We start from the raw sequence: 115,343 nt of genomic DNA, 5'->3' as shown, positions 1-115,343 counted from the left end.
CTATTGAAGTAGCTGCTACGAAATTGCAAAATGCTGCTGGTAACTTCTACATTAACGACAAACCAACCGGAGCAGTTGTTGGAATGCAGCCATTTGGCGGTGCAAGAGCTTCTGGAACTAACGATAAAGCAGGTTCTGCATTGAACTTATTACGTTGGGCTTCTCCAAGAACAATTAAAGAAACTTTTGTAACTCCGGAAGATTACAGATATCCTTTCTTAGGTTAATCTCATTTTAGAGTTTAAATTATAAAAAAACCGGAAATTTCAATTGAGATTTCCGGTTTTGTTTTTTATGATTTATGGATTAATAAAAAAGTTTTCTTTTTAAACAGAATTACTCTTCTTCCTATTTTAAATTGTTTTAAAAAAAATAATTCATAAAAGTATTCTATTCATATTAAGCACTTTAAAACCAGACAGACTATCAGATTCAAAAAAAGATTTACGAAACATAATTTTCTTAAAAATTAATTGAATTTAAATTTAAAAAAATAAGTATTTGGTATTTAAAACCTGCAAATAATTATATTGTAATATTTTTCCTATTATATTAATTTTCAATACAATGCGTTTCAAAAAAAGCTTATTTTGATACTTTTAAAACTTCTACCTCCACAAAAAGAAAAAGCATCCCTCTAAATTTGTCTCATAAAAAATCAAAAAAACAAACAAATATTTAGAGTTATGAGAAATTTAAATAACGTTCCGAAAATAATTTCAGAATCAAAAAGTATTGGTCACGCTATTAATTTTAAATGGACAAAAAAGAAAATTGATCATCTTTTAGATCCTTTAGAAGGGAATGATGAATTAGAAAAAATTTTAATTCAAATTAATCATAAGGCTTCAATTGGATTATCGGCTGCACTTTTAGAATGGGTATATTGGAGATTTACAGGTTACACTCAAACCATTAACGATACTCAAAAACGCATCGAAGCGCTTTGGTGCTCTGTAAACAATCGCGAACAGACTAATCCATTACTATTCGATACAAATCTTGACATATCGGCCTCCGGTTCAGTAAATGGTGCATTATGGATTGCACTAATGAATGTAAGAATGATTGATGTATTATATAGAAAAGGTTCTTACTTTTTACAACACGAACTTGTTGGGTTAGTATTATTAGCACGTCACATAACTCCAAAAAAGAAAAATTTTGACGAATGGTTCAATCAAATTATAACAGAACTGGTGCGTTTATATCCATGCCCTTATAAAAATGAAGATTTAGACGAGATGGCTGAAGCGGTTTATGATTCATCAACCGAACCTGTGATCTGCCGTGAGTTTTTCTTTGATTCAGAATTCAAATATAGTCTTGAAGCATCTGAAAATGCAATTCATAATTTCATAGATAATTTAGACCTAAAATCAAATCCTTTCTTAGATTTTTCCAGGAAGGCCTCTTAAACTTTAATAGCTTTTTTTCAAAAAATAACCCGGTCAGGTTAAACTCTGCCGGGTTATTTGATTTAAGGTTTAAACTTTAAAGGAAGATGAACCACTTTTTTAGTTTCAAAAAATTCATCGTCAAATATTGTGGTTAAATCATATAATGTTGCATTTGGAAAATCCTTTAATTCATCGGCTAAATCACCGCCTTTTAAATAAAGAATTCCATTTTTTAAAGTGTGCTTATGCTGTTTTTTAATTTTATCATGAATCCACGAAACAAAATCTGGCATGTTGGTTACGGCACGACTTACGATAAAATCAAAATCACCTTTAACCAATTCGGCACGTTTTTGTTCTGCTTTTACGTTCTTTAATTCTAATGCATCTACAACACCCTGCACTACTTTTATTTTTTTTGCAATAACATCAATTAAATAAAAACGGGTTTCAGGAAAAAGGATCGCTAACGGAATGCCGGGAAAACCGCCTCCCGTTCCAACATCCAGAACAGTTGCTCCGGGCTCAAATTTCATGATTTTAGCAATCCCTAAAGAATGTAAAATGTGTTTTGTATATAATGAATCAATGTCTTTACGTGAAATTACATTGATTTTTTCATTCCAATCGTGGTATAAAAAGTCTAATTTTTGAAATTGTTCGATTTGAAGATCGGTCAAATTGGGAAAATATTTCAATATCTCATCCATTGCAGTAAATTTTTAACAAAAGTACTACTTTACGATTGAAATATTTAACTCAATTTTGCAAATTGAGAATTTATAATAATTACCTTTGAAAACTATTTAAAACAATTATGAATAACACTGCTCCAACTTTTGCAAGGCAAGACAATCTGAAGTTTTTCAGAACACTTAACTCTCGGGTTAACAATTATTTCAAGGAGAACAACATCCAGAAAACTGGAAACTGGAAGCTGCACTTAAAAGCTGTTATTCTATTTGCTGTTTTTCTAACTCCTTATTTTTTAATTCTTACTCTTAACATGCCTTTTTGGTTAATGTTATTACTATCAATTGTGATGGGAGTGGGAATGGCCGGCGTTGGTATGAATGTGATGCATGACGGAAATCATGGTTCTTATTCAAATAAAAGCTGGATCAATAAATTCATGGGCGGAACAATTTATGTTTTGGCCGGAAATGTTTACAACTGGCAGGTACAGCACAATGTACTTCATCATACTTATACTAATATTCCCGGACATGACGAGGATTTAGATGCAGGAAGAATTATTCGGTTTACAGAACATGCAGAATGGCATCGTTTTCACCGCTTTCAACATTATTACTCTGTTTTCTTATACGGATTATTAACTTTCAATTGGGCATTAACTACTGATTTTAAGCAAATGCGTAATTATCTTAAAAGAAAACTTTCTTATGGTGAGCCAAAAAGTTCTAAAATTTTATGGACAACCCTTATTATCACTAAAATGATTTATGTGTCAATTTGGATTGTTTTACCAATTGTAATTGGAATTTCCTGGTGGAAAGTTCTTCTGGGCTTTTTCTTAATGCATTACACAGCAGGTTTAATCTTAAGCATTGTATTTCAGCTGGCGCATGTTGTAGATCATACGACTAATCCTTCTCCAAACGAATTAGGAGAAATGGAAAATACCTGGGCTATTCACCAATTGTATACTACAACCAATTTTGCTCCTAAAAATGCAATCGTAAACTGGTATACAGGCGGATTAAACCATCAAATTGAACATCATATTTTTCCAAATATCAGTCACATTCATTACGGTAAAATTGCAAAAATCGTGAAGGAAACTGCAAAAGAATGCAACTTACCATATTATGAATACAAAACAATGCGAAGTGCTATTATTGCCCACTTCAAGCATTTACGCGAATTGGGAATAAAACCTGAATTATCTGTTTAAACTAAAAAAATCTATTAATAATAACCTTCCTTAATTAAAAGCTGCGATTAAGGACATTCAAAATTTTTATAATGAACCATATTCTTTCAGACAGAATCAACAACCTTGCGACTTCACAAACATTAGCAATGGCCGCTTTGGCAAGAGAATTAAAAGCTCAAGGAAAAGACATTATCAGTTTAAGTTTAGGTGAACCCGATTTCAATACACCTGACTTTATTAAAGAAGCTGCAAAAAAAGCTATTGACGATAATTACAGTACTTATTCTCCTGTTGATGGATACCAAGACTTAAAAGAAGCTATCTGCAGAAAATTTAAAAGAGACAATAATTTAGAGTACAAACCATCTCAAATTGTAGTTTCTACAGGAGCAAAACAATCTTTATACAACATTGCACAGGTAATGTTAAATGATGGTGACGAAGTTATTTTACCAGCACCATACTGGGTTTCTTATTTTGAAATCGTAAAACTTTCTGGCGGAGTTCCGGTTGAAGTTCCAACTTCTGTAGAAACAGATTTTAAAATTACACCAGAACAATTAGAAGCTGCAATCACACCAAAAACAAAAATGATGTGGTTTTCTTCTCCTTGTAATCCTTCAGGATCTGTTTACAGCAGAGAAGAATTAACAGCGCTTGCAAAAGTTTTAGAAAAACACCCAAATATTTACGTAGTTGCAGATGAAATTTATGAGCACATCAATTTCTCAGGAACTTTCTGCAGTATCGGTTCAATTCCGGGAATGTTAGAAAAAACAATCACAGTAAATGGAGTTGCAAAAGCTTTTGCAATGACTGGATACAGAATTGGATATATCGGAGCTCCAGAATTTATCGCAAAAGCGTGTACAAAAATTCAGGGACAAGTAACTTCCGGAGCAAACTCTGTGGCACAAAGAGCTACAATTACAGCTGTAGATGCTGACCCAAGTGTATTAAACGAAATGGTTCAGGCTTTCCATGGTCGTAGAGATTTAGTTGTTGGACTATTAAAAGAAATCCCGGGAGTAAAAATCAACGTTCCGGAAGGTGCATTTTATGTATTCCCAGACGTTTCTTCTTTCTTCGGAAAAACATTAAAAGGAACTGAAATTAAAGATGCAAACGACGTTTCGATGTACCTTTTGGCCGAAGCAAATGTTGCAACAGTAACAGGAGATGCTTTCGGAAATCCAAATTGTATTCGTTTCTCTTACGCAACAAGCAACGATATTTTAAAAGAAGCATTACGCAGAATCAAAGAAGCTTTGACTGTATAATTAGCTAATATAATATGAAGTAAAAAGGGTGTTTTAAAAACACCCTTTTTTATTTAGTCAATTAAAAGAGCTGCAATACCTTTTGTAATTGAAGTTGGAGAATTACATTCGCAATTACTCAAGCCAATCACATAAACCTGTTCTGCTGGTTCATAAACTCCCATAGATTTAAAACCGAAAATACTTCCGCCATGTTCGTGGATTGTTTTGTTTTTTACCTTTTCCAAATGCCAGCCATATCCATAATCTATATTTGTTCCGTTATTTAATTGATAATTTGTAAAAGCTTTTTCAGTATAAGCCGGACTTAATAATACATTCGTATTTATTGCATTTTGCCATTTCAGCAAATCATCTACAGTAGACATTATCGCCCCTGAAGCATACGGAATAGAAAAACTAATATAATTTGTATTTACATATCCATTCTTGTCACGATAGCCTGAAACCCTGTTTTTAATAATTTTATCATGACTTGCATAATAACTATTTTCCATTCCGGTTTTCTTAAAAATATTTTGGGTTATGAATTCCTCATAAGTTTGTCCTGACACTATTTCAATAATATATCCCAAAAGCACATAGCCGGAATTGCAATATTTATACTGTTCGCCGGGTTTAAAATCAATAGGCTCATTCTTAAAAAAATCTACTAATTCTTTAGGCGACAAATCCCGTCTTGCAATATCTTTAATTGATTTCATACTCGTAAAATCTTTAATTCCTGAAGTATGCGTCAGCAAATGATGCAGTTTAACCACATTTCCATTAATTGGATAATCCGGAATAAACTTCGTAATTTCATCATCAAGTTTAAGTTTCCCCTTTTCAGCAAGCATTAAAATAGAAACAGCCGTAAATTGTTTGGTCATCGAACCAATTTCAAAAACAAATTCAGGTTTCATTCTAATATTCATTTCTAAATCAGCCATTCCAAAAGCTTTTCTATACACCACTTTTCCTTTCTTAACCGCCAGAAAAACAGCTCTCGGATTTTCAGGTTTAAACTTTGAGGTAATTAAACTCTATTTTAGTTTCTAAATTCTGAGCCGACAAGCCCGAACAAGCCATTATAAATAGAATAATAAACGATGTTAAGATTTTTTTCATTTTGCGATGATTTAATTTGATTGACAAAAGTTTTGACGACATCTACCAACTAAAGGTTACAAAATGTAAGTTTTTAAATTATATGGGCGTGTCCTACGGCCGGGCTATCCACTCTATCTTTTGTGGTGAACCCCACCACAAAAGGATGCCGCTCCTATCCCTCACGCAAACCGTAAAATAAGAAAATTCATTTTTCAAATAAAAAACATGCTGAATCTGCAATATAAATAAACGAGCACTTTCAAAATTCCCATTCCACAATATTATAAACGTCAGATATAATCCTGTAAAACATAACACTTTAGAAATCGCCAACTTTGTAATGTATTAATTTAAAAACTATTAGTCATGATACATACAGATGAAACCACAAAAGAAGCAGTTAAAACCTTAGAAGGATTAATTTCAATTCTAGAAGACGGAAAACTAGGATATACAAATGCAGCGGAGCATGTAGAAAACCCAGCAATGAAAACTGACTTTCTTGAATATGCGCGTGAAAGAGCCTTATTTATTGTAGAAATACAAGACGAAATCAATAAACTTGGAAAATCAACAGATACTTCCGGCGGCGGGCCACTTGGAGCTTTACACCGTACTTGGATTGATATTAAATCATCTTTCACAGGCGGAGATACAGAAGCAATCATTAATGCCTGCGTTACTGGTGAAGAAGCTGCAATTGAAAAATATAAAAAAGCACTCGAAGAAAACCATCTCGAATACAGTCAGACTTCAATTGTTTCGAAACAATTAAACAGTATTCAAAATACTTTATCACAAATTAAAATGAGAGCAAACTAATCGATTGGTTCATGCTTTTTTTTAAAACTGCTTGGTCTTCGGATTGAGCGGTTTTTTTTTATCATCAATATTCATGAGCAGATTAAAATCAGTCTCTACAATTTATTTCGAACCTTTGGCTCTTTTTGGGTTATACTTCCTAAGGAACTATTCATTTACAACAAGGTCCCGATTGCTATCAGGATTAATACGTTGAAAAGAATGCAAAATTAAATCATTCCATATTAAGTTAACAATTTCAAAAAAATCCCTTCATCATTAGCAAACTCAAATAATTTATAAGACCTTTGCACACTTTTTTTCGGGAATACCACAAAAGTCTAAAGTTTTAGAAATGAAGAAGAAAATCGAAATATTAGCTCCTGCTAAAGATTTAATTGGAGGAATTGCTGCCATAAATAGTGGTGCAGATGCTGTATATATTGGTGCGCCGCAATTCGGAGCACGTTCTAATGCCAACAACTCTATTGAAGATGTTGCTGAACTAGTAAAATATGCGCATTTATTTAACGCACAGGTTTTTGTGGTTATGAATACCATTTTGTACGACAACGAATTAGAAACTTGTCGTGCAATGATCTGGGAATTGTACGAAATTGGTGTTGACGCCCTGATTATTCAGGACATGGCAATTATGGAAATGGAGCTTCCTCCTATCGTACTTCACGCCAGCACACAAGCCAATAACCGTGATGCCGATAAAATTAAATTCCTTAAAGATGCCGGAATCAAACGTGTGGTTTTAGCGCGTGAATTAAACCTGCATCAAATTAAAACGATTTACGACGAAGCGGATGTTGAGTTAGAATTTTTCGTAACCGGTGCATTATGTGTATCCTTCAGCGGAAACTGTTATATGAGTGTGGCAAACGGAGAACGCAGCGCCAATCGTGGTTCTTGCGCACAAAACTGCCGTTTACCTTATAACTTAATCGACGGAAACGGAGAAACATTAATTAAAAACAGCCACTTACTTTCTATAAAAGATTTAGATATTTCGGAGCAAATTCCAAATCTTATCGAAGCCGGAATCGTTTCTTTTAAAATTGAAGGCCGTTTAAAAGATGTGGTTTATGTTAAAAATAATGTTTCATATTTACGCCAGAAACTTGACAGCTTTTTAGAAGGCGCAGGAAGCGATAAATACACAAAAGCTTCTTCTGGAAAATGTACTTACACTTTTGATTCTTCTTTAAATAGAACCTTCAATCGTGGTTATACGGATTATTTCGTAAACGAAAGACACAGCTCTATTGGTTCTTGGGAAAGTCCAAAATCAAAAGGTCAATATATTGGTAAATTAATCAGAACTATTGGAAACGCTTACGAAATCGAAAACGGTGAGTTACTAAACAACGGTGACGGACTTTGTTTCATCAACGAAAATAATGAAGCTGACGGAATTTACGTAAACAAAGCCGAAAACGGTAAAATTTACCCGAACGTTTTAAAAGAAGTAAAAGACGGAACTTTTATCTACAGAAATAACGACGCTGCTTTCATCAAAATTGTGGAGAGAGAAGATAGTGCTGTTCGTAAATTAAGCACCACTTTATTACTTACTGAAACTGAAACTGGTTTCGAATTAATCGCAACCGATGAAGACGGAAATGTAAGCATTGTAAATTTAGAGCACGCAAAAGAACAGACAAAAACTGGCGAATCCATAGAAGAAAACATCAAAACGCAATTGGCAAAAACAGGTTTCACACCTTACACTGCTGATGAAATCAATATTATGTTTTCTCAAAACTGGTTCCTTCCTATTTCAAAAATCAACGAAATGCGAAGAACGGTTTACGATCAATTGACTGAAATTCGTTTGGCAAATTACAAACGCGAGGAACATCAATTGGTAAAAACATCACATCCGTATCCTGAAACCAAATTAGATTTCATGTACAATGTTTCGAACAAAACGGCTCGTAAATTCTACGAACGTCACGGTGTAACCGAAATCGAAAAAGCATTCGAATTACAATGGGATCCAGGAAAATCTCGTGTAATGACAACCAAATATTGCATCAAATACGAATTAAAAAAATGTCCAATACACCAAAAAGATATAGTAGGTGTCAAGGTAAAAGAACCATTAGTACTAAAACAGGGAGAACTTGAATATAAACTAAAATTCAACTGCAAACCCTGCGAAATGGAAATTTGGGAAAAAGATGCCGAATTTGAAATTGAAGAAGATCATTTTCATTAAGAACAAAAAAGCGATACTCATAAAGTATCGCTTTTTATTTTCTTATTTCTTTTTAGTCGTTTTTGATTCTGCCTTTGGCGGCGTAATCTTCATTTTTGAAACTTTTAATTCTTTTTTGGACTCTGCTTTTGGTTCCGCTTTTTTCTGTCGTTTCGCATTATATAAATTCACAACCTTTTCAATGTCATCATATTTATATTCCTTGTCTTCAATTTTTTTAGCAATTTCCGGACTGTCACTAAAATAATAAACACCAAAGTGCTTAAAAAAAGCATTATATCCAGCAGAAAGAGCATTTGAACTTACAGAAACTAATATAGGATAATCTTCATTACTTCTTTTTAAATAATGATTAACTTGTTTGCTAACCACTTGCATTTTGGCTTCTTTTATCTTTTCGTTTGTCTCTTCATCTTTAACCTTAACATTTTTTATTCCGTATTCCAAACCACCTAAATACAAAGAAGCTTTTCCGTTCATCGTTTTACACAGCCAGCCTTCCTTCTTCACCTTAAATTCTGTACCTTTCTTTTTGTATTCTTTTGTTTTCGTCCATAAAAAAGTATAAGATAATTTTTTATCAGCATCAAAAATCTGAATTGAATCTATCTCGCTTGCTGCATATTTTTCATTATTTTCGCCTACTTTAATTTTTACCTTTTTATCTTCAAAATCAGGAAAATGAACTATACCGCTAACAGTTTGTTTGTCTTTTTTAAAAATTACAGCATCTGCTTTTTGCTGTCCTAATCCAAACCTATATATTACGATTTGAGAACTAACTGCTGATGTAATGAACAAAGCGCTCATCATTAAAAGAAATTTTATTTTCATTATTTGGGGTTTTATTTATAAGCTGGCAAATATATAAATATAGAATGGGTTTGAAGTAAGTTTCAAATCAGCCAGCGTTGAAGTTATCTTATAATTATTAACAAAAAATTCCGTCATAAAATATTTTTGACGCGTTCCTCACGCAAACCGTAGAATGAGAAAATTCGTTTTAAAAATAAAATAGTTTTTTTTAGATTGCCTCCAGCTATAGCTGGAGGTTAAAATAACAATTCTATATTGGCTTTAGCCAAATTAAGCATTTGGCTAAAGCCCTAACTTAATCCATTTCACTGATTCCAGCGAAAGCTGGAGGCAATTCAAAATTAAAAATCTCCTGAATCTCCAAAATCAGCGTTAGAATAAATCTCATTTTATTTATCTTTACTCTTTAAATTAATTTAAATGGAATCGAACAAAAACATTCAAAAATATGCCATCATTGCTGGAGTTTTTGTATGCGCTTTTTTTCCTTTGTTAATTTTTTCTGAAAGCTATTTCATTTTCCAATGTATACAAATATGCAGTTTCGGCATTTTTTGGAATCCAATTTTCTGGGGTATTTTATTTCCATTATTTATAGTTTTTCTATTTTGGAATACCGCAAAAAAAATAAGTCCATCACTAAATCAAATACATTTTTTCAAAGCTTGTTCCCAATTTTCTTTTGGAGTAAGTTCAAAAATTATAATAGCTCTTTTTATAATATATCTTATTGGAATATTCGTAAACGGAATTTCATCAGTAATTAACACACAAATTCCTTATCAAGTTTTGTTTTCAATACTAATGATCTTATTTCTCTCATTCGTATTAATAATTCTAACTTTTATCAGCAGTTTAATTATTGTAAAAGCGAGCCAAAACAACCAAACTTTAAATTAAAAAAAATGAAAATACTACTCCTAGGTTCAGGCGAATTAGGCAAAGAATTTGTCATTGCCGCACAACGAATCGGACAAACCATAATTGCAGTTGACAGTTACGAAAATGCACCAGCCATGCAGGTTGCTCATGGTTTTGAAGTTATCAATATGCTTGATGGCGAAGCTCTTGACCGAATCGTAGCCAAACACCAACCCGATTTTATAGTTCCTGAAATAGAAGCCATTCGAACCGAACGCTTTTACGATTACGAAAAACAAGGCATCACTGTTGTTCCTTCAGCGAAAGCGGCAAACTTTACTATGAACCGTAAAGCTATTCGTGATTTGGCTTCAAAAGAATTAGGCTTAAAAACAGCCAAATACCAATACGCAACATCAGCAGAAGAACTACAAAAAGCCGTTCAGGAAGTTGGAATTCCCTGCGTAGTAAAACCATTAATGTCTTCGTCAGGAAAAGGGCAATCAACAATCAAAACTGAAAGCGATATTGAGAAAGCATGGCAATACGCCGTAGCGGGTTCTCGCGGTGATGTCATTGAAGTAATTGTGGAAGCTTTTGTAGATTTTCATTCAGAAATTACGCTTTTAACGATTACTCAAAATAATAACCCAACATTGTTTTGTGCTCCAATTGGCCACAGACAAGAACGCGGTGATTATCAGGAAAGCTGGCAGCCGGCACAAGTTTCTGAAGCCGATTTATACGAAGCGCAGGATATGGCCGAAAAAATTACCGAAGCGCTTGGCGGTGCCGGGCTTTTTGGTGTTGAATTTTTCTTAACTAAAGAAGGCGTTTATTTCTCTGAACTTTCTCCGCGTCCGCATGATACCGGAATGGTAACTTTGGCAGGAACTCAGAATTTTAATGAATTCGAATTGCATTTAAGAGCGATTTTAAGTCTTCCTATTTTCGAAATTACTTTAGAAAAAGCTGGAGCGAGTGCCGTAATTTTAGCATCCGAAGATTCTACAAACCCAACTTTTACCGGAATTGAAAAAGTAGCCGCTTTAGCAAAAACTGATTTTAGGATTTTTGGCAAACCCACTTCAAGACCCTATCGCCGAATGGGAGTTATTTTAAGCCACGATTCATTAGCCACTCCAATTGAAAAAGTAACCGAACGCGCCAAAGAAACGGCGAAATTAATAACTGTAAATTCTTAACTATGAAAAATATTTTATTAGCGATATTCCTTTTTATTGGAATCGCAGTTCAGGCTCAAAGCAAAAAGAAATTTGATAAACCCACAATCGTAGAAGCTTCATGCGGAGAATGCCAATTCGGAATGAAAGGTAAAAGCTGTGATTTAGCCGTTCGCATTGATGGGAAAAGCTATTTTGTTGACGGAACAACTATCCACGATCATGGAGATGCACATTCAGAAAAAGGTTTTTGCAATGCAATCAGCAAAGCTTTAGTTACGGGAGAAATTAAAGGAGATAGATTTAAAGCAACTTCATTTACCTTAATCGACGATAAAAAATAATGGCATTAATTCTTGAAAACATTGCAAAACACGTTTCGCTGACACCAGAGGAACAGGCACTTTTTTTATCTAAACTGGAAACAAACACTTATAAAGCCAAAACGCTTTTATTAAACGCCGGCGAAGTCTGCAAGCATTCGTATTTTGTAAATTCAGGTATCCTAAGAAGTTTCAATATCAATGATAATATTGTAGAACATGTATTATCATTTGCCTGCGAAGGCTGGTGGATGAGCGACATGTACAGCTTTTTTTCTCAAAAACCAGGACAGCTTTTTATTGAAGTTTTAGAAGAGGCTGAAGTTGTTTCGTTATCCAAAGAAAATCAGGAACAATTGTATCTTGAAATTCCGAAACTGGAACGCTTTTTTAGAATTTTAATTGAAAATTCTTTAGTTGCTAATCAACAAAGATTAATGGACAATTTAAGTTTACCCGCCGAAGAACGTTTTGAAAAATTCACTAAAAAATACGGAACATTAGTTCATAAAGTTCCTCAAAAACAAATCGCTTCTTTCATTGGCGTAACACCCGAATTTTTTAGCAAAATGAAAGCTCGACTTTTGAAGAAATAAGTTTTTTTGCCACAGATTAAAAGGATTAAAGTGATTTTTTTTAGCCACGAATTACACAAATTTCCACGAATTAATTGATTTAAAAATTAAAATAAAATTCGTGGAAATTTGTGTAATTCGTGGCAACATTTTTTTAATCCTTTTAATCTGTGAAATCTGTGGCAAAAACAAAAAAGCCAGTTCAATGAACTGGCCTTTCTTTTGAATTAAAATTGCTCAACCTCAGTAGAATGTTTCATTGCTGTTATTGAAGACCTTCCTATCATAACCGTATTTTGAACGGCATCAAAATAAGAAGTACCAACAAAAGCCTGATGTTTTACCGCTCTGAATCCGTTTTTCTGCAAAGCGAATTCACGTTCCTGCAATTCAGAGTAACCCGCCATTCCGCGTTCTTTATACGCTTTAGACAATTCAAACATGCTTGTATTCAAAGCATGGAATCCGGCCAAAGTAATGAATTGGAATTTATAGCCCATTGCCGCTAAATCTTCTCTAAACGTTTCCATTTCGGCAACGGTTAATTTCGCCGCCCAATTGAAAGACGGAGAACAATTGTATGCCAGCATTTTATCCGGGAATTCTTTTTTCATAGCTGTTGCAAACTTTCTCGCAAATTCTAAATCCGGATTACTGGTTTCCATCCAAATTAAATCAGCGTAAGGCGCGTAGCTTAAGCCTCTAGCAATTCCCTGTTCGATTCCGTTATTTACATAGAAAAAGCCTTCGGCAGTTTTTTCACCAGTTAAGAATTTCCTGTCTCTTGGATCTGCGTCACTCGTTAATAAATTAGCAGCTTCAGCATCTGTTCTGGCAACGATTAAAGTTGAAACGCCCATAACATCCGCAGCCAAACGCGCCGCAATTAATTTATTGATCGCTTCCTGAGTAGGAACCAAAACCTTTCCGCCCAAGTGTCCGCATTTTTTAGCAGAACTCAGCTGATCTTCAAAATGAACTCCGGAAGCTCCTGCTTCAATCATCGATTTCATTAATTCGAAAGCATTTAAGTTGCCGCCAAAACCTGCTTCCGCATCAGCTACAATCGGAACCAAATAATCTTTTCTATCTTCAATTTTATTTACAGTTTGAATCTGATCAGCACGCAATAAAGCATTATTGATCTTTTTTACCACCATCGGAACGCTGTTTACCGGATAAAGTGATTGGTCAGGATACATTTCTCCCGCCAGATTTGCATCAGCAGCAACCTGCCATCCGCTTAAATAAATCGCTTCCAAACCTGCATCAACTTCCTGAATCGCCTGATTTCCAGTTAACGCGCCCAAACCAGCTACATAATCCTGACTTTTTAACTTTTTCCATAATTTCTCTGCACCCATTTTCGCAATAGAATGCTCAATTTTATACGATCCCTGAAGCGTCACAACTTCACTCGCAGTGTAAGGACGTTCAACACCTTTCCATCTTGGGTTCGTGATCCAATCGTTAATCAATTCCTGAATTCTGTCTTCTGTTGTTTTCATAAGTATAGTTTAAGTGGTTAGTAAGTAATAGGTGTTTTTAATTTCCTGCAAGGTCTTTTTTTGACCTTGTAGGTATTTGTAATTACGATCACGATACCTACAAGGTTTTGAAAACCTTGCAGGGATTCTAATCAATTCTTTTACAAATATTTGTAACACGGAATAGTCAAAAAGTCAACGAAATCAGTATTTACTACTAATCTTTCCAGTACTTTTTCAGCCAATGGAAATTGTTGTTTTTCGTGATTTTCTTCTCCCAGTTCTTCTTTTATTTTTCTGAATTCGTCTAAAGCCAATTCATGATAATACGCCAAATCTAATTTTCGCCCATTATCCAAAAGCACTTTATTCTGAAGCCATTGCCACAATTGCGATCTCGAAATTTCGGCTGTTGCAGCGTCTTCCATTAAATTATGCAATGCGGCTGCGCCTTGTCCGTTTAACCATGAAGCCAGGTACAAAACCCCAACATTGATATTTTTTCGAACACCATTTTCAGTAATGATTCCAATTGGTGGTTCAATTAAATCAGCTTCTGTAATTTTTCGATGTTCTCTTTTAATATGAATTTGATTTGGAGTCGGCATTCCTTTATCAAAAATTTCTTTTGCCAGCGAAACCAAATCCGGATGTGCTACCCAGGTTCCGTCGTGTCCGTTTTTAACTTCACGTTCTTTGTCGGTTTTTACTTTTGCGAAAGCGACAGCATTGGCTTCTTCATTATTTCGAATCGGAATCTGCGCTGCCATTCCCCCAATCGCATGAATTCCACGTTTATGACATCTTTGAATTACCAAATTTGAATAAGCATTCATAAAAGGCGAAGTCATAGTTACCTGATCACGATCCGGAACAATGAATTTTGGATTTTTTCTAAACTTTTTGATATAAGAGAAAATATAATCCCAGCGTCCGCAGTTCAAACCAACGATATGCTCTTTTAATTCGTAAATGATTTCATCTAATTGAAAACTTGCCGTTATGGTTTCAATTAAAACCGTCACTTTTATCGTTCCTCTTTTTAGTTTCAAATAATCCTCGGTAAAATCAATTACATTATTCCACCAACGTGCTTCCAGATAATGTTCTAATTTCGGAATGTAGAAATACGGTCCAGAATTGTTTTCTAAAAGTCGTTTATGATTATGAAAAACATACAAACCAAAATCTACCAAAGAACCCGAAACTTCATTTCCCTCGATTAAAACATGTTTTTCCGGCAAATGCAAACCTCTCGGACGAACAATTAATGCTGCGATTTTTTCATTTAAATGATACGATTTTTGCTTTACCAAATCAGTATGTGTAATTGTTTTATTAACCGCGTCGATTAAATTCAGCTGGCCTTCCATTAGATTTTGCCAGGTTGGCGAAGTGCTGTCTTCAAAATCGGCCATAAAAGTTTTGGCTCCTGAGTTCAATGCATTGATAATCATTTTACGATCAACTGGTCCGGTAATTTCCACTCTACGATCTAGTAAATCTTTCGGAATTTCTCCCGCTTTCCAATTGCCCTCTCTTACACTTTTGGTTTCTGGAATAAAAACCGGCATAATTCCCTGATCAAAAGTGACTTGTTTTTGCTCGCGCTGTAAAAGCAATAGTTTTCGCTGTGATTCGAATTTTCTATGCAATTCGGTTATAAAAACAATCGCTTCTTCTGTCCAGATCTTTGGATAACGAAGCTTCTTTTCGGCTAAAAATTCCATCGCCGTTTCGGTAATTTCTAATTGGTTTTTCATAGCTGTGGTTTTTAATTTGATTAGCAGCAATTGAATCGTTTACCTGTTTTTCAAAAACAATAAAACATAACAAACTGATAATTAATATTTTCTACACCACAATATTAGAAAAAAGTTTTTTACAAAACAAGCGAACGTTCGCTAAAAATGAAAAATAATTTTTTGGCGATTATTTTTAGAATAACTATATTTGGTTCATGGATATTGAAAAAGACTATATAAAGCTGATCTTCGGACTAAAATTGAAGCAAGTCAGAACGCAGAAAAATCTGTCACTTTTTGGCTTGGCTAAATTGACAAATCTTTCAAAATCGTATTTAAACGAGATTGAGAAGGGAAAAAAATATCCAAAAACAGATAAAATTTTGCTTCTCTGCGAACATCTGGACGTCACTTACGATCAAATGGTATCTTTAAAACTCGATAATAATCTCGCTCCGATTGGCGAAATCTTAAAATCAGGTATTTTAAAAGAGATTCCGTTGGAGCTTTTCGGAATTCAGGAAGCTGATTTAATTGATATTATCGCCAATGCTCCTGCAAAAGTCAATGCCTTTATTAGTACGATTATCGAAATTGCACAACATTATAATTTAAGCCGTGAAAGTTTCTTTTTGGCCGCTTTACGTTCGTATCAGGAAGCGCACAGTAATTATTTTGAAGATTTAGAAGAAAAAGTAATTGCATTTTCGAAGTCGTTTCAAATTAATCTTTATTCTAAAATAAGTATTGAAGAATTGGAAGCAATTTTAAAAGAAGAATTCGAATACAACATCAAAGAAATTGCTTTTACAGATCAGGAAGCTTTGGGCGATTTACGTTCAATTTATGTTCCTAAAAGCAAAACTTTATTACTTTCTACAGAACTCGATGCTCCGCAGAAAGCTTTTATTCTTGCCAAAGAAATCGCTTATAATTATTTAAAAATCTCAGATCGTTTATTGACTTTCAGCTGGATTAAGTTTGAAAATTTCGATCAGGTTCTGCATAACTTTTATGCTTCTTATTTTGCCGGTGCTTTATTGTTACCGAGAAAATTAGTGGTTGATAAAATCAATTCTTTTTTGGAAAATGAAAATCCAAAACCGGAAGAATTTGTTCAATTAATAGAAAGTTTTGAAGTTTCGCCAGAATCTTTTTATCAGCGATTAACTAATTTATTACCGAAAGATTTTCAGCTTAAAAATTTATTCTTTTTAAGATTATCACACCGAATTAATTCTGATGTCTACCAAATCAATAAAGAATTACATATTACACATCAGCAGGAACCGCATGCTAACGAAACCAACGAACATTATTGCAGAAGATGGGTTTCGGTTAAAACTATAGACGAAGCTATCAAACAAAATAAATCTCATTTTTTTGACGCGCAAATATCAAGCTACGCCAATAGCGGAAACGAATATTTGGTTTTTTCATCGGCAACAAAAGATCCTTTTGCAGAAAATTATATCAGAAGCATATCTGTCGGCATTTTAATTAATCCGACAATGAAAAAGAAATTTAAATTCATTGATGGAAAACCTTTAGTAAAACGAATTGTTGGTGTTACCTGTGAAACTTGTGCTGTTCAGGATTGCCTTGAAAGAGCTGCGCCGCCGATTGCTTTGGAAAGAAAAAAACGCCATGAGAATACGGATGTAGTTGTACAGCAGTTTATTAATCAATACAGTTAGAAACATTATGAAATATCTTGCCTTAATAATAATACTATTTTCCATTAACTTAAGCCAAAAAACAGATAAGCTTAATGGCCGTTACAATTATTTAATTGAAGAAGACAATTCTTATATTCAAAAAGATAAAATTACTTTTAACGATAGTGTTTTCAAATTTGATAACAAGTATTTACCAAAAGGGAAAATTTCTTATGGAAATGTAATATTATTGGATAATTTCATTAATACTGATTTGATTATCAGCATTTCAAAAGACCAAATTACAAAAGACACTATTCTATTTAATATGCATGATAAGCAAAGTTCTTCTGCAAATTATCTTGACGAGGTGGTAGGAAAAGGGAAATTAATTAGAATTAAATAATTCAGCGCAATCTTGTCATCCTGAGGAACGAAGGATCACACTCGGAATTCGACAAAGATTGGCGATTATGCAGACGGAATTTCTTGTGTGATCCTTCGTTCCTCAGGATGACAAACTGAAACCTTTATACTTCTGTTATTTTACATCTAAATAACTTTTGAAACAAAAACTTCTAGTTTAGCCCCGATAGAAGTGGAAATCCTTTTGTATCTCGTTTCTTTAACGAGACACAAAAGATTACTTCGTCAGTTCGCTATCGCTCGTGTGAAACGAATAGCGGGACGTCAGGTCTTTTGAAAACTAAAATTTCTGCTCCAGAAAAACCTTTGCACCTAAAACCTTAGTACCTTAGAACCTCAAAAACTCAGCTCCTTAAAGAACTTAATCTAGGTTAAGTGCCTTTCCTTGACCTTGACTGTATCTTTGTACTATCAAAATCAATAAAAGACAAAATCATGGAAAATATAGTATTACACAAAGCAGAAACAAGAGGAAATGCAAATCACGGATGGCTTAATGCTTATCACAGTTTTAGTTTTGCAAGCTGGTACAATCCGGACAGAATTCAGTTTGGAGCACTTCGTGTTTTGAACGATGACACAATTGCCGGCGGAATGGGATTTGGAACGCATCCTCACGATAATATGGAAATCATTACGATTCCGTTGGAAGGTGATTTAGCTCACAAAGACAGCATGGGGAATACTGAAATCATCAAAAATGGCGATATTCAGGTTATGAGTGCCGGAACCGGAGTGCAGCATAGTGAGTTTAACCCAAATGCCGATCAGCAGACTAAATTGTTGCAAATCTGGTTGTTTCCAAATAAAAGAAACGTTGCACCGCGTTACCAGCAAATTACTTTAGATGTTGCTGACAGACACAATAAATTGTCTCAGATTTTATCTCCAAATACAGATGATGAAGGAGTTTGGATTCATCAAGACGCTTGGTTCAACATGGGGAATTTTGATGCCGGGATTTCTACGGAATATAAAATTAAAAAAGAAGGAAACGGAGTTTATGCTTTCGTTTTAAAAGGAAATGTTACCATCAACGGTCAGGAATTAAATTCTCGTGATGCGGTTGGAATTTCAGGAACTGATACTTTAAATATTAAAGCAAATACAGATGCTGAATTTTTATTAATGGACATTCCGATGAACTATTAATTCGACAGCAATTTTTCAAACAACAAAAACAAAACAAACAGGAAATCAAAAAGTTATTTTATTTCTTAATCTAGGTTAAGTGCCAAATGAAGACTACCGAAGTAACTTTGTCCTATCAAAATGAAATTAATTATTTAAAAAATAAAAATTATGGCAACTACAAAATGGTCAATTGACCCAACACATTCAGAAATTGGTTTTAAAGTTAAACACATGATGTTTACAAATGTTTCAGGTAAATTTGGAACTTACGATGCAACAATTACTACAGAAGGAGACAACTTTGAAAATGCAACTATTGAATTTTCTGCTGATATTGCTTCAGTTGATACTGCAAATGCAGACAGAGACGGACATTTAAGAAGCGGAGATTTCTTTGATGCTGAGAATCATCCAAAATTGACTTTCAAAGCTACTTCATTCAAAAAAGTTAATGAAGGAAGCTATGAAATTACTGGAGATTTAAACATTAAAGGTGTTTCTAAAAGCGTAACTTTTCCTGTAGAATACAGCGGAATCTTAACTGATCCTTGGGGAAATACAAAAGTAGGTTTAAGCATAGAAGGAAAAATTAATCGTAAAGATTGGGGATTAAACTGGAACTCAGCTCTTGAAACTGGAGGCGTTTTAGTTGGAGAAGAAGTAAAATTAAACATTGAATTACAATTTGTAAAACAAGCTTAATACTTTATAATAGGTTTTAATTTGGTTGGTTAAGAAGCCTGCACCTTTTATCGGGAGTGCAGGCTTTTTTTTGTTTGCCACTAATTACACGAATTTCCACTAATTTTTTTCTTTCAAAACTGAAAATGTTTTTTTTTATCTGCCACAGATTAAAAGGATTTTCACGGATTATTTATTCTTAACAATGCAGAAAAAAATCTTTTTAATCTTTTTAATCCTTTTAATCTGTGGCAAAAAAAAAAAAAAACAATTCGTGAAAATTCGTGTAATTGGTGGCAAACTTAAAACTTATCGCACTGTATTTCGAAATTCTGTTGGCGACATTCCTGTTTGTTTTTTAAAGAATCGGGAAAAATAGGAGTAATCTTCGTAGCCTACTTTAAATGCTACTTCATTTACCGCTAATTGTTTATCGATCAACATTCGTTTTATTTCAAGGATTACGCGATCTGTTATAACTTCTGTTGCGGTTTTTTGGAGGATTTCGTTGCAGATTCTGTTTAAGTGTTTTAATGTAATATTTAATTTTTCTGCGTAGAAAGACGGCAGTTTTTCGGTTCTGAAATATTCCTCCAAAAGCGATTCAAACTTGTTGATTTTAATATTGTACGAATGCGTTTGATGGGAATACGTTTCACTGTATTTTCGGGCAATTTCTATATGAATTGAATCTAACAGATTCAGCATTTTATCGAGCTGATATCTATTACTTTCGTTGTTTTCCTGAATCAGCAAATTAAAATAAGGCTGGATTTTAGGAATTTCTTTTTCCTCAAAAACCATTTCAGGCCGGTTATGAATGGAATGATAAAAATTATAATCGTTGATATTTTTTTGTCCGAAATACAAATTGTACAATTCCTGCGAAAAGATAATTACAAAACCTTCAATATCTTCAGACAAACTCCAATGATGCATTTGTCCGGGTTGCAGCACAAACAAGCTTCCTCTTTTTATTTCAAATTGATCAAAATCGACTTCGTGCTGTCCGGAACCTTTTGTAAAAAATACCATTAAATAGGAATCATGCCGGTGCGGTTCTTCGACAAAACTGTGGCTTTTTAGATGCTCTTTAAATGTATTCGCGTAAAAATCACGATGAATATCATTGCAGCTAAAATTCTGAACACTGTAAATTGGGTATTTCTTCATAACAAATGTCTTTATTGTGCTATAATAAGCGAAGATATAAAAAAGACTTTTATCCTGCTCTGAATTACCTTTGTATAAATAAAAAACAACAATATCATGTCAAATGCATTAACTCATATTTTAAGCAACGAATGTCCGATTTGTCATAAAGGAAAAGTATTTACAGATAAAAATATTTTTTTAACTTTCGGTCTTCCAAAAATGAATGAATACTGCAGTCATTGTAATTATAAATTTCAAAAAGAGCCTGGTTATTTCTTTGGTGCTATGTATGTAAACTACGGATTAACAGTCGCTCAGGGAATTGCAACGTATTGTATTGCTCAGTTTTTCTTTGAGACGAATTTCGATTTAAGAATTATTCCAATCATCGCAGTTGTGATTACTTTACTCACTTCTTTCAATCTTCGATTTTCAAGATTAGCATGGATTTATATGTTTAAGGATTATACGAGCTAAAAAAATAGTACTTTTGCCTTCCAATTGAAACTAATTTTCAATTTTAAAAAAAAAGTAAAAATTAAATTAGACAAATGAAAGCATACGTATTTCCGGGTCAGGGCGCACAGTTTACAGGAATGGGCAAAGACTTATATGAAAACTCGGCTTTAGCCCAAGAATTATTCGAAAAAGCTAACGAAATTTTAGGTTTTAGAATTACTGATATTATGTTTGAAGGTACTGCCGAAGAACTAAAAGAAACTAAAGTTACACAGCCAGCCGTATTTTTACACTCTGTTATTTTAGCAAAAACTTTAGGCGATGATTTTAAACCAGAAATGGTTGCAGGACATTCTTTAGGAGAATTTTCAGCTTTGGTTGCCAATGGAGCTTTATCTTTTGAAGATGGTTTGAAATTAGTTTCTCAGCGTGCTTTAGCAATGCAAAAAGCCTGTGAAATTACCCCATCTACAATGGCAGCAGTTTTAGGCTTAGCTGATAATATTGTTGAAGAAGTTTGTGCTTCTATTGACGGAATTGTAGTTGCTGCAAACTATAACTGCCCTGGACAATTAGTAATTTCCGGAGAAACTTCAGCAGTTGAAAAAGCTTGTGAAGCAATGAAAGCTGCAGGAGCAAAACGTGCGTTAATTTTACCTGTTGGTGGCGCATTTCACTCGCCAATGATGGAACCGGCAAGAGAAGAATTAGCCGCTGCAATTGAAGCAACTACTTTTTCTACTCCAATCTGCCCAGTGTATCAAAACGTAACTGCAAATGCAGTTTCTGATGCAAACGAAATTAAAAAGAATTTAATCATTCAGTTGACTGCTCCTGTAAAATGGACGCAATCTGTACAGCAGATGATCGCCGACGGTGCTACTTTATTCACCGAAGTTGGCCCAGGAAAAGTATTAGCTGGTTTGATTAATAAAATTGATAAAGAAGCGGTTACTGCGAATGCTTAATTTTTAAGTAATCAGTATTCAGTTTTTTAGTGATCAGTATTAATTGTATAAATAAAAAAAATCCTCATGAACGAAATGTTTATGAGGATTTTGTTTTTATAGCTCTTTTGCTTCTTCTGCATAATTATTTGTAATTCCAGTTATTACATAATTCTGATCTCTTTTCTCAAAGAAAATATACCAAGTTGTTCTTGCATTTGATTTATAAAAAATATAATTCGAACCTAAACATTGAAGTGATTTTGGGGTTTTCTTGTGAAGAGATCTTTTAATTATTTCCGGAACGGCATCATAAATATTGTCAACATATTCTTCTGCAGATTCTATAAAACCAAAATATTGTTTTTTGTATAAAATTACAACCAAATCATCAAGGTAACTAATTACTAATGGCGTAAAAATAACTTCTATTTTCCCCACCATTCTCTAATTCTCCTTTTCGATTCTGCTTTCGCCTCTTCTAAAGTCATTCCTTTTTCAAACTCAGCGTCAAAATCAAAAGTTTCGGGATCTATTCCTTTGAATTTAGGCTTTTGAATTTCATATTCTATTCTTGGTTCTTCTACCTTATCATTTTTTTTATTTTCCTTTTCTGAGCTCATAATTCCTACATTTTAATCTTATAAATTTACAAAATAAATTTACCTAAAATAAAAAATCTCAAACAATCTAAATGATCATTTGAGATTTTTTTATATAGTTACTAGCAACTGATTACTAAAAACTGACCACTGAATACTAAAATTAAGAACGAACCTTTTGTTCCCATTTCCAAGCACTTTCCATTGCTTCGTCTAAACTTAATTCTGCTTTCCAGCCTAAAACATTATTTGCTTTATCTGTGTTTGCATAAGCTTCTGTAACATCACCTTCACGTCTTGGCATAATTTTGAACGGTAATTTTTTATCACTTACTTTTTCAAAACTATGAATTACTTCTAACACAGAACTTCCTGTACCAGTACCTAAATTAAAAGTTTCTACTTTTTCTAAATTCTTTTTGTTCAATAAACGCTGTAATGCAATTACGTGCGCTTTTGCCAAATCGACAACGTGAATATAATCACGAACTGCGGTTCCGTCTGGTGTTGGATAATCATTTCCAAAAACCGATAATTCCTGACGTAATCCTACTCCAGTCTGCGTAATAAAAGGTACTAAATTTTGCGGAACTCCCAAAGGCAATTCTCCAATTTCAGCCGACGAATGTGCTCCAACCGGATTAAAATAACGCAATAAAATAGCACTTATATTAGTTACTTTAGCTGTATCTGTAATGATTTCTTCTCCAATTTGTTTTGTGTTTCCGTAAGGAGACATTGCAATTTGAACTGGAGCATTTTCTGTAATTGGCATTTTTTCGGCTTGACCGTAAACGGTACATGACGAGCTAAAAATAAAACTTGCCTCAGGTTTTTGCTGCAATTCCTGTAAAAGATAAACTAAACTGCTAATGTTATTTTCATAATACAACAAAGGCTGTTCAACACTTTCACCAACTGCTTTTGAAGCTGCAAAATGAATTACTCCAGTAACATCATTATGTTTTTTAAAGAAATCCTGAACGGCACTTTTTTCTCTTAAATCAATTTTTTCGAATAAAGGCGTTTTTCCTGTAATTGCAGTAATTCCTTTTAAAACATCTTCTGAAGAATTTGAAAGATTATCAATTATCACAACTTCAAAGCCTTCATTTTGCAATTCGACTACCGTGTGAGAACCTATAAATCCTAATCCTCCTGTTACTAATACTTTCATTTACTTGGTTTTTTGTGGTTATTTTGGCTGTTAATTATTTATTTAAAAACTCTAAAACTGAATCTGTAATAAATTTGATCTGTTCGTCATCAAGTTCAGTATGCATTGGTAAAGCAATCACTTCTTGCACTAATTGATTTGTAACCGGAAATTGCTCTTCTTTATAACGAGGATCTAAATATGCTTTTTGAGAATGCAATGGAATTGGATAATAAATAGCGCATGGAATTCCTTTATCTAATAAATACTGCATTAAAGCATTTCTATCAGCATCTAAAATTCTTAAAACATATTGATGAAAAACGTGATCATTTTCATTTGCATCAAATTCTGGTGTAATAATGTGTTTATTTCCAGCAAAAGCGGCATTGTATTTTGAAGCCGCTAAACGACGTGCTGTATTGTATTCATCTAACAAAGGTAGTTTTGCATTTAAAACTCCGGCCTGAATACTATCTAAACGTGAATTTACACCTACAACATCATGATGGTAACGCTCGTACATCCCGTGATTTACGATTCCGCGGATGATGTGCGCTAATTTATCATCATTTGTAAAAATAGCCCCGCCGTCTCCATAGCATCCTAAATTTTTAGAAGGAAAAAATGAAGTTGCCGCAACGTGTCCAATAACACCAACTTTGCTTTTAGTTCCAGATTTTGAAATATAATCAGCACCAATTGCCTGCGCATTATCTTCGATTACATATAAATTATGTTCTGCTGCAATTTCCATAATCGCATCCATATTAGCAGCGCGTCCAAATAAATGTACTGGAACAATTGCTTTAGTTTTTGGAGTAATGGCTTTTTTAACGGCATCAATATCGATGTTCATATTATGCAAATCAACATCAACCAAAACCGGCGTTAATTGTAATAAAGCAATCACTTCAACGGTTGCTGCAAAAGTAAAATCAGCAGTAATAACTTCATCACCTGGTTTTAAATCCAGAGCCATCATTGCAATTTGCAAAGCATCTGTTCCATTTGCACATGGAATTACGTGTTTTGCTCCTAAATAGTCTTCAAGATTTTTTTGAAATTGATGAACCAAAGGTCCGTTTATATAAGTGTTTGTGTCTAAAACTTCCTGAATTGAAGCGTCAACAGTACTTTTTATTTTTTCGTATTGACTTTTTAAGTCAACCATTTGTATTTTTTTCATTTTCGAATAATGTTTAAAATTAAAGACTCTATTTTAGACAGAAATCTCTAAAAGGAGGAACAAAAATAGTTATTAATAGCTTCAAACCAATGAAAATAGTCGAAAGAAATGTAATTTAGCTGCAAAAATTATTACATGCTTTTTTTATACAATTCAGTCGTTTCTGCCGCAGGATTTTTCCTTAAAATCATAGCATTATTTAGTCCGAAAATTAAGCTTTTTGTTGAAGGCCGAAAAAATATATTTTCTATTTTAGAAGAAAAAATAAAGTCGGAAGATAAAACCATCTGGTTTCATTCCGCTTCACTTGGCGAATACGAACAAGGGCTTCCGGTTATCGAAAAAATAAAAGAAAAATATCCGGCGCATAAAATCATTGTAACCTTTTTTTCACCATCTGGATACGAAGTGCGTAAAAATAACACAGTTGCGGATGTTACTATTTACCTGCCTCTGGACACAAAAAACAATGCCAAAAGATTTTTAAAACTAGTTCATCCTGAATTTGCATTTTTTATTAAATATGAATTTTGGTTAAACTATTTAAAGGAATTAGAAAAAAGTAAAACACCGACTTATTTGATTTCAGGAATTTTTAGAGACAATCAGATGTTTTTTAAATGGTATGGCGGTTTTTACAGAAAAGCACTAAATGCATTCACTTACTTTTTTGTCCAGAATGAAAGTTCAAAACAAAAAATTGAAGCAATTGGATTCAATAATGTAATTGTTTCCGGTGATACTCGTTTTGATCGCGTAAATGCTATTTTAGAAAGAGACAATACTTTAGATTATATTGACCGTTTTAAAAACAATCAGAAAACTATCGTTATCGGAAGTTCATGGCCTAAAGATGAAGCTTTAATTGCTGAATATATTAATCAGGCGCCAGAAAATATAAAATTCATCATTGCACCTCATAATATTAAGCCAGATCAAATTTCAACTCTCAAATCGCAAATTACAAAGTCTGCGCTTTTGTTTTCTGAGAAAGAAAATAAGGATTTAAGTCATTATAATGTGTTTATAATTGACACAATTGGAATTCTGACTAAAATCTACAGTTACGGAACAATTGCCTATGTTGGCGGCGGATTTGGAAATCCCGGAATCCACAATATTCTGGAACCAGCCACATTTGGAATTCCAATTGTAATTGGCCCTAATTATTCAAATTTTGCCGAAGCTGTTTCATTAGTCAGCTTAAAAGGCTGCACGCCAATACATAACATATCTGAATTAAAAGAAATTTTTGATAAGCTCCTGAACGATGAAAACTTTTTAAAAGAAAAAAGCGAAATCTCCCGATTATTTATTCAAGATAACAAAGGTGCAACAGAAACCATTATGAGAGTTGTTTCATGAAAACGCAATCGCTAAAATGACTTTTTCAGCACAATATTTTATCAAAACAGAACTAAGATGCCTTTTTTTGACCATTTACCATTATTTAATAATCCTTAAAATACAAAACAAACTGCAATCTACGCAGTCGAAACAGCCAATTTTACGATAGAATATTCAATAAAAAATTATTTACACGAAATATTAAACAATTTAAGATAATTTTATAAATTTGGCATATTGTTTGATAAATAAGATAAACGTGAGCAAGGAAAATATTTTAAAAAAAAAGTGAAAAAATATTTTACATATTAAAAAATTTATATCTTTGCCACGAATTAATAATTAACCTTTTATAATAAAGTAAGATGAAAAAAGTATTTTTAAGTTTAGCTGTTGTTGCTGTTTTAACTGTTGTATCTTGTAAAAAAGCTGACGCTGCAGCTACTGAAACTGTAGATTCTACTGCTGTTGCTGTTGATTCTGCTGCTACTGTAGTTGATTCTGCTGCTGCAACTGTTGATTCTGCTGCTGCTAAAGTTGATTCTGCTGCTGCAAAAGTAGAAGAAGCTGCTAAAGAAGTAAAAAAATAATTAGAACCTAAGTTCTAAAAATTTTAAAACCATCGAAATCGATGGTTTTTTTTTGACCAAATCTCAAGATCTTAGTCATTATTTACAGCAAAAAAAGCGTTCACTTTTGTGAACGCTTTTTTTTATCACCCTATCTCCTCCTCCTCTTCAACAAGAACCTCTTCATCTTCAAAAATAGACTCACTAGACGAAAAATCTAAAATCTCAGATTTAAAAGCATACGTAACGATTTCTTTTATCCCTTTCTGAAGAAGCAATTCCGTAGTATATTTTCTACTTGTTGCAAAATGAACACCATCCAGCATCAATTTAAAAAAATATTTCCCGCCAGAACCTTTAAACTTTAAAAATTTAGAAAGCTCAATTGTCTTTTTAAACCTCTCAATATCCTCCTCACACTCAAACCTTAATTCATAACTCAAACTTGTAAAAATCACCTTCCCTTTCCTCGAAGTAAATACGAATTTATATTCGTCGTTAAAACGCCTGCTAATTACAAAAGCACCCATATTTTGATTTTAGAATTTAGATTGTTGATTTTAGATCCTCAGAAACCTTAGAATTTCAGCACTTTAGTGCGTTTAAGAATTTGCATAATAAAAAAAGCCTCTTCAAAAGAAGAGGCTTTAGTACTCAGAGCGGGACTTGAACCCGCACGAACATTGCTGTTCACTGGATTTTAAGTCCAGCGTGTCTACCAATTTCACCATCCGAGCATTATATGGTTTTGAGCGAAAAACGGGGCTCGAACCCGCGACCTCGACCTTGGCAAGGTCGCGCTCTACCAACTGAGCTATTTTCGCATTTCAAATTCTTGTAAGAACTACAATACTTGACTTGTTCCGTATTGCGAGTGCAAATTTAGGACATTTATTCAATTACACAAGCGTTTTTTGAAAAAAAAATTCAGTTATTTTATAACATTCTGATAACCTAAACTTTAAAATTGATTTTTTTTTCAAAATTATTTCTTAACCAGCATTCGCTTTATCTCATTAAGCTTCATCAGCGCTTCGACCGGTGTGATTGCGTTTATATCAAGACTCAAGATCTCTTCTTTTATTTCTTCTAACAAAGGATCATCTAAATTAAAGAAACTCATCTGCATTTCATCATTAGCCGATTTTATGCCATTTAGAGCTTCACTTGAATGATTCTTCTCTAATTTCTTTAAAAGCTTCTGAGCTTTTGAAATCACAAGCTGCGGCATTCCGGCCATTTTTGCTACGTGAATTCCAAAACTGTGCGCACTGCCTCCTTTTACAAGCTTTCTAACAAAAAGAACTGTATCTTTTAACTCTTTTACAGCAACATTATAATTTTGAATTCTAGGAAGCAATTCTGTCATTTCATTCAATTCATGATAATGCGTTGCAAATAAGGTTTTAGCTTTTGAAGGATGTTCATGCAGGAATTCGGCAATAGCCCAGGCAATCGAAATTCCATCATATGTACTCGTTCCTCTTCCAATTTCATCTAAAAGAACCAAACTGCGATCTGAAATATTATTCAAAATCGAAGCCGTTTCATTCATCTCGACCATAAAAGTAGATTCTCCCATCGAAATATTATCCGAGGCTCCTACTCTTGTAAAAATCTTATCTACAATTCCCATTCTAACGCTATCTGCCGGAACAAAACTTCCCATTTGAGCAAGAAGCACAATTAAAGCCGTTTGTCTTAATATAGCAGATTTACCCGACATGTTAGGCCCGGTGATCATAATAATCTGCTGCGTTTCTCTATCTAAGAAAACATCATTTGCAATATAAGGAGTTCCAACCGGTAATTGCTTTTCGATTACAGGATGTCTTCCATTTTTAATATCCAATTCAAAAGTATCGTCGATTTCCGGACATACATATTGGTTTTCTACAGCCATTTGTGTAAACGAACACAAACAGTCTAATTGTGCTACCAAATAAGCATTCATTTGAACCGGCTTAATATAAGTTGCAATCCAATTTACCAATTGTTCAAAAAGCTCCGATTCAATTTTATGGATTTTTTCTTCAGCACCCAGAATCTTCGTTTCGTACTCTTTTAATTCTTCAGTAATATAACGTTCTGCATTTACCAAAGTCTGTTTACGAATCCATTCCTCCGGAACTTTATCTTTGTGTGTATTTCTAACTTCTATATAATATCCAAAGACATTATTGAATGATATTTTTAAAGAAGAGATTCCTGTTCGTTCCGATTCTCTTTTTTCAATCCCTTCTAAAAATTCTTTTCCAGATGTAGAAATTGCCCTTAATTCATCCAGCTCTTCATTAACCCCTATTGCAATTGCATTTCCTTTTGAAATTGCAACAGGTGCATCCTGATTTAAAGTTATTTTGATTTTCTCGCGCAGTAAATCGCATGAATGCAGACTGTCTCCAATAACTTTTACTGCTTCCTGAGGACTTTCAAGCGCTAATGTTTTAATTGGAATAATAGCGTCCAGGGATTCTTTTAAATAAATAACCTCACGAGGAGAAACTTTTCCAGCCGCAATTTTAGATATCAAACGTTCCAAATCTGAAATCTGCTTAATTTGATATTGAATATTATGGAGAATTTCAGTGTTTGATTTCAAATAGGAAACCACAGCATGACGCCCTTTAATTTTATTTTCATCTTTTAAAGGTAAAGCCAGCCAGCGCTTTAACAAACGCCCTCCCATTGGCGAAAGGGTTTTATCTATTACATCTAAAAGTGTTACCGCATTTGGATTATAACTATGGTACAATTCTAAGTTTCTAATCGTAAAGCGGTCCATCCAAACATAAGCATCTTCTGCTATTCGTTGAATTGCCGTAATATGCTGTACTCTATTATGCTGCGTTTCTGATAAATAATATAAAATAGCCCCAGCAGAAATAATTCCTTCTTTTAATTCTTCAACACCAAATCCTTTTAAAGAATTGGTTTGAAAATGTTTCGTAAGGGTTTCTAAAGCATAATCTTCTTTGTAAATCCAGTCTTCCAGATAAAAGCTGTGAAAATCTTCTCCAAAAGCATCTTTAAATTCGCTTTTGCAGTTTTTAGGAACCAAAACTTCACTTGGATTAAAATTCTGAAGCAGTTTATCAATGTATTCCGCATTTCCCTGCGCCGTTAAAAATTCTCCTGTTGAAACATCCAAAAAGGAAATTCCAATATTTTTATTAGCGAAACATACAGAGGCCAAAAAGTTGTTCGTTTTAGATTGTAAAACCTCATCGTTTAAGGAAACTCCAGGCGTTACAAGTTCAGTAACTCCTCTTTTTACAATTGTTTTAGTCATTTTTGGATCTTCCAGCTGATCACAGATCGCTACGCGGAGTCCGGCTTTAACCAATTTAGGCAGATACGTATTAATAGAATGATGTGGAAAACCGGCAAGAGCAGTTTCAGTTTCAGAACCTGCGCCTCTTTTGGTTAAAGTAATTCCAAGGATCTTAGAAGCTCTAATAGCATCTTCACCAAAGGTTTCATAGAAGTCTCCTACTCTGAAAAGCAAACATGCATCAGGATATTTTCTCTTGATTTCGTTGTACTGTTTCATCAAAGGCGTTTCTTTCGCCACTTTCTCTTTCGCTGCCAAATTGTAATGTTTTTAAATGAAAAAATAAGACAGCGAATTTATAATATTTTGACGGCATATCGAAGGACTACAAAAATTAAAATATTTTAAGATATTTTTAAGTTCACATTTAAGATTTTTACCTAGATTTGTTCATCATTAAAAAAGACCCTTAAAGATGAAAAAAATAATTTTATTTGCTATGTTAGCTGTAGCTGGTATTACGGCTTCTAACGCACAAACTACTAAAAAAGCAAGCACTAAAGCTGCTAAAGTTGCTAAAATCGATGGTGCTGGTATGGCTTTCGAAAATGAAACTATCGATTACGGAACAATTGCACACAATGCTGACGGAAAACGTGAATTTGTTTTTGTTAACAACGGAACAAAACCGTTAATCATTACTAACGCTCAAGGATCTTGCGGTTGTACAGTTCCAACATCACCAAAAGAACCAATTGCTCCAGGAGCTAAAGGTGTTATTGGTGTAAAATATGCTACTGACAGAGTTGGTGCTTTTACAAAAACTGTAACTATTACTTCTAATGCAGAAGGACAACCAACAAAAGTACTTACTATTAAAGGTACTGTTTTACCAGATCCAGTAAAAAGCTAATCTGAAAAACAATAAAATAATCGAAAAAGCTTCCTTATCTTTGGAAGCTTTTTTTATGACCTGAATTTACAACAATGAGAAAACTCGAAAATAGCGAACTAGAAAGAAAATCTATTGAAGATTTTAAAAAATCAGACAAAACTCCTTTAATACTAGTTTTGGACGATATTCGCAGTTTACATAATATTGGTTCTGTTTTTAGAACTTCGGATGCTTTTTTGGTTGAGAAGATAATCTTGTGCGGTATTACTGCCACACCGCCAAATAAAGAAATACATAAAACTGCACTGGGCGCTACCGAAACGGTTGCCTGGGAACATCATGAAAATGTATTGGAAGTTATCGAAAATTTAAAAAAAGAAAATGTGTTAACTCTAGCCATTGAACAGGTTGAAAGCGCCATTTTTCTTCAGGATTTTCAGGTTGAAAAAAATCAAAAATATGCTCTGGTTTTTGGAAATGAAGTTTACGGCGTATCACAGGAAGCCGTTGCCATTTGCGACGGTTGTATTGAGATTCCTCAATTAGGCACAAAACACTCTTTAAATATCGCAGTCAGCGCGGGAATCGTTGTTTGGGATTTATTCCAAAAAATTCATCGAAATTTATAATTCATTAAAAAAGCAGCATCTTTTTTAAACAAAATAACTGATTACCGGCATTTATTTTACCATTCTCTTAAGTATATTTACTAAAGAGAATTAAATTGCTTATGAAAAATAGAATTACTTTATTTTTATTTTTAATTGGTTTTTTCGGTTATGCTCAATATACATCAATTCCTGATCGAAACTTTGAACAAGCTTTGATTGATTTAGGAATTGACAGCGGTGTCATTGATGGCAAAGTTGCAACAGCGCAAATTAGAAATATAATACAACTGGAAATTCCATCCAGAGAAATTTCAGATTTAACCGGAATCGAAGGTTTTGCAAAATTGGAACATTTAAACATTGGAGCAATTAACGATGACCCGGTCAAAAGAAACAAAATCGCCACACTAAACCTTTCTAACAATTTATTCCTCAATACATTAAATTGCGGTTTTAATGACTTAGTGCACCTTGATCTTTCAAATAATATTTATTTAAAAATAGTACTTATCAACGATAATAAATTCAGCAGTATTGATATTTCTAAAAACACAGCTTTAACTATGTTTTATGCCAGAAATAACAAACTGAGAACTATAGATTTAAGCAAAAATATATCTTTAGAAAGTTTATTTATAGATAAAAATTCATTGTTAAACTTAGACGTTTCTAACAATCTACTGCTATCCCTTTTATACTGTGCTGAGAATGAATTAGTTCATTTGGATATTTCTAAAAATACTGTAATCACATCTTTAAATTGCAGCTCAAATAAACTTTCCTCTTTAGATACTTCTCAAAATGTTAATTTACTTCATTTAACGTGCGAAAACAATCAAATATCCAGTGTAGATTTTAGCAAAAATCTAAATTTAAGAACTTTGATTTGCGCCATGAATAAACTAACTAGTTTGAACACAAATAAAAACCTGTATTTAAACTTGTTAAATTGCAATTCTAATCAATTATCAAATATTGACGTTACCCAAAATCTCTTTTTACAAGATATAAACATCTCTAACAATCAATTATCAAATCTTGATGTTTCGAATAATTTAGATTTGGTGGTCATATATTGTAGTTTTAATAAGCTGTCTGATATTGATGTATCAAAAAACATCGCACTCACTCATCTCAACATTACCAACAATAAATTAAAAGATTTAGATGTTTCTAAAAATCCAGCTTTAGCAATATTTTATTGCAACAACAACGAATTAGTCAGTTTGAATTTAAAAAACGGAAAAAATACTAGTATATCACGATTAAATCTGAAATCAAATTCAAGGCTCAGCTGTATAGAAGTAGACAATAAATCCTATTCTGATACCAACTGGCCGTCTTATAAAGATGCTTCTGCTGTGTATTCTAATAAATGTGCCGCAAATACAGTACCGCCGGTACTAAATGCCAAAGGCGATCAACTATACTGTCCGCAAAGCAATATAAATATCGTAACCGATATAACGATTACGCATGATCCGGCTGAACTGGCAACACAAGCAGTTTATATTCAAATTTCATCTGGTTATTCCAGTGGTTTTGAAAAACTAGAACTTACAAACCCTGCTTTGCATCCAACGATTACATCAAGCTGGGACATTACTACAGCCAAACTAAAATTATCAAGTCCAACCGGAATTGATGTTTCCTATACTGATTTTGTTGCTGCAATTAAAGATGTTGTATTTTCTAATTCTTCGTCAACGGCCTCTGGAACACGAACTTTTTCAATAACAATTGGTCAGGCCAATTATCTTCCGTCTACACAGCATTTTTATTTGTTTGTGCCTAGTATTGGAATTAGCTGGGCAAGTGCAAAAGCATCGGCTGAAGGAAGTATATATTATGGCCTTAAAGGTTATTTAGCCACCATATTATCTTTAGATGAAGCTAAATTAATTGGAGAACAAGCATCAGGAACAGGATGGATTGGAGGAAGCGATGCAGAGACCGAAGGAGTCTGGAAATGGGTAACAGGACCAGAAACCGGAACCATTTTCTGGAACGGAACCACAAACGGATCGACTCCCAATTTTGCCTTTTGGAATTCAGGTGAACCTAACGAACTAGGCGATGAAGACTACGCACATATTACCCAGCCTGGTGTTGGAATAAGAGGCTCATGGAATGATTTATCAAATACCGGAGATTCTTCTGGAAATTATCAACCAAAGGGATATGTTGTTGAATATGGAGGAATGCCCGGCGAAGCACCTCTAGAAATTGCAACGAGTACCAAAATTACAATTGCTGTCGCATCGCCTGCCGTGAATCCAAGTCCGGTTTGCGATTCTGGAACTTTTACTTTTAAAGCAGCGCCTACAATTGGGGCAGTAATTCGCTGGTATGATGCCGCCGTTGGAGGGAATTTATTAGCAACCGGCAATACTTACACCACACCAACTATAAATACAACCACCACTTATTACGTTGATGCCGGATGCGAATCAAATAGAAAACCTGTTATTGCAACTGTAAACAGTACACCAGCAATGCCTGTTGCAGATCAAGCCGCTTATACACATTGCGGACCAGGATCTGTAACTATTAAAGCAAGCTCAAACATTGGAACTATAAACTGGTATACGACTGCAACAGGCGGAACAAGCGTATTTAACGGAAGTAGTTTTACAACTCCTAAAATCTTATCTAATACAACGTATTATGCCGAAGCTGACAATTTGGGCTGTATTAATTCAAACCGCATTCCTGTAAATATTGAAATTTATACTCCGCCAATTGTTACAGATGAAACTTTGCCTTTATGTCAATTCCAAACCATTACATTGGATGCCGGAATTACCGGAATGAGTTATCTGTGGTCAAACGGAGAAACAACACAGACTATAAATATTACGCAAGGAGGTACTTATACTGTTGATGTTACCAGTCCTTCACCTGAAAATTGTACAAGCCGAAAAACAATTACAGTTGAAGAACATCTAATTCCTGAAATTAGCCGAATTGCTGTTGATGGAACGAGAGTTGAAATTTATCTAAAAAAAGAACAGCCTTATTATGAATATTCTGTAGATGGTATCAATTTTCAGGACTCAAATGTTTTTTATGATGTTCCAGGCGGACTTCAAACAGCTTATGCAAGAGAGAAAAATGGCTGTGGCGGCGTTACACAAAATTTTGTAGTGCTTGTTTTTCCAGCTTTTTTTACTCCAAACAATGATTCTTATAATGATTTATGGGAAGTAACCGGAATGGAAAATTATCCTCAGGCAGAAGTAACTATATTTGATCGTTACGGAAAATTTATTGCAAAATTAGATTCTTCTAAAATGAACTGGGACGGAACTTTTGAAAGAACACCGCTTCCGTCTTCTGATTATTGGTACGTTTTAAAAATTGACAACACGATGCCCGTTTTTAAAGGACATTTTTCTTTAAAAAGATAAGTTTTGAATGAGAAGATTTGTCAATTAAAAACAAATACCTGAACAAATTATCCAATTGACTAATATCTTAACGGGCACATTAACTCAGCTTCTTCTGAATTTCATTTAAAACAAAAAGATAATCTTCTTGTTTTTTTACAAAATCGCGATCAGAAACATCGATAATTAAGACATTTAAATCTTTTTGAGATTTTATATATTCCAAATATCCGTTATTGATTTTATCCAGATATTCGCCTTCAATATTCTGTTCATAAGTTCTGCCTCGTTTTTTAATATTTTGAAGAAGTCGGCCAGTATTCTGATACAAATAAATATACAAATCGGGTTTTGGCATTTCTTTGTAGATAATATCAAATAAATTTCGGTACAAACGATATTCATCTTCCTGCAAAGTAATTTTTGCAAAAATCAGGGACTTAAAAATATGATAATCGGCTACAATAAAATCTTTAAACAAATCAAACTGCGCTAAATCATCTGATAATTGCTGATAACGATCCGCTAAAAAAGACATTTCGAGCGGAAATGCGTATCGATTCTGATCTTTGTAAAACTTAGGCAGAAACGGATTATCTGCAAAACGTTCCAAAACCGTTTTTGCATTAAAATCTTCAGCAATTCTATGAACCAAAGTAGTTTTTCCCGCACCAATATTCCCTTCAAAAGCAATATAATTGAACTTCTCCAGCGGAATTTCACTCAAAGGACATTTCAAATTCTGAACAACTGTACAAACACTGTCATCCGGCGAAATTGAAATTAATTCTGAAATCGTTTTTTGAAAAACCGGATGTTTCCAGTCCAGCTTTAAATCCTGCACTGGCAGTAAAACAAAATTTCGGTTCTGCATTAAAGGATGCGGAATATGAAGCTTTTCGGTTTCTACAATTTCGTCATCAAAAACAATTACATCAACATCAATAATTCTGGATTGATATCCTTCCTGATTCAGCCTGATTCTTCCTAACTGTTTTTCGACTTTTAAAACCTGATTCAATATTTTTTGTGCCGATGAATCTGTGTGTAAGAGTAAGGCACAATTGTAAAAAGCATCACTTTCAAAACCCCAGGCAGGCGTTTCATACAGCTTCGAAACTCTAATTACAGTTCCCACTTCCTGATGTATCAAACTAATACAACTTTCGATGTTTTCTAACCTGTTTCCCTGGTTGCTGCCTATAGATAAAACGACTTGATGCTGTGATTTCATAATTAATGCAAATTAACTAAAACTATTTTAGAATTAACCAATATATTTGTGAAACGGCACGTAGAACCAATTTAAATTTATGTGCAAAAAGTGTAACAATTAGTCCTTTTACGCTACTTATTAAAAAAATATATACTTATGAAGTTTTTAGGAAATGTACTTGCCACAGTTATTGGTATTTTTGTATTTATTATGATCTTCTTTTTTGGAGTAATCCTAATTGGAGCCATCTTTGGCGGAGACGATAAAGTCTCTGTTAAAAATGATTCAGTAATCGAATTAGACTTAAAACAAATTAATAATGATTACGCAGGAAAATATAAAGATCCGTGGGTAACCGTTTTTTCAGATAAAAAAGGAGTGGGTTTAACCGATGTGATTAATGCCATCGAAGCCGCAAAAACAGACGACAACATTAAAGGAATTTCAATCTTAAACGATCAGTCTTCTTTAGGACTTGCGCAATATAAAGATTTGAGAAATGCACTGGAAAGCTTCAAAAAATCAGGAAAATTTGTTTGGGCTTACGCCAATACGTATTCGCAGAAAGAATATTATTTAAACTCTGTTGCCAATACCATTTATTTAAATCCTTCTGGAGATTTAGATTTTAAAGGACTTTCGTCTGAAGTGATGTTCTTCAAAGATTTTCAGGAAAAATCAGGAATTCACATGGAAGTGATTCGTCACGGAAAATACAAAAGTGCCGTAGAACCCTTTTTAGAAAACAAAATGAGCGATGCTAACAGACAACAAGTCACTGCTCTTTTAAACTCTATTTGGTCTACAGTTTGCAGCGACATTTCAAAAAGCCGAAATATTCCGGTTGATAAATTAAACGAAATTGCAAACGGCTTGTTAGCAAGAACTCCTGACATGGCAAAAGCGCAGCATTTAGTTGACATTGTAGCTTATGAAGATGTATATCACAACGCCATCAAAAAAGCTTTGAAAGTGAAAGGCGATGATGATTATAACAAAATCTCAATTTTAGATTATACACAAAATAATATCACCACAGCATTAACGAATATTGCCGATGATAAAATTGCGATTATTTACGCTCAAGGCGATATTGCCAGCGGTGAAGGTGATGTAAACGTAATTGGAGAAGGTTCAATGCGCCGTTCGCTTCAGGAAGCAAGAAAAAATGAAGACGTAAAAGCTATCGTTTTAAGAATTGACAGCCCAGGCGGAAGCGCTTTGACTTCTGATTTAATCTGGAGAGAAATTGAAATTACCAAAAAAGTAAAACCAGTCGTAGTGTCAATGGGAAATTATGCGGCTTCCGGAGGTTATTATATTGCCTGTAACGCTAATACAATTTTCGCAGAAAGCAATACCATTACAGGCTCTATCGGGGTTTTTGGTGTACTGCCAAACTTTACGCCGCTGGCAAACAAATTAGGAATAAATACAGAACAGGTAAAAACACACGAAAACTCAGCCAATTACAGTCCGTTTGTTCCTGTAGACGAAAAGTTCAAAGCTTTTACACTTGAAGGTATTGAGCAGATTTATAAAACTTTTGTAACGCATGTTGCCGAAGGCCGAAAAATGACTTTTGCACAAGTAGATTCTATTGCACAAGGAAGAGTGTGGTCTGGATCTGAAGCCATAAAAATTGGATTAGTAGATAAAATTGGCGGCTTAAATGATGCTGTTGCCGAAGCGGCTAAAATTGCAAAAATCAAAGATTACAGCACACAAAATTATCCTGAGTACGAAAAAACATTCAGCGATTTAATGGCTAATCTGCCTTTCGCTCAATCTAAAGAAGCTTTCATTAAAGAAGAAATTGGCGAAGAAAACTATTTACTAATCGAACAGGTAAAAAGATTTCAAAAACAAAAGGGAGTTCAGGCAATGATGCCTTTTGGAATAAACATTAAATAATGCCGCTTAAAATGAAAAAGATATTTCTGTTTGCTGCTCTTCTGCTTTTGACTATTATAAATGCTCAAAACGCAAAACAAGATACTTTTAAAGAAACACCCGCAACTTTAAAAATCAATAATGATCAACTTTACGGTACACTTACCATCCCTGATGATGTAAAGAAATGCCCGGTTGCCTTAATAATTGCAGGTTCTGGCCCAACAGACAGAAACGGAAATAATCCGATGATGAAAAACAATTCCTTGAAAATGCTGGCAGAAGAATTAGCAAAAAACGGAATTGCCTCTTTACGATTTGATAAACGCGGTATTGGTGAAAGTAAAAAATCGGCTATTACTGAGTCGAGTTTGGTTTTCGAAAATTATACTGAAGATGTAAAAAGCTGGATTAATTTCTTGAAATTAGACAAACGCTTTACGCAATTAACGGTTATTGGTCATAGTGAAGGTTCATTAATTGGAATGATTGCGGGAGCAAAAGCCAATAAATTTATTTCGATTGCCGGAGCCGGAGAATCTGCCGATAAACTTTTAAAATCACAAATCTCTTCTAAATCAAATAAACAAATTGAAGAGATGACGTTCCCTATTATTGACAGTTTAAAAAGCGGTAATAAAGTTAAGAAAGTCGATCCGCTTTTAAATTCTCTTTTCAGGGCAAGCATTCAGCCGTATTTGATTTCGTGGTTTAAATATGATCCAGAGATTGAAATCAAGAAACTGACTGTTCCTATTTTAGTCATTCAGGGAAATAATGATTTACAGGTTTCGGTTAAAGATGCAGAAAACTTATCGAAGGCCAATAAAAATGCTGAATTAGTTATCATTGATAAAATGAACCATATTTTTAAAATTATTGATGGCGATAAACAAGCAAATATGGAAAGTTATAATAATGAAAGCCTTCCCATTTCTGAAACATTGATAAATAAGATTGTTTCATTTATAAAGAAATAATTACAACAATAAATACTTTAAATCCGTTTGAAATGTATCAAACGGATTTTTTATTTTAATCAGCTTATTTTTCTTACATTATTAAGAAAAATTTATCTCTGTAGTTCAATAAAAAAACTATTTTTGCAAGAGTCAATTTTTCAAAATTAAACCTCAAATCTATAAATATGTTAAAGAAAATTTTAAAAGTAACCGCCATTGTCCTTGTGGTTTTCGTGGCCGCATTATTTGCCATTCCGTATTTCTTTAAAGATCAAATTAAGGCTAAAATTGCCGATGCCATCAATGAGAGCGTTGATGCTAAAGTAAGCTTTGCCGATGCTGATTTAAGTTTGTTTAAAAACTTCCCGAATGCAGCAGTTGGAATCGAGAAATTGGTCATTATCAACAAAGCACCTTTTGAAGGGGATACTTTGGTTTCATTAGGAGAATTGAATCTTAAAATGAGCATTAAAGAGCTTTTTAAAGGAAAAGATGAACCTTTAAACATTCAGGGAATTACTTCTGAAAATGGTTTAATTAACATTATCTTCAATAAAGACGGTGTTGGAAATTTTGATATTGCTTTAAAAGACAAAAAACAAGAGGATAAAAAGGACGATAAAAACAGTCCGCTTTCTTTGAAGATTCAAAACTACAAAATCGAGAACTTCACTTTTAGATATATTGATCAGGGTTCAAAAATTAAAATGGTTATTGACAGTTTAAATCATGAAGGAACTGGAGATTTTACCAATTCAAAACTGGATTTAAATACAAAAACTACGGCTAACGTATCTTTAGATATGGATAAAGTCAATTATATGAAAAATATAAAACTGACTTTAGACGCGATTTTAGGAATTGATTTAGACCAAAGCAAATATACTTTTAAGGAAAACAAAGCTTTGATTAACCAATTACCATTAGAATTTGACGGATTTATTCAAATGGTTAAAGAAGGTCAGGTTTATGACTTGAAATTTAAAACGCCTACTTCATCGTTTACCAACTTCTTAGGATTAATTCCTTCTGCTTACGCTTCAAGTCTTGATGGTGTAAAAACAACCGGAGAATTTACTGTTGTTGGTTTTGCAAAAGGAAAATTAACAGATACAACTGTCCCTGCATTCAACATTGCAATTGCATCAAACAATGCTTCATTTCAATATCCAAACCTGCCAAAATCAGTTCAGAATATTGTAATTGATACTAAAATCATCAACGAAACCGGAATTTTAAACGATACTTATGTAAATTTAGATAAGCTGTCTTTTAAAATCGATCAGGATGTTTTCAGCGCTAAAGCAAATGTGAGAAACATTACAGTAAATCCACTTGTAGATGCTGCTTTAAAAGGAACAATCAACTTAGCTAATCTTTCCAAAGCGTATCCAATTAAAATGGATAAACCTTTGGCAGGTATTTTAAAAGCTGATGTTACAACTAATTTTGATATGGCTTCTGTAGAAAAAAGCCAGTATCAAAACATTAAAAATGCCGGAACTATGAGTTTATCAGGATTTAAATATACTGATGAAAACAATAAATCCATGAACATAAGCACGGCTTTGGTTGAGTTTAACCCAAGTACAATTAACCTGAAACAATTTAATGCTACAACCGGAAAAAGTGATATTGCTATAAACGGAGTTTTAGAAAATTTCTATGGTTTTATGTTTAAAAAACAAGAACTAAAAGGAAACTTCAACATGAGTTCTAACCAACTGGCAGTTGATGATTTTATGACTTCTGGAGAACCTGCTAAAGCAGAACAAAAAACGCCGGCAAAACCAGCTGAAGCTATGAAAATCCCAGCATTTTTAAACTGTACTTTAAATGCAAAAGCGACAACGGTTTTATATGATAACTTAAAACTAAAAGATGTTTCCGGGAAATTGATCATTAAAGATGAAAAAGCATTACTGGAAAACTTTAAAACGTCAATTTTTGGAGGAACAATTGGTTTGACCGGAGCTGTTTCGACTAAAACTAAAGTCCCTACATTTGATGTGAATTTAGGCTTTAACCAGGTTGATATTGCGCAGACTTTTACGCAATTAGAAATGATGAAAAAAATTGCTCCGATTGCCGGAATCATTAATGGTAAATTAAATTCGACTATTAAATTAAACGGGAATTTAGACGAGAAAGAGTTAACCCCTGATTTAAAATCAATTTCCGGAGATTTATTAGGCCAATTACTTTCTACAACGGTAAATCCTAAAAATTCGACTGTATTAAATTCTTTAACTTCAAATATTAAATTTCTGGATTTAAACAAATTGAATTTAAATGATTTAAAAATGGCTTTGACTTTTGATGACGGAAAAGTAAATGTAAAACCTTTCGATATTAAATATCAGGATATCAAAGTAACGGTTGGAGGAACTCACGGTTTTGACCAAACAATGAACTACAATTTAAAACTTGATGTTCCTGCTAAATATTTAGGAACTGAAGCCAATGCTCTTATTGCAAAAATGTCTCCTGCCGATGCTGCTAAATTGGAAAACATTCCAATTAACGCAATCATTGGAGGTAACTTTTCAAATCCAAAAGTTAGTACGGATATGAAAAGCGCAGTAACGAGTTTAGCTTCGCAAGTGGCCAATCAGCAAAAAGAAAAACTGACTCAAAAAGGAGCAGCAGCTTTAACTGATTTGATAAACAAAAACACAAAAGCGAAAGATACAACGCAGGCTGCAAAAACTGAAAAGGAACAAAAAACTCAGGAAGCTACGAAAAAAGCAAGCGACTTAATTAACGGACTTTTCAAGAAGAAAAATTAATACAAAAAAAAGAGGCCAATCGTAATGATTGGCCTTTTTTTATACTGCTTTAGGGTATGCTTTTAATTTTCCGTTTTCTAAAATTGAATTTATAATTTTGAAATATTCGGGCTGTAAACATTTTTTTGTATCTATTGCCACACTTCCGCTGTCGTAAGGCTCGTATTTTTTTAATTCTGAAACAGAGAATAAACCAACCGTTGGTATCTGAACAGCACTTGCTAAATGCATAATCCCGCTGTCGGCCCCAATAAACAAATCTACATTTGCCAAAACTGATCCCATTTCGCGAATATCCTTACTGTAATAAGTTGGTGCCTGAAATCCAATTTGTGAAACATTTTCAATTGGTAATATCTCAATAATATTGTAATTTTTATATTCAATTTTAAGTTTAGAATAAAAGCTTTCCCACCATTCTTCTGAAAAACATTTCGTTCCGGTAGCATAAGTAAACAAACAAATTGTACGTTTAGATGGATCGATTATCAGGTCTAGAATTTTCTTTCCGTTATCAAGTTCATCAGCGTTAAGTTTAAGGTCTAAAGAAGCTACAATTTTATTGCTTTTAGGCAATCCTAGTTTAGTTAGATACGTTCGGAAATTGTAAACAGGATATTTCGCAATGTGGTCATAATCATTTTTGGGTTCTGCTAATTCGCCGTCAAGATCTCCGTAGAATTTATATTTTGCTTTTGAGAATTTTACAGCCAGCCTTCCGGAAGAAGAATTTTGGTCGACATTAATGGCCATATCATAAGGCGCACTTGTAATAGAAATCCAAACTTTAATATATTCTAATAAACTTTTAAAAGGTTTTTTAGGTAAATGAATTGTATTATTAACTGATTCATAATTTTCAAAAATAATTGGAGCTAAGCCTCCTTTTACGAATAAATCAATTTTACAATTCGGAAACGTCTCTTCAACTTCCTGAACGAGAGGTGTAATCAATAAAAGATTGCCCAGTCTGCCATTAGGTCTGCAAATTAAAACACGTTTAATTTCGGTTTTATCAACCAAAATAATGTTGCGTTCAGTTTTTGGTTTTCCAATGTTTTTAGTCAGACCGCGCATTGCGCCTCTTCTAAAACGGTTTATTTCTCCTAAAATACTCATCTATTTAATAATTACGGATTTAAATAATTTCATTTTAATTTTAAAAAAAAGCCTTAGATAGGACAAACTTCAAATCTAGGCTCTTTTTATTTTTAAAATTAATTTCTTTGAATAAGTAATTATTACAAAATTGTAACCAAATCTATTATAATTCACATACTTACCTTTAAAAATATAAAGATAGAGTGATTATAACAGCGGTTAAAATCTACTATACTGTTCCCCAATAACGATAGACAAACGGGAGATTATACTAGACGTTTATATTTACAACATAACCTTCGGAACCGCGAATATTAAAAACAGTTCCGTTTTCAAAAATTAAATACTGCCCTTTTATTCCAACTAATTTACCTTGAAACGATGGACTTTTATCTAAGTTTAAACTTGCCACTTTTGCCGGATAATTTAAAACCGGATAATTCAATTCGTAAACATCATTTTTTTGGCTGTAAAAATAATCTTTGACTTCTGCCGGAATTAAATTTTCGACTTTGGATTTTTCAAAAATTAAATCGCATCCTTCTGCTGTACATTGGAGCATTTTTCTCCAATTTGTTTTATCAGCATAATGCTCTTTCAATGCGACCTCCGTTATTCCTGCTAAATATCGATTTGGAACCTCAACAATAGCAATTGCCTGCGTCGCGCCCTGATCTATCCATCGTGTTGGGACCTGGCTTTTGCGGGTCACTCCTACTTTTATTTCGCTTGATAAAGCCAGATAAACAACGTGAGGCTGTAACTGTGCTTTTTGTTCGTATTCTAAATCACGATCTGCGATCCCTAAATGTGCAGTACTTAATTCAGGTCGAATAATCCAGTCGCCTACTGCGGGACTTGAATAGAAACAGTCATAACAAAAGCCTTGTCTGAATATTTTTTTCTTCTTATGACAGTTTAAACATTCGAAGCCTGCAAAATTAATCTCAATCTCTTTATCTAACAATTGATTAACGTTGAGAAAACTATCCTCGAAAACTAAATAATATTGAATTGGGTTTCCAAGTTCTGTCTGCATTTTGGTAAGTACGCCTTGATATGTCATTCGTTTAAAATTGTAGATTTTAGATATTAGATTTTAGTTTTGCTGCTAAGGATTTTATTTTCTGTTTTTTTTTGAAAAATCATTTTTTGGATTAAAATCTTAGTGCAATTGAAGCGGTTTTTATTACAAAAAACACTATTTTTGATACAACAGCAAAGTTAATATTTGTATTGCGATATTCAAATTTTAAGTTTCCTGATTTTGTCTGCTATGGCAAAAACTAACATCTAAACAATACCATATTCCATGCCTTTATCTATAATAAACTCTTTCGCTTCGTGGGTCCTGAAACAAAGGATACATCAGATTGAACTTTTTTTAAAATACCCAAATGAAGTTCAGGAAGAACTATTGCATAATTTATTATTGACAGCTGAAAATACGGTTATTGGAAAAAAATATGACTTTGGATCCATAAACTCTTATCAGACTTTTGCAGAAAGAGTTCCGATTGCAAGTTATGAAGAACTACAGCCTTTGATCGAACGCACACGTCAGGGCGAACAAGGTGTTTTTTGGGAATCGCCTATTAAATGGTTTGCCAAATCAAGCGGTACTACCAATGCAAAAAGCAAATTTATTCCGGTAAGTAATGAAGCGCTCGAAGATTGTCATTATAAAGGAAGCAAGGACTTACTTTGTTTGTATTTGAATAATAATGAAGATTCTGAGTTATTTCTTGGAAAGAGTTTACGATTGGGCGGAAGTTCTCAAATCTATGAAAACAACAATACTTTTTTTGGCGATTTATCAGCAATCCTGATTGAAAATATGCCAATTTGGGCCGAATTCAGCAGTACGCCAAGCAGCAAAACTTCGTTGATGAGCGAATGGGAAGCTAAAATTGCAGCAATCATTAACGAAACTAAAAACGAAAATGTAACTAGTTTTGCCGGAGTTCCTTCGTGGATGCTGGTTTTAATGAATAAGGTTCTTGAAAATACCGGCAAACAAAGTTTATTAGAGCTTTGGCCGAATCTGGAAGTTTATTTTCACGGAGGCGTGAGTTTTTCTCCATATAAAGAACAATACAAGAAAATTTTGCCAAGTAAGGATTTTAGATATTACGAAATTTATAATGCTTCTGAAGGCTTTTTTGCGATTCAGGATCTAAACAATTCAAGTGATTTATTACTGATGCTGGATTACGGGATTTTCTATGAATTTATTCCGATGGATACTTTTGGAGCTCCAGATCAAAAGGTAATTCGTTTAGCCGATGTTGAATTGAATAAAAACTATGCCATTGTTATTACCACAAATTCTGGTTTATGGCGTTATTTAATTGGCGATACGGTTCGCTTTACTTCGTTGAATCCATACAGAATTAGAGTTACAGGAAGAACCAAACATCATATTAATGTTTTTGGCGAAGAATTGATGGTTGAAAATACCGATCAGGCGATTGCCAAAGCCTGTCAGGTTACACAAACCGAAGTTATCGACTATACGGTTGCGCCAATTTTTATGCAGGACAGAGAAAAAGGTGCTCACGAATGGATGATCGAATTCAAGAAAAAGCCTGCGGATGTGGGTCTTTTTCAAAAAGTTTTGGACGAAACCCTGCAGACTTTAAACTCTGATTACGAAGCGAAACGCTGCAATAATATGACTCTTAATCCGCTTGTGATTAATATTGCTCGTGAAAATTTATTCTACGATTGGCTGAAAGAAAGAGACAAATTGGGTGGACAACATAAGATTCCGCGACTTTCGAATCAGAGGGATTATTTGGAGCAATTGAAAGAGATGCAGTTTAGTAAGATATAAATTTGATCCACCAGAAATGAAAAAGAATTTTAGCGAAATGACTAGCGAAGAACTAGTTAAAACTCAGAAATCATTAAAAACAGTGACTTATTTATTTGGTGTTGTATTACTTCTTTTATTTGGTCTTAACATTTTTCTGATTGCCAATAAAGGTTTTAGCGCTTCTAATGTTATTCCGATTGCATTGCTTCCTATTTTCATTATGAATATGAATACTTTGAAAGAAATGAAAAAGGAATTGGAATCCAGAGAACAGCTTTAAAACGAAAATTCCACTAAAGCCGCATGAGGGATAGAAGTGGAAATCCTTTTGTACCGGGGTTCGGTACAAAAGATTGAAACGGATAGCCCGACCCGGAGGGGCATGCCATTATTAAGACTCTAAGGTTCTAAGATTCTAAGCTGATAAGGTTTCCTCAATATTGTCAGGCTGAGCGAAATCGAAGCTCTTTTCGACATCAAAGCCCTTTGACTTCGCTCAGGGGTGACAATGATTATTTACATCATATCGATATACCTATCATGGTATCCTAAAAGGTATAAAACACCATCAAGTCCTAAACTTGAAATTGAGGTTGAAGCACTTTCTTTTACTTTTGGTTTTGCGTGGAAAGCGATTCCTAAACCCGCTAAGTTTAGCATTGGTAAATCGTTTGCTCCGTCACCAACTGCAATAGTTTGGTTAATGTGAATTCCTTCTTTTTCGGCAATTGCTTTTAGGTATTCGGCTTTCTTTTGACCGTCTACGATATCGCCCAGATATTTCCCGGTTAGTTTCCCGTCTTTAATTTCTAATTGATTGGCATGAACATAATCGATACCGAGTTCTTTTTGCAGATAATCTCCAAAATAGGTAAATCCTCCAGAAAGAATTGCGGTTTTATAACCATAATATTTCAAGGCTTTCATTAAACGATGTGCACCTTGTGTTATTGGTAAATTCTTAGCAACATTTTGTAAAACATCTTCGCTCAAACCTTCCAACAAAGCCATACGCTGTTTAAAACTTTCGTTGAAATCAATTTCGCCATTCATCGCCGATTCTGTAATAGCTCTTACCTGCGGTCCAACTCCGTTTAGTTCTGCCAGTTCGTCGATAACTTCGGTTTGGATTAGAGTTGAATCCATATCGAAGCAGACCAAACGACGGTTTCTTCTGTAAATATTATCTTCCTGGAAAGAAATATCAACGTTTAAAGTTCTGGAAATCTCCATGAAACTTGCCGTCATGACAATTTTATTTACGATTTCACCAGTTACAGATAATTGAATACAAGAACGAGGATATTGTTCTTTTTCGACAATTGAAGTTCTTCCTGTTAAACGGATAATGGAATCGATATTTAGATTTTGATCTGACATTATTTTAGTTACTGCCGCCAATTGTGACGCCGCTAACTTTTCGCCTAAAATATTGATGATATAACGCTGTTTAGACTGTGATTTTACCCATTTCTCGTAATCTTCGATCGAGATTGGAATAAACTTAACTTTGATTTCTAATTCATAAGCTTTGAATAATAAATCTTTTAAAACTGGTGCAGATGAAGAACCTGCCTCAATTTCAAACAAAATCCCTAAAGAAAGCGTATCATGAATATCGGCTTGACCGATATCTAAAATATTAGCATCATAAGCCGCTAATACAGCTGTTAAACCTGCTGTAACTCCTATTTTATCATGTCCTGAAACTTTTAATAAAATAATTTCTTTATCCTCTACTTCCATTTTATCTTTATTGATTTTGAAGCGACAAAAATCGACAATCTCTTGGTGATAAAAAAGAATAATCCTTGTTTTTTTTGCAAAGGAAAAGTGCATATTCATGCGCTTTCTTAAGTAATTTAACAATAATACGCTACTACTAAAATAACGTAACAAGTGAGTTTGTTTTTTAAGCCGCGAATTCACTAATTTTTCTAAACAGCATACTTATATAATTCGTGAATTTGCGGCGGTAAAACTATTTTTGGTTTTCGTCAAAGTTTACCATCCAGTTTACACCGAATTTATCTTTGAACATTCCGAAATAAGCGCCCCAGAATGTTTTATTTAGAGGCATTTCAATGTGCCCTCCGGCCGAAAGTCCGTTAAAAATTCGATCTGCTTCATCGGTGCTTTCTGTATTAATTGAAATGGAGAAATTATCTCCAAAACCTACATCTCCATATCTTGGATGTGTATCACTTCCCATTAAAATAGTATTCCCAATTGGGAGTGAAACGTGCATGATTCTGTTTGCATCTGCTTCTGAAAGCTGCTCTCCGCCTTCTTCTGCAGGTGCGTCTTTAAATTTTCCGATATACGGGAATTCTCCCCCAAAAACGGATTTGTAAAACAGAAATGCTTCTTCGCAAGTTCCGTTAAACATTAAATATGGATTTACTGCTGCCATGATATTTTTTTAAATTGTGAATTGTTAATGTCCTTTGCAATAGTTGTAAAATTTAATCACTTCTCTTTCTTCTATTCTCTTTCTTCTATTCTCCTAATCTCTTCCTTCTGATAATTGTTTTACTACTTCCAAACCTCTGGGAAAAACATCTTTAAAATAATCGACATATTTTTCAACCGAATCATTACGAGCAATCAAATCTGTAAATTCACCATCTTCAATTAATCGGTAGGTTTCCATTGCGCCGCTCCATTCTTTTGTTTCTTCATCGAGAGGCTGTTCTTTAAAATCTTTTATTTCACCTATATGCTTAAAAGCCATATATTCGTTTGGCGTTTTTGTTTCAATTATACTATACATTCCTTCTCCGCTTGGTGTCATAAAATGTATTTTATCTCCTTCGTTCCAAGTACTTATGGTATGAGATCCTTCGCAAAAAACACTTGTCCATTTTCTATAGGTTTCATCATTCCATAAAACATCCCAAACTTTTTGAGCCGGGGCTTTAATTCTTATTTTAAATTCTAAAGTTTCCATAATTAAGATAGTTTAGTAAAATCCATAAATAAAACATTCCAGCGATGTCCGTCTACATCGGCAAAGCCAAAGCCATACATCCATCCCTGACTTTCGGCTGGAGGAGAAAAAATAGTTCCTCCGGCATCTTGTACTTTTTGAGCCAGTTCATCAACTTCTTCTTTACTTTCTGCATCTATTGAAATCAAAAGTTCAGAACTTGCTTTTGTGTCGGTAATTTTGTTTTGCGAAAAACCTTCAAAAAGTGATTCTTCAAACAGCATTACTACAAAATGTGATTCACCCACAACCATGCAGGTTGAACTTGGCGTATCGTGCTGCTCATTAAAAGAGAAGCCTATTTTCCAGAAAAAATCTTTTGCTTTTGCCACGCTTTTTACAGGCAGATTTAACCATATTTGTTTCGTCATTCTTTGATATTTTTCGTTAAACATTTTTTTTTAAACCATATAAGTGATGTAAGTTAATTTAAGATTAGGGAAAAACCTTTGAGCCTTTGCAACTCTGTACCTTTGAACCTATCAAAGAATCAATTATTCTCTACATAATTTTTAAAGTTGTCCAGAATCGCCTGCCAGCCTCCGCGCTGCATTTCTTCCGGATTTTGAGTTTCGGGATCGAAACTTTCTGTTATTTCTACTCCATCTAAAGTTTCTTTGAAACTGATTTCGACTTTTCTTCCATCAGCCATAACATACTTAATTACTTTATTTTCTTCAACAAAAGTATATTCGCCTTCAAAATCAAAACTCATGCTGCCGTCTTTCGCTGCCATTGTCGATTTGAATTTTCCGCCTTGTTTTATATCATTTTCTGTATAAGGCGTGTGCCAGTCCGGAGAAGCAAAACTCCATTTTGTAATATGTTCGGGCAGTGTCCAAAAATTCCATACTTTATTTATTGGTGCTTTGATTGTATTTTGTACTGTTATCATTATTTATCTATTTAAAATTTATACTTATTCAACACTTTCAATATATTTTTTAAAATTGTCAATTACGTTCTGACACCATTGTTTCTGCATACTTTCAGAATCTTCTTTTGTGGGTTCAAATATTTCTGTGATTTTTACCTTTTCTCCATAATCTTCAAAATGTACACTTCCTGTTCTGTTATCTAAAAGCTTATATTCTATTAATCTAAATTTTTCTATTTTAGTATATTCACCTTCAAAATCGAAACCTGCGCTTTTATCTTTGGCTGTCATTTCGTACTTAAATTTACGGTGTACCTGTAAATCATTTTCTGCACAAGGCGTATGCCATTCATCAAAAGCATAATTCCAGTTTTGTAGTGTTTTGGAGAAATCCAGAAATCCCATACTCTATCTATAGATGCATTAATTGTATTTTGAACTGTGATCATTTTACTTTTAAAAATTACATCTGATCCGGAATCTGAGTTTCATCCATATAGAAAAATTCCCAATGATGCCCATCCGGATCAAGAAAAGTTCTTTGATACATCCATTCAAAATCTTGTTTTCTTCTGTAATCTGTTCCCCCAGCTTTAACTGCTTTCTCCATTATTTCATCGACTTCTTTTCGGGTTTCTACAGAAACAGCAATAAGAACTTCGCTGGTCGTTTTAGCATCACAAATTTGCTTATCGGTAAATGTTCCATAAAATTCTTCAACCAAAAGCATAACATTTATACTTTTACTAATAATGATACAAGCGCCCTTTTCATTTGTAAATCTTAGATCGCTTAAAAAACCCAATTCATTGTAAAATGATATTGCGTTATTTAAATTTTTTACGGGCAGATTTATAAAAATTTTTGTTTCCATGATATATAAAGTTACAATTATTTAAAACAAATTTAAATCTTTAACACTTTGATTATGATACAATAAAAGTCAATTTTAGGGGCATTTAAGACAAAATACTTACATTTGTTTTGCAATTAACTTTACTAAAAACCAGAAAATCATGATCAAGAAAGTAGGTTTAATCGTTCCTCACGACTATAAATTATTAAGCATAGCTGCTATTTTAGAAGTTTTTGAAACCGCTAATAAATTATCGAAAGAAACCGAAAAACCTTTTGAAATTATGGTTTTTCAATCGGCTGAGCAGATAAATCAGGAACATTTATTTGGATATGAAATCAATTCTATCGAAAGTTCAAAAACTTTAGATTTAATTTTAATTCCGGCTTTTACGACTGACAATATGGGCGAAATGATTGCGAAGAATAAAAAATTCATTCCGTGGCTGCAAAAACAGCATCAGTCCGGAGCCGAATTAGCGAGTTTTTGTACTGGAGCCTTTTTGTTTGCTGCTTCTGGATTATTAAACGAAAAATTGGCAACAACCCATGTTGACGCTTGCAGCGCTTTTACAAAGGCTTTTCCAATGGTAAAATTAAAATCCGAAGAAACTTTAACGGCAGATGGCAGTTTGTATACCAGCGGCGGATCTACCTCAACGTTTCATTTATTGATTCTTTTGGTTCAGAAATATTGCGGCAATGAAATTGCAGTACAAATTGCCAAGATTTTCTCGATTGATTTAAATAGATACAAACAAAGTTATTTCAGCACTTTCAGACCGAATCATTTACATAATGATACATTAGTCGCGATGTTGCAGCAAAAAATTGAAAGTCAATATCACAGCATCGAAAAACTGGAAGAGATTACTAAAGATATTCCAACCAGCGCCCGAAACATGACACGCCGTTTTAAACAAGTTACGGGAATTCCGCCAATTGAATATCTTCAAAATATAAGAGTAGAGAGCTCCAAAAAATATTTAGAACAAACCCAGCTTTCGATTTCAGAAATTATCGAAAAAACAGGTTACAACGATCCAAAAGCTTTTAGAAAGGTATTTTATAAAATGGTGGGCATGAAACCAATAGAATATAGGGAAAAATTCAGAGTTCAGTAGTTTCTTTAGAAGCAGAAAATATCCTTTTCACAAGAACTTTTAGTCCTGCTCTGCACTATATCTTTTGTGTCTCGTTCAAAAACGAGACACAAAAGATATAGTGCAGAGCAGGGCTATTTTAAACCTTTCATTTTCATTACACGAAAAGATCTCTTGAAAACTTACGATTTAATAATCCACATTAGAACCTTTTTATTTGTTTTCAAAAGTTCATCAATTTCTTTCATGCTTTCGTTTGATACCGCAGGACAGCCCCAGCCTTCAGGTGTCCCGTACGGATAAACCTCATCATTAGGAACGGCTTCCCATGAATGCAGTACAATAGCACGTTTCCGGGCGTTAAAATTACTCTTTTCTTTTCCCTGCAAAACATAATTGACCTTTATTCCCCACTGACTTACGCCACGATCTAAAATAACATATTTACCGAGAGAGGAACAATGCGAATCAAATTCGTTGCTTATCTGCGGCTTGTTTTTAGAATAAGTGCCGCCCCAGGGATTATCGCCGCAACCGTGGCTTACCATATAAGATTTTGAAATTGTATTGTCTTTAAAATCGAAAACAAAGAATCTTTTGTATCCGGAATGCAGCCCTAAATCAATTAAAATAAATTTTTCCTGATTGAGATTGTTTCTGCTGCAATACTGTTTTGCTTCTTTATAATAGGTCGTGTAATCAATTTCAATTCGGGGTTCCCGTTCTGTATTTATCTCTGTTTTGTTTTCATTTTTAGAAACTAAATTTTCTTTATTATCTTTTTGATTACAAGACAAAATAAAAGCCAGACCAATTACAAAAATCATATTTTTCATGCTTACAATTTACATAAAATCTGAAACGAAAATCTTATTTAAAAAGTATAAAAAAACCTGTCCAAATAAATGAACAGGTTTATAAAATGGACTTTCTCAAAGTTGTAAACTTTGAGAAAGTGATATTAAATTTATGAAGCAATTTCCATTCGCTTCAATAAGTTTTTACTTAGAGTATGCTCTGCATAATCTTTATCGATCGATAAAATTTTATCATCAGAACTTGGTAACTCATACATCGCATCTGTCAAGATAGCTTCACAAAGCGAACGTAATCCACGAGCTCCTAATTTGTATTCTAATGCTTTGTCTACAATAAAATCTAAAGCTTCATCTGTAATCGTAAATTCAACTTCATCCATTAAAAATAATTTCTGATATTGTTTTACCAATGCATTTTTAGGCTGTGTTAAAATTGCACGAAGAGTTTCTTTATCTAAAGGATCCATGTGCGTTAAAACCGGTAAACGACCAATTATCTCCGGAATCAATCCAAAATCTTTGATGTCTTTTGGAATAATGTATTGAAGTAAATTGTCTTTATCTATATTGTCTACATTTTTAGAAGTCGAGTATCCAACTGCCTGACGGTTTAAACGTTTCGAAATGATACGTTCTACTCCATCAAAAGCGCCTCCTGCAATAAACAGGATATTTTGAGTATTTACCTCAACAAATTTTTGGTCCGGGTGTTTACGACCTCCTTTTGGCGGTACATTTACAACTGTTCCTTCTAATAGTTTCAATAAAGCCTGCTGTACACCTTCACCAGAAACGTCACGAGTTATGGATGGATTATCGCTCTTACGGGCAATTTTATCAATTTCATCAATAAATACGATTCCTCTTTCGGCTTTGGTTACATCGTAATCTGCGGCTTGTAAAAGACGTGTTAAAATACTTTCAACATCTTCTCCAACATAACCAGCTTCTGTTAAAACCGTAGCATCAACAATAGCCAAAGGAACATCTAACATTTTAGCGATTGTTTTAGCAACCAATGTTTTTCCTGTTCCGGTTTGACCTACCATAATGATGTTACTTTTTTCAATCTCAACTTCATCGTCTAATTGCTGCTGCATTAAACGTTTGTAGTGATTGTAAACTGCAACCGACATTACTTTTTTTGTCTGGTCCTGCCCAATAACATATTGATCAAGGAATGCTCTGATTTCTTTTGGTTTCTTTAAAATTAAGTCTCCAACCAGTTTCGCGCTTCCGCTTGACTTTAATTCTTCTAAAACAATTCCGTGAGCCTGCTCAATACACTTATCACAGATATGTGCATTAATACCGGCAATTAATAAATTAGTTTCTGGCTTTTTTCTTCCACAAAACGAACATTCTAATACTACTTTTGCCATTCTTTATTTAAGTTACTAAGCTGCAAAGATACTAAGTTTCTGAGCTTTTTAATTTAAAACTTAAAAACTTAATTCCTTACAGCTTAATATTTATTTTTTTGTTTCAAGTTTAATTTTGTTTCAAGCTTCAAGTTAATCTTTGAACCTTAATTCCTTTGTAACTTTGAACCTTAAAAAAATTATCCTCTTCTTAATACTTCGTCGATCATTCCGTATTCTTTTGCTTCGTCAGCAATCATCCAGTAATCGCGCTCACTGTCTTTATGAACTCTTTCAAAAGACTGTCCTGTATGTTGTGAAATGATGTGGTATAATTCATCTTTCAATTTCAACATTTCACGTAAGTTGATTTCCATATCAGTTGCAACACCTTGTGCTCCTCCAGACGGCTGGTGAATCATTACTCTTGAATGTGGCAGAGCCGAACGTTTTCCTGCTGCTCCTGCACATAATAAAACAGCTCCCATAGAAGCGGCCATTCCTGTACAAATTGTAGCTACATCTGGTTTGATGTATTGCATAGTGTCATAAATTCCAAGACCTGCGTAAACGCTTCCTCCCGGAGAATTTAAATAAATCTGAATATCTTTTGATGCATCAGCACTTTCTAAAAACAATAACTGCGCTTGTACAACATTTGCAATCTGGTCGTCGATACCAGTTCCTAAAAAGATAATCCTATCCATCATTAATCTGGAAAATACGTCAAGTATAGAAACATTTAATTGACGCTCTTCAATAATATTTGGAGTTAAATTCGTCGGCGTCATAGCGCTGATGATTTTGTCATAGTACATGGCATTTACTCCGTGGTGCTTTGTAGCAAAATTTTTGAATTCTTTACCGTAGTTCATATGTATTTGTTCTAAGTTTTACGTTTATATGGTGTATATTTTTTATTCTCTGCAAAGGTCATACCTTTTTATAAAGGATGTCAATATGTCTTCTTTTTAAGTTTCAAGATTCTGAGATTCTAAGGTTCTAAGTTTTTAAAAACCTTGAAATATTAACCTGAAACAAAAAAAGCGCCAAAAGAAAAATCTCTTGACGCTCAAATATAATTATTTTTCAGAAATTATTCTCCGTATGAAGCTGCAATAAATTCTTCGTAAGTAACTTCTTTAGTTGTTGGATTTGCTTTCTCTTTGAATAAATCTAACAATTTAGCTGCTACAACCTGCTCAGAAAGTCTTTTTACTTCTTCCTGGTTAGATAAAACTCTAGCCACGATTCCCTGAACTTCTTCTTCAGTTGGATTTGTTTGTCCAAATTGAGCCATTTGTTGTCTGATAGCGCCTGATGTAAACTCTTTCAAATCTTCAAATGTAATTTGGATATTGCTTTGAGCCATTGCTTTTCCTTCAATTAATTGAAAACGTAAACCTTTTTCAGATCTTGCGTATTCAACTTCTGCTTCTTCCGGAGAAAGTTTTTTCTCTCCAACAGTTTGCAGCCATTTTTTAAGGAATGCAGCTGGTAAATCAAATTTTGTGCTTTCGATAAGGAAATCCTGAACGTCTAATAATAATTTCTGGTCTGCTTGCTGCGCGAATTGAGCTTCAGCATCTTCTTTAATTTTAGCTTTTAAATCTTCTAAAGAAGCTACTTTTCCTTCTCCAAAAAGTTTATCAAATAATTCCTGATTTAATTCTGCCAATTCAGCACCATTGATAGCTTCGATTGTAAAGTTTACTTCGATATCTAAACCATGAACATCATCATGAGATACTTTTAAGTAATCCATTAATTGGTGATCGTCTTCAAATAAACCTTTTGTGCTTACTGTAACAACATCTCCAACTTTTTTACCAATGAATTTATCACCCGCTTTTTTGTTGAATACAGATACAGAAATTGTAGTTGTATTACTGATACCTTTTTCTTCGTTTGTAAAAGTTCCGGTTAAATCAGAGTCAGCTTCAACTTTATCCTGAGGAATTGCTTTTCCAAATTGTTTTTGGATACGTTCTACTTGTCCATCGATTAATTTATCATCAGCAGTAACGATATATTTTACGATATTGTTTTTAGCTTCTAAGTCAATTTCGAAGTTAGGAACCAAACCAATTTCGTATTCAAAAGTTAGTTCTTCAGCATCCCAATCAAAGTTTTCGTTTTCTTTAGCAAGAGGAGTCCCTAAAAGGTTTAATCTTTCAGATTGAACAAAACGCTCTAAAGCCAAATCAACTACTTTTTTAACTTCTTCTTGTTTAATAGCTTTTCCGTATTGTTTTTCAACAAGATCTTTAGGAACTTGTCCTTTTCTAAAACCTTTTACGGTAGCCAAAGGCATTTTTTCGTTTATTCTTTTTGCCACTTGACCTTTATAATCCATATGAACAACGTTCAATACAATTGTCTCGTTAACAGCGTCTATTGCTACTCTTTTAATATCCATCTTCTTCTTTAATTTACATAATAAAATTGGGTTGCAAAATTATAAAATTTTTGCAACCCAACCAAGTTTTTAATCTATTGTATTTGAAGCACTTTTAATCTGTACTATTTGTTTTTATTTATCGTCTCCCAGTATTTTATAAGTAATAGATTGCAGAACAGACAAAATAATACTGAAAATTAATGCCGTCCAGAATGAATCGACTGCAAAACCACCCACAATATTAGTACACAATAAAATAATTAGAGCGTTGATAACCAATAAAAACAAACCTAGTGTAACTACTGTAACCGGCAGGGTTAAAACAACCAAAATTGGTTTTATAAAAACATTCAGCAATCCTAAAACTACTGCAACAATTACAGCTGTACCAAAACTAGCAACATGAACTCCTGACAAAAGGTTAGACAATAACAAAACCAAGGCAGCAGTAACAAGGAGTCTAAGTAATAATTTCATAGTTTTTAATTTAAAATTTTATTTAAATGTACTAAAATTTCAAAAATTATCTAATTGAATTGTATTTAATTTGAATTAAAAAATAATCCTTTTAGACATGTTTGTATACAACGTTAATTTTACAATTTAACTTTTCCCGAAATTCTTCTATAAAATCTTTTTTCAATTCCGGCCAATTCCAAAATGTAAAACCTAAATTACTAAAACCCCATTCGGGTATAATTTCTAATTGATGAATATCAATTACATCCTTACAAAAAGGACAAATTGAATTGTCATTCTCTTGACTGTACCAATCATCAATAAAAGACCATTCTTCCTGAGAAATGTCTTTATTGCAATTAGGACAAATACATTTTTCCATTCCCGATTCGCCTGTATGAAAAACTTCTTTTTGAGTTGTAATTTCTAATCCGTTAATCGTTAAAAAAAATGGAAGTGAATCTGGATAATCTGTAATTTTTTCAGCACCGTTAGAAATTGCATAACCTTTCTTGTCAGACAAAATACAGTCTGAATTGTATGGTTTTACAATATCTTTTGAAATAAGCCATTCTAAAATTTCTTCGGCTTTGGCTATGTTATCATAATATTTAGATTTTTTAGGAACTATGGATATACTATGATCACTCATTATACTTATATATTTAAGGTACAGCCTTCAATTCGAATGCGTATTACTCTTTCAAAAACTCGGTTGTCAATTCAAAAAACATTTTTGGGTTTTCGGCATGAAGCCAATGTCCAGCATTTGGAATGGTTTCTAATTTTAAATTTGGAAATTGCTGGCGAATTGCACCAATATCTGAATCCTGAATATAACCGGAATTTCCTCCTCTTATAAATAAGACAGCTTTATCAAATTTTAAATTTTCTGGCAGAGGTTTTCCAATAGCGTCCAGATTATTATTAAAAACTGGCAAATTAAATCGGAAAGCTAATTGTCCCGGTTCTTGCCAATACAGGTTTTTCAGTAAAAACTGGCGTGTTCCAAAATCAGGAACAAATTGTGTTAAAGTTGCTTCAACATCATTTCGGCTTGGTTTTACAGAAAAATCGATCGCATTTAACCCTTCTAAAATATCCTGATGATGCTGTTTATAGAATCTCGGGCCAATATCTGCCACAATTAGTTTGTCTACAATTTCAGGATGCAGTGCTGCAAAAAGCATCGCAACTTTCCCTCCCATCGAGTGCCCAAGAATATCAATCCTGGTTAATTGATGTGCCTGGCAATATTCAAAAACATCCTGCGCCATTGCTTCATAACTCCATTCGTCTGAATGGAAACTGCGCCCGTGATTTCGCAAATCTAAAATATGAACCTGAAATCCGGCTTCTACATATTGTCCTGCTAAAGTTTTCCAGTTATCAGACATGCCAAGAAATCCGTGCATGATGACAAAAGGTTTCCCTTCGCCTTCTATTTTTGAGTATAACATTTATTTTTTCACTTTTAAAATTCTTCTACAAATGTAAAAAACTTATCTATTAAACTGTTGTAGAATATATTCGCAAAAATATTTTCAGAAAAAACATTAATACATAATAGTTTACATTTTTACGGTTTCCCGTAAAGTTTAAAGAATTTAAAAAGTTATCTTCGCCCCGAAAAAAAAGCCAACAATTTCATTAATTTAAACTCAAATCATGATTAAAAAATTACTTTTAGTATCATTGGTTGCTTCGCAGCTTATGATTTCATGTTCTAGTGACGAAATTACACCAGAAACTGAACCAGAAGTTACCCCAGAAAAAGAACTGACTCTTGAAGAACAAATTGCAGCACTTTTAAAACAGCCATATTCAAGCCTTACTCCTGATCAGCAAAAAACAAAATTAGAAGCTGAAGCTAACGAAATGCTTGTACAATTAGACAAAACTAAAAGCTCTGGAGCAATCGAAGCATTAGAAAACTTAAGTAATTTACTGCAAGTCAGCGAAATTGATATTTTGGATGGAAAAAATGAAAATAGCATTGAAGATATTTTACAGGTTTCTGGTGTTTACGGTATTTATACTTGGGATAACACAAGTAAAGCATGGATTAAAACTACATCTAATACAGAATTAAAATTTGTTTTTCCAGCTAAAGCCTCTCAAACAGCAAACAATGCCGTTTTTTCTGCAAAAAGTGTTTCTTCTGACATTAAAGTGAAACTTACAGATAATTATGGAACTTGGTCGTACGATAATATCACTAAAACCTGGGTATTAACTGGTCGTGTAGATGATTATTTCTTTTTACCAACTTCAGCCGATGCAGTTCTAACAATTGATAATGCACAAGCCGCTACATTTGCACAAACTGCAAAATATGCTAACGGAAAAGAAGTTCCTAATGAATTTAATTTCAAAATGGTATTAAATGATGGTTACATCTGGGAAATCAGTGCAACAAAAGCAGCACCAAATACTTCAAAAGCCTCGCTTACTTATAATACAAAAAATCTGATTTCATTTACAGCCGGAAGCAATGCCGAAGTTGATAAATTGCTTGATGACGATAAACTTATTCAATACAGAGGAAAAGCAAATGGTTTATTTACATTATTAGATAACTTTGTTATTATTGCTGATATGGATTTAGCTACAGAAGCTGCTGACAAAGAAGCGTTAATGAAAACACCTCGCCCAGCTGATCTTGAATACAACAATCCAAACAATAATTACAAAGCATATTATACAGCTTTGAATGCGTATGAGCAAAAAATCTCTGATGGGAGAGCGGCTAATTTCAACAAAAACATGAAATTAAGTTTAGTTTCTAAAAAAGATGGAACAACAATCGCTACCATTGTTAAGCATTCAGAAAAAGACGGAGAATACACTTTCTCTCTGCCTGTTTGGATAAAAGACCAATGGTCTACTGAAGGAGGTTATTGGGGAAATAATGGACAAGGTGAACCTTTTAGCCAGCCATACCTTGATGAAGTATTTTACTTAAAATTCAACGACAAAACCGAAGCTCAAATGAGCGTTTACTTCTCTAAAGGATTTGAGACGTTTGAAAGTAAATTTGAAGACTTTATCAAAGCTTTTGAGAAAAAATAATACATTTTAAAATACTTTTAAAGCCGATTTGAAATATTCAAATCGGCTTTATTTTTTTGGAGGTGTTTTTACAATTATAGTACTTTGTCCATATCCAGCCCAAATACCAATTCCTCCTTTTATATTTGATTTTAAACTTGTGTTCGATGGATAAATTGGGTTTTTAGCATTAACAATCTCATTTTGCCAGCTGTTCCAAAAATCCAATGCCTCCTTGGTTTGAGTTCGCAGTTTTACATGAATCAAATCTCCATCTGCAAAATAAGGCGTGAACTTTGTTTTTGGAAACAATAATACTCCTCTGTTTATTTGTACTGAAACCGAAGAACTTTCGAAATTTTTATCATCTAAATTCCCATAAAACGAAGGCACAAAAATAGGCTCTTCTCCCTCAATTTTTGTAGCGACTTGATAATAGTTTTTTTCGGCTGTCGGATCATCAAATTTCACAAAAACATAACCTGTTGTATCTGCTGCATTCTTCTTTATATATTCGGCACTTTTAAGTTGTACCGATTTTGGAATTGAGGTTACAGCCTCCACAACACGATTTAAGTATTCAATTTTAATAGAATATTCTTTTCCTGCTTCTCCTTTTAAAGCTGAACCAAAATATACAAAGGGAGGAATTCTGTTTTTATCATTTTTTACCCTTAGAATTTCTGAATTCTGACCGTCAGAAACTGTAATTTTTGCCGATCGAATTACATGATTTAAAACATTTGTAGAATCAATAACATCCGTAACCGGAATACTGCTCGACAATAAAACATTAGCATAATCACCTTCTTCAATCCAGCCTTCAACAACTATTCTTGATTCCGGACTTTTTTGCCCGCTAAAATCATCATTAGAACAGCTAATGGCTGTTAAACCCAAAAGAAACAATAGATACTTTTTCATATTTCTTAAAATTTAAATCTCCAGCTGACAGAAGGAAGAATTCGGTATAAAACTTTCTTTTCCTGCTTTACCACCACTTTGCTTTTGTCTTCATTTACTTCTACATCTAAAACCACATATATTGGATTTGATACATTGAATGTATTGTAAATAGAAAAGTTTAAAGCACTTTCTTTCTTTGTTGTTTTTATAAAATAATAATTGGCCGAAAGATCTGTTCTAACATAATTTGGCATTTGCGCATTATTGTATCCTGAATATTCTTTAACTGGATTATTGTTTATAAAATACCAGGAAGTGGGCATTGTAAAGCGGTTTCCTGAACTGAATATTTGAGTAATTCCAAAACTCCATCTTGCATTTAAATCATACATTCCAACTACCGAAAGATTATGGCGTCGGTCGTATTTTGCAAAATAGGTTTTTCCATTATTTAATTCATCAAAATTTCGATCGGACCAGCTTAATGTGTAACTCAGCCAGCCTGTAAATTTTCCGTTGCTTTTTTGCAGCATCATTTCAAATCCGTATGCTTTTCCTCTGCCCACATACAAATCATTTTTGAGCGTTGTAATCTCATTAAACTGCGTTATTCCGTATGGATATTCCAAAAGGTTTTTCATGGAACGATAAAATCCGCCAAAAGAAGAAGAAAAATTTCTGATAATATTTTGATTGGAACCAACAGCAAATTCATTAGATGACTGCGGTTTTATTCCGTCAGAACTTGCAATCCAAAAATCTGTCGGAATACCAACGCTTGAAGTGGTTATCAAACTCAAATATTGATATTGTCTATTATAGGAGGCGTAAAATGAATATTTTTCGTTCGCATAATAATTTAAGACAGCTCGAGGCTGAAAATGTACATACGAATCTGATCCGGAAGCATAATAATTAATTCTAAGTCCTAAATCTGCCGTTAGATTTTCAAACAGCTTAGGTTTTGCACTCGTAAAAACCGCTGCTTCATTGGCATTAATTATTCTTTGAGAAAAATTATCAAGCGTTGTCAGGTTTTCTACATTCACCTTTTGAGGCTGCAAATTGTGATAAACATATTGAAATCCTGATTCAAATGGAATATTGTGAACTGAAAATTTAACAGTATTTGTAAAACCAAAATCTTTTACATAAGAAGAAACCCCAAATTGAATCGTTGCCTGTTCCATACTTAAATCATTAGTATAATGGCTAAAATAAACAGAGTTAGACATGCTTACTTTTGGAGAAAATGTCGTAGTTAAAGATGGTGATACTGTAAAATTACTCCATTTTAAACTTGTTCGAAGTGCCAGGTTTCCGTCTTTAATTTTCAATTCATCTCCGCTAAAAAAGGCATCTAATGAAAATAAATTCTTTGTAGAGATTTGGGATAAAAAAGTAAGATTTGCATCAGAAAAACCATATTTCATATTCTGAACATCATTATTTTCTGAACCTGATTTTAATATTGGGCCTACAACTTCATCAATATAGGTTTTTCTTCCGGAAATATAGAATCCTGTTTTATCATTAAGAGGAACTGCCAATGTTAGCTGCGAAGCTAAAATCCCGGCATTTCCCTGAATCGAAAATTCTGACGGCAGTTTTTTATTGGTATTCAAAAGCGTCGTAGAACTTAATCGTCCGCCGTATTTTGGATTTGAACTCGATTTATCAAATTCTACATCTTTTATATGATCTGTGTTGTAAAAAGGAAAAATCCCCAGTAAATGCGACATTCCATAAATTGGAGTTTCGTTGTATAAGATTGCATTATGACCGGGATCGCCACCACGTACATATAAGTAACCGTTTGCATCTCCGGAATTCTGCACACCGGGTGTTAACTGCAAAAGCTTTATAATATCTGTAGTTCCTAAAAGTGTTGGAACAGAGTTTAATTCTTTTAAATTAAAAGAAAGTTTACCGCCAGATAGAGTTTTAATGCCTTTTTTTTTGTCATTAGAAATAATAACTTCTTCTAACTGAGCAGCATCTTTTTCTAAAAAAACAGAAAGCAAAGTATCCTTTTGAACATGGCAATAAATAGATTTTGGCGTAAAATCTAAGTGATTAATTCTTATGACTACATTTCCAGAAGGAACATTTTCTGAAAAATTCCCCAAAACATCTGTAACGGTATGCCATTGTTTCTGATTTATCTCGAAAGAGATATTCGCACCAGAAAGATTTTGGTTTTCAGAAGATTTCACATTGCCTGTAATCTTTACATTTGACTGGGCAAAAATGTTAGAAAAACAGAATAAAAAAAAGAGTAAAGCAGATTTCGACACGTAATTTTAAAAGTACGAAAGTAAACAATTATAACCCAATTATATCAGGTTATAATTGTTTAATTGTAATCTTATTTCAATTTATTCAAATACATATTCACCACATTATCCAAACCAAGATAAAGCGCCTCAGAAATTAATGCATGTCCAATTGAAACCTCTAGTAAACCAGGGATATTTTGTTTAAAAAACTGAATATTATCTAAACTCAAATCATGCCCGGCATTGATTCCTAAACCTAATTCGTTTGCCAGTTCGGCCGCTTTTACATATGGGTCAATTCCATTTTTATTTCCTAAATCGTATTGATGCGCAAAAGCTTCTGTATATAATTCGATTCTGTCTGTTCCTGTTTTTTTTGCGCCTTCGATAAGCTCTAAAACCGGATCTACAAAAATAGAAGTTCTGATTCCGTTTCTTTGAAATTCCTGAATAACCTCGGTTAAATACTCTTGATTTTTAATGGTGTCCCATCCTGCAGAAGAGGTTATGGCACCAATTGCATCCGGAACCAAAGTAACCTGATCTGGTTTACATTCTAAAACCAAATCAATAAAATTATGCTGCGGATTTCCTTCAATATTATATTCTGTAGTAACAATTGCTTTTAAATCGCGTGCATCCTGATAACGGATATGACGTTCATCCGGACGAGGATGAATAGTAATTCCCTGCCCGCCAAAACGCTGAATATCGACCGCAACTTTTAATAAATCAGGAACATTTCCGCCTCGGGCATTTCGAAGCGTTGCAATTTTATTGATATTTACACTTAACTTTGTCATATAAATAGATAATTAATTCAAGTAACACTATATTTGTTACCACAAAAATACAAAGTAAAACGCAGCAGTTTTTGGTATTTTTTGATTATTTTGCATCAAATATCTTCGATTGATTTATGACAGAAATTACAAACTATATCACAAACGATTTCAGAGCGATTGATAGTCAGGAAACGATAGCCTCGATTCAGGACTTTTTTATCGATGTAAATTTTTCTCATTTCCCAATTTTAGAAGACGGGATTTTTATTGGAAGTATTTCTTCTGATGATGTTGAAACTTTTGACACAGATAAAAAAGCTATTGATTACAAATATACTTTAGAACGCTTTTTCGCCAGAAAATCTATGATTTGGCTTGACGTTCTGGAAGTTTTCGCAAAAAATCATACTAATGTACTTCCTATTCTTGATGAAAATAATGCCTACATAGGGTATTATGAAATGGATGATATCATGAAATTTTTTCAGGAAACACCATTCTTAAAGGAACAAGGCGGTATTATTATCGTTCAAAAAGGACTGCTGGATTATTCTATGAGCGAAGTAACGCAGATTGTAGAAAGCAATAATGGCAAAATCTTGGGCTGTTTTATTTCTGAAGCTGATTTAGATAATGTTCAGATTACAATAAAAATAGGTTTGGGAGCTATTAATGAAATCATCCAAACGTATAGAAGATATGGTTATGAAATTATTTCAGAACATCAGGAAGATAATTATATTAACAGCCTGAAAGAACGCTCTGATTATTTAGACAAATACCTTAATATATAGTAGTGTTTGTTGAATCGGTTAATTCTTTAATCGTTTTGACGAAAAAAATTAACGATTAAACAGTTAAACAAAAAATCGATTAAACACCAGATGAAAATAGCCATTTACGGACAATATTATCAAAACAGCACTGAACCTATTATAAAAGACATTTTCTTGTTTTTCAATTCCAATAATGTAGAGATGGTAATTGAAGAAAATTTTCTGGAAATGCTTTATGAAAAGCAGCTTGTAAAAAAAGAATACAAAACATTTTCTCCAAGCACTACTTTAGATAATAGTTTTGAAATGCTGATAAGCATTGGAGGTGACGGAACTATTTTAAGAGCCGCTGCTTTTGTTCGCAATTCGGGAATTCCTTTGCTGGGTATAAATGCAGGAAGATTAGGATTTCTTGCAAAAGTTCAAAAGGAAAACATCGACAGTTTACTACAATTTGTTATCGATCAAAACTACACCACTTCTGAAAGAACTTTATTAGGATTAAGCTGCGAACCTCACAACGAGGCGTTCGAAGAGCTTAATTTTGCCATGAACGAAGTTACAGTAAGCAGAAAAGACACTACTTCGATGATAACTGTAGAGACCTATTTAAATAATGAATATCTTAACTCTTATTGGGCAGACGGTTTAATTATTTCCACACCTACAGGTTCTACAGGATATTCATTAAGTTGCGGCGGACCTATTTTAACGCCAGATGTAAAAAGTTTAGTAATTACGCCAATTGCTCCACATAATTTAACCGCCAGACCACTTGTTATTCCAGATGATACCGAAATTACGCTTCGTGTAACAGGTCGAGAAGACCAATATTTAGTTTCACTGGATTCAAGAATTTCTTCAGTAAAAAATGAATCTATTCTGAAAATCAAAAAAACAGATTATAAAATAAAAATGGTTGAAATTCCGGGCGAAACTTTCTTAAAAACACTAAGAAACAAATTGCTTTGGGGAGAAGACAAGAGAAATTAAGCTCTTTTCTCATTCTTAACTATACGATAATACCCTACTTTCTCGTTCTGCATGTAGTGAATCATCATTAAATGTCTCAAAATCATAATGTAAATTGAAAAAAAAGCACATTTAACTAAAGGAACGTTGATTCGTATCGATAATTATTATATTTGCACGCAATTCTGAATTAAATGAAGAAAATTTTTAATTTATTGTTATGTTTTTTCCCTTTTATAACACTTAACGCTCAAATCAACGAGCTTGGTGTTTTTATTGGCGGGAGCAACTTTGTTGGTGACGTAGGAAGTACAACTTACGTGAACCCTGATAAAATAGCCTTTGGTGTTTTGTATAAATGGAATAAAAGCCCCAGACACTCTTATCGTTTTTCGTATACACAATCTCAAGTTTCCGGAAACGATTTTGATTCTGACGAAGGAGGGAGAAACAAAAGAGGTTATCGCTTTAAAAACAATGTAAAAGAATTTTCAGCTGGATTAGAATTCAATTTTTTTGATTTTAATCTACACGATTATCACACAAAAGTTACTCCTTATATATATTCAGGTTTAAGCTTTTTTCTTTATGATGGTTTGTATCGCTACACCACAAACCCCAATGACATACAAAGTGTTAACTCAAACTCATTTGCCATACCTATTACATTGGGTATAAAATCAAACATAACACCGCATTTCGTATTAGGTGCCGAAGTTGGAGCACGATATTCTTTTACAGATAATATCGATGGAAGTAATCCAAAAACCAACAATACAAATATTCTAAAATTTGGAAATATAAATAATAATGACTGGTATGTTTTTTCAGGTATTACTTTAACTTATACCTTTGGACAAAAACCTTGCTACTGCGCAGAATAATAAAATGAATTTACTAGACTCTATAGATCAATCAAACTTACCAAAACATCTGGCCATTATCATGGACGGAAACGGACGCTGGGCCAAACAACAAGGCTTTTTAAGAGCATTTGGCCATGAAAACGGCACAAAATCTGTAAAAAAAACAATTACAACTTGTGCTAAACTGGGCATTGAGTACTTAACCTTATATGCTTTTTCTACAGAAAACTGGAATCGCCCTAAATTGGAAGTTGAAGCATTGATGAGAATATTAATCAATTCTTTAAAAAAAGAGCTGGTAACTCTTCAGGAAAATAATATCAGGCTTAATGCAATTGGAAATCTTGATAAATTGCCAAAAAGCGCTCAAAAAGAACTTAAAGACGTTATTGAAAAAACAAAAAACAATACCCGCCTTACCTTAACTCTTGCCTTAAGCTACGGCTCCAGAGAGGAATTGGTAAATGCCATTAAGGTAATTAGTGATAAAGTTAAAAATAATATAATTTCAATAGACACTATTGACGATTCAATTATAAATGAGCATCTTTACACGCAAAATTTACCTGACGTAGATTTATTAATACGAACAAGTGGAGAACATAGAATAAGTAATTTTCTGTTGTGGCAGATTGCCTATGCAGAATTATATTTTACTAATGTCTTGTGGCCAGACTTTAAAGATCAAGATTTATATGAGGCTATTATTAGTTATCAAAAAAGAGAACGTAGATTTGGAAAAACCAGTGAACAAATTAAATAATTTTTTAGTGTTACAAAAAAGAATACCACAAATAATCTGTACCCTTTTAATGCTGGGTAGTTTTTCACAAATAAAAGCTCAAGATAGAGTTCCTTTTGATCAAGGAAAAAAATATATTCTGGCTAAAGTCTCTGTTGTTGGTAAAATAAGCTTTAATGAACAGACTGTAGTTACTTTTTCCGGTCTTCAAAAAGGACAGGAAATAACAGTTCCGGGTGAAGAAATTTCTGGCGCAATCAAAAAATTAGGTAAGCTTGGTCTTTTCGACGAGATCGCTTTTTATATTAATAAGGTAGAAAACGACAGTATTTTTTTAGACTTAAATATTGTTGAGCTTCCTAAATTAAACGAAGTTAAAATAACTGGTGTCAAGAAAAGTAAAATTGAAGGCTTAATTAAGGACAACAACCTGACAAAGAACAAAATAGTCAATGAAAACTTAATTACTACGACCAAAAATTACATCGAAAACAAATACAAGAAAGATGGTTTTTACAACACAAAAGTTGCTATTACCACTACTCCTGATACTACTGCAGGGAATCATGTAAACATGCTTGTCAGAATCGACAAAGGCGATAAAGTAAAAATCAGCAGTATTGATTTTACCGGTAACAAACAGCTTACTGATACTAAACTGAGAGCTGCCATGAAAGACACAAAACAAAAGAATCTTTTTCGTGTTTTTAAAGCTTCAAAATTCATTCCTGAAAAATACAAAACTGACTTAGAAAAAGTTATTGCTTCTTATAAAGAAAAAGGATACCGTGATGCACGTATTATCTATGATTCTGTTACTTACAATCAAAAGAAGAATATGCTTGCCATTAAAATTGATGTAGAAGAAGGTAATAAATATTACTTTGGAAACATTAAATTTTTAGGTAATACTGTTTATTCTGATCAGCAGTTAAACCGCTATTTAGGTATCAAAAAAGGAGAAGTTTATAATGGTGTTTTGTTAGAAAAAAGAATTGCTGACAACTCAAAACCAGACGGAGAAGACATTACAAACTTATATCAAAACAATGGTTATTTATTCTCTAAAATCAATGCTGTAGAGGTAAAAACAGCAAACGATACAATTGATTTTGAAATTAGAATTACAGAAGGTCCAATTGCTTATTTCAACAAAATTTATGTTACTGGAAATGACAAAACAAATGACCACGTAATTTACCGTGAATTAAGAACTAAACCTGGAAATAAATACAGTAAAGAAGAATTAGTAAGAACAATTCGTGAAATTGGTCAATTAGGATTCTTTGATCCGGAATCTATTAAACCAGAATTTAGAAACGTTGATCCCGCTGCAGGAACAGTTGATATCGAATATCAATTAGTAGAAAAAGGATCTAGCCAGGTTGAGCTTCAAGGAGGTTATGGCGGTGGTGGTTTCATTGGAACTTTAGGACTATCTTTCAATAACTTCTCTGCTAGAAAATTATTTGATAAAGATGCCTACAAACCTCTTCCAATGGGAGACGGACAAAAAGTAGCACTTCGTTTACAAGGAAGTACTTATTTCCAAACTTACAGTATATCATTCTCTGAGCCTTGGTTTGGAGGAAAGAAACCAGTACAATTTAGTTCTTCAATCTCATACAGTAAGCAATTTAACAACAATTATATTACAAGAACGGTTGATAAAAGCCAAAGTTTTAATATTCTTACACTACAAGTTGGTTTAGCTAAACGTCTTACTGTGCCTGATGACTACTTTGTATTATCACAATCCGTAAGTTACCAGCACTATGATTTGAATAATTATTACACAGGTTTATTTACCTTTGGTAATGGAGCATCAAGAAACTTAGCCTATACAATTGGACTTTCAAGAAGTAATAAAGGGGTTAACCCAATATTCCCAACGTATGGTTCTGAATTCAGTATTTCGGCTAAAGTAACACCTCCATATTCATTATTCAATAATATCAATTATGGAGATTTACAAAATCAAAAAGAATACAAAACACAATATTCAGGATCAACTACTACAACAGGTGTAGATGGTCAGGCAATTAATCCTGGTGATTACACTAAAACGCAAGTAGTTAACGGGCAATCAGGAAGTGTAAGTGTAGGTTCTGATTATCAAAGTGCTGATACTGATGTTGGAAAAGTCGATCAAAAGAAATACAATTGGTTAGAATACTATAAAGTTAAATTTAAAGCAGACTGGTATACTAAAGTTTACGGTAAATTAGTTCTTAGAACATTAACTGAATTTGGTTTCTTAGGAGCTTATGACCAATCAAGAGGAGTTGTACCGTTTGAACGTTTCTACTTAGGTGGAGATGGTATGGCAAACTACTCTATGGATGGTAGAGAGACAATTCAGTTAAGAGGTTACCCAAACAGTTCATTGACGCCAATTATTGAAGATAAAACAAGTGCCAGATATGGACAGCAGACAGGAGCAACTATTTATAACAAATTCTCAATGGAATTACGTTATCCAATTACATTAAAATCATCTGCCTCTATTTATGCTTTAACGTTCTTAGAAGCGGGATCTTCATATGATGGATTTAAGAATTATAATCCGTTTGACTTGAACCGTTCTGCTGGTGCTGGTTTACGTGTATTTATGCCAGCATTTGGATTATTAGGTATTGATTTTGGTTATGGTTTCGATGCGCTTCCAGGATCTGTTACAAATAAAGCTAATGGCTGGGAAACTCATTTTATCATTGGACAACAATTTTAGAAATAATACGTTTGGTTAAAAATCGTCAAATAAAGTAATGTTATGAGAAAACAATTTTTATTTATATTTTTAGCCTTGATTGTAGCTAATACAAGTCAGGCACAAGGCAAGACAACTAGAATTGGTTACATTGATATGGAGTATATTCTGGAAAATGTTTCTGATTATAAAGAAGCAAAATCACAATTAGAGCTTAAGGCTCAAAAGTGGAAACAAGAAATTGAAGCCAAAAAATTAAATATAAATACGCTTAAAGAAGGTCTTAAAACTGAAAAAGCTTTATTGACGAAAGAATTAATCGAAGAAAGAGAAACAGAGATTAAATTTCAGGAAACTGAAATGCTTGATTATCAACAAAAGCAATTTGGAGCCGACGGGAATCTAATGAGGCAAAAAGCAGCTTTAGCAAAACCAATTCAGGATCAGGTTTTTACAGCCGTTCAGGATATTGCCGAAGCAAAGAATTATGATTTTATCTTTGATAAATCATCAGACTTAACAATGCTTTTTAGTAATAAAAGATTTGATATCAGTGATCAGGTTATTCGTATTTTGAACCGCACTGATAAAAGAGAACAATTGTCTAAAAAACAATTGAAAGAACAGGAAATTAAAGAAAATCGTGAAAATGAAATTGATGAAAACCCAGCAATGGCTGATCGTCAAAAAGCATTAGACGAAAGAAAAGCAGCAAGAGAAAAGCTTATTGAAGACAGAAGACTGGAACAAGAAGCTAAGAAAAAAGAATACGACGACAGACGTAAAGCCATGCAGGCAGAAAGAGAAGCTAAAAAAAATGGCACGGTTTCTGAAACTGCAAAAACAACTGAAGCTGTAAAAACGACTGAAGCTGTTAAGACAGACGCAACTGCAAAACCTGCAGCAACAACTGAAACAACTACTTCTCCCGCAGAGTCGGCAGCAAGTAAAGCAGAAGAAAGACAGAAGCTTTATGATCAGCGTAAAAAAGAATTAGAAGAAAGAAGGAAAAAAATACTCGAAGAACGAGAAGCGGCTAAAAAAGCAAAAGAGGCCGAAACACAAAAAACAAATACGACCAATAATTAATTAATATTTTAAAAATGATGAAACAAATCAAAACTTTACTAATTGCTGCAATACTTATTTTAGGAGCAAGTAACACAATGAACGCACAGGCGAAGGTTGCCCATGTTGATGTTAGCGAGATTATGTCGAAAATGCCTGCTATGCTTGATGCTCAAAATCAACTGCAAAAATTAAGTGGTACATATGATGCTGAATACAAAAAAATGGTTGACGAATACCAAACTAAAATCAAAAAGTACGAAGCTGAAGCTGCAACTGTAACTGAAGCTGTAAACGGAGATCGTTCTAAAGAAGTTCAAGATATGCAAAAAAGAATTGTTGATTATAGAGACAATGCACAAAAAGAACTACAACAAAAAGAAACTGACATCGTAAAACCATTAATGGAAAAAGTAAGAACTTCTATCCAAAAAATTGGAAAAGCTAAAGGTTTCCAATATGTATTAGATGGTTCTACTCTTTTATTAGCTGATGGTCCAAACATTACTGCTGATGTAAAAAAAGATTTAGGATTCTAAGAACAAATTCTTATTATCTAAAAAAACGGCTCAAACTTTTTAAGTTTGAGCCGTTTTTATTTTGTTACTTTTATCCTTTTCAAATGATCACTGATCAAGTCAGCATTCTCATAGAAAGGGTTTTTAATATAAAAAAGAGGAGCCTTAAGACTCCTCTACTCTATTACAATTTTTAACCAACAAAGGAGTTTATATGCCGGGACATTTATATCCTGCACCAAAACAATTTCCAAATAACATTTTCATCAGCGTCAAGTCCAGCTATACAAACAGTATTTGGGCATTGTTGAGCGTCGCCTTTATTAATTTTTTAAGTTCATCTTTATATAATTTCTGAACGGATATTTTTTTATATACATAGACTTTTAGTCAATAATAAATGTAGTTTTTTATTTACAATAAAATATCTTTTTATTTAAAAAACCAAATTGCAGAGAAAGTTAGAAATATGTAACTTTGTCTTATGACGAACAATAATCCTATAGGTGTTTTTGACTCTGGAATTGGAGGAACTTCAATCTGGAGTGCCATTCACGACTTACTTCCAAACGAAAAAACAATTTACTTAGCAGACAGTAAAAACGCTCCTTACGGTCAAAAAACTAAAGAAGAAATTGTTGCACTAAGCAAAAAAAATGTTGAGTTTTTATTAGAAAATAATTGCAAACTAATTGTTGTAGCCTGCAATACTGCCACAACAAATGCTATTAGAGAACTCCGTAATGATTATGATATTCCGTTTATCGGGATTGAGCCCGCCATAAAACCCGCTGCAAACAATTCAAAAACACAGGTTATTGGAATTCTAGCTACAAAAGGAACTCTAAATAGCGAACTTTTTAATAAAACTGCCGAGATGTTTCAGCACACCACAATCATTGAGCAAGTAGGTTATGGATTAGTCCAGTTAATTGAAGATGGGAATTTATATTCGCCGGAAATGACACAATTACTCGAGTCATACTTACAGCCCATGATTGATGCTAATATTGACTACTTAGTTTTAGGATGCAGTCATTATCCTTATTTAATTCCACAGATAAAAAAAATCCTTCCGGAACACATTCAAATCATTGATTCTGGAGAAGCCGTAGCCAGACAAACTCAAAATATTTTACGCGAGAAAGTTGGCTTTAGAGACTCCGCAGATAGGAATGATCCTGTATTCTATGTAAACTCAAATCCAGCGGTTTTAGAATCTATTTTAGAAAACAAATATCCAGTAACCGAAAAAGATTTTTAAATCATTATTCAAATTTTCGCTTAACAAACCAAATTCCGTCTAAAGATAAATTGATTGATATTTTATGATAATTTTCTTTGATGAGATTGTTTGCTATGCGCCCTTTTTGTCCATACGAATAAGAAATATTGAAGGCTGAAAAAGTGTTTTCAATAGGCAGATTCAGTCCAATAGAAACCGAAGCATTGTTAACCCTTTTTCCATCTATTTCAAGATAACCCGTGTCAAAATTAGCACCGGCAAAATACTTTACCCTGTCCCAATATTTTCGGAACTTTTTAGGATTGTAATATGAAAACCCCAGAGCAAATCTGTCCTGGTTTACAAAATCACCATATAATTCAGATTGTTTGGTATCTTTCCATAAACTTTTTTCATAATCCAAGCTTAAATTCAAAACATTCTTAAAGCGCTTACTAATACCAACTCCTATTTCCAGAGGCATATAATAATCATCAATATCCGATGCCACATCAGATTCAATTACCGTGACTACTCCATCATTTGTTGTTTCAACTGATTGTACTTTTGAACTTTTAATTCGGGCTGGCAATTTAAATGTTGTTCCAATAGTAAATGTAGAATCGATTACATACTGAGAACCTAATACTGCGCGCAAGCCATTATAATCATTTCTTTTATGAACGGTTGTAGTTGAATTTAAAACCGTAAAGGTTCTGTCATCAACAGTGTTTCCAAATAACAATGCAGCCGAAGCACCTACCGTTAATTTTTTTCCAAATCGGTATCCATAAGAGAAATCAAAATTATTTAAACCTCCAGATCCTGCAGCAGTCAAACTATAAGTTTCCTGACTATCAGCAATAGGCAATATTAAATTGGATATCTTAAATGTTGAACTCGAATAAGGTCTTAATGCTACACTAAATCCTGAATTTTTAGTAACCGGGAAAGCAAAAGCAATATGAGAAAACTGAAAATTATTGCGCTTCTCAGTCAAAGAACCGCTTTGGTAAGTTGTTGCAATAGCCTTTCCTCCTACATCAAGCATAAAGTGATTCAAAGGCATAAATCCTAATGATGCTGGGTTCAAATTATTAATAAAACTATCAGATGGCAAAGCAATTCCAGATGATCCCATTGAAGGAATTGGTCCGAAATCTGAATCATACAAACTTCCTACGCCATACAATGAATAAGGAGAACTGGAAATACTTTGAGAAAATGAAGTAAGCGACACCAAAATGAAGCAGCTTAAAAAAATGATTTTATTTTTCATTTAATAGGAGATGTAATAAATTTTGAGTTGAATTTTATTGTCCGGATGTTTTTGATCTCCCAAAACAATTCTGTTTACTGTTTTTGAAATGCCTGGTAAGGTTAAAATCAAAGATGATCTCGAATCTGATGCCTTTAGCATTTCTTTCTGTAAAAAATTTCCCAGAGGTATAGTGTATCCTATATTTTCATTAAACTCATCACTTTTCTTATTCAAAACCCCATATACGGCCGAACCTGCAGAGTTAGCCAAAGAACTGCTGATACGGTTTAGATTATCCCCTACATATATTTTTAAAGAATCTGCCAGAGGATATTTTTCTGAATAGGAATTATTAACCGGTTTTAAAAATAATTGAGCATCTACAATGGCTCCATTAGCCGAAATATTTTTAAACTGTTTTATGTTTGGAAAGTCAATCCGGCAGGCAACTCCTGTTCCTGATTGAATAAAACCCTGCTTGTTTGTTAAGGTACTGGAAAGTCTGCTGCTGGATATGGGAAGATTTTGAATTAATGTTCCTGTTTTATCTGAAGAAATCGAATTAAACTGTTTTGAAACATCTGAAATCGTAAAATCCATCAAATAGGAAGTTTCGTCCTGATCTGCCTGGTATTTAGAATAATACAACCGGACTTTACTTGTCGAAACATTAAACCCAATAACACTCGAAGAATTAGAACCCGATGGCACAAGCACAAGTCCTTTTAAGTATTCTGCAAAACTATCGAAATCTGTAATTTCTCTTTTCTTTATTTTTTGAAAAACAGCTTCTCCAAATACATCGCTCATTCTAATATTAATGGAATCTTTTTCGGTTGGTCTTGGCTTATATGAAATTGTTCCGATGCTTTCCTCACTATAACTCAGGGTTGAATTATTATAAAAACTCGAATCATCAGTATTGGGTTTTACTTTTTGGGTTATGCGATGAATATCAAATTTTTGCACTTGTGTAGTATCCCCATAATAATAATTATCATATTTTAAAACCATTGAAATGGAATCAAAAACATAATTGACTGCTTCGGTATCAGAACCTGTATTATTCAAAGCATAAGAGTTTGAAGACAGTTGAAAGTAACTGTTTGATTTTATCTTCCCAAAAACCGGATCGTCATAATTTCCAATTAAAATACGTTGCTGACTTGACGTCGCGAGCGAATCAAAATTTATTGTCGACATCTCAACCGTCATGGTATCTATCATTACCACTTTATTGCTTACAGCTAAATAATCAGAACCTACCACAAATTGACCGGCATCTGTATCAGTACCGCATGAAAATATAGTAAAGACAATTAACAACAATAATATAAACTTGCGCATAATCTATTTTTTGAGCAAATATAAATTGTACACTTCTGCACTTCACTATAACATATACAGCCTAGTGTTTTTGACCTATAAAAGGCAAGAAAACATCTATAACAGGTTAAAAGACCTAAATATGAGATTCAGCCTTAAAAAAGCCAATTTAGTCTATCAAAAAGCGTCATACATATATCTTCTTTTTTTTAAAGACTCCGCCAACCTACTTTTGAACCAATAAATAAGTAATGAAAATAAGGTTTATAATTTGTTCGGTTTTTTTAATGTCTTTATTAAGTATGAAAGCTCAGGAAAAGTTTTCGGTTAATGTGAATATAAAAACAGAACCAACTGATAAAGTTGATTTTAACGAAACCAGTATTGGAGTATTCTTTAATAAAACAATAAATGCCAAAAGCAGTATAAAGAACACTTTACAATACACAAATCTGGGATTGAATAATGAATTGGAAACTCTTGGAAGCATAGATGAACTGAGACAGATTCAGGATAAGTTTGAAATTTCTCAGAAAATATCAAATTCAACAAAACTGAGTTTTTCGCTTACACCAACGGCAAATTTTCAGCATGATTTAGATTTTTCTGATGTCTCACTTTTAGGAAGTTTGGAAATTAAGCAAGACCTAAATTCAAAAACAACTTTGAGCATTGGAGCAGCGAGAACCAGCATTTTTGGAAATCCTAAGTTTCTGCCAATTGCATCATTAAATTATAATATAAGCGAAAATGCCAATTTGCTGATTGGTTTTCCGGATTCAAAAATTTCATATTCAAATAATATTCGAAATACATTCAGCTTAAATAATAGTTTCAATGGAAGCTTTTACAATTTAGATGCTCAAAATCATTTAAACAATACAGCAGCTAAAGCCGTTCTTTTGCAAATGACAACATCATTTGAATATGAAAGAAATGTCGAAAAAAACTGGTTTTTAAATTTTAAAGCCGGATATGATTTTGACAAAAAATACAAACTGACCAACAGTAAGGATCATACCGTTTATGATTTTAATACAAGCAATGGTTATGTTTTAGGAATTGGGATCAAATACAAACAATAAATAAATTTAATAGACTATGAATAATTTAAAAAAAGGAATATTATTCGCAACACTACTTTCGAGCCTCTTTTTTATAAGCTGCAGTAATGATGATGACGATGATGATTTGATAGGAAACTGGATTAAAAAATCGGCATTTGATGGTCCGGCAAGATCTAGTGCAACAAGTTTTGTAATTGGAGATTATGCTTATGTGGCAACCGGTTATACTGGAGATGTTTATTTAAAAGATTTATGGGCATATAACTCAAATGGAGATTATTGGGAACAAAAAGCTGATTTTACAGGTGTTGGAAGAAGTTCTGCATCGAGTTTTGCATTAAACGAAAAAGGTTATGTAGGTCTTGGTTATGATGGAACTAATAAACTGAAAGATTTTTATCAATACGATCCGTCAAGTAACAGCTGGAATCAAAAAACTGATTTTGGAGGAACTGGCCGTTATGGCGCTGTGGGATTTCAGACAGGCGGAAAAGCGTATTTTGGAACGGGTTATGACGGAAATTATTTAAAAGATTTCTATCAATATGATGATCAGGCTAATACATGGACACTTGTAAATGGATTTAGCGGAAACAAAAGACGTAATGCTACTGTTTTTGTTATTTCAGACAAAGCATATTTAGTAACCGGAGTGAACAATGGTGTTTATCAGGAAGATTTTTGGGAATTTGATCCTGCAACAGATGTCTGGACAAGAAAAAGAGATATAGATAAAGATACGGATGATGATTATTCCTGGAATGATGATTACGCAATTACAAGATCAAATGCTTCGAGTTTTTCAATGAGCGGATTAGGATATGTCGTAGGCGGCGAAAATATTAAAACCGTTTGGGAATATAATCCATCAACAGATCTTTGGACAGAAAGAACAGCAATGGAAGGTGCAACAAGAACAGATGCTGTTGGTTTTGCCATTAACAATCGCGGTTTTTATATGTTAGGAAGAATAGGTTCGACTTATTTTGATGATGCTTGGGAATTTAAACCTTTAGACGAACAAAACGACGATGATAATTAATACTAAACCATTCTTCCGGAGTAAAATCCGGAAGAATTTATTGCTTTTGTTTCTTGTTTTATCAATGGTTTCCTGTGCAAAAAGGGAAGTATTAAAAACCGAAACATTCAAGACAAATTCTGGCTGGGGATATTCGATTTCTTATAAAGAAAAAACTATTATTAAACAGTCGATTATTCCGGTTATAAGTGACAAAAAAAGTTTTTCTACTGAAGAAGATGCTTTAAAAACAGCAGATTTAGTGGTTTCAAAACTCAAACAGAACTTATCGCCAACGGTAACCAAAAATGAATTAATTTTATTAAAAATAAAATTATAAATGAAACTAGATACCATCAAAAATACGAATTCAAATAAAATCTTATTCCATTTTATGATTTGGCTTTTCTTTATCCTGACTTCTTTAATTCAGTTTTACGAAAGTCCTTTCAGGATCAATAATGACTTTTATGCGCAATGGATAAGCGGTATTTTACTGTTTTATTTGAACTATTTTTATTTGGTGCCTGCTTTACTTTTGCAAAAAAAATACTGGCAGTACTTTCTATTTGTTTTTACCATTATTGCCATTTTTATGGTTATAAGAATTAATTATTTTATTCCTGAGTTTAGGCATTTAAGACCGGATAATATGGTTCCTGCCAGAATGATTCCCAGAGATCCTAATTTCTTTCACGAAGGAAAACATTTTAGAGTCGAAATGAAACAGCCGCTTTTCTTTAAAATCGGCCCATCATTCTTCTATATTTTAATTATTACAATAAGCGCCATTATTAGAACCTTAACAGAGTTCTACAATAATCAGCAAAACAAATTAATCGCCGAAACACACAGAACGAATACAGAATTGATATATCTGCGCAAGCAAACCAATCCCCATTTTTTATTCAATTCATTAAACAGTATTTATTCTCTGGCACATAAGAAATCTGATTTGGTCCCTGATGCCATCGTGACATTGTCTGAATTAATGCGCTATATGCTGTATGAAACCGATAATAAAACGGTGGCTTTAGAAAAAGAAATCAACTACATTCAAAATTATATAGAGCTGCAAAAACTCCGCCTGAATAATATTGAAGATATTGTGATCAATGTACATGGCGATACCAGAAACAAGTTTATTGAGCCTTTGCTGTTAATTTCTTTTGTTGAAAATGCTTTTAAGTACGGAACAGATTATAAAGGTGCGGCGCACGTGAAAATCAAAATTTTTATTTTTGAAAACAATCTTGATTTCTGGATAGAAAATACAATTGAAAATTATGTAAAAGATCCTGATAATTCAGGAATTGGATTGGTAAACATTCAAAGCCGACTTGATTTACTTTATCCAAATGCCCACGAACTAACTATTAACCAGGATAATCAATTTTACCGAGTGCATTTAAATCTAAAATTAGACGAAATTAAAACTGCAGTAAATTAAACAAATGTGATTATGGACAGAAAAAAATTTATTAGAAATGGTCTTTTAGGCATTACTGCCTTAGCGGGTGCTTCTAAACTGTTAGAATCCTGCTCAAAAAGCGACAATGATGATTCAGATGCAAATTCTTCCGAAGACGAAAGCTGTGTTGTTTCTCCTGCAGAGACAAAAGGTCCTTTTCCTATCAAAACACCAAGTCAGCTGGTTTTAGAGAATATAAAATCTGACCGTGTGGGTATTGCATTGCTTATCAATTTAAAAATTGAAAACAAAAACAATGATTGTGCACCTCTTTCAAATGTTTTAGTAGATGTATGGCATTGTGATAAAGACGGGAATTATTCTGAATATGGCGGTACGCAAATGCAGCAGACAGATTATACTTCGGTTCATTTTTTAAGAGGAAGACAAACTACAAATGCCAGCGGCGAAGTTTCGTTTATTTCGATATATCCGGGCTGGTATCAAGGCAGAGCGCCTCATGTGCATGTTGAAGTTTTAAACAGCAGCGGTTCGTCATTATTGGTAACGCAGATTGCTTTTCCTGAAAACGTTTCGAGCGAAGTATATTCTAGTACAAACTACGCCGCTCATGGTCAAGCCGATACATTAAATACAAGAGATAATGTTTTCTCTGATAGTCTTTCAAGTGAGATGGCCGCAATGACCGGAAATTTAACTGACGGATATACTTTAACCAAAACCATTACGGTAAACGGATAATTTTAGAACTAACCCGTATTTTATGATAATTTTAAAACTTAATTTACTGGTTTAAAACTACTTTTGACTGCCAAAAACAATTTAAAACTTAATTTCCAACAGATGAAATGTGTAATTATTGATGACGAACCTTTAGCAGTTGAATTACTAGAAGATTTTGTCAAAAAAGTCGATTCTCTAGAATTAGTCAGTACTTTTAATAATGCTATTGATGCCGTTTCATTTATCAATCAAAATAATATTGATTTGATTTTTCTGGACATCCAGATGCCGCATTTCTCAGGAATTGATTTTTTAAACACAATAGAAAAAAAACCTTTAGTAATTTTCACTACAGCCTATTCTGATTACGCTGTAGAGGGTTTTAATCTTGGTGCTGTTGATTATTTGGTAAAACCAATTCCGTTTCATCGCTTTCTAAAATCAGTTGTTCGAGCGCAGCAGATCAGTAATCCGGCTGCTCCGGTTCAGGCTGTTTCTGAAAATGTTCCGGCTCCGGAAGTTGAGCAGGATTTTATGTTTGTTAGAGCTGAATATGAAAACGTAAAAATGAATTTTTCGGATATTTTGTTTATCGAAGGTTTAAAAGATTACGTCAAAATATACACCACAGACAATAAATTTACGCTGACTTTAATCAGCTTAATAAAACTGGAAAACTTACTTTCCAGCAAAGGTTTTTCGAGAATTCACAGGTCTTACATTATCAATATAAAACATGTAAAATCTATTCAGAAAAATAAAGTTTTAATAAGCGACAAACGAATTCCGATAAGTGAAAGCTACAAGAATACTTTCTTTGAAAAGATCAATCTGTAGTTTATAAAATTCCCAAAATATAAATTCCAAATTCCAATTGTATTGATACTTCATTGGAATTTGGAATTTTTTATTTGAAGGTTATATTTTTATTCTTCGTCTTTAAACCAGCCTGAATACATTACATAATTGTTCGAAATACGTTCGATTTCGCCTGCAAAGTCAGATTGATCTATATCTTTTACTTTTTTAGCAGGAACGCCCGCAAAAATAGTACCTGACGGAACAAAAGTATTTTGAGTTAAAACTGCTCCGGCAGCAATAATCGAATTACTTTCGACAATACAATTATCCATTACAATAGCGCCCATTCCAATTAAGACATTGTCGTGAATCGTACATCCGTGTACAATCGCATTATGTCCAATTGATACATTATTTCCTATAACAGTAGGGTGTTTTTGATAAGTGCAATGAATTATGGCACCATCCTGAATGTTTACTTTATTCCCTATTTTAATATAATGAACATCGCCGCGAACCACAGCATTAAACCAAACGCTGCAAGAATCACCAAATGAAACATCACCCACAATTGTAGCATTTTCAGCAACATAACAATCTTCTGGAATAGAAGGTGCTTTTCCGTTTACAGATTTAATAACCATAATAAATTTTTAATTAATTGCAGGACAATTACAGTCGTAACGTTCCTTTCTACAAAATAAATCAATTCCTAAAGTAATCTGGTGATAACCGCCAGTATCAAATTTCACATCTCCCGTAACTTGCGAATACGTATAGGCAAACATAAAGTTTTTAAAATTTACACCTATAATTGGCGTAATATATTGCAATTTTTGAGACGAAATACTACTACCTGAATTAAACTGTGCGCCATCAAAACTTCTTCTATAGGATAATGCTGCCCATAGGCTTCCAAAATCCATATTCTTATAAGCTTTTAAATTCAAGTCGATCGACTTTTGTTTGGTCTGATCAAAATATTGAAATAAAATGGAAGGTTCCCAGGTAATTTTATCTCTTTTCCCAAATACATATCCGGCGCTAAAAAGAAACTTTCTCAAATTATCGCTTTCATAATCTGTGTATAACTCTCTTCTGGTTTCAAGAACGCCCTGAACCGTTGCGTGTGCATAAAAATCAAGGAAATTATACGATGCCCCAATATCTACATTGAAATAAGAATCTTTTTGAATCGAACCAAAAACAATGGGATCAAAAACATTTCCAAACTTTGTCTCGTTTAACTGACTCTGAATTAATCCGCCGCTAATACCAAACGAAAGCTGATTCAAATCGAGTTCATCTCTGGAAAACATAATATGATGTGCGTAAGTAAGCTTAACTCCTTTTTCTGAATGATAACCATTTTTATCGTTAAAAACAATGATTCCCGCCCCAGATCTCTCGCCTATTCTTCCGTTAAAACTTAAAGTTTGAAGTGATGGTGCATCTTCCTGGCCAAACCACTGTTTTCTGGCTGTTAATCTGATTTTTGCACAATTCGCAGCACCCGCCATCGAAGGATGAATTAAGTAATAATTATCTGATAAGTAATCCGAATAAACAGGGATTCCTTCTTGAGAATAAGTAAAGAACGAAGCAATTAAAAAAACAAATAAAAACTTGATTTTTAATTTCATAATGGTTAGTTAGTTTGAATAAATTTTGCTCTCTTAATAATTTCGTACGAATTATTTGAAAAGAGTCTTAATTATTTTATTAAAAAATCAAATATAGCCATTAGTAGAAAATAACTTTAGTAAATTTGCAAAAAATTACTACCATGACAAAAATCACTATAAAAGAAACTCAAAATCCAACGATATTAAAGTTCGAGTTTGAAGATTTTATCACTCAAAATCAAAGCTTTGAATTCAAAAACATTGACGAAGCACAAGCATCTCCTCTAGCACAACAGCTGTTCTACCTTCCGTTTGTAAAAACAGTTTATATTTCGGGAAATTTTATTGCAGTCGAAAGATACAGCATTGTAGAGTGGGACGATGTAAAGGATGCCGTTGCAGAACAAATTACAGCCTATGTAGATAAAGGCGGTGTCATAATAAAAATTGACGAGAATAAAGCTAAAAAACAGCCTATAACGGTTTACGGAGAAACAACTCCAAATCCATCGGCTTTAAAATTTGTGGTGAGCAGAATGTTAACCAGAAATGCGGTTGAGTACAAAAATATAGATCAAACGGCTTCTTCTCCATTAGCGCAGGAATTATTCAAATTCCCTTATGTAAAAGAAGTATTTATTGATGAGAATTATATTTCTGTAACGAAATATGAAATCAACGACTGGCAGGAAATTACTTTAGAATTAAGAACATTCATTAAACAATTCATCGAAAATGGAGGAACTGTTTTAGATGAAAATCTAATTCAGACTACTACTAAAAATGATGTAACTAAAGACGAAGCTTTTGACAAGTTAGACGTAACTTCTCAGCAGATTATCAACATTTTAGAAGAATACGTAAAACCAGCAGTTGCGGCTGATGGAGGAAATATTGCTTTTGATTCTTATAATGAGGAGGATAAAACAGTAAAAGTTATTTTACAAGGTGCTTGCAGCGGTTGTCCTTCATCAACATTTACTTTAAAAAGCGGTATCGAAAATATGCTTAAAAGTATGCTGAACGACGAGGCTATTAAAGTTGAAGCTTTGAATGCATAAAACCATTTTTAATACAATACAGAAAGCAGCGTCTCAATCGAGGCGCTTTTTTTATACAGGATTCTTAAATTTACTAACACATAGACAAAACTATATGTGTTTTTAAAAAATGGAACGCTTAATTTTTGAGTTTCAAAATCTATATCTCTGTGTGTTAAAAATTATACGAAACAAATTCGTTATCAATTAATTATTGCAAAATTCAATTGTAATTCTGGAAAAACAATTAATATTGTATTCTAAACCAACCAAATCAAAACCATGGGACTAACTTCATTTTTCACCAATTTATTTGGGTCTGCAAAAGAAAAAACAAGCGATTTTGCTGTCCAGGCAGAAAATACTGTCGAAGAAATTAAAGATGCCGCTGAACCTATACTAGAAAATGCCGTGGATTTAATCAGTGATGTATTTGATTCTATAAAAGAAGTAATAGCAGAAAATACCAATCCTGATTATAAACTTGTCTCGGAAACAGTTGTTGATGTGAGTGAAGAAGCCGTAACTGATTTTGATTCTGAAGAATCAGAAAAATAAGCAGTTTCTAAATTAACAGATAATTATTTTATATTTGCAGCAATCAATACGCCTTCTCTATTGGGAAGGTTTTTTTATTTAAAATAATGTACATCAATCCTGAACAATTAAGCAATTACGCTGCGAAATTCATCAATCTTTTAATTGATTATTCGCCAAAATTAATCTCGGCATTTCTGGTTTTATTTGTTGGTTTATATGCCATAAAATTAATAAACAGAATCATTAGAAAAATAATGGTAAAGAGAAATCTGGACCCAACTTTAACTAAATTTCTTGCTGATATTTTATTATGGGCTTTACGAATTTTATTATTTGTAACTTTTATTTCTAATCTGGGAATCGAGACTTCTTCATTCGTAGCCATTTTGGGTGCAATGGGTCTTGCTGTTGGTTTATCTCTTCAAGGTTCTCTTTCTAATTTTGCAGGAGGAATGCTGATTATCGTTTTTAAGCCTTTTAAAGTTGGCGATACGATCGAAGCACAAGGCGTTATTGCAACGGTAGTAGAAATTCAGATTTTCGTTACCAAAATGCTTACTGGAAACAACCAAACTGTATTTGTTCCAAATGGAGCATTGTCAAACGGCACGATTATTAATTATTCGATGCAGGGAGAAAGAAGAGCTGATTTGACTTTTTCAATTTCTTATGATTCGGATATTAAAAAAGCGAAAGATATTTTATTGGATGTTTTAACCAAAAATCCAAAGGTGCTTCAAAATCCGGCTCCAGAAGTTTTTGTTAAAAATTTATCTGCGAGTTCAGTAGATTTTGCGGTACGTCCGTGGGCTAAAAATGCTAATTACGGATCTGTTTTTTCTGAAACTTTAGAGAATTGTAAAACAGCATTAGACCAAGCAGGAATTTCTGTTCAGCCGTTTACGCTTCAAAAATAAAAATGGATTATTGCTTTTTAGGCAGTGTCATCATAAAATCTTTTAAATAATAAGGTTCAAAATAAGCGACATCTACAGTGTCGCTTTTTTGATACTTATCGTAACTGATTTTACTCATTTCGTTTGCCGAAGGATATTTGATTTCTTCTAAAAACACAAAGTTTTCCTTAGTTAAAACCGGCTTGCATTTCTCGGCACAATCGCCAACAAAATAAAGTGTTTCTTTATATTCTGAAAAAGAATCTTCTGTAATAATTTCTGCCTGAATTGTTCTTTCAACTTCTAAATTGGCAGTAAAAACTTCACTGTAAACTTCCATTCTTCTGGCATCAATCATCGGGATAATTTTTCCGTCAGAAACTTTCGCCTTTGATGCCAAAGTCTGTAATGTATCTACAGCGATTAAAGGAATATTCAATGCGTAACACAATCCTTTAGCTGCCGAAACGCCAATTCGTAAACCTGTATAAGATCCAGGGCCCTGACTTACAGCAACTGCATTTAAATCCTGCACTGAAACGCCAGATTCTGCAATAACTTCTTCAATAAAAACATGAAGTTTCTCGGCGTGCGAATATCCTTCTTCAGCAATTTCTTTGCAAAGAATAGTTTCGCCATTTTTTGCAATTGATACTGAACAATTTTTGGTTGCTGTTTCTATATTAAGGATAAAAGACAAAGTAGTAAAGTGTTTTTTATTAAAAAATCATCGGAATATTAAAGTTGCAAAAATAAAGGTTAATAACCAAAATAACAGAAATGCCACAAATAAATTTGCTAATAAAAAGCTTAAATACAAAATCAGTCTTTTCTCTACTGTAAAATATTTAAATTCATCATTATAATATTTTGTTTTATAGACGCTGTAATGCACCCATATCATATATATAACGATAGTAATAAAAGCGCCAAATAAGCTAAAAATCATTTCTGCCGGAACTCCATGTAATGCAATGATCATATTATTGATCTATTTTTTAGGAGCATCTGCTTTTTTAAGTTTTACTTTATCTCCAGAATTCAGCTCTTTAGAAACGGTTGTGTAAGGTCCTGTAATTACCACATCGCCAGATTTTAATCCCGACATTACTTCAATATTGGTATCGTCCTGAATTCCGGTTTTAATAACTCTGATTTTAGCCTTGTCGCCTACTTTCACAAAAACGCATTCGAATTTTTTATCGCTTTTTGGAGCTGCTTTTTTCTCGTTTGGATCTTCAACTTTAAAATCTTTAACTGCTGCAGTATCAGATTTTACAACTACAGAACTAATTGGCACTGCCAAAACATTGTTTTTAGTTGTGGTAATAATATCTACTGTAGCGGTCATTCCAGGTCTAAAAGGAGAATATGTATTTGGTTTTCCTTCTAATAAATCCTGATACGATTCTTTTAAAATTCGAACCTTTACTTTAAAGTTTGTAACCTGATCTGATGTTAATGTTGAACTTGCAGAATTCGAAATACTGGTTACTGTACCTTTAAATTTCTTTTTTAAATAAGCATCTACTTCAACATTTGCTTCGTCTCCAATTTTAATTTTTACGATATCATTTTCATTTACATCCACTTCAACTTCCATATTATTAAGATTGGCTACTCTTAAAAGTTCAGTTCCTGCCATTTGCTGTGTTCCTAAAACACGCTCTCCTAATTCTACATTTAGTACTGAAATTGTACCATCGGCTGGAGCATAAATTGTGGTACGCCCTAAATTGTCTTTCGCTTCATTTACAGATGCCGAAGCACTTTGAACATTGTAATAAGATGTTTGTCTGGTTGCTTTTGCTACTTCAAAAGAAGCTATGGCTTTATCCCAATCTGATCTGGAAATAACACCTTTATCATACAAGGTTTTATTTCTTTCGTAATTGGCTTTTGCTTCTTTAAAACTCGCTTCAGACTGTGTTAAACCCGCTTTTGTTCCTGATAAATTAGAAACCGAACGATTGTAACTTGAAGTGTATAAATCAGGATTTATTTTAACCAATAAATCTCCTTTTTTTACAACCTGACCTTCTTTTACATTCAACAAAATAATTTCTCCTGAGACTTCTGGCGAAATTTTAACTTCAATTTCCGGTTGTATTTTTCCAGTTGCCGAAACCGTTTCGACAATGGTTGAAGCCACTACTTTTGAAATTTCAACTTCTTTTCCTTCTTCTTTATTTCCTATTACTCCTGATTTGGAAAGACCTACTAATGCAGCAATTATAACTATCGCCCCGCCAACTAAGAAGTAAACTGTTTTTTTTGACATAATAAATTATTTTGTAATAATTGGAACAATTGGAATTCCAAAATAGAATTCAAGTATTTTAATTTTGAACATGTAATCGTATTTCGTTCTAATAACGTCAGATTGAGCATTTGTCAACAAAGTTTGTGCTTGTGTAAAATCAAATGAATTCATTAAACCAACATCATATTTTTCTTTAGCATAATTATATGCCTGCTGTCTTGCTTCTAAAGTAACTGTTGATGATTCATAGGTGTTTAAAGCTCCTTTTGCATCTGTAAATGCCGTATAAACGTTACGTTGCAAATCTAAACTTTTTTGTTCTAAATCTATTTTAGATTTCTCTAAACTTACCTTGTTTCTTTCAACATTATTTCTGGCAGAGAAACCATTAAATATCGGCACACTTAATTGAAAACCAAAATTATGTCCTTTGTTATCGCTAAATTGAGTCAAAACAGGATCAGGACCAGCAAAAATTGGATTTCCTGCTGCATCTGTCCCAATTAATCGGTCACTGTAACTTGCACTTGTACTGAAAGAATAGAAACCTCTTAAAGTGGGCTGATAAGCTCCTTTTGCAATCGAAACATTTTTTTCGGCAATTTCCAGATTCGTCTGAGCTAATTTCAACTCTGTTCTGGTTTCTTTTGCCTTATTGTAAATATCAATTGGCGTTTGTGCCATGATATTGTTTTCATCTTTTGCATTTGTATCATCTACTACATCAAAATCAGCAAACTCTTTTAATTGTAAAAGCTGTGCTAAACTTAATTTTGAAATCAGTAAATTATTTTCAGAAACTGTGATATTCTGTTTATCTGTGGCGACAGTTGCTTTTAGGTCAAATAAATCACCACGCGGAATTGTCCCTGCATTTACCATTTCTTCAGAACGTGTGTAACGTTTTTCATCAATAGCTAACTGTTCTTTTTTAACTTTTAAATCTTCTTTATTAGACAAAATCTGAAGAAAAGCATTGGCAACATTCAGTGAAATATCTTCCTGCATTTTCAACAATTGATATTTTGATGCTATAATCGAAAGAGAAGCTCTTCTGTAAGCATTTTGATTTTGCAGCCCTTTGTAAATATCAACATTTGCATTTACACCTAATGAAGAATACTGAGTAGTTTGTGTAGTGGCAATATTGGTAACAGGGTTAACGTTCAAACCAATGTTCCAAGAGTGTGAAGCATTTCCGTTTACTGTTGGCAGATAACTTCCTAATGCACCTTTTTTATCAATATTTGCTGTTTTTACATCCAGCTCAGATAATTTAATCGTAATGTTGTTTTCTAATGCGTATCTCACACATTCTTCCAGTGTCCATTGTTTTGTTTGCGCCTGACCTGATAATCCAAAACCGAATAAGATGGCAAAAACAAGACTATTATATTTATTTATTTTCATATATTTCGAATGATGGCGCAGTAACCCTACTACGCAAATTTAACATTTTTTAAACCCAAAAACTCTTTTATAATTTCAAATTATTTTTTCTCTTTTTCATCGATCAAACCCTGATTCCAGATTTTAATTTTATCTGTGTTTTTGATCCCGCTTTTTACCTGAACGTAAATTCCGTCACTTACACCCAAAATTAAATCTCTTCTCTCAAATTTCTGAGACGTAGTTTCAACTTCTACATAAGGTTTTTGAGTTTTTTTGTCAAATTGTACCAATGATTCTTTTATAGCCAAAATCTTGTCGGCTTTTTCAAGAATAATAGATGCATTTGCACTTAAACCTGCTCTAATAAATGTTTCATCTCTATTTTCTAGTCTGGCTTTTATTTCAAACTGAATTGCTCCGTTTTCTACAATACCTTTTGGTGCAATATCGGTAAGAACTGCTTCAAATTTTTTATTTTCGATCGCTCCAACTGTAATTTCAATTGGCATTTTTTCTTTGATTTTACCTACTTCCGATTCGTCAATTTTCCCAATAAAAATCATTCTTCCAACATCGGCAACACTTGCAATTGTAGTTCCTTCATTAAAGTTATTACTCTCAATAACCTGATTTCCTACTTTTACCGGAACCTGTAAAACCATTCCGTTTACTGTAGAACGAATTAAGGTATTGGCATAATTTCCTAATGATGTAGTTGTTCCTGTTTTAACAATATCCAAGCTTTGTTTTGCTGCAAGGTAAGTTTGTTTTGCCTGAGTGTACGCAACTTGAGCAGCATCAAAATCATTTGCTGAAATTACATCTTTTTCAAACAATGTTTTTTGTCTCTTAAAAAGCCTTTCTTGATTATCTAAAGCGATTTTAGCTGTCTGAACTTGATTCTGAGTACTGCTTACATTAGAAACGTTTGCAACCACTCGAATTTTAGCAATCATATCTCCAGCTTTAATTTTCTCTCCGGCTTTGATATAAACTTCTTCAATAATCCCTGAAATGTTCGGTTTGATTAGGACCTCTTCATCAGGCTGAATATTACCAGTAGCAATTGTATTTTTTACTATTGTTTTAATTTCTGCTTTCTCCGTTTTAAAAACAATTGGTGATTCCTGATTCTTAGCATACAAGTAGTAAAGTGCGCCAAAAAACACTACAGCAATTAAAATTAAAATGGTTACGGTTACTCCTTTTTTCATTTTGTTTTCGGTTTAATCGATTATTTTTTTTGATTGATAATTTTATTCTGTTCGTAAAGCATCTACAGGCTTTACATTAATTGCGGTCTGCGCCGGAATAAATCCTGCCAGCAAACCAGATCCTACTAATATGATTAAGGCAATAAATACAACGCCTAAATCGACACTTGGATTGGCAAACATGGTGTCATTTCCTTGCGGCATTGACTCTAAAGCCATGTTTAAAATTGCAATAATTCCCGTTGCGACGGCAATGCCCAGCATTCCGGAAATTATGGTTAGAAAAATAGATTCAGACAATATTTGTCCTCGAATTGCCGCCGGAGTTGCTCCTAAAGCTCTTCTTATTCCAATTTCTTTGGTACGTTCTTTAACTACAATCAGCATAATATTTGAAATCCCAATTACGCCAGAAATTAAAACTAATGTCCCAACGAAGTAAGCAATGATTTTTAGAATATTAAATAAGCTCTGTACTTTATTGAATTGCTCGTACAAGTCGAAATTTCCAACTGCTCTGTCGTCTGTTGGATTTATAGAATGAAGTGCTTTTATAATTTCTAAAATCTTCGGTTTTAACTCTGTTATCGAAGTTTCATCTTTTGCAGTAAGAGCCATCCATCCTACTTTATCTCCGTAATTAAATGCCTGTTGAAAAGTGGTAAACGGAATAAAAATATTTTTCTGTTCCTGCTCTGCATTTCCGCCTTGCTGTTTGGATTTATAAACCCCTACAACCATGAAATTTATGCCGTTTATTTTAATATAAGATCCAACCGCTTCTTCTTCTTTTCCATAAAGTTCACTGATAACCCCTTTACCAATTACCGCAATTTTTCTTTTCTCCAGAATATCCTGTTGATTTACAAAACGTCCTTTTATAATATCCATCGGCTGCTGCTTAATCAGTTCCGGATAATCCCCATAAATAGTAAAGGCAGAAGTTTTTGTGCCTCGAACTACATTATTTGTTCCGTTAAAATCACCTAATTGATTTCTTGGCGAAACATATAATAAATCTGGAAGCGCTGCTTTTAAAGCTGCAACATCGCTGTTTCTAAAATCATAACGACGGGTTTTAGGAAGTCCCTTATAAGCTTTTGATGTGGTCTGACTCCACATAAACATGGTGTTAGTCGCAATTCCGTCAAATCCTTTTTTAATACCGTTTTCTAAACCATTACTGGCTGCGAGAAGGATTACCAAAATAAAAATTCCCCAAAAAACACCAAAAGCCGTCAGAATTGTTCTGAATGGGTTAGCCGTTAAGGCCTGTATAATTTCGTCCCAATTATCTTTTTTAAACATAATTATTCGTCTCTAAGTGCTACAATAGGTTTGATTTTGGCTGCTCTGTATGCCGGGAAAAATCCTGCCAAGGCTCCTGCAAACACAAGTAAAAACAACGTTGTTAAAGCCACGCTGAAGTCTACTTCCGGATTTCTAAAATATTCACTCTGAACCATCGGCCCTACAAATTCCAACAATAACAAACTTCCTAAAAGTCCTGTAAATCCAGCAATAGTGGTAATAAATATCGATTCATGAAGTATCATGGAAATAATCGAAAACGGAGAAGCTCCTAACGCTTTTCTTATTCCAATTTCTTTTGTTCTTTCTTTTACAATAATCAGCATAATATTACTTACCCCAACTACACCGGCAATAATGGTAAAAATACCAACCCACCAAAAAAACAATCGGATGTAAAGATTTAAATCATAAAACTGTTTGGCATCTTTAACCGAATTATAAACACCAACTCCTCCATCATCCTCCGGAGCCACAACGTTTTTACTTTTTAACAGGTCTTTTAGATCTTTGGTAAATTTTTCTGATTGTGCTAAAGCTTCATCATAATTACTTGTCTTTTTTAAAGTAAAAAACAAATTACTGATTTTATCTCCGCCTCCAAAAGTTCTTTGAACCGTAGTTAAAGGCAGGTATGCTCTGGTTTCTTCTCTTTCTCCTCCCGGATCTGTAAAAACACCGATTACTTTAAAACTAATATTGTTAATTAAAATTTCTTCACCTATGGCCTCCTTATCCTTTAGCAAATCGTTTTTTAATTTCATTCCAATAACAGCGACTTTTTCGTTATTCTGTAAATCTTTACTATTTACATAACGTCCCTGAACTATTGTTAGGTTTTCAATGCCTCCATAATCAGGATCTACGCCTCTAAACTGATAACTTCCCGATTCTTTTCCATACGAAAAAGCCTGTCCCCAATAATTTTGTGTAGAAGCTCTTAAATCTAATTTATCTTCAAACTTTTGAGTAGACTGATTATAATCACTATTTCGAAACTGGATTTGTCTTCCAGGATTCAGTCCTTTATATTCTTTTGTCGTAACACCAGACCATACTTCGATAATTCCGGCCGCATCGCGCTCAAATTGTTTTTCAATACCATTTTGAAGCCCTTTACCTGCTCCAAGCAAAATCACTAAAATAAAAATCCCCGATGCCACCGAAATTCCTGTCAGAAATGTGCGGAGTCTATTTTTGGAAATTGCCTCAAATATTTCCTGCCAACGCTCGATATTAAACATAAGATGAAGCTCTAACTTGTTCTACTAATTTATCGTCAATAATTAATCCGTCTTTCAGGACCACATTTCTTTTGCACATTGCGGCAATATCAGGTTCGTGTGTAACGATCAAAATCGTTTTTCCTTCGTCATTAATTCCCTGGATAAGCTCCATCACTTCATAAGAAGTTTTAGTATCTAAAGCACCTGTAGGTTCGTCTGCCAATAAAACTTTTGGGTTCGATGCCAATGCTCTTGCAATTGCCACACGTTGTTTCTGCCCTCCTGAAAGCTCATTTGGCAAGTGATGAGAATGAGATCCCAAACCTACTTTTTCAAGATATTTCATTGCAATATCATAACGTTCTTTTCTTTTAACACCTTGATAGTATAAAGGCATAGCCACGTTATCCAGCGCAGATTTGTAATTTATTAGATTAAAAGACTGAAAAACGAAACCCAAAAACTTGTTTCTGTATTTTGAAGCTAAAGTTTCGTTTAATTTTTTAATTGGAGTTTTGTCTAAAATATAACTACCAGAATCAGCTTCATCAAGAATTCCTAAGATATTAAGAAGAGTCGATTTTCCAGATCCGGATGATCCCATAATGGCTACTAATTCTCCTTCTGCAATATTAAAATTTATCCCTTTCAACACATGCAACTCCGAACTACCCATTTTATAGGATTTATGTAAATCTTTGATTTCGATCATGGTATTGTTAAATTTTTAAAACAATAATAATATTTTTTATAAGTAAATTATGATAACGAAACGTTAATACTTTTTATCATAGTCTTTTTAAATAAGACGGTACTTATTATCAAATGTTACACTTTAACAAGATAATTTAATTGTTTTATTACTTTTGCTTCACTTAAAAAAAGCATTAACTATGAAGTTTTTTCCGAAAATCTCAGTGTTTGCAGTAACTGCGCTATTTTTTAGCTGTTCATCAACTCAAAAAATAGAAACACTAAAACCAGAACCAGATGATGCTAGTCCGCTGGTTTATGACGCAAGTCCATCTTTTATCAATCTGCCTATTACAGTTAAACTAAAAGACATTGAAAATCAAACAAATTCAATCTTAAATGGATTAATTTATGAAGACAATGATATTGAAGATGACGATATCCAGATAAAAATCTGGAAGCAAGCGCCGATAAAAATCCTAAATGATCCGGCCAATCCAGATAAAAAAATCAAAACTATCCTGCCATTAAAAGCCAATATTAAATATCGCATTGGAACTAAAAAACTTGGCGTAGAATTTTATGATACCCGCGAGTTCAACTTAAACGGAACTATTACATTATCCAGCGAAGTCGCTTTGACAAACTGGAAACTAAATACTAAAACAGAATTCAAATCTTTAGACTGGAACGAAAGCCCAACGATGACGGTATTTGGAAAAAATATGCCGATTACTTATTTGATCAATCCGGCGATTTCTATTTTTAAATCGAAACTCGAACATACAATTGATGACGCAATCGAAAAGTCAATGGATTTTAAACCGAATGTTTTATCAGCTTTAGAAAAAATCTGTACACCAATTCAAATGAGTGACACTTATGAAAGCTGGCTGAGAATTGTTCCTGTTGAAATTTATTCTACTAATGCAAAGCTTAAAAAAGATTCATTTTTACTAGAAATGGGCATGAAATGCAATATGGAAACTATTGTAGGCAAGCAGCCAGAATCTAAGTTCAATGCCAATAAGATTGTTTTGAAACCGGTTAGCAAAATCCCGAATCAGATTTCAGCCAATATTGCTGCAATTTCGAGTTATGTTGATGCTTCAAAAATTATGACTACTAATTTTGCAGGACAGGAATTTGGTTCAGGAAGCAAAAAAGTTACGGTAAAAAACGTATCAATCTGGCATAAAAACGGCAAGATGATTATTGCGCTTGATATATTAGGATCGATAAACGGAACACTTTATTTAAACGGAATTCCACAATATAATGCGCAGACAAAAGAAATTTATTTTGACAAACTGGATTATGTTCTGGACACCAAAAGCAGATTAATGCGAACTGCAAACTGGCTTGCCCAAGGGTATGTTTTAAAAAAGATGGAAGAAAGCTGTCGTTATTCTATTCAGCCGAATTTAGAAGAAGGCAAAAAAAGTATGGCAGCCTATCTTAAAAACTATTCACCAATGCCTGGAGTTTTTGTAAACGGAAAAATGGAAGATATTCAGTTTGACAAAATTCAGTTAACAAATCAGGCGATTATAGCCTTCATTAAAATAAACGGTACTGTGAATGTTTCCGTAAACGGATTAAAATAAAAAAAAGGCAGAATAATTATTCTGCCTTTTTCTTTTTCGATTGGTACATTCTATAAATTAGATACCCAATTATGGCTACCAGTAAATACGGAACTATCATTAAAAAAACGATTCCGTCATTTACAGCTTCAGCTTTTTTGATGTTCGAATCTCCTGCAAGTGCTGCGCGACACATGGCACATTGAGCATTTGCTGAAATTCCAATTAAGAAAATACAAATTCCAAAAACCATTTTTTTCAATCTGGAATTTGAAGTTTTAAAAGTTGATATTTTATTTTTAGTATACATAGTAAGGAGAAATCATTAAATAAACTACAACTCCTGTAACCGCCACGTATAACCAAAGCGGAAAAGTAATTTTAGCTATTTTTTTATGTCTGTCAAATCTTTGTGCAAGTGCTCTTACATACGTAATCAATACTAACGGAATGATTGCGATAGACAATAAAATGTGAGTTAATAAAATAAAGAAATATACATAACGTATAATTCCCTCGCCTCCAAACTTTGTCGAATCTGAAGTCATATGATACGCAACATACATTACTAAAAACGCTACAGACAATGCTATAGCAAAAGTCATTAATCGTTCGTGTAATTTAAGTTTTCCGTTTTTAACAGCAATAACAGCCCAAACTAAAACAATAGCCGTAATTCCATTTGTAGTAGCATAAATGGGAGGTAAAAATGAAAGTGGCTCAACGTTAATGCCAAAATCTTTTAATTTGATTCCGAAAAGGATTGCCACAACAACCGGGATAATAATTGAAACCGCAACGATGTATTTATTGTATTTTTTTTCTAATGAATGATCTTCCATTTTTATTCTTCTAATAGTATTTTAATGTCTTGTTGAATATCTCTAACTCCTTTTTTATCTAAACCATCGTAGTAGATGTTTGGGTTTCCAAATTCATCTTTTCGGCAGCGAATGTTTCCGTCTTTATCAATTAAAGCAAATAAACCAGAATGCTCGAAACCGCCGCTTACTTTTGAATTTTCTCCGGCATACAAATTAAATCCTTTGTTTGACAAGTCCATAATGGTTGCTTTATCTCCAGTCAGGAAATTCCATGAAGCAGATTTTACGCCTAATAGTTTTGCATGATCTTTTAAAACCTGTGGTGTATCATGAGCCGGATCAATTGTAATAGAGACAATTCCGAAGTTTGGATTACCAAAAAACGTTTTTTCGATTTCCAGCATACTCATGTTCATCTTTGGGCAGATTGAAGGGCAAGTTGTAAAGAAAAATTCTAAAACATACACTTTTCCTTTGTAGGTTTCATTAGATATTTTAACGTTGTCCTGATTTGTCAATTCAAATTTTGGAGCCGGACCAATCGTTAATAATTTAGCATCTTTAGAACTTTTAGAACCTACATTATCTAAACGATCTCCTTTTACAACGCTATCATTTTTAATTCTGTCAACAATTTTTGGCACTGCATAAATTCCGAAAATCAAAATAATAAACGAAATACCTATGTAAGATTTATTTTTGAACATTATAAGTAAGTTTAAAGTTGTTTTGTGGCATTATGATTCTTTTTAAGAGCAGCACGATACTCATATAAGATAATTTTAAAATCATCCAGCATTTCATTGCTCAGTTCAGATGGATGAAAAGTGTCGTAACCTTCTTTGTATTCCTCTTTCTTCTCTTTATCACTGCCTTTACGTCCTCTTAAATTTCTTTCTTTGTCTACTATGAAAACATTTGATGTTCCCAATTTATCATTCAGCTTTCCTTTAAGCTGAAGCTGATTGTAAAATGCCTGTATTTCATCTGTTGAAGCAAAAACAAAATTCCACCCCGAAACATCGGTAAAAGGCTTAAGAGCATCAACAAGCTTTTGAGCTTCTTTTTCTGAACCAAGCGGGCAGATTACTACAAACTGAAGATCTTCGAAACCATGGTAACGCTTGTAAATTTTTTCATTAAGATTAAAGTAGTTTCCCCTGCTGTTTAAAATATCTGATCCGGAAAAACCTAAAACCGTAATTTTTTTATCAAGAGAAACTTTTTTGCCGTCGAGAGATTTCCAGTTTCCAAAGTCGGCAATTTTTGGAGTGATTATGGGAAGTTTTGTAAAACTATTTACACCTGAAGCAAAAAACAAATAGGCTACAATTGGTAAAACAAAAAGCACAAAAAGAACTATATTTTTTTTCATTGTTTTAACGGAAGTTAATGAGGTACAAAAATAAAAAAAGCTCCGTTAAACGGAGCTTCTTTTCGAATTAATATCATGTTAAAAATTCCATTTAATGGTAGAATCTTTAAAAACCCCATAAATATAGTGTCCTTCTGTTAACAGGATGAACAATAAATATAATACCAGGAAAATAACTGGTGATACAACAGACCATCTAAGGCTGCTTTTTTCACCTTCCATGTGCATGAATGCCCATACAATATAGTAAGCTTTGAATATTGTTAAGATATAAAATATCCAGTTCAATAAATTCAAACCGATAAAATGATTAAATTCTAATGATGCTGGTTTTAAGATACCAAGAATAACCTCTACTGTAGTTACTAATGATAGTAATCCAAAAACAAACCAGATTCTTTTTGTATTTGATACGTGTTCGTGTGACATAATAATTAAAATCTAAAATTAAACTAAGTAGAAAACTGTAAATACAAATACCCAAACTAAATCTACAAAGTGCCAGTATAAACCAACTTTCTCTACCATTTCGTAGCTTCTTCTTTTTTCATAAGTACCTAATAATACATTAAAGAAAATAATGATATTAATGATAACTCCAGAAAATACGTGGAATCCGTGGAATCCTGTGATAAAGAAAAAGAAGTCAGCAAATAATTTATTACCGTATTCGTTTCTTATTAAGTTTGCCCCTTCTACTACATATTTTGCCTCAGCTAAACGAGTTTCTGACTCTTGTCTAGACAAAACTGTTTTCTTTTTATCTTTAGTAAGTGTTTCAGTTCTTACTAATACATCTGGATGTGCTTTAAATCCTGCCTGAATTTCTGCTACAGTGTAGGTTGGCAATGATGCTGCATCTTCCATGAACCAAGATGTCTTGCTTCTTGTTAAAGCTTCTCTTTGTTCCGGTAATTTTACTGCGAAATCTGCAAGAGCAACTCTTGTTCCATCAGCTTTAACAAACTGCAATAAGCTTCCGCCATGTGTTTCAACTGCACCATATTCTCCTTTAATGAAGTTTTTCCATTCCCAAGCCTGAGAGCCCACGAAGATAAAACCTCCAATAATAGTTAAGAACATGTAAACAGCAACTTTCGACTTTTTTAATTGATGACCTGCATCAACAGCCAAAACCATTGTTACAGATGAGAAAATCAAGATAAAAGTCATTAAGGCTACATAATACATTGGAGCCGAAACGCCATGCATAAAAGGAAAGTGAGTAAACACTTCATCAGCCAATGGCCAAGTTTCAATAAATTTAAATCTAGAAAAACCATAAGCACCTAAGAATCCAGAAAATGTTAAGGCATCCGATACGATAAAAAACCACATCATCATTTTACCATAACTTGATCCTAACGGCTGGATTTCATGACCGCCTCCCCAAGTTTTTTCGTCGTTATTTGCAGTAGTAACTGTCGCTTCCATAAAAGATATTCGTTAAAAAGTTCCCAAATTTACGTTTTTTTCTTATTTAAAGAAATATAAAAATAAAAATAATAATACCCATAATAAATCCAAAAAGTGCCAATACATCGCACCTAGTTCTATTCCAAGAGTTTGAGTCGAATTGTATTTTTGTTTAAAATGATTATAAATTATAATTAAAAGTGAAATTAGCCCGCCCGCTAAGTGTAATAAGTGCATTAGTGCAATTACATAAAGGAAAGTTGTAGTAATTGAGCTACCTTGTCCTGTCATATAATAACCGCTTTCTATAATTTGTCCAAATCCTGCAAATTGCAAAATCACAAATAAAACACCTAAAACCAATGTTCCTAAAAGAAACGTTGCAGCTACAGTTCTATTGTCTTTTTCTATTGCTTTTTTGGCCAGAAAAAAAGTTATACTGCAACCAATTATTACAACTGTACTAAAATAAAATGCAATTGGTATTTGAAAATTCTGCAACCAGTCTGCTCTTGATTTACTTACCACAAATGCACTTGTAAGTCCAGCAAACATCATGGTCATACTAACCATTGCAAACAACAAAATCAGCTTTGCCGACTTTGATTTTTGTACCTGCTCTTCACTTGTTGTTAATGTCATTTCCATAACTATCTTAAAAATTTATCTACTATAAACACAATCTGCAGTAATGAAATGTACGATACACTCACTAACATTAATGTTCTGGCGGCTTTTGGTGTTCGTAATTGATACAAACGAACTGCGTAAAACAGCATCCATAAACCTAATAAAAACACTAAAACTGCTGCGACCGGAGAAATAAACAACTGTCCTGTATATCCTAAAGCAGGTAACAGTGAAGCTATTATTAACCAAATCGTATATAAAATAACCTGCAAAGCAGTTTTCCTATCTTTTTTTCCGGTTGGAAGCATAAAGATTCCTGCCTTTGCATAATCGTCATATAAAAACCAGCCAATTGACCAAAAATGTGGAAACTGCCAGAAAAACTGAATTAAAAAAAGCGTTCCGGCTTCGATACCAAACTCTCCTGTTGCTGCAACCCACCCTAACATGAAAGGAATTGCCCCCGGAAAGGCACCAACAAAAACCGACAATGAAGTTACGGTTTTTAAAGGAGTATATATGCTCGTATATAAAAATATTGAAATTGCAGCAAACATTGCCGACTTTGCGTTGATTGTGTATAAAAGAACAATACCAATAATAGTAAGCAGACTTGCCACTATTAAGGCCGTTACTTTTGACATACGGCCAGAAGCAACCGGACGATTTTTTGTTCGATCCATTAATGAATCGATATCTTTTTCGATGACCTGATTATAAGCATTTGATGCTCCAACCATACAGTATCCGCCAATTGCCAAAATAATCAAGACACTCCATTTAAATGGATGTTCGTCATTAACCCCTAACAAATATCCTGCTATCGAAGAGAACAAAACACTAATAGCCAAACCAGCCTTAGTAATCTCTTTGAAATCCAGAAATATTGATTTTATTGAAAATGTATTTTTTGCAGCGTTCAATACCGTAGTCTTTGTATATTTTTTTGAGTGCTGCAAATGTACAAATTAGATTGTAGAATTTAGGACTATAAAATTAGATTTTTTTCAATAAAACCTTTACAGAATACGAACTTGTAAATCTTTAACAGTATTATTTCGAAAAATCTTATTAAAAATTCTAATAATCAAAATACCAATTAAAGATATCTGAACGCAATCCGATCGTAAACCAAGTGGTACTTTGCTTAAAAGTTGTTGCTGTTTCCTGAGTTGGATCAAAGTTTCTGTAAATAAAACTTCCAAACAATTTTAAATTCGTTATTGGATTTATTAAATATCCACCCTGAATATCAGCAATAAAAACACTGGTTTTATTTCCCTGCCCTACTTTTACACCTGTATTATAAGGTCGTTTTTCATCATAACTTTTATATATGTTACCACCATAATTAAAGCTGTCTTGTGCGGTATCAAAATCTAAACCTCTTGTTCCCATAGTAAATTTAGCATCGGCAAAAAGACGTCCTTTATGATAACGTCCAATTGCAACAAGTTCTTCAAAATTTCCTCCCCATTGATGTCCAATACTTTGGTTGTTATGTCCATAATTCGTAATTACAGCACTATGCGAATACACATAAGGGCGAACATGATTATATTCTAACTGTAAAAGAAGATCTTTAACTTTAAAAGCATTATAATACTTAGCTCCTAATTGGTAACCAAATTTATTTTTCCAGCTCTGTTCTCCCGCTCCCATATCTGAAACAGAAAATTCATCCAGCAAAAATTGAGCATATAAATTAACATTGTTGTTCCATTTGTATTTAGCCGTCGCACCTAAAAGAGCATTTCCGCTTTTTGATGATGAACCAAATTCAACTGAACGATAAAAAATAATCGGATTTACAAAATTCACATCAAATCCTCTATTGTTAGTATCTGTCCAAACTACAGATTCAAAGAAACCCAAATTCAATCTATTTGAAACGTTCCAGCTCAAATAATGATTGGCCATAAATTTAGTAGCATACGTTTTATCCAGCGTTACATCCGGACGAACATCTTTAAGCCACATGTAAGTGTTGGTATATTTTATTTTCCAGAAGTTGGTATTAATTTTAAAATAAGGATATGGACTTGCTCCATCACTTTCAAGCAAAGAACGATATCCGTCTCCAATAAAGTTTCTGCCGTACCCTAATTGAAAATCAAATATTTTTCCCGGTGCAAAAGTAATATTCGCTTCCGCTAAAGGAAAATCGTACGCATCAGTTTTAAATCGTTTTGCAATTCCCATTCCCGGAATAATGGCTGGATTTCCACCGGAAGGTTTTAATGTTTCGGCATAATCATTATAATATCCGGCAAATCGGCCCTGACTTTCAAAAACTGTCGTTGTAAAGTTTATCTGTTTTCCTAAGCCTCCTCTAAAGTTTAAAGCACGTGTATTTACATAAGAATAAGAAGCATCAAGATCTGAAGCTTTTCCCATTTGCAAATCTACAATCGGGTTTAAAGCCAGCCAGTAATCTTCTCCCTGAATCTGCACCATGTTTTCATTCCACCATTTTCTGCCTAACCAGCTGGAAACATTTTTTTGAAGCGATTGATTTACGGCTTTTAAATTATAATATTTTAAAACCTCGGTATATGTATAAGGTTTTGAAGCAGTATGATTGTTACTTCCAACCTGATTCATTGCACCATCAAACTGCGCATAATAACTATGAGAAAAAGGAATATTTAAATGACTTTCGAATTCGGGCATATTGTATTTTTTATATACAATACTATCCAGTTCTGTCATTGGTTTGTCAACTGGCTTTAAAATTTGTGATGCTGCCAAAGCTTCTGCAGCAATTTGATCAGCATTTTTTAAAGGTATATCAATTGAAATGGTATATTTTGAATAAGTCGGTCTTCCGTTGTAAGTAGAAGGTTTGATTTTTGGAAACTTCCCAAAAACTCGTTTTGCCTCTTCTACAAGAGCATCGTCTGCCGCATTTACATAAATCACTTTAAATTCGCCATTGGCATCCACTTCAAAAAGAACTTTTACCTCTCCTTTATAATTGTTTTGTTTAAGATCTGCCGGAATTTCAAAATTATTATAGACGAAATCCTGTACTTCCTTATAAAAACAATTCTCCAGATTTTTAGCCTGAAGGTTTTCACAACTTGGAAAAACCGGAAATTGCTCTGAAGTAAACCCTTGTTTTATATTTGTTTCTTGGGAAAAAACAAATAAGGGTAAAATGATAAAAGATAAAAATAACTTATTCACGTAAATTTGGGGCTTTTATTTAATATTGATTTGTGGTATTTTCTCCGTTTGCAATTGCTTTTGCTGCCGAAGTTCCAATTCGTTTCACTCCTAAACGAATCATTTCTATTGCGTCTTCATAAGAACGAACACCACCCGCGGCCTTAACCGGTAAAGGCGATGCATTTTCCAGCATCATTATTATAGCAGGAACTGTTGCTCCGTTTGGCAGATCATTTGAGGTTTTAAAAAAACCTGTTGATGATTTTACAAAAACAGATGCATAGTCTTCTTCTTTAAAATTTGATATCACAACATTTTTTATCAGAGCACAAAGCTGAATAATTTCTTTTTCATTTAAAGCAGCAACTTCAATAATCCATTTTACTGTTTTATTAGCAGCTAGTCCAATTTGGGTTCCAATTAAAACTTCTTGTTTTATTATGGAAGTGTCTCCATTTTTAAACGCTTCATAATTGCAGACAAAATCCAAATCATCGGCACCGTTTTCTATCGCTTCGTTTGCTTCTTTAATCTTGGTTTCTAAACTTGATTTTCCTTCCGGAAAATCGATTACAGTACCCACAAGTAAAGTTGAATTTGATTTCAAAATCATTTCTTTTGCCAAACTCACATATTCCGGCCTGATCATAATCAGCTTAAATCTTTCCTGAACAGCTTCTGAAATTGCATTTTTAACCACAACACTATTCTCCTCTTCCGAAATTCCGGCCTGAGATGCTGTTTTTAAGTAAGTTGAATCTAGGTACTGCTTAACATTCATAATATTGAAGTTAGATAGAATGGCGCAAAAGTACATTATAATTCAGAAAAAATACTGTTTTATAAAGCTGATTTTCTGCCAATAAAAAACCCACCGAAGTGGGTAATTATATTCTTATATTTTATCGATCTGTTTTTTTAAAGCTATAGCCGTAAAAACTGCCACGAGTGCTCCGAGCGCATTTGCTAAAACATCTGTTACATCTGATGCTCTTGTTACTGTTAAAACACCTTGAAGAATTTCGATCGTTATTCCGAAAAAAACCGAAAATATAAACGAAATAAAATAGGCTTTATAATCATTAACATCTTTTCCTTTCAGCTCTTTTTTAAAGAACACAATCCAGGAAATGGTAAAACCAAAGTGAAAACAAAAATGCACTATTTTGTCAATGCTGGGAAAACTTACGGCAGGAAGATTACTTGAATCTGTTAAACAAAAATAAGCAATGATTCCTGAGCATAACATTGCCCAGATTAACAATAATTGTTTAGGCACCGATAAGTTGTTTATAAGCTTCGTCAGATAATAATGTATCTATTTCTGATGCGTCTGCAATTTTAATTTTAATCATCCATCCAGCTCCATAAGGATCAGAATTTACCGTTTCAGGTGCACTTTCTAAATCTTCATTAAAAGCAATAATTTCTCCTGTTAAAGGCAAAAACAAATCCGAAACTGTTTTTACAGCTTCTACTGTTCCAAAAACCTCATCTTTATCAAGTGTCTGATCTAAAGTTTCTACTTCAACATACACGATATCTCCTAACTCTTTTTGTGCAAAATGAGTAATTCCTACAGTCGCAACATCGCCTTCGATGCTAACCCATTCGTGATCTTTTGTGTACTTTAAATTTGCTGGTATGCTCATAATAGTATGTTTGAAAATTGATATTTTAATAATTCTGCAACAAATGTAATAATCTTCTAATAATATATGGTTTAGAAAACTAAATTTAATTTCCGAAATTATATCGAAGTGTAAAGCCAGATCTTATATTCGTTAACGGAAATGAAGTCGAAATAACTGCTTTTGAAAACGAATGATCGTAATAGAATATTGCGGTTAGGTTTTTACTAAACGAATAATCGGCAGTTAATTTAATTGACCATATATTTTGACCCGCTGCCAGCTGGTTATTATCATAATCTAAATAACGTACTAATGTTTCGTTGTTTCTCAAAGAAAAATCAGCTTTGATATTAATATCACTTTTAATGATTCCGGTAGGATTATCAGCCAATCTTGATGAGAAAATAACATCTTTAAAACGGTATCCTAAACCAATAATATATTCCATTCCTTTTACTTCTGTCAATAAGTTATTATCAAAACTCATAGATAGAGCTCTGTCTTTTTTAATTTCAGAAAGAACGCGCAGTGAACTTTTCAACTCAAAATCCATTCTAATTAACGGACTAAACTGTTCTACTAAATTGACATTAGACATTATAGTTTCATTGTAGAAATTAGTATTAACATCCTGTACTTTTGGCGAGCTGTTGTAATCAAAATTAGATCTAAACTGGTTTATTGTATACGATGCTCTATAATTGTGCTGCAATGAAAAACGCTTAAATTTATCTTTGAAATATTTATAGCGCATTAATCCGTTATATTTAATACTCCAGTTTGGAATTGGAAAATTTCTAAAAATATTAGTAGAAGAACTTGAAGCATCTGCACCTGTATATGCCGCTAAGAAAGCCGGTAATAAAACGGCCTGATTACTTTTTGTATATCCAATTGGATATCCTTCGTTAGCCGCATAAATAGCGTAGTTAGCATCTGTTGCAGCCGGAATTGGGTTATTTGCATCACCATATCTTGGAATGACAGTACCTGACCCATAGCGTTCTTCGGCAAGGCGATTTGCAATAATTAAACGATTGTTTCTAAAATCATCAAACGCTGCCGACTGATTTTCATCACTTGCTGAAAAAGCTGTTTTAATCATTACTGTCGAAATAGAAAACATTCCATAAGTATAAGGCGACAACGATTTGTACTCGTTAGTTGTTGGATCAACGCTATACTGCTCTGAAGTATTTTCAGAATAAGAGCGATCCATTGATAAGTCTACTTTTAAATCTGGAAGTAAATCAATATTAGCCGTAACTTTCAAAAGCTTATTTGAAACTTGTGTAAAATTCTGGTTGAAATCCTGATAAGTTGTAAGCCATCCTCGTTTAGCTGCTTCGTAACGCACATCGTCCTGACTTCCAAAAACAAATCCTAAACTTGGTTTAGAGGTTCCTAAAAACCCAACACTTGGTGTATAACCCGGTAAAACAGTTCCGCTGTTTTTAGTGTAATTAATTTGAACATTTTTAATACTGGTCAAAATACCAATTAAACCATCATAAAACGGGCTGGTGCTTACGACCGGTTTTGTTGTGTTTACAATTTTTTCACCTGGCTTTGGCGGCGCTGCCGGTTTAGGTTTCGCTGCTTTTTTTGCTCCCGGTGTTAAACCCAGATATTTGTACAGCGTATTCATATTCAAAGTTGTTGTTAGCGTATTTGAATTTGAATTTTGAATGGTATTTCCTAAATCAAATACAGTTCCATTTGGATCTTCGTATTCAGAAAATGCTGTAGAAGATCGCTGCCACATATAATCTGCGGTATAGGAATAACTTGCTTTAACGAAACCAAAGATTGGAATTTTATTAATTGGAATATCATAATTTAAAACCAATTGCTGTGCGTGCTGGTTTGGCGTACCAATATCCCAGTAATCATCCCAAATATTAAAATCTTCTTTTGGTGAATTATCATCATTTAAGAAGTTTCGAACAATGTTATTTGATGTTGCCGAATAATTAAGCTTTAAAGATTTAGTTAAGTTAAAGCCAAATCCATATTGATAATTAAAGGCAAAATTTCTTCGATAAAGCGGATCAAGACCAATTCCTTCAACCTCAACTTCTCTAAACTGCTGACGGTTGCTTTGCCTTAAAATATTAGTATTAAAAGATATATTTGAAGGAAGGTAATTAAAATTGAAATCACTTAACAGTTTCCAATATTCACTTTTCTTCATAAATTTAGTAGTCTTAAACGGAACCACTTCTTTTGGCTGGAAAGTATAAGCGTAGTTTACAGCTGTATTTGATTGTTCGTCTTCATAGTCTTCAACTTCATAATCGTGGCGCTCTACCTGATTGTATGATTGTGAAAATGTAAAGTTTTCTACATCATATACATGAGGTTTTTGCTCTGGGGCTCTGTCTTTTCTTACCCCAATAAAGTTGATGCTTCTTCGTTTTGTATAATCAACGGCACGAGTTCTTATATTTTCTTTTTCTGCCTCATTTGTAGTTTCCTTAATTAACTGATCTAATTTAATATCCTGATTAAAAGGATCATATTCAGGAGTAATTACTTCTTCGCCAATTGCATAATTAAACGGCAGATTGATTCCCCATTTTTTAGGAAGCAGTTTTCCTAGATTTAAGTTTGTAACGATATTATACTGCTGCACATCTTCACGATCACGCTCATTAGCTCCTTGTTCTAATGAACCGAAACCAATTGTACTTTTTCTACCAGTAGCCGAAACAGTTGCAAAATCGGCCATGTTAGTATCAACATTTAGTATCGCGGCCATTCCTCCTTTATTCTCTAAATCAGCTATACGAAGTTCGTTAAACCAAACCTCTCCTTTAATGTCTTTGTGATCTGCCCTGCTCTTTACCCCAACCATTAAGTTTCGAACCAAACCAAAGTTAGGGTTACCTTTAATACCCAAAGTTAATTTACCGTCACCATCACCTCCGGCTAAATCAGGGTCATTGTCTGGATAATAAATACCATTAATATCCCTTTTAGAAGAATTAATATCAATGCTCATTGCTTTGATTTTCATTCTGGTTAAAAGGTCAAGAGCTAAATCAATACTGTTATCCTCCATCCAAACCAAATCTGGACTTATTGTACAAGTTCCTCCTGCTTTGGTTACTTTCAGCGGAATCTCAACTTGATAAAAGTTTTGTGTAAAGTCATTTCCAAAACGAATAAAACCAATCATTTCATCATCTTCTAGCTGCACTTCATTTGGCAGTGATTCTGCGTGTAAAAACATTTTTAGTTTTTTGTATTGACGCATATCAACACTTACGTTTTTAAAAACTGCTCTAGAATCTTGGTACTGCAATCCTGTACCGCCAATTCTAACAGCTAAAGCTTGTTCGTTTTGATTAATAACAGTGTTGTTATTATACAATTGTTCTCTTTGAACTCCCGGAGGCATTACGTAGTTTACCGGACATTTGGTTCCATTTTCCTGAATATTAACCGCCGCCACATCAAATTCTACTCCATCATCATCAGGATTTTGGTCATTTGCATCTAGTGTTCCTGTGTATCTTCTCCATTCTCCTCTTACTAAATCTAAAGCTCCAAAACGAACCGTCATCTGATCATTAAATCCAGTCATAAACATACGCATGAAACGGATAGATCTAAAATCTGTAATATTTCCAACTGTGTTTTGAGGTTGTGAAACCGGAATTTTAAACTGAATCCATCTTGCATTTGTTGTTCCGCCGTTTGGAAGTTCAACATTTGTAACATTTCTAATATCTGTAATGTAGTTTTCACCTACATCCATTCCTGGTTTTAAATCAATGCTGTATTCATAATACGCATTGATTGTATTCATTGTATTATCACGGTTAATATCTTCAACATCCGGCAGTGTCGTTGAACCACGATTAGGATCATTAATACTTACGGCTGAGTTTCCTTCGGTACCATTATAATTTTTATAACGCTCTAACACGCCTCCATCTGTATTTAAGTAATAAGTATAATCGTCAGCAGCAGGATCTGATTCTCCTGCATAATTGGTATAAACAGATCCTTCTCGTGAACTTGGCAGACCATCTAAACCAACATCTTGATTTTTTCGGTTATCGGCATTGGTATCAAACGCATAAATCAAGGATTGTGATGCCGGAACATCTCCCCAAAGCGGTTGTGGATTTACCATGATTTGATCTGGCCCTAATCCGTTTTCATATTGTTTACGTCCGTCTTTTAAAACGTCTTCTGAAATTTCACCTAAATTGAAATAGATTTTACCTGAATTTGTTGCCGGAGCTTCGCCATTTCCAACATAAGGATCGAGAACCCAAAACTGAATATACTCCACATTTCCCTGCTCAAAATTGGTAGAATTTAAAGCACGCATAATTCCACCAAAATTAGTAGACGGATTACTTGTTCCAAAATTTGGATTGTTGTTATATGGTCCCCTATCAGATGGATAATAGGTTAAATCCAGAGTATTAACAACCTGAATTTGTCCTTGCGCAATATCTGTATTTGGATACAACTCTCTGCTGTAAACCCTTCTGGTAGTATTTAACGATAGGTCATCATTTGAAATTCCCGAAGGTTTTGAAGAATAAAACACAGGATCAATCGTATACCAAGCTAGTTTTGCTCTTTTAAAGCCATATTCTAAAGTATTAGAATTAGCATTAAAAGTATTGTCGTTTATAGAAGTAATAAATGGTGTCGAAGCTAAACTCCATGCATAAGCAGAACGCATATCTATAGTGGACTGCGAACCTTCAAAGTCATCTACATAAATTGTAGCTTCACCTTCAAAATCACTTGCTTTTGGAGCGTCCGGTCTTAAAAACGCAACTTCTCCACGAATAGAAAGATTAGAAGGAACATCTGTATCTATATTTGGAAGTTTATTTGCTAAACGTGTCAAAAATGGAACTTCTGTAGAATAGTTTCCATTAAATCCAAAAATAGTATTGTTTACAGATTCCTGACCATAACTGGATTTTTGAGTAAAAGGCCTTTCTGTCATTTTTAAGAAAGTTCCTCCAAGCACAAAATTATCGGAAAATTTATGCTCAACATTTACCCCCATAAATCTTCGTGTCTGCTGTCCGAAGATTGAATTATTCTCTAACGAAACTTCAATTGGTGTGTTTGATGCCTGCAGCGACGGATCAAGAATTTGAACTCGTCCTAACTGGTAATCGACACTATAATCTATTCCTTCAACTAAAACTCGTCCTGCAGCTGTAACTACAACAGAACCCTGCGGTACATTAAAGGCCCCAATAGGAATACCGTTGCTTCCTGATGATTTGTATTTCCCTCTTAATAAGAATTTATTTTTGTCACTATCCTGTAAAGCACCTGCCTGAGTATTTCGGTACATATTTCTAAATACGTACTTCTGCTGGTTGGCATTATAAGTAGTTGGGTCGTTGTAAGTTTCTCCTGAGCCGTTCTTCAATTTATTGAATATCAACTCTCCAAAAGGCTCTTTTGTTGTAAAAATAACGCGTCCGTTTTGTACATCTACCGTTATTCCCGGAATGTAATCGAAGAAACCATCTCCGCCTGCCTGCGGATCGTTGTTGTAATTTAAACGGTCTAAGTTGAAAACATTTAACAATGGAGTATCTGCAACCTTCATATCCGAAGTTGGATTTGAAGGAAAAGCTGATCCCTGAACCGGCGTTATGTAGTTAATAGGAGACGGATCTGTATAAAGAATATTAAGTCTAAAATCATCTTGTTTAATTTGGTATGCCTGAGGAATTTGATAAACGTTTTTCATCATCAGGTTCCAAACCGGATTTTTAACGTTTGTTAAATTACTTTTCAGCATTTTTAAAATTAAACTCTGCGTAATAATGGCCTGATTTGTATTGTTACTTCCTGTAACTACAGTCGCATCAACTCCGTCACTTCCAAACTCTCCAACTTGGTACACTTTACCTCCAACAGTATATTCGAATGCAACGGCCAAAATTTCATCATTTGCCAAACGCTGCTGTAAAGAGATGTAACCCAATTGCGGATTAAAAGTATATTCGTTTGTTGTTAGTTTTCTTGCGTTTTCTAATACCGAATAATCTGTGGCTTCACTCACGTTAGTATTATTGAAACCAGATTTTGCGGTTACGATTTCTCTAATATTGGAATTTAAAAAAGAACCTCCCTGACCAATTGCTGCCGGATCGTATTTGTTATTTGTATTACTTGTTGGGCTGTCAATTGGGTTATTGAAAAATCCCGCTGTAGAACTAATAACCACTACTTCATTATCAGGAACGCCTGTTACTTGAGCTTCTCCTAAATCCTGAAGTGCTATAATGTTTCTTAAGTTGTTTCCTCCTCCGGTTGTAGTTACACGATTTTGTTTGTTGGTTACCCAAATTTCTAATCTTGTAATCTGCACACGGCTGTCTATAAACGGATAATTTTTTAATGAAGCGTCGTATTTATTTCTGAAATACTGAGATAAGAAAAAGTGACGATCATTATCATAATCCAAAGCAAATAAATCAAAGTTTTGAACTGTTCCTCCATTTTCTGCTACTACACTTTTAGTCTGCGATTTTTGTTCAGAGAAAACACCTGTAACTGTTGTTCTTCCAAACTGCAATTGTGTTTTTACACCAAATAAACTCTGTGCACCACGAATAAGCGTGCTGTTAAGCGGCATACTAACGTTACCAACTTCTACTTTCTGAATAATATCATCTTCTGAAGGTGTATAAGCCAGCTTAAATAAATTCTGAAATGCAAATGTTGATTGTGTATCGTAATTGGCATTTACTTCCAATCTGGTTCCAATTTTCCCCATCAAACTCATGCTGATTCGCTGATCAAAATCGAATGTAAGACTTGATCTGTTTCGGGGAGAAAAGGCAGGATTATCCTGTTTGGTGTAACGCACACCTAAATCCATTTCTACAGAACCGGTAGGCTTTACATCGATAGTATTACTGCCAAATACACTTTCAAAAAGACTTGAATTAATGTAATATCTAGGCAGTAAATCTTTTTTGGCTGCTTCGGCTCCGGTTTTTTTACCGTCAATCGCATCCATTTTTTTTCTGAAATAATCTCTTCTGGATTCTTTCAAAAGTAAATCTTCGTATTCTTTTGGTGTTAAAACTAAAGGATAGTTAATAGAGAAACCATCTACAGATGTTGTATAAATGTATCGATCTGTAACGGGATCATATTTATAAGCCGAAAGTATGCTTGGAGGATTTTCTAACTCCATTTTTCCAACAGAAAATTGAGTCTTTGTTGTATCTTGAACCGCCGGATTTACTTGTGATCGCAAAATGTTACCACAAAATAAAACCAGTAAAAAAATACAAATTTTACGCATACAATTGGTTATATAAAATTGATTTTATAAGCTTTTTAAAGCCTTTTTGATGATCGTTTCTACAGTAGCTTCCGGATCTTCTTTCACGATTTTTTCTACTACTTTTTCAGAGGCTTTACGAACGAATCCTAAAACTTCCAAAGCAGATAACGCTTCATCTCGATTTGTATTGTTTTGGACAACAGAAACTTCATCCAAATCGTACAACTTTAACACTTTTTCTTTTAAATCAAGTATTACTCGCTGTGCTGTTTTGTTTCCAATGCCTTTTATAGACTGTATAACACCAACATCTCCTGAGGCAATGGCATTGATAATTTGTTTAGGCTCTATAGACGAAAGCATTGTTCGTGCAATGCCGGCTCCAATTCCTGAAACAGACAACAACATTCTAAATATCTCACGTTCAGACTTTTCTATAAACCCATATAAAGTATGCGCATCTTCTTTAATTTGAAGATGCGTATACAATTTTATAAAATCAGCATTCGGAATTAATGAAAAAGTATGTAAAGAAATATTTACGTGGTATCCCACTCCACCGCAATCAATTACTACTTCTGTGGGATTTTTTTCAACTAACTTTCCCTGCAAATGTGCTATCATAATATAATTTATAAGAACCAAATATAATTAAAAATGCAATAAAAATAGGACAATTTTATTTGACCCTTATTTTTATTACTCTATTGTGCCAATTTGTTCTTTTTGCTTTCTTTTTCCTGAGCGTCAATAACCGCAATTGCTGCCATGTTTACCATTTCTTCAACGCTTGCTCCTAATTGAAAAATGTGAACCGGTTTATTTAATCCCATCATAATTGGCCCGATAGAAGCTGATTTATTCAATTCTTTCATCAACTTATATGTAATATTTGCTGACTCTAAGTTAGGGAAGATCAGTGTATTTACTTTCTTTCCTGCTAGTTTAGAGAATGGAAATTTCTCCTGAAGCATTTCTGAATTTAAAGCAAAATCTGCCTGAATTTCACCATCTACGACCATCTCAGGGTGATTTTTATGTAAATACGCCACAGCATCTCTTACTTTTGAAGCATTTTGATGTGTTGATGAACCAAAGTTTGAATACGAAACCATTGCAATAACAGGTTCAATTCCGAACATTTTTGCTGTTTTAGCCGTCATCAATGCGATATTTACTAAATCTTCAGAAGTTGGATTAATGTTTATAGCCGTATCTGATAAAAACATTGGCCCACGAGAAGTTAACATCATGTTTGCTGTTGCAACAAGTGAAGCTCCAGGCGCTTTTTCAATTAATTGAAGCATTGGTTTTACAACACTTGGATAACTTCTTGAATAACCTGTAACAAGAGCATCTGCTTCTCCTTCGTTTACCATCATGGCTGCGAAGTAGTTTCTTTCGCGCATGAATTTTTGAGCATCAAGTAACGAAACACCTCTGCGTTCTCTTGTTTCCCAGTATGAATTTGCAAATCGGTTACGTCTTGCTTCTTCTTCGTTTGTTTTAGGATCGATGATTTCCAGTTCAGCATCAAAACCTAACTCAGCTTTTAATTCTAAAATAGTTTCTCTGCTTCCTAATAAAACCGGAATACCAATTCCGTCTTCATGTACAATTTGTGCTGCTTTTAACACATTTAATTGATCAGCTTCAGAAAAAACAACTCGTTTAGGATCTAATTTTGCACGGTTTGTAATTAAACGCACCATTTTATTGTCATTACCCATACGTTCCAGAAGCTTGTCTTCATAAGCAGCCCAGTCTGTAATAGGATTTTTTGCTACTCCAGATTCCATTGCTGCCTTTGCAACTGCAGGCGCAACAACAGTAATCAATCTAGGATCGAATGGTTTAGGAATGATATATTCTTGTCCGAAACCTAACTTCATTGCTCCGTAAGCTACGTTAACCTGTTCTGGAACTGGTTCTTTTGCTAAAATAGCCAATGCTTTTACAGCAGCCATTTTCATAGCTTCGTTAATTTTTGTAGCACGAACGTCTAACGCTCCTCTAAATATATAAGGAAAACCTAAAACGTTGTTTACCTGATTAGGAAAGTCAGAACGGCCTGTAGCCATAATAACATCTTTACGAGTTTCTACAGCTAAATTATAATCGATTTCCGGATTTGGATTTGCCATTGCAAAAACAATCGGGTTTTCTTTCATTGTTAATAACATTTCAGCTGACAAGATATCTCCCGAAGATAATCCGATGAAAACATCTGCTCCTTTTACTGCTTCTGCTAATTCAATTTTAGGACCGTCAATTGCATATTTTAATTGTAAGTCTGAAAGTGCAGGATTGTCTTTTGTTAAAAGCCCTTTACTATTAAACATTAAAACATTTTCGACTTTTACTCCTAATAAAACATATAAGTCAGTACAAGCAATTGCAGCAGATCCTGCTCCGGAAACTACTACTTTTACATCTTCGGCTTTTTTTCCTGCTAATTCAAGCGCGTTGATTAAAGCCGCAGAAGAAATAATTGCTGTTCCGTGCTGATCATCGTGCATTACCGGAATATCTAATTCTTCAATTAATCTTCTTTCGATTTCAAAAGATTCCGGTGCTTTGATATCTTCAAGATTAATACCTCCAAAAGTTGGAGCAATATTTTTTACAGTCTGAATAAATTCTTCAACATTTTTTGTATCAACTTCGATATCAAAAACGTCAATATCCGAGAATATTTTAAACAACAAACCTTTTCCTTCCATTACAGGTTTTCCTGCTTCCGGACCAATATCTCCAAGACCTAAAACAGCTGTACCGTTTGAGATTACGGCAACTAAATTTCCTTTTGCTGTATATTTATAAACATCTTCAATGTTTTCTGCAATTGCTAAACAAGGCTCAGCAACTCCCGGCGAATAAGCCAGCGATAAGTCTCTCTGGGTTGCATATTTTTTTGTTGGAACTACCTGAATTTTTCCTGGAGTTGGCTCTGCGTGGTACAGTAATGCCTCTCTTTTTTTACTCTCTTTGTTCATTATTTTTAGCTTTTATTCTAGCTTACAAAGATATAAGTCTTAGTTTAAAATGGGACGCTTTTACTGCTTTCTTTTGTTAAAATATAAAAATGGCAGAATCAAAAAAAATAGCCCGATTTGAAACGGACTATTTTAAAAAGTTTTTATAGAAGTATTTACTGTGAGATATAAGTGTTTAAATGATGAATGGTGTCTTTTTGAATTTCAATAATAGCCTTAACAACATCACTAATCGAAATTATTCCTACCACGATTCCGTTTTCTAAAACCGGCAGATGTCGGATTCTTTTTGTACTCATAAGTTCCATACAATCGTCAATATTATTTGAAAGCAAGACTGTAAAAACATTGCTTTCCATAATTTCATGCACAAATGTTTCTTTGGAGGATTTATCTTTTAAAACAATTTTTCGAGCATAATCCCTTTCAGATAAAATTCCTTTTAAATCGGTTCCGTCTATGACCAGAATAGCGCCGATGTTTTTATCGCCCATTACTTTTAAAGCTTCATAAACAGTTGTTGTTGAACGTACCGAAAAAACATTTTTCCCTTTTGCGTTTAGTATTTGATCTACAGTCATATCTGAAAAATTTTAGTTTTTATAAAGTTATAATAAAAACAAATACGATGTGCAGCGAAATCGATTTTTTAAAAACATAACTATCTCATTTTAAATAAAATACATTGTTTTTAGAGTTTTCAAAATTATACTTTAACGGGAGAAAAAAATTACAGGCGTTTTTTGTGGAAAATTAGATTTTTTAACTTTTGAGATTTTGATTGAAATAAAAAAGCACTGCAAAGTAAACTTCATGTTTAAGGGGAAATCTCCGCGAGAAGCTCGACAAAGATTGGATTTTAACTGCGAAGTTACTTGAGAAGATTTCTCCTCCGTCGAAATGACAAGATTGGGGAATTATTGTGGTAAAATGGTTTAGAAATAGTAAAAAATATTAACACGACATATATGTCGTGCTGTCTTTTTTCACATTTTAATAGATTTGTTTCTTTAATATTTTTAAGAAAAATTCTACTTTAACATATTATGGTATGTTAAAAATTAAATCTAAAAAGACCAACTTGCATAAAACAAAACGAAATAATTTACAATCAAAAAATATCGTATTATGGAAACCAATGAAATTAAAAAATTAGCATACTTAAAAAAATTAACTGCCAGAAACCTCAGTACTTTAAAACCGTCTAATGACAATACAGGAACTTATACAGCACAAATTAAACTTTCAAATTATTCTGAACTAGGCTGTGTTATTGCTGAAATATTAAAACTATGTATTGTTGCGCTGGATCACGAAGCACATAAGGCTTCGAATACCATTAAAACCTCACCAATTAATGTAGCGCTCATTTTAGAAATGGTCTTAGAAATGTTTCCAACGGATGAAATGGAAATATTAGACGAAATTCTAAATTCTTATAATGTCATATAATAAAAAAGGCTTTCTGAAATATATTTCTAGAAAGCCTTTTTTATATGTCAAATTACAAACTTGTAATTATAAACTCGCTTCGTCGGTTTTGCTGATGCTGTTGTTCTGTACATTTTACACCATCGGCACATTTATTTACTAATTGTGTTTCTCCAAATCCTTTTGCGGTTAATCGGTCTGCATTAATTCCTTTGCTTACCAGCCAGTCTTTGGTAGACTGCGCTCTTTTATCTGATAAAATCTGATTGCTTTCTGAAGAGGAACGACTGTCTGTATGCGAACGAATATCAACTTTAATTGTTGGATATTGGTTTAACATATCAACCATTTTTTGCAATTGAGGTTCAGACGTTTTTTTGATTGTGGCTTTTCCTAAATCAAAAAAGTTCATCGGGATTTTTAATAATT

At 33.5% G+C, this 115,343-nt stretch carries 106 protein-coding genes and 2 tRNA genes (2 of these 108 cut by a window edge); 46 read left to right on the top strand and 62 right to left on the bottom strand.

Features of this window, described 5'->3' with window-relative positions:
- Both pruA and L1276_RS11370 read left to right on the top strand, forming a co-directional pair.
- Window positions 1–227 carry the 3' portion of an L-glutamate gamma-semialdehyde dehydrogenase gene (gene pruA / locus L1276_RS11375; protein ID WP_253787820.1) on the top strand. It extends 1,399 nt beyond the left edge of the window, so 227 of the gene's 1,626 nt are visible here — the last part of the coding sequence; the start codon falls outside the window, past its left edge; the stop codon is at window positions 225–227.
- Between the two features lie 459 nt (window positions 228–686).
- Window positions 687–1,418: a hypothetical protein gene (locus tag L1276_RS11370; protein ID WP_253787818.1), complete on the top strand. Its 732-nt coding sequence runs from the start codon at window positions 687–689 to the stop codon at window positions 1,416–1,418.
- Between the two features lie 62 nt (window positions 1,419–1,480).
- Here L1276_RS11370 and rsmG read toward each other — a convergent pair whose 3' ends face one another.
- A complete protein-coding gene (gene rsmG / locus L1276_RS11365) occupies window positions 1,481–2,110 on the bottom strand; it encodes a 16S rRNA (guanine(527)-N(7))-methyltransferase RsmG (protein WP_253787816.1) in 630 nt (209 codons plus the stop codon).
- A 107-nt stretch (window positions 2,111–2,217) separates the two neighbouring features.
- Between rsmG and L1276_RS11360 the strand changes: the two genes are divergently transcribed.
- On the top strand, window positions 2,218–3,315 hold the full coding sequence (locus tag L1276_RS11360; protein ID WP_253787814.1) for an acyl-CoA desaturase: 1,098 nt from the start codon (window positions 2,218–2,220) through the stop codon (window positions 3,313–3,315).
- Between the two features lie 71 nt (window positions 3,316–3,386).
- Window positions 3,387–4,577, top strand: a complete 1,191-nt coding sequence (locus L1276_RS11355) for a pyridoxal phosphate-dependent aminotransferase (RefSeq protein ID WP_056204664.1) — start codon at window positions 3,387–3,389, stop codon at window positions 4,575–4,577.
- A 53-nt stretch (window positions 4,578–4,630) separates the two neighbouring features.
- Here the strand turns inward: L1276_RS11355 and L1276_RS11350 are convergent, their stop codons facing one another.
- Window positions 4,631–5,509: a serine hydrolase gene (locus tag L1276_RS11350; protein ID WP_253787812.1), complete on the bottom strand. Its 879-nt coding sequence runs from the start codon at window positions 5,507–5,509 to the stop codon at window positions 4,631–4,633.
- Between the two features lie 526 nt (window positions 5,510–6,035).
- Between L1276_RS11350 and L1276_RS11345 the strand changes: the two genes are divergently transcribed.
- Together L1276_RS11345 and L1276_RS11340 are read left to right on the top strand one after the other, a co-directional pair.
- Window positions 6,036–6,491, top strand: coding sequence for a PA2169 family four-helix-bundle protein (locus tag L1276_RS11345; protein ID WP_253787810.1), 456 nt, complete (start codon window positions 6,036–6,038; stop codon window positions 6,489–6,491).
- A 334-nt stretch (window positions 6,492–6,825) separates the two neighbouring features.
- On the top strand, window positions 6,826–8,700 hold the full coding sequence (locus L1276_RS11340; protein WP_253787808.1) for a U32 family peptidase: 1,875 nt from the start codon (window positions 6,826–6,828) through the stop codon (window positions 8,698–8,700).
- 42 nt (window positions 8,701–8,742) lie between these two features.
- Here the strand turns inward: L1276_RS11340 and L1276_RS11335 are convergent, their stop codons facing one another.
- On the bottom strand, window positions 8,743–9,534 hold the full coding sequence (locus tag L1276_RS11335) for a hypothetical protein (RefSeq protein WP_253787806.1): 792 nt from the start codon (window positions 9,532–9,534) through the stop codon (window positions 8,743–8,745).
- Between the two features lie 887 nt (window positions 9,535–10,421).
- Between L1276_RS11335 and purT the strand changes: the two genes are divergently transcribed.
- From purT to L1276_RS11320, 3 genes are read left to right on the top strand one after another with little or no spacing between them, the layout of a single operon-like run.
- A complete protein-coding gene (gene purT, locus L1276_RS11330) occupies window positions 10,422–11,582 on the top strand; it encodes a formate-dependent phosphoribosylglycinamide formyltransferase (RefSeq protein WP_253787804.1) in 1,161 nt (386 codons plus the stop codon).
- A 2-nt stretch (window positions 11,583–11,584) separates the two neighbouring features.
- Window positions 11,585–11,905, top strand: coding sequence for a DUF6370 family protein (locus L1276_RS11325; RefSeq protein ID WP_253787802.1), 321 nt, complete (start codon window positions 11,585–11,587; stop codon window positions 11,903–11,905).
- The gene (locus L1276_RS11320) at window positions 11,905–12,480 is read left to right on the top strand and encodes a Crp/Fnr family transcriptional regulator (RefSeq protein WP_073407828.1); all 576 of its coding nucleotides are present in this window, start codon (window positions 11,905–11,907) and stop codon (window positions 12,478–12,480) included. The genes L1276_RS11325 and L1276_RS11320 overlap by 1 nt, the downstream gene beginning before the upstream one ends.
- Before the next feature lie 206 nt (window positions 12,481–12,686).
- On the opposite strand, the gene aceA is transcribed toward L1276_RS11320, so the two are convergent.
- Both aceA and aceB read right to left on the bottom strand, forming a co-directional pair.
- The gene (gene aceA, locus L1276_RS11315; protein ID WP_253787800.1) at window positions 12,687–13,967 is read right to left on the bottom strand and encodes an isocitrate lyase; all 1,281 of its coding nucleotides are present in this window, start codon (window positions 13,965–13,967) and stop codon (window positions 12,687–12,689) included.
- Between the two features lie 140 nt (window positions 13,968–14,107).
- On the bottom strand, window positions 14,108–15,709 hold the full coding sequence (aceB, locus tag L1276_RS11310; protein WP_253787798.1) for a malate synthase A: 1,602 nt from the start codon (window positions 15,707–15,709) through the stop codon (window positions 14,108–14,110).
- Between the two features lie 197 nt (window positions 15,710–15,906).
- Here aceB and L1276_RS11305 point away from each other — a divergent pair, with 197 nt between their 5' ends.
- The 4 genes from L1276_RS11305 to L1276_RS11290 all read left to right on the top strand — a co-directional run bounded on the left by L1276_RS11305 (window position 15,907) and on the right by L1276_RS11290 (window position 19,611).
- Window positions 15,907–17,388 (top strand): helix-turn-helix domain-containing protein, encoded by a 1,482-nt coding sequence (locus tag L1276_RS11305; protein WP_253787796.1) that lies wholly within the window; start codon window positions 15,907–15,909, stop codon window positions 17,386–17,388.
- Between the two features lie 7 nt (window positions 17,389–17,395).
- The gene (locus L1276_RS11300; RefSeq protein ID WP_253787794.1) at window positions 17,396–17,755 is read left to right on the top strand and encodes a hypothetical protein; all 360 of its coding nucleotides are present in this window, start codon (window positions 17,396–17,398) and stop codon (window positions 17,753–17,755) included.
- A gap of 455 nt (window positions 17,756–18,210) precedes the next feature.
- Complete coding sequence (locus L1276_RS11295; RefSeq protein WP_253787792.1) at window positions 18,211–18,927, top strand: pirin family protein; 717 nt, start codon at window positions 18,211–18,213, stop codon at window positions 18,925–18,927.
- A 150-nt stretch (window positions 18,928–19,077) separates the two neighbouring features.
- Window positions 19,078–19,611 (top strand): YceI family protein, encoded by a 534-nt coding sequence (locus L1276_RS11290; RefSeq protein WP_253787790.1) that lies wholly within the window; start codon window positions 19,078–19,080, stop codon window positions 19,609–19,611.
- Between the two features lie 288 nt (window positions 19,612–19,899).
- On the opposite strand, the gene L1276_RS11285 is transcribed toward L1276_RS11290, so the two are convergent.
- Window positions 19,900–20,763 (bottom strand): helix-turn-helix domain-containing protein, encoded by an 864-nt coding sequence (locus tag L1276_RS11285; RefSeq protein ID WP_253787788.1) that lies wholly within the window; start codon window positions 20,761–20,763, stop codon window positions 19,900–19,902.
- 96 nt (window positions 20,764–20,859) lie between these two features.
- Here L1276_RS11285 and L1276_RS11280 point away from each other — a divergent pair, with 96 nt between their 5' ends.
- Together L1276_RS11280 and fabD are read left to right on the top strand one after the other, a co-directional pair.
- Window positions 20,860–21,222: a DUF983 domain-containing protein gene (locus L1276_RS11280; RefSeq protein WP_253787786.1), complete on the top strand. Its 363-nt coding sequence runs from the start codon at window positions 20,860–20,862 to the stop codon at window positions 21,220–21,222.
- Window positions 21,223–21,296: 74 nt separating this feature from the next.
- A complete protein-coding gene (gene fabD, locus L1276_RS11275; RefSeq protein ID WP_253787784.1) occupies window positions 21,297–22,172 on the top strand; it encodes an ACP S-malonyltransferase in 876 nt (291 codons plus the stop codon).
- A 96-nt stretch (window positions 22,173–22,268) separates the two neighbouring features.
- Here the strand turns inward: fabD and L1276_RS11270 are convergent, their stop codons facing one another.
- From L1276_RS11270 to L1276_RS11255, 4 genes are all read right to left on the bottom strand, one after another.
- A complete protein-coding gene (locus L1276_RS11270) occupies window positions 22,269–22,595 on the bottom strand; it encodes a hypothetical protein (protein ID WP_253787782.1) in 327 nt (108 codons plus the stop codon).
- Complete coding sequence (locus tag L1276_RS11265) at window positions 22,580–22,774, bottom strand: hypothetical protein (RefSeq protein ID WP_253787780.1); 195 nt, start codon at window positions 22,772–22,774, stop codon at window positions 22,580–22,582. Before L1276_RS11265 ends, L1276_RS11270 begins: the two co-directional genes overlap by 16 nt.
- Before the next feature lie 142 nt (window positions 22,775–22,916).
- Entirely contained in the window at window positions 22,917–23,930 is a 1,014-nt protein-coding gene (galE, locus tag L1276_RS11260; RefSeq protein ID WP_253787778.1) for a UDP-glucose 4-epimerase GalE, read from the bottom strand.
- 34 nt (window positions 23,931–23,964) lie between these two features.
- A complete protein-coding gene (locus L1276_RS11255; protein WP_253787776.1) occupies window positions 23,965–25,098 on the bottom strand; it encodes a DegT/DnrJ/EryC1/StrS aminotransferase family protein in 1,134 nt (377 codons plus the stop codon).
- 135 nt (window positions 25,099–25,233) lie between these two features.
- On the opposite strand from L1276_RS11255, the gene L1276_RS11250 reads away from it, so the two are divergent.
- The gene (locus L1276_RS11250; RefSeq protein ID WP_253787774.1) at window positions 25,234–26,463 is read left to right on the top strand and encodes a 3-deoxy-D-manno-octulosonic acid transferase; all 1,230 of its coding nucleotides are present in this window, start codon (window positions 25,234–25,236) and stop codon (window positions 26,461–26,463) included.
- A gap of 347 nt (window positions 26,464–26,810) precedes the next feature.
- The gene (locus L1276_RS11245) at window positions 26,811–27,035 is read left to right on the top strand and encodes a hypothetical protein (protein WP_253787772.1); all 225 of its coding nucleotides are present in this window, start codon (window positions 26,811–26,813) and stop codon (window positions 27,033–27,035) included.
- A gap of 125 nt (window positions 27,036–27,160) precedes the next feature.
- Here the strand turns inward: L1276_RS11245 and L1276_RS11240 are convergent, their stop codons facing one another.
- From L1276_RS11240 to mutS, 4 genes are all read right to left on the bottom strand, one after another.
- Complete coding sequence (locus tag L1276_RS11240; RefSeq protein WP_253787771.1) at window positions 27,161–27,544, bottom strand: DUF1508 domain-containing protein; 384 nt, start codon at window positions 27,542–27,544, stop codon at window positions 27,161–27,163.
- Between the two features lie 121 nt (window positions 27,545–27,665).
- A tRNA-Leu gene (locus L1276_RS11235) sits at window positions 27,666–27,751 on the bottom strand.
- A gap of 14 nt (window positions 27,752–27,765) precedes the next feature.
- Window positions 27,766–27,838, bottom strand: a tRNA-Gly gene (locus L1276_RS11230).
- 161 nt (window positions 27,839–27,999) lie between these two features.
- Entirely contained in the window at window positions 28,000–30,606 is a 2,607-nt protein-coding gene (gene mutS / locus L1276_RS11225; RefSeq protein WP_253787769.1) for a DNA mismatch repair protein MutS, read from the bottom strand.
- Between the two features lie 157 nt (window positions 30,607–30,763).
- On the opposite strand from mutS, the gene L1276_RS11220 reads away from it, so the two are divergent.
- The 3 genes from L1276_RS11220 to L1276_RS11210 all read left to right on the top strand — a co-directional run bounded on the left by L1276_RS11220 (window position 30,764) and on the right by L1276_RS11210 (window position 35,204).
- Window positions 30,764–31,201: a DUF1573 domain-containing protein gene (locus L1276_RS11220; RefSeq protein WP_253787767.1), complete on the top strand. Its 438-nt coding sequence runs from the start codon at window positions 30,764–30,766 to the stop codon at window positions 31,199–31,201.
- A 74-nt stretch (window positions 31,202–31,275) separates the two neighbouring features.
- The gene (locus L1276_RS11215; RefSeq protein ID WP_253787765.1) at window positions 31,276–31,812 is read left to right on the top strand and encodes an RNA methyltransferase; all 537 of its coding nucleotides are present in this window, start codon (window positions 31,276–31,278) and stop codon (window positions 31,810–31,812) included.
- A 101-nt stretch (window positions 31,813–31,913) separates the two neighbouring features.
- Window positions 31,914–35,204, top strand: a complete 3,291-nt coding sequence (locus L1276_RS11210; RefSeq protein WP_253787763.1) for a T9SS type B sorting domain-containing protein — start codon at window positions 31,914–31,916, stop codon at window positions 35,202–35,204.
- A gap of 79 nt (window positions 35,205–35,283) precedes the next feature.
- Here L1276_RS11210 and folK read toward each other — a convergent pair whose 3' ends face one another.
- On the bottom strand, window positions 35,284–36,417 hold the full coding sequence (gene folK, locus L1276_RS11205) for a 2-amino-4-hydroxy-6-hydroxymethyldihydropteridine diphosphokinase (protein ID WP_253787761.1): 1,134 nt from the start codon (window positions 36,415–36,417) through the stop codon (window positions 35,284–35,286).
- A gap of 138 nt (window positions 36,418–36,555) precedes the next feature.
- On the opposite strand from folK, the gene sppA reads away from it, so the two are divergent.
- From sppA to L1276_RS11190, 3 genes are all read left to right on the top strand, one after another.
- Window positions 36,556–38,313, top strand: coding sequence for a signal peptide peptidase SppA (gene sppA, locus L1276_RS11200; protein ID WP_253787759.1), 1,758 nt, complete (start codon window positions 36,556–36,558; stop codon window positions 38,311–38,313).
- Window positions 38,314–38,324: 11 nt separating this feature from the next.
- Window positions 38,325–39,272: an alpha/beta hydrolase gene (locus L1276_RS11195; RefSeq protein ID WP_253787757.1), complete on the top strand. Its 948-nt coding sequence runs from the start codon at window positions 38,325–38,327 to the stop codon at window positions 39,270–39,272.
- A gap of 167 nt (window positions 39,273–39,439) precedes the next feature.
- On the top strand, window positions 39,440–42,043 hold the full coding sequence (locus L1276_RS11190; RefSeq protein WP_253787755.1) for an AsmA-like C-terminal region-containing protein: 2,604 nt from the start codon (window positions 39,440–39,442) through the stop codon (window positions 42,041–42,043).
- Between the two features lie 39 nt (window positions 42,044–42,082).
- On the opposite strand, the gene L1276_RS11185 is transcribed toward L1276_RS11190, so the two are convergent.
- On the bottom strand, window positions 42,083–43,162 hold the full coding sequence (locus L1276_RS11185; RefSeq protein ID WP_253787753.1) for a glycosyltransferase family 9 protein: 1,080 nt from the start codon (window positions 43,160–43,162) through the stop codon (window positions 42,083–42,085).
- Window positions 43,163–43,415: 253 nt separating this feature from the next.
- Complete coding sequence (locus L1276_RS11180; protein WP_253787752.1) at window positions 43,416–44,210, bottom strand: DUF2797 domain-containing protein; 795 nt, start codon at window positions 44,208–44,210, stop codon at window positions 43,416–43,418.
- Window positions 44,211–44,456: 246 nt separating this feature from the next.
- Here L1276_RS11180 and L1276_RS11175 point away from each other — a divergent pair, with 246 nt between their 5' ends.
- Together L1276_RS11175 and L1276_RS11170 are read left to right on the top strand one after the other, a co-directional pair.
- The gene (locus tag L1276_RS11175; protein ID WP_253787750.1) at window positions 44,457–45,980 is read left to right on the top strand and encodes a GH3 auxin-responsive promoter family protein; all 1,524 of its coding nucleotides are present in this window, start codon (window positions 44,457–44,459) and stop codon (window positions 45,978–45,980) included.
- Window positions 45,981–46,017: 37 nt separating this feature from the next.
- A complete protein-coding gene (locus L1276_RS11170) occupies window positions 46,018–46,242 on the top strand; it encodes a redox-active disulfide protein 2 (RefSeq protein WP_253787749.1) in 225 nt (74 codons plus the stop codon).
- 236 nt (window positions 46,243–46,478) lie between these two features.
- On the opposite strand, the gene serB is transcribed toward L1276_RS11170, so the two are convergent.
- From serB to L1276_RS11135, 7 genes are all read right to left on the bottom strand, one after another.
- The gene (serB, locus tag L1276_RS11165; RefSeq protein WP_253787747.1) at window positions 46,479–47,708 is read right to left on the bottom strand and encodes a phosphoserine phosphatase SerB; all 1,230 of its coding nucleotides are present in this window, start codon (window positions 47,706–47,708) and stop codon (window positions 46,479–46,481) included.
- A gap of 235 nt (window positions 47,709–47,943) precedes the next feature.
- The gene (locus L1276_RS11160) at window positions 47,944–48,375 is read right to left on the bottom strand and encodes a VOC family protein (protein ID WP_253787745.1); all 432 of its coding nucleotides are present in this window, start codon (window positions 48,373–48,375) and stop codon (window positions 47,944–47,946) included.
- 93 nt (window positions 48,376–48,468) lie between these two features.
- Window positions 48,469–48,912, bottom strand: coding sequence for an SRPBCC domain-containing protein (locus tag L1276_RS11155; RefSeq protein WP_253787744.1), 444 nt, complete (start codon window positions 48,910–48,912; stop codon window positions 48,469–48,471).
- Between the two features lie 2 nt (window positions 48,913–48,914).
- Window positions 48,915–49,322, bottom strand: a complete 408-nt coding sequence (locus tag L1276_RS11150; protein ID WP_253787742.1) for a VOC family protein — start codon at window positions 49,320–49,322, stop codon at window positions 48,915–48,917.
- Window positions 49,323–49,441: 119 nt separating this feature from the next.
- Window positions 49,442–49,846, bottom strand: a complete 405-nt coding sequence (locus L1276_RS11145; RefSeq protein ID WP_253787740.1) for an SRPBCC family protein — start codon at window positions 49,844–49,846, stop codon at window positions 49,442–49,444.
- A 24-nt stretch (window positions 49,847–49,870) separates the two neighbouring features.
- Window positions 49,871–50,233, bottom strand: a complete 363-nt coding sequence (locus L1276_RS11140) for an SRPBCC domain-containing protein (RefSeq protein ID WP_253787738.1) — start codon at window positions 50,231–50,233, stop codon at window positions 49,871–49,873.
- Between the two features lie 58 nt (window positions 50,234–50,291).
- Entirely contained in the window at window positions 50,292–50,702 is a 411-nt protein-coding gene (locus L1276_RS11135) for a VOC family protein (RefSeq protein WP_253787737.1), read from the bottom strand.
- 142 nt (window positions 50,703–50,844) lie between these two features.
- Between L1276_RS11135 and L1276_RS11130 the strand changes: the two genes are divergently transcribed.
- A complete protein-coding gene (locus L1276_RS11130) occupies window positions 50,845–51,807 on the top strand; it encodes a GlxA family transcriptional regulator (RefSeq protein WP_253787735.1) in 963 nt (320 codons plus the stop codon).
- Between the two features lie 161 nt (window positions 51,808–51,968).
- On the opposite strand, the gene L1276_RS11125 is transcribed toward L1276_RS11130, so the two are convergent.
- The 7 genes from L1276_RS11125 to L1276_RS11095 all read right to left on the bottom strand — a co-directional run bounded on the left by L1276_RS11125 (window position 51,969) and on the right by L1276_RS11095 (window position 58,285).
- On the bottom strand, window positions 51,969–52,622 hold the full coding sequence (locus L1276_RS11125; protein ID WP_253787733.1) for a murein L,D-transpeptidase catalytic domain-containing protein: 654 nt from the start codon (window positions 52,620–52,622) through the stop codon (window positions 51,969–51,971).
- Window positions 52,623–52,753: 131 nt separating this feature from the next.
- Window positions 52,754–53,986, bottom strand: a complete 1,233-nt coding sequence (gene clpX / locus L1276_RS11120; RefSeq protein WP_253787731.1) for an ATP-dependent Clp protease ATP-binding subunit ClpX — start codon at window positions 53,984–53,986, stop codon at window positions 52,754–52,756.
- A gap of 179 nt (window positions 53,987–54,165) precedes the next feature.
- Window positions 54,166–54,840, bottom strand: coding sequence for an ATP-dependent Clp endopeptidase proteolytic subunit ClpP (clpP, locus tag L1276_RS11115; RefSeq protein ID WP_253787728.1), 675 nt, complete (start codon window positions 54,838–54,840; stop codon window positions 54,166–54,168).
- Window positions 54,841–55,061: 221 nt separating this feature from the next.
- Window positions 55,062–56,384, bottom strand: coding sequence for a trigger factor (locus L1276_RS11110; RefSeq protein ID WP_253787726.1), 1,323 nt, complete (start codon window positions 56,382–56,384; stop codon window positions 55,062–55,064).
- A 114-nt stretch (window positions 56,385–56,498) separates the two neighbouring features.
- On the bottom strand, window positions 56,499–56,843 hold the full coding sequence (locus tag L1276_RS11105) for a phage holin family protein (RefSeq protein WP_253787724.1): 345 nt from the start codon (window positions 56,841–56,843) through the stop codon (window positions 56,499–56,501).
- Between the two features lie 91 nt (window positions 56,844–56,934).
- Window positions 56,935–57,477 (bottom strand): hypothetical protein, encoded by a 543-nt coding sequence (locus tag L1276_RS11100; RefSeq protein ID WP_253787722.1) that lies wholly within the window; start codon window positions 57,475–57,477, stop codon window positions 56,935–56,937.
- Window positions 57,478–57,520: 43 nt separating this feature from the next.
- The gene (locus L1276_RS11095) at window positions 57,521–58,285 is read right to left on the bottom strand and encodes an alpha/beta fold hydrolase (RefSeq protein WP_253787720.1); all 765 of its coding nucleotides are present in this window, start codon (window positions 58,283–58,285) and stop codon (window positions 57,521–57,523) included.
- 208 nt (window positions 58,286–58,493) lie between these two features.
- Here L1276_RS11095 and L1276_RS11090 point away from each other — a divergent pair, with 208 nt between their 5' ends.
- Window positions 58,494–59,897: a hypothetical protein gene (locus L1276_RS11090; protein ID WP_253787718.1), complete on the top strand. Its 1,404-nt coding sequence runs from the start codon at window positions 58,494–58,496 to the stop codon at window positions 59,895–59,897.
- A 48-nt stretch (window positions 59,898–59,945) separates the two neighbouring features.
- Here L1276_RS11090 and L1276_RS11085 read toward each other — a convergent pair whose 3' ends face one another.
- From L1276_RS11085 to L1276_RS11075, 3 genes are all read right to left on the bottom strand, one after another.
- On the bottom strand, window positions 59,946–60,800 hold the full coding sequence (locus tag L1276_RS11085) for a DUF4249 domain-containing protein (protein ID WP_253787716.1): 855 nt from the start codon (window positions 60,798–60,800) through the stop codon (window positions 59,946–59,948).
- A gap of 5 nt (window positions 60,801–60,805) precedes the next feature.
- A complete protein-coding gene (locus tag L1276_RS11080) occupies window positions 60,806–62,998 on the bottom strand; it encodes a TonB-dependent receptor domain-containing protein (RefSeq protein WP_253787714.1) in 2,193 nt (730 codons plus the stop codon).
- Window positions 62,999–63,150: 152 nt separating this feature from the next.
- Window positions 63,151–63,864, bottom strand: coding sequence for a pyridoxine 5'-phosphate synthase (locus tag L1276_RS11075; RefSeq protein WP_253787712.1), 714 nt, complete (start codon window positions 63,862–63,864; stop codon window positions 63,151–63,153).
- A 116-nt stretch (window positions 63,865–63,980) separates the two neighbouring features.
- Between L1276_RS11075 and L1276_RS11070 the strand changes: the two genes are divergently transcribed.
- The 8 genes from L1276_RS11070 to murI all read left to right on the top strand — a co-directional run bounded on the left by L1276_RS11070 (window position 63,981) and on the right by murI (window position 72,762).
- On the top strand, window positions 63,981–64,640 hold the full coding sequence (locus L1276_RS11070) for a CBS domain-containing protein (RefSeq protein WP_253787710.1): 660 nt from the start codon (window positions 63,981–63,983) through the stop codon (window positions 64,638–64,640).
- A gap of 90 nt (window positions 64,641–64,730) precedes the next feature.
- A complete protein-coding gene (locus L1276_RS11065) occupies window positions 64,731–65,615 on the top strand; it encodes an NAD kinase (RefSeq protein WP_253787708.1) in 885 nt (294 codons plus the stop codon).
- A 173-nt stretch (window positions 65,616–65,788) separates the two neighbouring features.
- The gene (locus tag L1276_RS11060; RefSeq protein ID WP_253787706.1) at window positions 65,789–66,478 is read left to right on the top strand and encodes a DUF6089 family protein; all 690 of its coding nucleotides are present in this window, start codon (window positions 65,789–65,791) and stop codon (window positions 66,476–66,478) included.
- Window positions 66,479–66,482: 4 nt separating this feature from the next.
- Window positions 66,483–67,223, top strand: coding sequence for an isoprenyl transferase (locus L1276_RS11055; protein ID WP_253787866.1), 741 nt, complete (start codon window positions 66,483–66,485; stop codon window positions 67,221–67,223).
- Window positions 67,156–69,933, top strand: coding sequence for an outer membrane protein assembly factor (locus L1276_RS11050; RefSeq protein ID WP_253787704.1), 2,778 nt, complete (start codon window positions 67,156–67,158; stop codon window positions 69,931–69,933). The genes L1276_RS11055 and L1276_RS11050 overlap by 68 nt, the downstream gene beginning before the upstream one ends.
- A gap of 42 nt (window positions 69,934–69,975) precedes the next feature.
- Window positions 69,976–71,001, top strand: a complete 1,026-nt coding sequence (locus L1276_RS11045; protein ID WP_253787702.1) for an OmpH family outer membrane protein — start codon at window positions 69,976–69,978, stop codon at window positions 70,999–71,001.
- A gap of 14 nt (window positions 71,002–71,015) precedes the next feature.
- The gene (locus tag L1276_RS11040; RefSeq protein ID WP_253787700.1) at window positions 71,016–71,519 is read left to right on the top strand and encodes an OmpH family outer membrane protein; all 504 of its coding nucleotides are present in this window, start codon (window positions 71,016–71,018) and stop codon (window positions 71,517–71,519) included.
- A gap of 463 nt (window positions 71,520–71,982) precedes the next feature.
- Window positions 71,983–72,762, top strand: a complete 780-nt coding sequence (gene murI / locus L1276_RS11035; protein ID WP_253787698.1) for a glutamate racemase — start codon at window positions 71,983–71,985, stop codon at window positions 72,760–72,762.
- A gap of 4 nt (window positions 72,763–72,766) precedes the next feature.
- Here the strand turns inward: murI and L1276_RS11030 are convergent, their stop codons facing one another.
- Window positions 72,767–74,002, bottom strand: a complete 1,236-nt coding sequence (locus L1276_RS11030) for an aromatic hydrocarbon degradation protein (protein ID WP_253787696.1) — start codon at window positions 74,000–74,002, stop codon at window positions 72,767–72,769.
- On the bottom strand, window positions 74,003–75,331 hold the full coding sequence (locus tag L1276_RS11025; protein WP_253787694.1) for a DUF4270 family protein: 1,329 nt from the start codon (window positions 75,329–75,331) through the stop codon (window positions 74,003–74,005).
- Window positions 75,332–75,612: 281 nt separating this feature from the next.
- Here L1276_RS11025 and L1276_RS11020 point away from each other — a divergent pair, with 281 nt between their 5' ends.
- The 6 genes from L1276_RS11020 to L1276_RS10995 all read left to right on the top strand — a co-directional run bounded on the left by L1276_RS11020 (window position 75,613) and on the right by L1276_RS10995 (window position 80,390).
- Window positions 75,613–76,395 carry a DUF6268 family outer membrane beta-barrel protein gene (locus tag L1276_RS11020; protein WP_253787692.1) on the top strand — a complete coding sequence of 261 codons (783 nt, stop codon included), beginning with the start codon at window positions 75,613–75,615 and terminating at the stop codon, window positions 76,393–76,395.
- 16 nt (window positions 76,396–76,411) lie between these two features.
- Window positions 76,412–77,419 carry a kelch repeat-containing protein gene (locus tag L1276_RS11015; RefSeq protein WP_253787689.1) on the top strand — a complete coding sequence of 336 codons (1,008 nt, stop codon included), beginning with the start codon at window positions 76,412–76,414 and terminating at the stop codon, window positions 77,417–77,419.
- Window positions 77,409–77,738, top strand: coding sequence for a DUF4907 domain-containing protein (locus L1276_RS11010; protein ID WP_253787687.1), 330 nt, complete (start codon window positions 77,409–77,411; stop codon window positions 77,736–77,738). Before L1276_RS11015 ends, L1276_RS11010 begins: the two co-directional genes overlap by 11 nt.
- On the top strand, window positions 77,739–78,848 hold the full coding sequence (locus L1276_RS11005; protein WP_253787685.1) for a sensor histidine kinase: 1,110 nt from the start codon (window positions 77,739–77,741) through the stop codon (window positions 78,846–78,848).
- Window positions 78,849–78,860: 12 nt separating this feature from the next.
- Window positions 78,861–79,571 carry an intradiol ring-cleavage dioxygenase gene (locus L1276_RS11000; protein ID WP_253787683.1) on the top strand — a complete coding sequence of 237 codons (711 nt, stop codon included), beginning with the start codon at window positions 78,861–78,863 and terminating at the stop codon, window positions 79,569–79,571.
- A 102-nt stretch (window positions 79,572–79,673) separates the two neighbouring features.
- Entirely contained in the window at window positions 79,674–80,390 is a 717-nt protein-coding gene (locus L1276_RS10995; RefSeq protein WP_253787681.1) for a LytTR family DNA-binding domain-containing protein, read from the top strand.
- Window positions 80,391–80,479: 89 nt separating this feature from the next.
- On the opposite strand, the gene L1276_RS10990 is transcribed toward L1276_RS10995, so the two are convergent.
- Both L1276_RS10990 and L1276_RS10985 read right to left on the bottom strand, forming a co-directional pair.
- Complete coding sequence (locus L1276_RS10990; protein WP_253787679.1) at window positions 80,480–80,998, bottom strand: gamma carbonic anhydrase family protein; 519 nt, start codon at window positions 80,996–80,998, stop codon at window positions 80,480–80,482.
- 9 nt (window positions 80,999–81,007) lie between these two features.
- Complete coding sequence (locus tag L1276_RS10985) at window positions 81,008–81,997, bottom strand: type IX secretion system membrane protein PorP/SprF (RefSeq protein WP_253787677.1); 990 nt, start codon at window positions 81,995–81,997, stop codon at window positions 81,008–81,010.
- Window positions 81,998–82,140: 143 nt separating this feature from the next.
- Here L1276_RS10985 and L1276_RS10980 point away from each other — a divergent pair, with 143 nt between their 5' ends.
- The 3 genes from L1276_RS10980 to L1276_RS10970 all read left to right on the top strand — a co-directional run bounded on the left by L1276_RS10980 (window position 82,141) and on the right by L1276_RS10970 (window position 84,476).
- Window positions 82,141–83,040 (top strand): NifU family protein, encoded by a 900-nt coding sequence (locus L1276_RS10980; RefSeq protein ID WP_253787675.1) that lies wholly within the window; start codon window positions 82,141–82,143, stop codon window positions 83,038–83,040.
- Window positions 83,041–83,301: 261 nt separating this feature from the next.
- On the top strand, window positions 83,302–83,577 hold the full coding sequence (locus L1276_RS10975; protein ID WP_253787673.1) for a hypothetical protein: 276 nt from the start codon (window positions 83,302–83,304) through the stop codon (window positions 83,575–83,577).
- An 86-nt stretch (window positions 83,578–83,663) separates the two neighbouring features.
- Window positions 83,664–84,476 carry a mechanosensitive ion channel family protein gene (locus L1276_RS10970; RefSeq protein ID WP_253787672.1) on the top strand — a complete coding sequence of 271 codons (813 nt, stop codon included), beginning with the start codon at window positions 83,664–83,666 and terminating at the stop codon, window positions 84,474–84,476.
- Between the two features lie 7 nt (window positions 84,477–84,483).
- Here L1276_RS10970 and tsaB read toward each other — a convergent pair whose 3' ends face one another.
- From tsaB to L1276_RS10935, 7 genes are all read right to left on the bottom strand, one after another.
- Complete coding sequence (gene tsaB, locus L1276_RS10965; RefSeq protein ID WP_253787670.1) at window positions 84,484–85,155, bottom strand: tRNA (adenosine(37)-N6)-threonylcarbamoyltransferase complex dimerization subunit type 1 TsaB; 672 nt, start codon at window positions 85,153–85,155, stop codon at window positions 84,484–84,486.
- A 291-nt stretch (window positions 85,156–85,446) separates the two neighbouring features.
- Complete coding sequence (locus L1276_RS10960) at window positions 85,447–86,736, bottom strand: efflux RND transporter periplasmic adaptor subunit (RefSeq protein ID WP_253787668.1); 1,290 nt, start codon at window positions 86,734–86,736, stop codon at window positions 85,447–85,449.
- A gap of 6 nt (window positions 86,737–86,742) precedes the next feature.
- Window positions 86,743–88,128, bottom strand: coding sequence for a TolC family protein (locus L1276_RS10955; protein ID WP_253787666.1), 1,386 nt, complete (start codon window positions 88,126–88,128; stop codon window positions 86,743–86,745).
- An 80-nt stretch (window positions 88,129–88,208) separates the two neighbouring features.
- On the bottom strand, window positions 88,209–89,324 hold the full coding sequence (locus L1276_RS10950) for an efflux RND transporter periplasmic adaptor subunit (protein WP_253787664.1): 1,116 nt from the start codon (window positions 89,322–89,324) through the stop codon (window positions 88,209–88,211).
- A gap of 42 nt (window positions 89,325–89,366) precedes the next feature.
- Window positions 89,367–90,632, bottom strand: a complete 1,266-nt coding sequence (locus L1276_RS10945; RefSeq protein WP_253787662.1) for an ABC transporter permease — start codon at window positions 90,630–90,632, stop codon at window positions 89,367–89,369.
- A 2-nt stretch (window positions 90,633–90,634) separates the two neighbouring features.
- The gene (locus tag L1276_RS10940; protein WP_253787660.1) at window positions 90,635–91,879 is read right to left on the bottom strand and encodes an ABC transporter permease; all 1,245 of its coding nucleotides are present in this window, start codon (window positions 91,877–91,879) and stop codon (window positions 90,635–90,637) included.
- A complete protein-coding gene (locus tag L1276_RS10935; protein WP_253787658.1) occupies window positions 91,872–92,573 on the bottom strand; it encodes an ABC transporter ATP-binding protein in 702 nt (233 codons plus the stop codon). Before L1276_RS10935 ends, L1276_RS10940 begins: the two co-directional genes overlap by 8 nt.
- 181 nt (window positions 92,574–92,754) lie before the next feature.
- Here L1276_RS10935 and L1276_RS10930 point away from each other — a divergent pair, with 181 nt between their 5' ends.
- A complete protein-coding gene (locus L1276_RS10930) occupies window positions 92,755–94,161 on the top strand; it encodes a DUF4403 family protein (RefSeq protein ID WP_253787656.1) in 1,407 nt (468 codons plus the stop codon).
- A 16-nt stretch (window positions 94,162–94,177) separates the two neighbouring features.
- Here the strand turns inward: L1276_RS10930 and L1276_RS10925 are convergent, their stop codons facing one another.
- The 16 genes from L1276_RS10925 to L1276_RS10850 form a co-directional block, all read right to left on the bottom strand.
- Window positions 94,178–94,450, bottom strand: coding sequence for a hypothetical protein (locus L1276_RS10925; protein ID WP_253787654.1), 273 nt, complete (start codon window positions 94,448–94,450; stop codon window positions 94,178–94,180).
- Window positions 94,440–94,982: a DUF420 domain-containing protein gene (locus tag L1276_RS10920; protein WP_253787652.1), complete on the bottom strand. Its 543-nt coding sequence runs from the start codon at window positions 94,980–94,982 to the stop codon at window positions 94,440–94,442. The genes L1276_RS10925 and L1276_RS10920 overlap by 11 nt, the downstream gene beginning before the upstream one ends.
- Window positions 94,983–94,984: 2 nt before the next feature.
- Window positions 94,985–95,671: an SCO family protein gene (locus L1276_RS10915; RefSeq protein ID WP_253787650.1), complete on the bottom strand. Its 687-nt coding sequence runs from the start codon at window positions 95,669–95,671 to the stop codon at window positions 94,985–94,987.
- Window positions 95,672–95,682: 11 nt separating this feature from the next.
- Window positions 95,683–96,339, bottom strand: a complete 657-nt coding sequence (locus L1276_RS10910) for a hypothetical protein (RefSeq protein WP_253787648.1) — start codon at window positions 96,337–96,339, stop codon at window positions 95,683–95,685.
- Between the two features lie 78 nt (window positions 96,340–96,417).
- Window positions 96,418–96,768 carry a cytochrome C oxidase subunit IV family protein gene (locus L1276_RS10905; RefSeq protein ID WP_071636345.1) on the bottom strand — a complete coding sequence of 117 codons (351 nt, stop codon included), beginning with the start codon at window positions 96,766–96,768 and terminating at the stop codon, window positions 96,418–96,420.
- An 18-nt stretch (window positions 96,769–96,786) separates the two neighbouring features.
- On the bottom strand, window positions 96,787–97,773 hold the full coding sequence (locus tag L1276_RS10900; protein WP_253787646.1) for a cytochrome c oxidase subunit 3: 987 nt from the start codon (window positions 97,771–97,773) through the stop codon (window positions 96,787–96,789).
- Between the two features lie 42 nt (window positions 97,774–97,815).
- Window positions 97,816–98,403 carry a cytochrome c oxidase subunit 3 gene (locus L1276_RS10895; RefSeq protein ID WP_253787644.1) on the bottom strand — a complete coding sequence of 196 codons (588 nt, stop codon included), beginning with the start codon at window positions 98,401–98,403 and terminating at the stop codon, window positions 97,816–97,818.
- A gap of 2 nt (window positions 98,404–98,405) precedes the next feature.
- Window positions 98,406–99,308 (bottom strand): heme o synthase, encoded by a 903-nt coding sequence (gene cyoE, locus L1276_RS10890; RefSeq protein ID WP_253787642.1) that lies wholly within the window; start codon window positions 99,306–99,308, stop codon window positions 98,406–98,408.
- A gap of 157 nt (window positions 99,309–99,465) precedes the next feature.
- Window positions 99,466–101,574: an energy transducer TonB gene (locus L1276_RS10885; protein WP_253787640.1), complete on the bottom strand. Its 2,109-nt coding sequence runs from the start codon at window positions 101,572–101,574 to the stop codon at window positions 99,466–99,468.
- A gap of 19 nt (window positions 101,575–101,593) precedes the next feature.
- The gene (deoC, locus tag L1276_RS10880) at window positions 101,594–102,337 is read right to left on the bottom strand and encodes a deoxyribose-phosphate aldolase (RefSeq protein ID WP_253787638.1); all 744 of its coding nucleotides are present in this window, start codon (window positions 102,335–102,337) and stop codon (window positions 101,594–101,596) included.
- A 114-nt stretch (window positions 102,338–102,451) separates the two neighbouring features.
- Complete coding sequence (locus L1276_RS10875) at window positions 102,452–102,835, bottom strand: VanZ family protein (protein ID WP_253787636.1); 384 nt, start codon at window positions 102,833–102,835, stop codon at window positions 102,452–102,454.
- Window positions 102,828–103,208 (bottom strand): glycine cleavage system protein GcvH, encoded by a 381-nt coding sequence (gene gcvH, locus L1276_RS10870; protein ID WP_253787634.1) that lies wholly within the window; start codon window positions 103,206–103,208, stop codon window positions 102,828–102,830. The genes L1276_RS10875 and gcvH overlap by 8 nt, the downstream gene beginning before the upstream one ends.
- A gap of 85 nt (window positions 103,209–103,293) precedes the next feature.
- Window positions 103,294–110,505, bottom strand: coding sequence for a cell surface protein SprA (gene sprA / locus L1276_RS10865; RefSeq protein WP_253787632.1), 7,212 nt, complete (start codon window positions 110,503–110,505; stop codon window positions 103,294–103,296).
- 24 nt (window positions 110,506–110,529) lie between these two features.
- Window positions 110,530–111,111, bottom strand: coding sequence for a Holliday junction branch migration protein RuvA (ruvA, locus tag L1276_RS10860; RefSeq protein ID WP_253787630.1), 582 nt, complete (start codon window positions 111,109–111,111; stop codon window positions 110,530–110,532).
- An 80-nt stretch (window positions 111,112–111,191) separates the two neighbouring features.
- Window positions 111,192–113,483: an NADP-dependent malic enzyme gene (locus tag L1276_RS10855; RefSeq protein WP_253787628.1), complete on the bottom strand. Its 2,292-nt coding sequence runs from the start codon at window positions 113,481–113,483 to the stop codon at window positions 111,192–111,194.
- A 155-nt stretch (window positions 113,484–113,638) separates the two neighbouring features.
- Window positions 113,639–114,064, bottom strand: coding sequence for a CBS domain-containing protein (locus tag L1276_RS10850; RefSeq protein ID WP_253787626.1), 426 nt, complete (start codon window positions 114,062–114,064; stop codon window positions 113,639–113,641).
- Window positions 114,065–114,611: 547 nt separating this feature from the next.
- On the opposite strand from L1276_RS10850, the gene L1276_RS10845 reads away from it, so the two are divergent.
- A complete protein-coding gene (locus L1276_RS10845) occupies window positions 114,612–114,935 on the top strand; it encodes a hypothetical protein (RefSeq protein WP_253787624.1) in 324 nt (107 codons plus the stop codon).
- Between the two features lie 52 nt (window positions 114,936–114,987).
- On the opposite strand, the gene L1276_RS10840 is transcribed toward L1276_RS10845, so the two are convergent.
- Window positions 114,988–115,343 carry the final stretch of an OmpA family protein gene (locus tag L1276_RS10840; protein WP_253787622.1) on the bottom strand. Its footprint extends 1,645 nt past the window's final position, so only the last 356 of its 2,001 coding nucleotides appear in the window; its start codon lies beyond the right edge, outside the window — the gene reads right to left on this strand; the stop codon is at window positions 114,988–114,990.

The organism is Flavobacterium sp. HSC-32F16, from assembly GCF_024171645.1.
Classification (GTDB): Bacteria; Bacteroidota; Bacteroidia; order Flavobacteriales; family Flavobacteriaceae; genus Flavobacterium.
The sequence above is the reverse complement of the archived record's forward strand: the minus strand, read 5'-3'. Positions and strand labels throughout refer to the sequence as shown.

Bases quoted from the DNA above. Each gene is read 5' to 3' on its own strand.
- L1276_RS11370 (WP_253787818.1), top strand. From the start codon at position 687: ATGAGAAATTTAAATAACGTTCCGAAAATAATTTCAGAATCAAAAAGT.
- rsmG (WP_253787816.1), bottom strand. From the start codon at position 2,110: ATGGATGAGATATTGAAATATTTTCCCAATTTGACCGATCTTCAAATC.
- L1276_RS11360 (WP_253787814.1), top strand. From the start codon at position 2,218: ATGAATAACACTGCTCCAACTTTTGCAAGGCAAGACAATCTGAAGTTT.
- L1276_RS11355 (WP_056204664.1), top strand. From the start codon at position 3,387: ATGAACCATATTCTTTCAGACAGAATCAACAACCTTGCGACTTCACAA.
- L1276_RS11350 (WP_253787812.1), bottom strand. From the start codon at position 5,509: ATGGCTGATTTAGAAATGAATATTAGAATGAAACCTGAATTTGTTTTT.
- L1276_RS11345 (WP_253787810.1), top strand. From the start codon at position 6,036: ATGATACATACAGATGAAACCACAAAAGAAGCAGTTAAAACCTTAGAA.
- L1276_RS11340 (WP_253787808.1), top strand. From the start codon at position 6,826: ATGAAGAAGAAAATCGAAATATTAGCTCCTGCTAAAGATTTAATTGGA.
- L1276_RS11335 (WP_253787806.1), bottom strand. From the start codon at position 9,534: ATGAAAATAAAATTTCTTTTAATGATGAGCGCTTTGTTCATTACATCA.
- purT (WP_253787804.1), top strand. From the start codon at position 10,422: ATGAAAATACTACTCCTAGGTTCAGGCGAATTAGGCAAAGAATTTGTC.
- L1276_RS11325 (WP_253787802.1), top strand. From the start codon at position 11,585: ATGAAAAATATTTTATTAGCGATATTCCTTTTTATTGGAATCGCAGTT.
- L1276_RS11320 (WP_073407828.1), top strand. From the start codon at position 11,905: ATGGCATTAATTCTTGAAAACATTGCAAAACACGTTTCGCTGACACCA.
- aceA (WP_253787800.1), bottom strand. From the start codon at position 13,967: ATGAAAACAACAGAAGACAGAATTCAGGAATTGATTAACGATTGGATC.
- aceB (WP_253787798.1), bottom strand. From the start codon at position 15,709: ATGAAAAACCAATTAGAAATTACCGAAACGGCGATGGAATTTTTAGCC.
- L1276_RS11305 (WP_253787796.1), top strand. From the start codon at position 15,907: ATGGATATTGAAAAAGACTATATAAAGCTGATCTTCGGACTAAAATTG.
- L1276_RS11300 (WP_253787794.1), top strand. From the start codon at position 17,396: ATGAAATATCTTGCCTTAATAATAATACTATTTTCCATTAACTTAAGC.
- L1276_RS11295 (WP_253787792.1), top strand. From the start codon at position 18,211: ATGGAAAATATAGTATTACACAAAGCAGAAACAAGAGGAAATGCAAAT.
- L1276_RS11290 (WP_253787790.1), top strand. From the start codon at position 19,078: ATGGCAACTACAAAATGGTCAATTGACCCAACACATTCAGAAATTGGT.
- L1276_RS11285 (WP_253787788.1), bottom strand. From the start codon at position 20,763: ATGAAGAAATACCCAATTTACAGTGTTCAGAATTTTAGCTGCAATGAT.
- L1276_RS11280 (WP_253787786.1), top strand. From the start codon at position 20,860: ATGTCAAATGCATTAACTCATATTTTAAGCAACGAATGTCCGATTTGT.
- fabD (WP_253787784.1), top strand. From the start codon at position 21,297: ATGAAAGCATACGTATTTCCGGGTCAGGGCGCACAGTTTACAGGAATG.
- L1276_RS11270 (WP_253787782.1), bottom strand. From the start codon at position 22,595: ATGGTGGGGAAAATAGAAGTTATTTTTACGCCATTAGTAATTAGTTAC.
- L1276_RS11265 (WP_253787780.1), bottom strand. From the start codon at position 22,774: ATGAGCTCAGAAAAGGAAAATAAAAAAAATGATAAGGTAGAAGAACCA.
- galE (WP_253787778.1), bottom strand. From the start codon at position 23,930: ATGAAAGTATTAGTAACAGGAGGATTAGGATTTATAGGTTCTCACACG.
- L1276_RS11255 (WP_253787776.1), bottom strand. From the start codon at position 25,098: ATGAAAAAAATACAAATGGTTGACTTAAAAAGTCAATACGAAAAAATA.
- L1276_RS11250 (WP_253787774.1), top strand. From the start codon at position 25,234: ATGCTTTTTTTATACAATTCAGTCGTTTCTGCCGCAGGATTTTTCCTT.
- L1276_RS11245 (WP_253787772.1), top strand. From the start codon at position 26,811: ATGAAAAAAGTATTTTTAAGTTTAGCTGTTGTTGCTGTTTTAACTGTT.
- L1276_RS11240 (WP_253787771.1), bottom strand. From the start codon at position 27,544: ATGGGTGCTTTTGTAATTAGCAGGCGTTTTAACGACGAATATAAATTC.
- L1276_RS11220 (WP_253787767.1), top strand. From the start codon at position 30,764: ATGAAAAAAATAATTTTATTTGCTATGTTAGCTGTAGCTGGTATTACG.
- L1276_RS11215 (WP_253787765.1), top strand. From the start codon at position 31,276: ATGAGAAAACTCGAAAATAGCGAACTAGAAAGAAAATCTATTGAAGAT.
- L1276_RS11210 (WP_253787763.1), top strand. From the start codon at position 31,914: ATGAAAAATAGAATTACTTTATTTTTATTTTTAATTGGTTTTTTCGGT.
- folK (WP_253787761.1), bottom strand. From the start codon at position 36,417: ATGAAATCACAGCATCAAGTCGTTTTATCTATAGGCAGCAACCAGGGA.
- sppA (WP_253787759.1), top strand. From the start codon at position 36,556: ATGAAGTTTTTAGGAAATGTACTTGCCACAGTTATTGGTATTTTTGTA.
- L1276_RS11195 (WP_253787757.1), top strand. From the start codon at position 38,325: ATGAAAAAGATATTTCTGTTTGCTGCTCTTCTGCTTTTGACTATTATA.
- L1276_RS11190 (WP_253787755.1), top strand. From the start codon at position 39,440: ATGTTAAAGAAAATTTTAAAAGTAACCGCCATTGTCCTTGTGGTTTTC.
- L1276_RS11185 (WP_253787753.1), bottom strand. From the start codon at position 43,162: ATGAGTATTTTAGGAGAAATAAACCGTTTTAGAAGAGGCGCAATGCGC.
- L1276_RS11180 (WP_253787752.1), bottom strand. From the start codon at position 44,210: ATGACATATCAAGGCGTACTTACCAAAATGCAGACAGAACTTGGAAAC.
- L1276_RS11175 (WP_253787750.1), top strand. From the start codon at position 44,457: ATGCCTTTATCTATAATAAACTCTTTCGCTTCGTGGGTCCTGAAACAA.
- L1276_RS11170 (WP_253787749.1), top strand. From the start codon at position 46,018: ATGACTAGCGAAGAACTAGTTAAAACTCAGAAATCATTAAAAACAGTG.
- serB (WP_253787747.1), bottom strand. From the start codon at position 47,708: ATGGAAGTAGAGGATAAAGAAATTATTTTATTAAAAGTTTCAGGACAT.
- L1276_RS11160 (WP_253787745.1), bottom strand. From the start codon at position 48,375: ATGGCAGCAGTAAATCCATATTTAATGTTTAACGGAACTTGCGAAGAA.
- L1276_RS11155 (WP_253787744.1), bottom strand. From the start codon at position 48,912: ATGGAAACTTTAGAATTTAAAATAAGAATTAAAGCCCCGGCTCAAAAA.
- L1276_RS11150 (WP_253787742.1), bottom strand. From the start codon at position 49,322: ATGACGAAACAAATATGGTTAAATCTGCCTGTAAAAAGCGTGGCAAAA.
- L1276_RS11145 (WP_253787740.1), bottom strand. From the start codon at position 49,846: ATGATAACAGTACAAAATACAATCAAAGCACCAATAAATAAAGTATGG.
- L1276_RS11140 (WP_253787738.1), bottom strand. From the start codon at position 50,233: ATGGGATTTCTGGATTTCTCCAAAACACTACAAAACTGGAATTATGCT.
- L1276_RS11135 (WP_253787737.1), bottom strand. From the start codon at position 50,702: ATGGAAACAAAAATTTTTATAAATCTGCCCGTAAAAAATTTAAATAAC.
- L1276_RS11130 (WP_253787735.1), top strand. From the start codon at position 50,845: ATGATCAAGAAAGTAGGTTTAATCGTTCCTCACGACTATAAATTATTA.
- L1276_RS11125 (WP_253787733.1), bottom strand. From the start codon at position 52,622: ATGAAAAATATGATTTTTGTAATTGGTCTGGCTTTTATTTTGTCTTGT.
- clpX (WP_253787731.1), bottom strand. From the start codon at position 53,986: ATGGCAAAAGTAGTATTAGAATGTTCGTTTTGTGGAAGAAAAAAGCCA.
- clpP (WP_253787728.1), bottom strand. From the start codon at position 54,840: ATGAACTACGGTAAAGAATTCAAAAATTTTGCTACAAAGCACCACGGA.
- L1276_RS11110 (WP_253787726.1), bottom strand. From the start codon at position 56,384: ATGGATATTAAAAGAGTAGCAATAGACGCTGTTAACGAGACAATTGTA.
- L1276_RS11105 (WP_253787724.1), bottom strand. From the start codon at position 56,843: ATGAAATTATTACTTAGACTCCTTGTTACTGCTGCCTTGGTTTTGTTA.
- L1276_RS11100 (WP_253787722.1), bottom strand. From the start codon at position 57,477: ATGAGTGATCATAGTATATCCATAGTTCCTAAAAAATCTAAATATTAT.
- L1276_RS11095 (WP_253787720.1), bottom strand. From the start codon at position 58,285: ATGTTATACTCAAAAATAGAAGGCGAAGGGAAACCTTTTGTCATCATG.
- L1276_RS11090 (WP_253787718.1), top strand. From the start codon at position 58,494: ATGATTAAAAAATTACTTTTAGTATCATTGGTTGCTTCGCAGCTTATG.
- L1276_RS11085 (WP_253787716.1), bottom strand. From the start codon at position 60,800: ATGAAAAAGTATCTATTGTTTCTTTTGGGTTTAACAGCCATTAGCTGT.
- L1276_RS11075 (WP_253787712.1), bottom strand. From the start codon at position 63,864: ATGACAAAGTTAAGTGTAAATATCAATAAAATTGCAACGCTTCGAAAT.
- L1276_RS11070 (WP_253787710.1), top strand. From the start codon at position 63,981: ATGACAGAAATTACAAACTATATCACAAACGATTTCAGAGCGATTGAT.
- L1276_RS11065 (WP_253787708.1), top strand. From the start codon at position 64,731: ATGAAAATAGCCATTTACGGACAATATTATCAAAACAGCACTGAACCT.
- L1276_RS11060 (WP_253787706.1), top strand. From the start codon at position 65,789: ATGAAGAAAATTTTTAATTTATTGTTATGTTTTTTCCCTTTTATAACA.
- L1276_RS11055 (WP_253787866.1), top strand. From the start codon at position 66,483: ATGAATTTACTAGACTCTATAGATCAATCAAACTTACCAAAACATCTG.
- L1276_RS11050 (WP_253787704.1), top strand. From the start codon at position 67,156: ATGAGGCTATTATTAGTTATCAAAAAAGAGAACGTAGATTTGGAAAAA.
- L1276_RS11045 (WP_253787702.1), top strand. From the start codon at position 69,976: ATGAGAAAACAATTTTTATTTATATTTTTAGCCTTGATTGTAGCTAAT.
- L1276_RS11040 (WP_253787700.1), top strand. From the start codon at position 71,016: ATGATGAAACAAATCAAAACTTTACTAATTGCTGCAATACTTATTTTA.
- murI (WP_253787698.1), top strand. From the start codon at position 71,983: ATGACGAACAATAATCCTATAGGTGTTTTTGACTCTGGAATTGGAGGA.
- L1276_RS11030 (WP_253787696.1), bottom strand. From the start codon at position 74,002: ATGAAAAATAAAATCATTTTTTTAAGCTGCTTCATTTTGGTGTCGCTT.
- L1276_RS11025 (WP_253787694.1), bottom strand. From the start codon at position 75,331: ATGCGCAAGTTTATATTATTGTTGTTAATTGTCTTTACTATATTTTCA.
- L1276_RS11020 (WP_253787692.1), top strand. From the start codon at position 75,613: ATGAAAGCTCAGGAAAAGTTTTCGGTTAATGTGAATATAAAAACAGAA.
- L1276_RS11015 (WP_253787689.1), top strand. From the start codon at position 76,412: ATGAATAATTTAAAAAAAGGAATATTATTCGCAACACTACTTTCGAGC.
- L1276_RS11010 (WP_253787687.1), top strand. From the start codon at position 77,409: ATGATAATTAATACTAAACCATTCTTCCGGAGTAAAATCCGGAAGAAT.
- L1276_RS11005 (WP_253787685.1), top strand. From the start codon at position 77,739: ATGAAACTAGATACCATCAAAAATACGAATTCAAATAAAATCTTATTC.
- L1276_RS11000 (WP_253787683.1), top strand. From the start codon at position 78,861: ATGGACAGAAAAAAATTTATTAGAAATGGTCTTTTAGGCATTACTGCC.
- L1276_RS10995 (WP_253787681.1), top strand. From the start codon at position 79,674: ATGAAATGTGTAATTATTGATGACGAACCTTTAGCAGTTGAATTACTA.
- L1276_RS10990 (WP_253787679.1), bottom strand. From the start codon at position 80,998: ATGGTTATTAAATCTGTAAACGGAAAAGCACCTTCTATTCCAGAAGAT.
- L1276_RS10985 (WP_253787677.1), bottom strand. From the start codon at position 81,997: ATGAAATTAAAAATCAAGTTTTTATTTGTTTTTTTAATTGCTTCGTTC.
- L1276_RS10980 (WP_253787675.1), top strand. From the start codon at position 82,141: ATGACAAAAATCACTATAAAAGAAACTCAAAATCCAACGATATTAAAG.
- L1276_RS10975 (WP_253787673.1), top strand. From the start codon at position 83,302: ATGGGACTAACTTCATTTTTCACCAATTTATTTGGGTCTGCAAAAGAA.
- L1276_RS10970 (WP_253787672.1), top strand. From the start codon at position 83,664: ATGTACATCAATCCTGAACAATTAAGCAATTACGCTGCGAAATTCATC.
- L1276_RS10960 (WP_253787668.1), bottom strand. From the start codon at position 86,736: ATGTCAAAAAAAACAGTTTACTTCTTAGTTGGCGGGGCGATAGTTATA.
- L1276_RS10955 (WP_253787666.1), bottom strand. From the start codon at position 88,128: ATGAAAATAAATAAATATAATAGTCTTGTTTTTGCCATCTTATTCGGT.
- L1276_RS10950 (WP_253787664.1), bottom strand. From the start codon at position 89,324: ATGAAAAAAGGAGTAACCGTAACCATTTTAATTTTAATTGCTGTAGTG.
- L1276_RS10945 (WP_253787662.1), bottom strand. From the start codon at position 90,632: ATGTTTAAAAAAGATAATTGGGACGAAATTATACAGGCCTTAACGGCT.
- L1276_RS10940 (WP_253787660.1), bottom strand. From the start codon at position 91,879: ATGTTTAATATCGAGCGTTGGCAGGAAATATTTGAGGCAATTTCCAAA.
- L1276_RS10935 (WP_253787658.1), bottom strand. From the start codon at position 92,573: ATGATCGAAATCAAAGATTTACATAAATCCTATAAAATGGGTAGTTCG.
- L1276_RS10930 (WP_253787656.1), top strand. From the start codon at position 92,755: ATGAAGTTTTTTCCGAAAATCTCAGTGTTTGCAGTAACTGCGCTATTT.
- L1276_RS10925 (WP_253787654.1), bottom strand. From the start codon at position 94,450: ATGTATACTAAAAATAAAATATCAACTTTTAAAACTTCAAATTCCAGA.
- L1276_RS10920 (WP_253787652.1), bottom strand. From the start codon at position 94,982: ATGGAAGATCATTCATTAGAAAAAAAATACAATAAATACATCGTTGCG.
- L1276_RS10915 (WP_253787650.1), bottom strand. From the start codon at position 95,671: ATGTTCAAAAATAAATCTTACATAGGTATTTCGTTTATTATTTTGATT.
- L1276_RS10910 (WP_253787648.1), bottom strand. From the start codon at position 96,339: ATGAAAAAAAATATAGTTCTTTTTGTGCTTTTTGTTTTACCAATTGTA.
- L1276_RS10905 (WP_071636345.1), bottom strand. From the start codon at position 96,768: ATGTCACACGAACACGTATCAAATACAAAAAGAATCTGGTTTGTTTTT.
- L1276_RS10900 (WP_253787646.1), bottom strand. From the start codon at position 97,773: ATGGAAGCGACAGTTACTACTGCAAATAACGACGAAAAAACTTGGGGA.
- L1276_RS10895 (WP_253787644.1), bottom strand. From the start codon at position 98,403: ATGGAAATGACATTAACAACAAGTGAAGAGCAGGTACAAAAATCAAAG.
- deoC (WP_253787638.1), bottom strand. From the start codon at position 102,337: ATGAATGTTAAGCAGTACCTAGATTCAACTTACTTAAAAACAGCATCT.
- gcvH (WP_253787634.1), bottom strand. From the start codon at position 103,208: ATGAGCATACCAGCAAATTTAAAGTACACAAAAGATCACGAATGGGTT.
- sprA (WP_253787632.1), bottom strand. From the start codon at position 110,505: ATGCGTAAAATTTGTATTTTTTTACTGGTTTTATTTTGTGGTAACATT.
- ruvA (WP_253787630.1), bottom strand. From the start codon at position 111,111: ATGATAGCACATTTGCAGGGAAAGTTAGTTGAAAAAAATCCCACAGAA.
- L1276_RS10855 (WP_253787628.1), bottom strand. From the start codon at position 113,483: ATGAACAAAGAGAGTAAAAAAAGAGAGGCATTACTGTACCACGCAGAG.
- L1276_RS10850 (WP_253787626.1), bottom strand. From the start codon at position 114,064: ATGACTGTAGATCAAATACTAAACGCAAAAGGGAAAAATGTTTTTTCG.
- L1276_RS10845 (WP_253787624.1), top strand. From the start codon at position 114,612: ATGGAAACCAATGAAATTAAAAAATTAGCATACTTAAAAAAATTAACT.